This window comes from Aquisalimonas asiatica, assembly GCF_900110585.1.
Classification (GTDB): domain Bacteria; phylum Pseudomonadota; class Gammaproteobacteria; order Nitrococcales; family Aquisalimonadaceae; genus Aquisalimonas; species Aquisalimonas asiatica.
Genome location: NZ_FOEG01000001.1, coordinates 111163 through 225031, shown reverse-complemented (window position 1 = coordinate 225031; position 113869 = coordinate 111163). Strand labels below are relative to the sequence as shown.

The window sequence follows — 113869 nt, the reverse complement described above, 5'->3', positions numbered from 1 at the left end:
ACACGGGCCACGCAGCCCGGGCACGACAAGCCCATGGCACGGGCGCCGCTGCTGCTGTGGCTGACACTGGTTGTCGCGGCCACGCTCCTGCCCTGGACATGGTTCCGCGGGGAGGACGCCTTCCACGAGGCGTGGACGCTCTCCGCGCTCACCGGTGCGGCATGGCCGGTGCTGCTGGGGCTCGGCATCGCCGCCCTGGCGCTCCGGGGCGGCGGACCGCCACAACTCCGCTCGCCACTCCCGGCCCTGACGGCGCGGCTGAACCTCACGGCCTGGACGGCCCCCACCGTGCTCGGCATCTCGAACCTCGAGCGCGGCATGCAGCTCTGGTCGGTCGTCGGCCGGCTGATCTTCGTGGTCACGGGGCTGTTCCTGGCCGTGCTGCTGACCCCCCTGCTCTGACCGCACACGCCGCGCCGGTGAGGATCAGATACGGAACTGCCCCACCAGGCGGTTGAGCCGTTCGGACAGCCGCGCCAGCTCTTCGCTGGCCTGCGCCGTCTGGCCGGCACCCTGAGCGGATTCATCGGAGACGCTGCGAATGCTCTCGATGTTGCGCGAGATATCGTTACTCACCGCCGTCTGCTCTTCCGCCGCGCTGGCAATCTGCGCGTTCATGTCGTTGATGACCTGCACCTGCTCCTCGATGCGGCGCAGGGCGGCGTCGGCCTCGGCCGCGCGGTCGACGGTCTGGCTGCCCTTCTCGGCACTCTGCTCCATCACCGTCACGGCGCTGCGGGTGCCCTGCTGAAGCGTCTCGATGAGCTCGCGAATGCGGCCTGTCGACTCCTGGGTCTTCTCCGCGAGGGCCCGCACTTCGCCGGCCACCACCGCAAACCCGCGGCCCTCGTGTCCGGCCCGCGCAGCTTCGATGGCGGCGTTCAGCGCAAGCAGGTTGGTCTGTTCGGCAACACCGGTGATCACGTCGATCACCTGGGTGATGGACTCGGCATCCTGATCCAGCCGGTTCACCGTCTGTTGTCCGTCCTGGACCGCCTGGACCAGACCGTTGATGGCGTCCACGGTCACGTTCACCACCTTGCGGCCATCGCTGGCGGACTCACTGGCCTCGCCCGCCGCGGTGGACGCATCAGAGGCGTTGCTGGCGATCTCCTGCACCGTGGCGACCATTTCGTTCATGGCCGTGGCGACCTGGTCGGTCTCGGACTTCTGCCGGGTCACGCCCTGCTGCGTCTGCGACGTGATCGCCGAGAGCTCTTCGGCCGCGCTGGCGAGCTGGTTGGTCTCCTGATTGATGGTGCTCAACACCTTCTGCAGGGTCTCGATGAAGCGATTGACGTTACCGCCGAGCTGCCCGACTTCGTCGCGGGTGGAGATGTCCACACGACGGGTCAGGTCGCCGTTGCCGGCGTCCATATCGGTCACGAACCGGTTCACGAACGCGTCCAGGCGCAGCAGTGGCCTGACGTAGCCGCGTGTCACCACCCATCCGACGCCAACCCCCACGATCAGCCCCAGCAGGAAAATGCCCGAGACCAGCACGATGTTGCGCTGGCTGACGTCGTAGACGTCCGTGGACATCACGGAGAGATCGTCGAACACCGTGTCCACCATCTCCACCGTGGCCGCGGTGAGCCCGTCACCGGCCGGGATCAGCGCATTCTCGGAGTGCTCCTCGGCAGCGCCCAGGTACTGGTAGAGCGACTCCGTGGCCTCACCGTACTGCGCCCATCGGGCCGTGGCCTCGTCCAGCGTCTCCTGCTGCTGCTCCGGCAGCCCGGAGCCGTCGATCGCGGCAAGCTGCTCCGCAGCCGCCTCGTAGTGCTGTGCGGCCCGGCCGGCATCGGCCCGCTCGTAATGCTGGGTGAACAGGATCATGGCGGAGTTGGTCTGCAGGACCTCCACCAGCGCGCTCTCCACCTGCGCTTCGGCGTCGGCAAGGCCCTGCTCGTTGAGGAACTCCTCCAGAGCGCGCAGATCCGACACCATCGCCGCGGACAGCTGCGGCAGCGTCTCGTCACGGAGCTCGCGATACGCGAGCACCGGGGGCATGACCCGCTCTTCCAGGATCTCGTGGTATTCCGCGTGGGCCGCACGGAGTTCGGCGACACGGTCTGCGGCGTCTCCGACGGCGACACGCTCGGCGTTGTCCAGCAGCGCCTCGGCCGCCTCCCGCGCCGCCTCGTAGTCCTCGACGTACTCGTCGCCACGGTTCATGACCATGCCGTCCACGGCGCGCCGCTCCTGCATGATTCGCTCCAGGGCGTCGGCAGCAACTTCGCCGGTGGGCACGAGCTGGTTGGCAACGCGGTCCATCTGATCGGACAAACCGAACAGCCCCCGCACAACGATCACGCCGACCAGCAGCATGACAACGGACAGGACAATGATGGGCGTGAACGCCTTGGCGGTCACACCAAGGCGAAGACCGGAGACTCCGGCATCGGATCGGGACCGGCTCATGGGACCCTCCGTGGTTGACTGTGATTGACGCGCGGAGGATCGCATTGCCGCGTCGCAGCATCCCGGACACACTTCACGTTTCTGTGGTGAAGATGTCAGGTTTGTGGCAACGGCGTCAGAAAGCCGGGGGCAACGCTACATGTCGTCCAGACGCGGCGGCGCCCCCACGTCGGGTCGCCCGACGTTCTCCGCCCGCAACCCCTTGAACAGCGCGAAGACCATCGCGAACACCATGACGAAGATCGGCAGGCCGATCACCGTGATGACCTGCTGCAGCGCCTCAAGCCCCGCTTCCCCGGCGAGCACGATCAGCATGGCGGCCACGGCCCCTTCGGCCACGCCCCAGAAGACCCGCTGGCGCACCGGGCCCGACTGCGCATCGCCGGTGCAGAGCATGTCGACCACCAGAGAGGCGGAGTCCGACGAGGTGGCGAAGAAGATCGCCACGATGACCACGGCCAGCCCCTGGACGAACTGCACGGCCGGGAAGTGCTCGAAGAAGGCGAACATCGCCAGGGGCACGCTCTGGTTCACGGCGTCGGTCATGCGGCCGGCCTCATCACCAAGGGCTGCACGCGCGGTGGCACCGATGCCGTCGATCTCCATGGCCGACCAGCCGAAGATGGCAAACCACGCCAGCGTGAACAGCGAGGGTGCGAACAGCACGCCCAGCACGAACTCGCGGATGGTCCGCCCTTTCGAGATCTTGGCGACGAAGATCCCGATGAAGGGCGCCCAGGTGACCGTCCAGGCCCAGTAGAACACCGTCCAGCTCCCCTGCCAGCCCCAGCCGTCCTCGCTGGTGTACTGCGCCAGGGTGTCGTTCCAGAACGCCATGGGCACGATGTTCGAGACATACAGCCCGAGGGTTTCGATGATCCCGCGCAGCAGGAACAGGGTGGAGCCGGTAACCAGGACGAAGACCATCAGCCCGGTGGCCATGCCGATGTTGATGTTCGACAGCAGCTTCACGCCCCGATCGAGCCCGGCCACGATGGACAGCACCGCGACGGTGGTCAGCACGGTAATGATCACCACCTTGGAGGCGACATTATCCGGCACCCCCAGAAGCTCGGTGAGCCCGGCGTTGATCTGGCTGGTGCCGAGCCCGATGGAGACGGCAACGCCGAACAGCGTGCCGAGGATCGCGAAGACGTCGATGGTCTTGCCGATGGGGCCGCGTACCTTCTCCCCCAGCAGCGGATAGAACACCGAGCTCACCCGCAGGGGCAGCTTGTGCCGGTGGATGAAGTAGGCGAATGCCAGCCCGGGCAGCGCGAAGATCGTCCAGGTGTGCAGCCCCAGGTGGTACAGCGAGAATCCCATGGCCTCCTGGGCCGCCTGCACGGAGTGCGGTTCGGTCCCGGCCCGCGGCGGATCGGAGAAATGGAACACCGGCTCGGCCACGCCCCAGAACATCAGCACCGTGCCGATGCCGCCCGCAAACAGCATCGTGAACCACGAGACGTTGGAGTACTCCGGCCGGTCGTCCTCCGCCCCCAGCCGCACATCACCGAAGCGCGAGAGCGCCACCCAGAGGAGGAAGAACAGCCAGGCATTCACCCCGAAGATGAAGAACCAGCCGAGATTGGTAACGATCCATTCCCGCCCGGTGGCGAAGGCATCCCGGATCGGCCCGGGCGCCACCACGAGCGCGACAACGAAGAGAAACGTCAACCCCGCCGAGACGATGAAGATGGTCGGGTCGGTACGAAAGCCGAGACGTCGGACCAGCTGCTCCATGGGAACCTCGCTCTGTTGGGTGCACACGCGGTGCCCCTTTCGGGGTTCCTTTAATTGAAGCAGCCGACGGTGAAGAAAGGAACAACGGGAATGCGCAAGGCGTCTACGCCGGGGTGACGGCCTGCCACCCCGGTGCCGGTGCGTTCAGCCCGCGGTCCGCTCCGCGTCATAGTGCGGGTAGGAGTGTTTCAGCGTGGCGTGGTTGAGCAGCATCTCCGCCTTGAGAGTCTGACCGCTGGCGTCGAAGATGCGGGTGCGCACCCAGTAGGATTCGGTGCGCTTGCTCTCGGAGAGCGCGACGATCTCGCGGCGCAGGAGGTAGTCCTCACCCACGAACAGCGGCCCGTCGACCATGCGGATCTCCTGATCGGCGAACAGCCCGATCACCGGATGCTTCACCGGGAACGCGGCCTTCGGGCTGCTGTACTCCGCCAGCACGCTCACCATTTCCAGGGGAATGACGGGCCGCCCCCAGGGCGAGGCGGACCCGTCGGCGTACCACGGCGACCCCTCGGTGATCTTCTCCAGCTTCTGGTTGAGCGTGAACGGGTAGAGGTTGCCCATGTGCTGATCCGGATCCATGCGCACGGGCTCGTCCTCCGCGCCGGTCATGCCCACGTGGAGGTCCGAGAGGATGACGAGTTGCTCCGGCGGGCGCAGCCGTTCCATGCGCTGCTCCAGCAGTGTCGGGCCGTGATCCGGCCCGATGGAGGCGCTGGCTTCCAGCACCGGCGTGCCGTCTTCCTTCTCGGCCCACGCCCGGGCGCGGGTCGCGCCCTGTTCCGGTAGCTCCACGAACGCCCGCACGGACTCCCCTTCCACCACCATGTTCTGGAAGTGGGACGAGAAGCAGCCCCGTTCGAACCAGGCGTTGCCCCAGAGGTGTGTCAGCAGCGGCACGAACTGGCTGAAATGGGTCGGCCCCTCGATGGGGCCGGCCCGGAAGCCGAGCTCCTCGGCCTTGCTGTCGTCGTGGATAGAGCTGTGCCCGCTGTACTCCTGATCGGCGAGCATCTGTTGGGGCTGCCGCAGCGGCCCGCACAGCGAAAGGGGCGTCTCGAAGGGCATTGGGCTCTCCTGTTCCCTGCGGTGGTGAACGCTCTCAGCTATCCAGCATGCCGGCCAGACGCTGACGGATCAGGTCTTCGGACTCGGCCATGGTGCGGTCAATGAGCTCTTTCACCGTGGGGATGTCATGGATCAGCCCGGCCACCATGCCGCAAGACCACGCACCGGCTTCCATCTCGCCCTCTTTCATGATGCGCGGGTAGACGCCGGCGACTTCATCAATGATGTCCTCGAACTTGAGATCGGCGCCCAGGCGTTTCTCCTTCTCCAACAGCCGCTCCACGGCGTCATTGGTGAGCACCCGCTCGGTGTTGCGCAGCGGCCGCATGACCAGGCGCGTGTCCAGCTCAGTCGCGGCCAGGATGGCCTGTTTCACGTTCTCATGCACCGGCGCTTCCTTGGTGGCGATGAAGCGCGTGCCCATGTTCATGCCCTCGGCACCCATGGCCAGTGCCGCCGTCAGCGACCGGCCGTTGGCCATGCCGCCGGAGGCCACGAACGGGATGGTGAGCTCCTCGGCGGCACGGGGCAGCAGGATGAAGTTCGGCACGTCGTCTTCGCCCGGATGACCACCGCACTCGAAGCCGTCGACGCTGGCTGCGTCGCAGCCGATGGACTCCGCCTTCAGCGCATGGCGCACCGACGTGCACTTGTGGATCACCTTGACCCCGGCCTCGTGCAGCGGCGGCAGCACCTGCTGCGGGTTGTTGCCCGCCGTCTCCACCACTTTGACGCCACCATCGATGATGGCCTTGATGTAACCGGGATAATCCGGCGTGTTGACGGACGGCAGGAACGTCACGTTCACACCGAAGGGCTTGTCCGTCATCTCGCGGCAGCGGCGGATCTCTTCCGCCAGGGCTTCGGGGCTGGGCTGGGTCAGCGCCGTGATGATGCCCAGGCCGCCCGCATTGGACACCGCCGCGGCGAGCTCCGCATAGCCGACGTGATGCATGCCGCCCTGGATGATCGGGTGCTGAATGCCAAACAGTTCGGTGATCTTTGTTTTCATAAGTCCTCTAATGCGGTTTTCCGGCACGAGCCCACGGGCTGCCGGCACTGAGTGGTGCGACCGGAGCGTCGCGCGCGTCGCTGCGCGCAACGGGAGATGGTAGCAGCCTAGGCGCCGGACATCGCCACGACAAATGCATGGTTTCTATTCAATGGCATTCACGTCATGCATGATTCAGCGTCGGCGAAAGGTGTCGTGGCAGGCAAGACACTGGTGCCGCACGCCGTTCAGCACTTCCGTGGCACGGGGCTCCCAGTCATCGTCCGCCTCGGCCGGGGACTGGGGGATTGCCCGCTGCAGATCCCGCGTCCGTGCGGCGAAGTTGTTCATGTGCTCCTGGAAGTGTTCCTGCTCCTCCCAGATGCGCGCCAGGGCGCCGGGCTCGTCCTCCCCGGTGGGCGTCTCCCGGTCGAACAGCGCGGGGATGTCCTGACCGTGGCGCTCGAGGCCCTCGGCCAGCCTGGCGATGGTCTCCGGATCCACGGGGGCGTCATAGCGCAGCGCCATCTCCAGGGAGCGGTAATAGCCCGAGAGCAGCTGCATGCGGTGGCGGCGGTGACCGACGTAGGCGGCATCGGCATCCACGGCGTCCGGGTCCTCCATGGCCTCGCTGTAATCCCCCCAGGGGCCCGGCATGCGGAGTTCCACCTCCTCAGGATCACTCCCGGAGTGACCGTCGGCCAGCAGCGCCGGCGTGGCGACACACAGAATCAATACGGCGACCTGCTGGACGAGCGGTGTACGTCGTGCTGTTGTCATGTCTGCTCCTCCTGTCAGAAACGCAGCTGGTGCTGGACGTGGGCCTGCCAGTCCGACGGCTGATCACCGCCGCGTGTACGGACCGCGAACACCTGCGTCTTCCAGGCATGGCCGTCGTGGAAAGCCGTCCAGCCGGCGGACCATTCCCGCTGGCCACCACGCTCCGACGCATCCGGCCGGTCGTCGTTGACGTCCCGGCGGAGCACTGACCGGCGCAACGCAACCTCCTGATCCACGACCGGCAGCGCCACGGCCAGCTCGGCCTCCCAGCCCTGGTCGTCGTAGCCGCTTCCCTCATCCGGGCTGACGCGGCGCTGGAACGCGGCGGCCGTGCCGGTGACCGGGCCGAGGCTGGCGGCCACGTCGACGGTGCCCGTGGCCCAGTCGGCCGGCACGTCGTCGTTGTCGCCCAGCGTCCAGTCACGCAGGTGATTGTCGGCGGCAGCCATGCCGCCCACCCCGAAGGACAGCGCCGCGGGCTGACGGGTATTGCCCAGGGTGGAGGTATGCGACGGCACCGCACCCACCGGCGCATACGCGGCCCGGGCGGTCACGAGACCGCCGTCCGTGGACGGCCGGTCACCACGGCTGTCCAGGCGACCACGACCGTCAAAGACGTTGATGCTGGCCTCCCAGCGCCCATCCCCGACGCCACCCAGCAGCCCGAGCCCGGTGTCCCGCCCCTGGGGAATCTGGAAGTTGTTGGCCGCCACGCCGATCTCGGTGAACGTGCGATTGGGCCCGCCAACGGACCGAGACAGAGCAAACGGCGCGGTGTACTGCCCCATGCGCAGCCCCCAGCTGTCACCGAGGGCGTACTGCAGCCACAGGTCGCGCACGGAGGCGCTGCCGCCGACATCCGTCTGCATACGGAACGTGAGGCCGTAGCCGGGGAGTTCGCCGCGGATATCCAGCCACGCGCGGCGCAGCGTGGCCTCCGCGCGATGATCACCGTCGTCGCGCCGGTCGTACTCCAGGCGCGGCTGCAGCAGCCCGCCGAAACTCAGACTGCCGGCGTCGCCGTCACTGCCCAGCGGGATCTCCCCCGCGCCGGCCGTGGTGACGCCGCACGCCAGCACGGCGGACGCAACGGCACCGCTCACCATGGCGGCCGGCCGTGTGCGGCGTGGCAGTTCACTGCTGGAAAACCCGGTCGTGGCCGGCCATCCGGCACACGCCGGACGTGGATTCTTCTCGCGCATCATGGCCCTCACTGGCTCTTTTGGAATCAATGTTGTTGTGCGCACAGGGAGACCCAGGCATGGCCGGGCAGCACGCAGGCAAGTGGTCGGGCAATGCAATTCCAGGCGCGGGAGGCAGGCCGGAACGACCTCACCCAAACCGCCCAACTCCCGTGGCGCGTTCGGTACACATCCGAGGCCGGTCTCCGGGCTTGCGGTGGCAGAACCTGCCAGCACATCCACGCCCTTCCCGGGCCCGTGAAGCCCAGTGGGTGGCGCCTGCCGGGAGCAAGCGCCGGGTGGACGGCATGAAACCGCTTACCGTTGCGGGAGCAGCGCCGGACTTGTCGCGCCTGTGTGGCGACGCACCGGCTTCCCGATTATCCCCGGCCACCGGGCTGGCGGCCGAAGCACCTCAGAGGCCATAGACGCTATCGAAGCGGGGTCAGGAGGTCAAACCGGTCAGAGAGAAAAGTTTTCTTTCCCATGCTATTGCGAGAGCGCAGCCGCCGGCCTATAGTCCGGTCGAGGAACGGCAGCAAGCGAATGGATCGAGTCATGGACCAGCCCCTCTTCCACGTCAGCGATGAAACGCAGGATGCGGACAACGTCACCGCAATCACCCTCGGCACGCCCCGGGGCCACACTGTTGCACTGCGGGTGTTCGAGGCGCAGGCACCGCGCGCGGTGGTGATCGTTGCCGGGGCCATGGGTGTGGGGCAGCGCGCCTACGAGCGCTTTGCACGCTTTCTCAGCGAGCACGGCCTGACCGCCATTACCTTCGATTACTACGGCATCGGCGCTTCCCTGACCGGCCCGCTACGCAACTGTGATGCACAGGTCACGGACTGGGCCACGGAAGACTGCGAAGCGGTGCTACAGTTTGCCCTCGCCCGCTATCCCGACACTCCGCTGACGTGGATCGGTCACAGCGTGGGCGGTCAGCTCCTGGGCATGATCCCCAGCGTCAATCGCCTCAGCCAGGCCGTCACCGTCGCCTGCGGCAGCGGCTACTGGCGCTGGAACGCCACCCCGACCCGCCGCCGCGTACTGGCACTGTGGTACGGCATCGCGCCGGTCTCGCTCGCCACCGTCGGCTATTTCCCGGGCAACCGACTGGGCATTGTCGGCGACCTGCCCGGCGGCGTGATGCGCCAGTGGCGCCGCTGGTGCCTGCACCCCGATTACGCCGTGGGCGTGGAAGGTCCGGCGGTGCGGGACCAGTTCGCCAGCGTGCGCGTGCCGATCACGGCGGTCACGTTCACGGACGACGAAATGATGTCGCGCAAGGGCATCCAGGCCATGCACGCCTTTTTCCGCAATGCACCGGTGCGGATGGTCGCGATCCGGCCGTCGGACATCGGCGAGAAGAAGGTGGGCCACCTGGGCTGGTTCCGCGAACGCTACCGTGACTCGATCTGGGCCGGGCAACTGCTGCCGCTGTTGGACCCGGCCATCGAGGCACTCCAGGAAGCCAGAGGGGCCTAGCCCACCGTAACCTGGTACGCGTGGGCCGCCTTGAGTACCGTGGCTTCATCCCAGCGTCTGCCGACCAGCTGCATACCGACAGGCAACCCCTCCGAGAAGCCCACCGGCACGCTCATGGCGGGATGTCCGCTGACATCGAACGGAGCCGTGTTATGGAGGTTCCCCAGCGCGCCAGCCAGCGTGCTGGCGAGGCTCTTGTCGGCAGGACGGCGCACGGCTTTCATGGCGGTGGTGGGCATCACCAGCAAGTCGAACTGCTGCAGTGCCTGATCGTACTGCGCACCCAGCCGTCGGCCGATGTTCTGCGCTTTGCCGTAGTAGTGGCGGTTGTAGTGCTCCGACATGTAATGCCCGGCCAGCACGGTGACCTTGACCGTATCGCTGTAATCGTGCCCACGGGCCCGGCGGGCGCGGCCATAGAAATCCATGAGATCCGTACTGTAATGGCCGCGCGCGTTCGTGCCGTAGCCATCGCCGGCCACCATCAGTTCGGTCGCACCTTCGAATGCGATGGCGCTCCACAGCGCGAGCCCGTCGGAGTGCAGCGGCACAGAGACCTCGGAGGCCTTGGCACCGGCTTTCTCCAACACACCGATCGCTTCACGCACGGCGGCATCGACATCTGCCTCGCTGACTCCAGGAATGCCGAAGCCTTCGTTCAGCACGCCGATCCGCAGCCCGGACAGGTCTTCGCTCAGGGCTTCCGTGTAACGGGCGGTGCGAACATCGTACTGGCGCGGGTCAAGGCCGTCGGTTCCGGCAAGCACCTCGAGTGTGAGTGCGCAGTCCTCGGCTGTTTTCGCCATCGGACCACAGTGGTCCACTGTCCTCTCGATCGGGAAAATCCCGGTATAGGGGACCAGCCCGTACGTGCCCTTGATGCCGTAGCACCCGCTCCAGGACGACGGCAGACGGATCGACCCGCCCTGGTCGCCGCCCAGCGCGATATCCACCTGGTCATTGACCACCACGACAGCGCTACCGTTGGACGACGATCCGGCCAGGCGCCCGTGGTCGTGGGGGTTGACGGGCTGGGGCTCCGGGTACCCGGTGCAGCCACCACCATCGAAACAGAACGCCGGCACGGCCGTCTTGCCGATAATGTGCGCTCCGGCGTCCAGCAGCCGCGTCACCACGGTGGCATCCTCGCGCGGGACATAGCCCTCCATGACCGACGATCCATTGAGCATGGGAACGCCGGCCAACGCGATGTTGTCCTTCAGTGCGACCGTACGCCCGGCCAGTGGGCCATCCGACGCGCCCGGAATCGAGCATTTCCAGCTCCAGCCGTTGCCGGGATTGTCATCGCCAAGCGGTCGGTATCCCACGTCCGCACGGGGGTATTTGACCGGCAGATACTCGTCCGCCAGCTCGTCGATCCGGTCATAGATCCCCATGGAGTCAGCGACAGCTGATTCAAACTCGGTGAGTTCGCCGGGAGTCAGATCGAAACCGTAGTAATCGGAAATCGCTTGAAGGGCATCGCTGCCCGGGCGTTTGACACTCATGACGTTACTCCTTGTTCGAAAGAGAGAGAAAAATGGTGCGTTCGTTACACGGCAAGCGCCCGGCGCATGGCGTCACGATCCCGCAGCTGCTCCGGTTCCAGTTCACTCACAATCTGACCCTTGTCCATGACATAGCACCGCTGCGCCATGGTCATGATCATCTCCAGATTCTGTTCCACCAATAGAACAGTCGTCCCCAACTCCCTGTTGAGCTTCAGGATGTTGCGGGCGATGTCTTTGACGATATTGGGTTGAATGCCTTCGGACGGTTCATCCAGCAGCATCAGCCGCGGCTTGGCCACCATGGCACGCCCGATGGCGAGCTGTTGCTGCTGCCCGCCACTGAACGTTCCCGCCCGCTGATTGCTCCGTTCACGCAGAATCGGAAAGAATTCGTAGACGCGCTCATAATCCACTTCTTCCCCGGGCTGCTTGAGCATTTCGCCGACCTTGAGGTTTTCCCACACGGTCATTCTCAGGAACACCTCCCGCCCCTGGGGAATATAGCCAATGCCGCGGCGCGCCCGCTGGTGGGTATCCAGGGGGCCCAGATCCTCACCGTTCAAACGCAACGTCCCCTCGCGATGTTTCACCAGACCCATCAACGTTTTCATCAACGTGGTCTTGCCGACCCCATTGCGTCCGATGACGGCCACGATCTCGCCCTGACCGACGCGGAATCCAACGTCCTGGAGAACCGAGGTATTGCCGTACCCGGCCGTCAGGTGCTCCACGCTCAACAAGCTGTCGGCTTCAGTCGTCATCAAAGGCCCCCAGATAGATGCGTGCCACCTCGTCGTTGGACTCGATCTCGCCGATCGTCCCTTCCGCGAAAATCACCCCGAAATTCAGCACGGTGACCTTCTGCGCGATCTGGCGCACGAACTCCATGTCGTGCTCTACGGCGAGAACCGACATCCCCTCACGGTTCAGGCGATGCACCATTTCCCCGGTCTTGTGGGTCTCTTCGGGCGTCATGCCGGCGGTCGGCTCGTCCAGAAGCAGTAGACGGGGCCTGGTGCTGATCGCCATACCGATTTCAAGCCACTGCTGTTCGCCGTGGGACAGCGTGCCCGCGAGCTCCCGCGACTTCTGCGCAAGCCCCACGAACTCCAGGGCGGCCTCGATATCCTTCGCCATGGAATCACGGTGGAGATGGTGCTGGACGGCAATCTGCATGTTCTGCCAGACGGACAACTCCCGGAAAATGCCGGGCACCTGAAACTTCACGGAAATCCCTTTGCGGACCCGTTCGAACGAACGCAGGGCGGTAATCCGCTCATCGGCAAAGAAGATGTCGCCAGAGCTGGGTTGATGCTCGCCAAGCACCAGCTTGAAGAACGTGCTCTTGCCGGCACCGTTCGGTCCGATGAGGCACCGGATTTCACCCGGCTCCATGGAGAAATTCACATCCTCCGCCACCTGGACGCCGTCGAAGTTCTTGCACATGGCTTCCGTTCGCAGGATGGTCATGACACCCTCCCCTTGCCGGCCCGATCGCGATAGTTGTCAACCAGCTGCACCAACCCCGGAATCAAGCCCTGGGGCAGGAAGAGCACGACGATAACCAGCAGAATCCCCATCAGGATCAGCGCGTAGTAGCTGCCGAAGATGGTCAGGTTCTGGAACACGGCCAGGACTGCCAGCGTGCCGATGAGAGTGGCGGTGAGGTCCTTGCGCCCGCCCACGGCGACCCACACGATCGGCAATGCCGCAGCGGCGAGCCCCATGCTCGACGGGCTGATGTACTGGCCCCAGGCGGTGTAGAGGGCCCCCGACAACCCCGCCAGCCCGCTACCGATGATGAACGCGATCAACTGGTAGCGCCGGATGTCGTAGCCAAGCATTTCCGCCCGGTGGGGGTTCTCCCGGATCGCCACGAGCACGTTGCCAAAGCGGGAGTTCACGAGGATCCGCAGTGCCAGATAGCAGACGATCACCATCACCAGGAGCAGGTAATAGAGCCCCACGCCCGAATAGAGCATGATGTCCATGCCCGGCCAGGGAATGGTCAGCGGCGGCATTCCGGTCATGCCGTTGTGGCCACCCAGGCGCGCATCGCCAATGGCCCACTGCGAACCTGCCGTTTGCGCCATGAACGCATGCAGCACCAGCGTCGTGGACAGCGTGACGATGCCGAGAAAGACGCCGCTGATGCGCCCGTAGAAGATGACGTAACCAAGCACGGCCGCGGCGATGCAGGACGCGCCCACAGCCATGAACAGGGCACCGAACGTCATGCCGTACTCGGCGCCGAAGTTCAGGGTCACCACGCCGTAGCCATAGCCCGCGATGCCGAAGAATGCGGTCTGCCCGAAGCTGAGCGCACCGCTGTACCCCCAGATCAAAGACAGCCCCAGCGCCATGAAGACCCAGCAGAGGAAGTAGGCGGTATTACCGGTGGTCCAGCCGTCCACGAACGCGGGGAAAAGTGCGGCACACAGCACCGTGGCAAAAAACCCGCCCCAGAAGATCCGCCCCCGCCCCAGGGTCTGGGGGCCATTCAACAGCGTCACCCAGTAAGGGACCCGCCACGCCGAAGGCCGCGGCAGGCTCTGATTCGGTGTATTCATTATGTCCGCCCCTTGAGCAGCCATCCGGAGAGCCCCTGTGGCAGGAACCGGATGACAATGATGACCGTGACAAGCAGACCCACCTGGCCGATCAACTGCCCGTACCAGGCCGTCAGCGCGGCCTTGATCACAGCCAGAATCGCCGCAGCCGGAGCCGTACCGAGGAAGACGTCCGCGCCGCCCACCACCACGGTGACGAAACTCTCGACCAGGAAATTCGCGCCCATGGTCGGCACGATGGACATGGTGGGCGCATACAACGCCCCGGCCAGCCCTGCCAGTGCGGCGCCGAGCCCGAATGTCAGCGAGTTCATGCGCCCGGTGTCCACACCTGTTGCCTTCGCCATGTGCGGCGCCTGGATGGTGGCACGCGAGTGAATGCCGAAGGTGGTGTGGTGAAAAATGACGTACAGCCCCGCCAGAACCAGCAGCGCAACGCCCAGCAGCACCATGCGGTAGGTGGAGTAGGTGTAGTCACCCACGGCGAACCCGCCGAGCGGCGTGCTGATGCCCGGCATGCTCGAGCCCAGCACCACGAGGGTGCCCTGGGTGATGATCAGGCTGATGCCCCAGGTCGCGACAATGGAATCCAGCGGTCGGTGGTAGAGCCGGTGGATGATGGTGCGCTCCAGCACGATGCCGAGCACCCCGGCGGCGAGGCTGCCGCACAGCATCGCCAGGGGCAGCGGCAGGCCCATGGCCGAGGTCACGACGGTGACGTAGGCGCCGCACATGATGAACTCGCCGTGGGCGAGGTTGATGATGCCCATCATGCCGAAAATCACGGCCAACCCCGCCGCCGCCAGAACGAGGAACGCGAACGCGTCACCGAACTGGTAGAACGCGGAGAACGCGATGTGCAGGTACTCCATGATCAAGCTCCTGAGCCGCAGCGCGGCCAGCACGTCTCAAGTAACGCGGCGATGGAATGCGGGCAGGGAGCTCAAGGCCACCCTGCCCGTTGCGACGGCGCTTACCGACTGGGGTTGTCGGAAGGCGTGTACTGAGCGCTGGGATCGTTCTCCGTGAGATCACAGCCCACCTCACCCAGCCAGTAGGGCTCGATGTTGTCCCAGGTCTGCGGGAAGGAGATGGCGTGCTCCTCGTCCACCTTCGCCAGGAAGATGTTGTGGGACATGTGCTGGCTCCTCGGATCCAGGCAGACGGTACCCGACGGCCCGTCGAAACAGACGTCCCCCTCGGCAATGATGGCCCTGAGGTCCTCTTTATCGGTGGAGCCGTCCGCCCGCTCGACCATCTGCTTGTACAGATGGAGCGCAATGTAGGAGTTGGCCGCCTCCTGGTTCACGTAGGGAGCATCCGGGAACATCTCGTAGAAGTTCTCGACGAACTCGTTGGCCTCGGGCGTATCCACCTCTTCGATGAAGTTGGTGGTCACGTACATGTCCTTGAGGCTGGGCGGGGAGAAGCGCTTGTGCTCATAGCCCTGCCCCACGTTCACGGACGACGCCATGGGCAGCCCGAGCCCGGCCGATGCCGCCTGCTCGTAGTAGGACGCCTGTGCCGAACCGACCAGAAGAGTGACGACGAAATCCGCATCTTCACTCTGAATGTTGCGGATGTTCTGCGAGAACTGGGACACGCCCAGGGGGATGAAATCCTCCCCCACCATCTGGCCACCCTCTTCCTCCACGATCATCCGTACCCACTCGGCGGAGATCTGACCGAAGTTGTAGTCCGCCGCGAGGGTGTACACGTTCGGCCCGTACTCTTCCATCATCCACGGAATGAGGGTCGAGAACTGCTGCTCCGGCACCGCGCCGGTGACGATCATGTTGGCGTCACACACGCCGCCTTCGTACTGGTTGTTATAGAAGGCCAGCCCGTCGAACTGATTGACGATGGGGCGATAGGCCTCCCGCGAGGACGAGGCGAAACCGGCGAAGACCGTGTCGACCTGGTCACGCTGCAGCACACGACGCATGAACTCCTGGTAACGCCGATCATCGGACTGGGTGTCGTAGGTCACCAGCTCGATCTCGCGGCCGGCAATGCCGCCGTTCTCGTTGATCTCGGCAGCAGCCATTTCGATGGCATACACCTTGACCTGCGTGACCGCGGCGAAATCCCCGGACTGATCCTCGAGAACACCGATGCGAATGGGGTCGTCAGCGGATACGGCCGTTGTCGCGCCGCCTGCGATCAGGGACGCCAGAACCAACGATTTTGTCGTCATATGTTGTGTCATTACATAACTCCTGGGTTGCCCTTCACCGGATTCATCAACGCTCAATAATCTTCTTGATTGCCCCGGCACCAACGGTGTATTTGGGGTCCACGAAATTGCCGAGCCGCACTTTCCCGCACTGACTCAGCATCATGTACGCATCCCACTGGTCGTAGTCGTAATCGGAAACCATCCAGCGGATCAGCTCCCGATAGGCAATCCGTGTTGCATCCTCCAGTGGGCGGGCACTACCGATGGCCATGATCATTTCTTCGTTCTCGAAACGCGGCCAGTCGATCGGCCACTGCTTGATCAGGTCCACCCGGATCGTCGTAATACTCGGATACTCCACCGCCGTTCCGCAGACCTCGCCGTCCCCCTGCGACGCATGGGCATCGCCGATGAACAGCCGAGCTCCGGGCGCACGGATGGGCAGGTAGGTGACGCTGCCCGGCCCCATGTCCGGCAGATCCATGTTGCCGCCGTGCTGGTCCGGCGTGAGCGAGTTAATGGAATCGATCTCCGGGGAGACGCTGAGCGTGCCGATGTGGGGCCGGTATTTGAGGACGTTGCGCTCGCTCCAGTAAATGTTGTTCTCGTCCAGCGGAATACGGCGTACTTTCTCCGGCAGCGGGTCATTCAGCATCGCCGTGTATTCAGTCCCTGTTAGCGCGCCGAATTCCGGAATCATGCAACAGGTTCCCGTGGGGTTTTCGCCGCGGGTTGTCATGGATTCGATGTAGACGGCGAGCACATCACCTTTTTCCGCGCCCCTGACAATGATCGGCCCGTTCTGTGGGTTGAGAAACGGCATGCGGAGAAGTTGTGACGGTGAATCACTTTCACTCTTGATCAGGCCATCGAAGGCATCCCGCGTTTCCACCACCACCCGGTCGCCTGGATCGATCTCCAGAACACTGTCTGAGTAGGGCCCGATCGTGTAGTGAAACTTGCCCTGCACGTCTTCGGTGAGATGGTGCGTTTTTCCAACTTTACCGCCAGCGATACCACGACGGTGCATCAAGGATTCGTCGACCCACTGGGTCGTGTCTTCTACAACGCTGCTCATCGGAATGCTCCTGGTTCTTATTGCAAGGCAGGCCGGGAACCGCGCGAACCGGTTCTCACGCGTTCCCTTGACGATCCTGTGTTGACCCCGGGGGGCGGCTGGCGAGCTGGATGTCCGCAACCAGGGCCGAGGTGGCGATCTCGCCGGAAACGATCATCGCGGCAAGGTCTTCCATTGAGAGCCGGCGTCGCATACTGATGTCCTGCATCAGGCGGAACGCGTCATTGACGGTGACGTGGAACTGCTCTGTCAGGTGAATCGCCGCCGAGCACACCACCTGGCGGGCCCGCACCTGCTGTTCCAGTCGCGCAACGCGCTTCTCCCTGGCGCGGCGCTGGTCATAGGCGTGATAGGCGATGATCATGCTCGCGAGAATCCCGGCCCGACGCAGCGGCTTGGTGAGGTAGCCACACACACACCGCTGAATGACCCAACTGACGGAACTGGGCGTATCGGACCCGATCAGCGCGATGGACGGCCCCTCCACGGCATCGATGACCTCCTCGATACCGTTCAGCTGACGGCCTGCCTCTGCATCGAAAAAGACGAGATTGAGGGGCGTGTCGGCCACCCGCTCCCAGCGGCCGTCAAAATAGGACGACGTCACGCCCAGGCGAGACAGTTGCTGCACGAGAACAGCCCGGTCCTGCCCTTCAGCGCAGGCGATAAGCGCATGATCACCGCGGAAATTACGTCGCATGCTGTTGTTCATCGCACAACCCTCAAGCCGGCACCACTTTTCGCGATGACGGGTTCTGGTTGAATACGCCCGGTGCCCGCGGCGTCCGCCCAGATCAGGTAGGGATCCGGCCGCACTGGTGCATTCGCCTCGAAGACGATGCGGAAACTGGCGTCGGCCCGGGAGAGGCCAAGCCTCGGGGTCAGGTAACTGTGGTTATTCTCGGGGTCGATCCAGACAAGCCCTTGAGGGGCCTCGAACGATGTCTCGGGGAGCGCATCCTTGACTTGCTCGATCTCCGCCGAACCGGCTACTGAAACGGCGCGCGCAAGCAGGTGTACGGCGTTATAGGAGGCTTCCGCATCAGCGCTTGGCAACGCATCCGTGCCGTAACGACTGCGGTAACTGGTAACGAACTCCCTATTGGCCCCGGTATCGACAGTGGAGAAGTAAACGCTCGACGAGAGATGGTTTGCGCACGCCGCCGGCCCGATGCGGGCCAGCTCCGGCTCACACAGCGTGCAGCTGCCGATCACCGCCTCCGCCAGGTCCGGATTCTCGGCCCGCGCCTTGGCAAAGGCGCGGTAGAACGCGTAACTGGATTCCCCGATCAGCATGTTCATGATGAACGCGGGGCGTTTCTCGTGGATGTCCTCGATGATGTGGGCAACATCCAGGTCATCCACCTGCAGGTACCGCTCGGCGAGTATGCGCCCGCCCGCCGCATTGATGAGTTCCCGGATGATGCGGCCGTTCTCCCAGGCCCAGACGTAGTTGGAGCCGACGAAGTAGATCTCCTTCGTGACGTTCGCGAGGACGTACTCCATCAGCGGAAGGACGTGGTGGTTCTGCACAGCGCCCGTGTAGACCACGTTGCTGTTGGTCTCGAACCCTTCGTAGTGCGACGGGTACCAGAGCAGGCCGTCGTACTTCTCCACCGCCGGGATGATCTCCTTACGGCTCGAAGACGTGTAACAGCCCACGATGTGTTTCACCCCCTCATTACGGAGAAGGCCGCGCGCATACTCGCTGTAAGCCTGGGTATCGCCGCCCGGATTCCGCTCGTGGGGCACCAGCTCGAACGGAAAGACGGGGTCCGCGTTGACCTGCTCCAGTGCAAGCATGGCGCCGTCTCGCATGGCGCGCCCGACGGTGCCGTAGGGGCCCTCCGTGGAGAACAGAATGCCAACGGGTATCCGCTTACTGGTATTCATGGTCTTAGGAATCTCCAAACAAAAAAGGGCTCCCGTCGCCACCTTTCGGTAACGAGGGGAGCCCTTTTGCCCCATGACCGTCCAGCACGGTGCTGGCGAGTCGAGATGTGATGCTGACGCGAGGCTCACGATCAGGAGCCGCGTGCTGTTTTTTCAGGCTTATCGAATCGGCCGCTTTTGTCAACTCCCACGACAGCGGGGCCGGACCGGCCCAACGACGCCTGTTCCCGTGAGGCTTAGCAACACCCGTGCCACATCAGAGACTCCCGAAGAAACAAGCGATTACGCTTGCCCGGGAAGAGCCAGGCCGCACCATCCTGGACCGATGACGGGTCAGAACGCCCTACAACGGGGCATCACCACCGACAGATCCATGTGCCATCGGGCTCCTGGCAGGGCTGGCAATCCACGGGCCGTCACCGGGTGAATCTCTGCTAGTCTGAAAACGCAGTGCTGACCTGTGGACAGGGTTCATGACGCGCCATCAGACCATGCAGGCCATGCGCCTTCACTCGCCGGGAGACCCGCTCCGTCAGGAGCGCGTGCCGGTGCCTGAGCCCGGACCGGGCCAGGTGCAGCTGCGCGTCCTCGCCTGTGGCGTCTGCCGCACGGATCTTCACGTGGTCGATGGAGAACTGCCCGAACCACGCCTGCCCGTCATCCCGGGCCACGAGATCGTCGGCGAAGTGATCGACACGGGCGCCGGAGTCTCTGCCTTCCGCCCCGGCGACCAGGTCGGCGTACCCTGGCTGGGGTGGACCTGCGGCGAGTGCGAGGCCTGTACAGCCGGCCGGGAGAACCTCTGTGGCAACGCGCGATTCACCGGCTATACCCTGGACGGCGGTTACGCCGGGTACACGGTGGCCGATGCCCGCTACTGTTTCCCGGTTTCCGGCTACACACCCGCCGATGCCGCTCCACTGTTGTGCGCCGGCCTCATCGGCTACCGCTCCTGGCGTATGGCCGGGGGCGCGGAGCCGCGACGCCTGGGTCTCTACGGCTTTGGGGCTGCGGCACACATCCTTGCGCAACTGGCGGTGTCGCGCGGCCAGCAGGTCTACGCATTCACCCGCCCCGGGGACGGTCAGGCACAGACGTTCGCCCGCCGACTCGGCGCAAGCTGGGCTGGCAGCGCCGATGAGGACCCGCCGGAGGCGCTGGATGCGGCCATCATCTTCGCACCCGTTGGCAGCCTGGTGCCACGCGCTCTTGAGCATGTCCGCCCGGGTGGCCGGGTCGTGAGTGGCGGCATTCACATGTCGGACATCCCGTCGTTCCCGTACCGGCTGCTCTGGGAGGAGCGCAGCATCCACTCGGTGGCCAACCTCACCCGCCAGGACGGCACCGAGTTCCTGGCGCTGGCGCCGGAGGTCCCCATCCGCACCGAGATCACCACGTACCCGCTGGAACGCGCGAACGAGGCCCTGGCCGACCTCCGCGAGGGCCGCCTGACGGGAGCCGCCGTACTGGTTCCGCCCGCCGCGTAAACGCCGTCATCGGGTCTTTTCAGACACCTCCAGGCGCCGCAAGGCGGCTGAACTTGCGTCGATACGCCGAGGGCGTCATGCCGGTCTTGCGCCGAAACAGACGGCGGAAGGACGTTGGGTCTTCGTAACCCACCGCATGGCCGACCTCGTCCACGGGCAATGTGGCGGCCTCCAGTTGCCGCTTGGCGTCCTCGATGCGCAGGGCGTGAACGTAGGTCATGGGCAGATAACCGGTCGCCGCCCGAAACCGTCGTGCGAAGGTCCGCGGTTTCAGCCCTGCGCGCTCTCTCATGCAGGTCACCGGGTTTGCGCAGGCGAGGTTGTCGGCGATCCACGCCTGGCTGTCGGCGATCACCGCATCAGCTGTTTGCGGCTGCAGCACGGTCACCGCATAGGGTAGCTGGCCCTCCGCGTGCTCGGTGAACAGAAACACCTTGGCCGTCTGCAGCGCCTGCTCACGGCCCGCGAACCGTGCGATCAGGTACATGGCCAGTTCCTGCCAGGCACTGACCGCGCCGGCTGTAACGATGCGCTCGCCTTCCTCCGAAAGGCAAAGCACCAGATCATCGCGAAGCCTCACGCGGGGATAATGCCGGCGGATCAGCTCCCGATAGCACCAGTGACCGGCCGCCTCACGGCCGTCCAGTAAGCCCGCTTCTGCGAGAATCAGTGAGCCGGAACACACCGACGTGAGAAGTGCACCGTCGGCATGGATGCGTCTGAGCCACTCGATCTCGGGGCCGTAACGTCCGTGGGGCGGCTCATGCACTGGCTGATACATGTCGCAGACCACGACGCAGTCAGTGGACGCCACGTCGGCCAGCGCACAGTCGGGTTCGATCATCATCCCCAGACCGCAGCGAAACGGCGTCGCGGCCACGGCAACCACGTTCACATCGAACAGTGGCCGACCAGGCTTGCCGGTGGTGATCTCCGGGTAAATGGCGCCGGCGGTGCCAAGCACGTCAACCAGGCCATACAGGACCGACGGCGACGTCTCCGGCGCCGCCAGAAGAGAGATGTGAAGCGGTGGCTGGTCAGGCGCATGCATCGAATGACCCCGCCAGTGTCTGTTTTGCCCTGCTTGTGGTGGCTTTGCCTCTTACGGCAGACCGATTCGCTTCCTAGGATCTATAGCACAGTGGCAGAACCTCTTCGGTCGGGCGGCAACGCCCAGGAGGCACGACATGAACACGGCACGGATCGACTCTCAGGACCTCATCGACGGAGCCATGGCCCCACTGTTCGAGACCCTGCAGGCGAGCTTCCGCGGCCAGTTGCTGCAGCCCGGGGATGCAGACTACGACACCGTGCGGCAGATCTGGAACGGCATGTACGACAAGCGGCCGGCCCTGATCGCGCACTGCGCCGGCACCGCGGACGTGATTGCGGCCGTCAATTTCGCCCGCGATAGCGGTATGGTCACGGCCGTGCGCGGCGGCGGTCACAACTCCGCCGGCACGGGCTCCTGCGACGGTGGTCTCATGATCGACCTGTCCGCAATGCGGGCGGTTCACATTGACCCACTGGCGCGACGTGCCCGGGTGCAGGGTGGCGCCACCTGGGGCGATTTCGACCGTGAGGCCCAGGTCTACGGGCTTGCGACACCCGGCGGCCTGATTTCGGACACGGGCGTTGGCGGGCTGACACTGGCCGGTGGCATGGGCTGGCTGCGGGGAAAGCACGGGCTGTCCCTGGACAACCTGGTGTCGGTGGAGATCGTCACCGCCGACGGCGTGCCGCGCACCGCCAGCGAGCACGAGAATCCGGAGCTGTTCTGGGGCGTGCGCGGCGGCGGCGGCAACTTCGGCGTGGTCACGTCATTCGAGTTCCAGCTCCACCCGGTCGGCCCCACGGTCATGCTGATCATGACCCTCTACCCTGCCAGGGATGCGGCCCGGGTGATGCGCGGCTGGCGGGATTTCGTGCAGACCGCCCCCGACGCGTTTCGGGGCTCCATGGTGGAAATATCCACCGTGGGTGAAGACCCGGACCTGCCGAAGTCCACGTGGGGCCAACCCGTCATCGCGGTGGGCGGTGTGTGGACGGACGACGCGGCCGAAGGCGAACGCAAGCTGCAGCCGCTGCGCACGCTGGCCGCTCCCCTGGCGGACATGTCCGGCCCCATGCCCTACTGCGAAATACAGCAGATCTTCGACGCGCAGGCCCCCAGGGGCGTCTACCGCGCGTACTACAAGTCGCTGCTGCTGAACGCGCTCGACGACTCAGCCATCGATTCCATCACCGCGCGGGCACAGGAGCGGCCATCCCCCACTTCACTGTGCTCCGTCTGGGACCTGGGCGGAGCGGTCAAACGCATCCCCGCCGATGCCACCGCGTTCGGCGCCCGGGACATGAACTGGATGCTCAGCATCGACATGCTCTGGGAGAGCGCAGCCGACGATAAGCGCAATATCAACTGGGCGCGAGACTTCTGGGACGAGATGAATCAGCTCTCGAGCGGCCGTGCCTACCTCAACTTTGCCGGCCTTGCGGATGAGGCCGCTACCCAGGCGCGGGCCAACCACGGCGCGACCCACTACCAGCGCCTGGCGGCACTGAAGGCGAAGTATGACCCGGGAAACCTGTTTCAACTGAACCAGAACATCCAGCCGGAGGACAACGCGTCGTCTTCGCCAGGCCCGTGACCCGCATCACGGGATATGGAGGGCCGCACCACTGCCATCATCAGGGCAGCCCGCCACCGGGCGCCCCCAGAACCAGCAGCGACCGGGGCAACAGCCCCAAGTCGATACGTACAGCATGGCTGGCAATCCACTCGCCGTCATTGTGCACCATGGCGCCTTCGGCGCACGTGATGGTGAGCTGTGTGCTTCGCTCCAGCGCCACCTCGGGGTGGCGACCGTGACTCCCCTTCACCGCTGACGTCAGGATCTGCAGAATCCGCCAGATGGGCATGGCATCGGCCCGGCACAGGTGCAGCCAGCCGTCATCCAGGCGGGCCTGCGGCAGCAACTGGAAACCACCCCCGCACCATCGCCCCTTGCCCGCCACGACCAGGAACAGCTTGCCGCTGACGCGGCCCGAATCCCCGGTAACGGTCATGGCCTGGGAGCGATACGTGACCAGGCCGCGCAGCGCAGCGGCAAGGTAACTGGGGAACCCCCTGAGAAGGCCTGCGTGGGAGGCGGTCGCGGCCACCACACCGGGGTAGCCGACACCAATGCTCACCAGAAACCGGTGCCGCGAGCGCTCACCGCTGGCGTGCTCGACCCTGACCTCGCCCAAATCACAAAGGCCGGCGGTTGCCGTGTTGAAGAACGCCACCGCCGCGGCCACGTCCCGCGGCGTGTCGAGCATTCTGGCGAAATCATTGCCCGAGCCGCTCGGCAGCACGCCAAGCGCCGCCTCGCCTCCCGCCAGGGCACCGCCAATCTCGCTCACCGTGCCATCGCCACCCACGGCCACCACCACCCGCCCGCGGTCATCCTTGCGCCCTTGCGCCCAGTGTCTCGCATCGCCGGGCTGCCCCATGACAAGCACCTCGGCACCGGCCGCCTGCGCGCGTATCTCCCGCAGCAGCGGATGCCCCCGGCGGGCTTCGCGACCGCCGCCAGCGGCCGGGTTGACGATAAAACTCAGTTTGCGCATGCGTTGTCAGGAGCCACTGCGCTGCGCATCCACGGGAATATCGAAATGAAGCACCCACTCCATTCTGCCCAGTTTGGTATACAAGGCGATGGCGGCTGCATCCTCCGGCCCCGTGTCCGCCTGCACGAACACCGCATGGGCGCCCCGGGCCGCAGCAATGGCCTGCACCTCCCGGATCAGCGCAGTGGCGATGCCCTGGCGCCGATGCGCTTCCGCGACCGCCAGGTCATAGATATAGATCTCGCTGCGCGCCTGTTCGAACTTCTTCAGCTCATACGCCGCCAGGCCGCCCACCACCGTGTCGTCTTTCAGTGCGACCAGCGCGATGAACGCATCGCGCTCCAGAAGCTCACGTGTATACGCGACCGGCGGCTGGCTGCCGGTGTATGTCTCCATCTCGCCGAAGACCTGCCCGAAGAGGAGGAGCAATCCGTCCATCAGCGGAAGATCATCCGGCGTCAGTTGCCGGAGTGTGTCATGTGCCGAACGCGCCACCGCCTTCCTCCCGGCCCTTCGGGGCGCCCGCATCAAGCCCCGCTCCCATCATACGTGCACGAACCCCGCCTGAGGCCATCACGGCCTTGTCGCCGCGACAATGGCTTCCCGCAACCAGACGTGACGTGGATCGGTCTGGTGCCGGGCGTGCCAGAGCAGACTCATGGTGAACTCGGGAAGGTGCAGCGGGGGCGGGACTTCAACGAAACGGCCCATCCCCGCAGCCGTCCGCGCAAGGCTCGCGGGAAGCGTCATCACCAGATCCGAGTGGGCCGCGATTTCCACCGCCGCGAGGAAGCTCGGCACGCGCACGTGCACCCGCCGCCGGCGCCCCATTCGGGCGAGCGCCGCGTCGACGGGCGCCGTCCCCTCGCCGGTCACGCTCACGACGATATGCCCCAGTTGCAGATAGTGATCCAGGGTAAGGGCCCGGTTCGCCGACGGGTGCCCGGTGCGCATCAGCGTGACCAGACGGTCGTCGTACAGGCCGCGCCGATGGATCCCCGCCGGCGCCTCCTCGATCACGCCGACCACTGCATCGACGGCATCCCGTTCCAGGGCGTCCAGGGGCGCCGGGCCCACGGGGGCCACATCAAGGTCGAGATTGGGCGCCTCCGCGGCGAGGCGGGCAAGCAGAGGTGGCGCGAGCACGGCGGTTTCGAGATCCAGCATCAACAGGCGCACCTTGCCGGTGGCTGCCGCCGGGTCAAAGGGGGTGGCCTCCAGCAGCGTGCCGACCTGGATCAGCGCGCCCCGGAGGGTCGGCTGAAGCGCCTCGGCGCGGGCCGTGAGGACGTAGCCCTGCTGCGTCTCCACCAGCAGCCTGTCGCCGAAGAGCCTGCGCAGACGGCCCAGGGCACGGCTCACGGCAGGCTGACTCATACCGAGGCGGGCCGAGGCGCGCGTCACGCTCCGCTCCTCCAGCAACGCCTCCAGCACCACCAGCAGATTCAGGTCGACTCGACGCAATTCCACTTCATGCATAACCACAATATCGCTCATGCATTGGCCGAATGGAACACCGCGCTGCATGCTTTCCCTGCAGCACAACGAACACGCAACCATGCGGAGGACAAAGCGATGAACGTGGTCTTTGGAGCAAACGGCAGGGCCGGAGGCGAAACCGTCAATGCACTGATGGAGCGTGACGCCCCGGTCAGGGTGGTGGTCCGTCGCCCCGAACAGGGCGAACGCTGGCGGGCGAAAGGTGCCCATGTCGCCGTCGCCGACCTGTACGACGCCGATCAGGTCGCGCGAGCACTGCAAGGGGCAACGGCGGCGTTCCTGCTGAGCCCGCCACCTCTGGCCGGCGATCCCTTCGCGCAGGCCACGCGGCTTGGCGAGGCCCTTGCCGAGGCGGTCCGGCGAGCGGAGCCTGCCAGGATCGTGGTGCTGTCGTCAGTCGGCGCTCAGCACGACGCCGGCACGGGCGTCATATCCACTCTGCACACGCTTGAGAAAGCGCTGGCAGGCACCGCGCCGGCCACCGTATTTCTGCGCTGTGGCTACTTCGTCGAGACCTGGTCGGAGGTGGCCAAGACCGCCATCACGGAGGGCGTTCTACCCTCGTTCCTGGATGTCGACCAGGCAATCCCCATGGTCAGCACCATGGACATCGGAGCAGCCGCGGCCCGCCTTCTGACCGAGGAGTGGCAGGGCACACGTGTCGTCGAGCTCGGCGGCTCCCGGGACTGGAGCGCACGGGACGTGGCGACCGCCTTCGCGACCGTTCTCGGGCATCCGGTGGAGCCGGTGTTGATCCCGCCGGAACAGCGCTACGGCACCCTCACCGACGAAGGGGTAGCGCCTGAAGTCGCCTCTGCCCTGCTTGGCATGTACGACGGCCTCGCCAGCGGCCGGGTCACCCGTGAGCAAGGCAACGCGCAATGGCGCGGCGCCACGTCTCTGCAAACCGCGGTCGGGCGGATCGTCGCGGCAATGCACGGCGAGGTGTAGGCTGGCCGACCGGGCCCCGCGCCATTACCCCTTGTCGTACTCGGCGATCAGCCAGTCATCCAGCAAATCCGCCGGCAGAGTGGCCATCATCGGGCGACGCTCGATGATCTGCGCCTTTGCCTTCTCCAGCGCCTCCTGCTCACTGTCCGCGTCCACCCGGTAGACGTCCTCGGCCAGGTGTCCCAGTGACGCGCGGGCATCGCGCATGGATGACGGGGCGATACTGCATTTCCACTGTGGCATGACACCGGGTCTCCCGAATTAGCCTTCCGAAACCAGTTCCTTGTACGCGTGCCAGCTTGCATGCCCCAGCACCGGCAGCGCCAGGGCCAGCCCGATGAGTCCGGCCGCCAGCCCGAGGACAGTGACGCCGGTGAGAATGGCGCCCCACAGCAGCATTGGCCGCAGGTTCTGCTTCACGACGGCCAGGCTGGTAATCACCGCTTCGAGGACGCTGGCACGGGGCTGATCCAGCAGCCGCGGGATCGAGACCACGCTGAGCGCGAAGGCAGTAAACGCCAGAACAGCACCAATGGCGGTTCCGACGATGATCAGCGCTACACCGGTGCCCGAGAGCATAAGATCGGTGTAGACCATCGTCGCCTCGACCGTGGGAATACTGGTGCCGAAGAACAGCGCGAACAGCAGCGTGGCGAACCGGATCCACGCCAGCAGGAACACCATCAGCAAGACACCCATCAGGGCGATCTGCGTCGCGTTCCTGCGCCAGGCGAGCAGGGCCGGCACCAGCCCCGGCTGCCTGCCCTGCTCCAGGTCCTGGCTCATGGCATACAGCCCCACGGCCACCACCGGGCCCATGAGCATGAACCCCGCCACCAGCGGCAGCAGCCAGGAGCCCTGGTCCGCCGCCCAGAGCCCGCCGATGATGGCAAGGCTGATGATCACCCAGATGCCCCCGTAGCCCAGGCTGGTTGCCGGGGTACGGGCCAGATCCCGCCAGCCCGCCCGCAGCCAGGCCCAGGGCCGGTCCATGCCGACCTGATGAATGTTGACCGGCTGATCGCCACCGAGGTCCAGTCTCGCCGTTGCCGTTCCCGCCATGACATGCCTCCCGTTCTATCGTTGTTCCCGTTGCCTCAAGTATTACTCATCCCGGGATGGCGCGCCTTGCCCGAGCCGTGCTTCCAGCGCGCGCACCATGGCGGCGAAGGACGTCTGCAGCCCCAGAGGATCCCGCGGACTGTTGGCCGCAATGAGCACGGCGCTGCCGGCGCCATCCGGACGGATACGGCACCACACGCGGCGATGGCTCACGTAGAACATCAGCACCAGGCCCGCCGTCAACAGGGCGAAACCGGTGTAGACCACGGGCTTGCCGGGCGTTCGCGCCACTTCCAGGCCGGTGGCCTGGCGCTGCTCGAAATCCGTGGGCTGGAGATAGACCGGAGCTCCGTAGCGCTGTACCGCGGGCAGGGTTTCCAGGCTGTGCTCCAGGAACCGATGCGCCGCGGACGACAGGGATTCCGGGGCATCATCGCCGCCCTGTTCCACGGCCTGCCGGTACGCCTGCTCCACGGTTTCCGTGAGGACGTCCCAGGCCAGTTCGCGCCAGAGTGCCTGCTGTTCTTCGGGGAGGTTCGCCGCGGCAAGGCGCTGCTCCAGGCCCGCCTGCGCGGCCCCGGGGCCCTCACTCAGGAGGTCGGCCACCAGCAGCTCACCCAGCCGCGCCAGGGCCGGCGCCACGGGGCTGTCAGAATCCGGCGCCGGATCCGCATCGGCGAGTACCCGCGGCACCGCCTCGCGGGCCAGGGCCTGCACCTGCTCGCGCTGACGCAGCACACCGTGCAGGCGCAGGAATGTGCCGGGGCTGCGCGCGCGGTCCGCCGGGATGTGCAGGTAACGGAAGGGTTCCGCCGGCCCGTTGCGCACGCCGGCAATGAAGAAAGTGCCGTCGTCCAGCTCCGCCGGCAGCATGTAGACCTCGAACTCGCGCTGTTCGCCGGTTTCGGCCCGCAGGCGGTAGGTGAAGCTCGGCCCCAGGTTGCGATTGTCAGCACGCTGTCCGGGGACGGACTCGACGTTGTGCACGGCGAAATCCATCGGCTCCAGCGTGTAGCTGCGCCCCCCGGCCTCCACGCGCTGGCCCCGGGGGATGCGGGCCTCAATCTGCCGTGGCTCCCCGCCCCCGAGGAGATCCCACTTGTCCAGGCGCAGCTGCGAGCCACCGTCACCGAAGTTGGCCTGGTAGATGGAGTAGCCACCGTAGTGCAGCGGCTTGTTCACGGCGATGGTCTCGCGCAGGGGCTCGTCGAGTTCCGGGGCATGGAGCACCACGTCACTCTCGAACGAACGCGGCTCGCCGCTGGGGTAGTGCTCCACCCGGAACGCCTCCACCTCCAGCATGAACGGCAGCTCCCGCACCAGGACACCGTCCCCCCGCGCCATGTAGACCACGCTGGCACGCTCTCCCTCGGGGATTGTGACGATCCCGCGAAACGCCCCGCTGTCCACGGGCAGGCGACTGGCACTGTCCATGTCCGCCACGGGCCCCTGCTCCGAGGCCACCTGAACATGGCCGGTCCACTCCTGCACCCGGAGCAGCAGGTTGCCGTCGATAAGCGCCCCCACCCCGATCACCACCACCGCCAGGTGCGTGAACACGTATCCGAGACGATTGCTGCGCCCGCGCATGGCGGCCAGTAACCGTGTCTCCCCCTCGCTGTCCGCACGCACGCGGTAGCCGTGCTGGTGCAGAACGGCATGGGTCGCCGCCTCCGCCTCTTCCGGCGCGGCGTCCACGGCAAGCTCCCGGTGGTTGCGCAGCGCACGCAGGGAGCGTTCCCGCTGATTCTCCCGGAACTGGCGCATCTCCCGCACCATGCCAGGCGTCTGGCGATACAGGCAGACGGCCACGGACCCGACCAGAAAGACCAGCAGCCCCAGATACCAGCCCGAGGTGTACACCTGGAACAACCCCACGATCCGGTACACCTCGAACCAGAACGGCCCGAACTGCACCAGATACTCTTCGAAGGGGCGTGCCTGGGGAATGATGGTGCCGATGATCGAGGCCACCCCCACCGCCACAAGCAGGATGATGGCGAGCCGCATGGAGCCGAGGAAACGCAGCAGGGGCGCGGCCTGACTGTCGCGAGTGTGGCCTGCCATGGTGTCAGCCCCGCGGGCCGGCGATCTGCACCGGCCCGGGACTGGTGATGACGGCCGCGTGTTCGCCGTGGCCGTCACCATGGCCCTGGAGCATGTGCGTCACCGGCGCCACCGCCGTCCAGACACCGAACACCATGAGCATGGTGCCGGTGACCATCCGCGCATTGCGGTGCCCCTGCCAACGCCGCAGCGCCTGGCCGAAGACCGTGACGCCGGTCATGGCCGGCAGTGTGCCCAGCCCGAATACGAACATAGTGGCCGCGCCCGCCAGCGGCGAGCCGGTGACCGCCGCTGCGATCAGCACGGTATAGACAAGGCCGCAGGGCAGCCAGCCCCACAGCGCGCCCAGCATCAGGGCGCGGCCAGGGGTCTGTACCGGGAACAGGGCGCGGGCACGGGGCCCGATGTGGCGCCAGAGCCGTCCGCCGACCACTTCGATGCGGCGCAGGCCGCTCCAGTTGAAAAGCAGATGCGCCGCCACGGCAACCAGTATCGCCGCGGTGAGCAACCGCAGGAACACGCCCCACCCGGCAAGGTTCAGCGTGGCGCCCACGGCACCCACCAGGGTGGCCGCAATCGCCCCGCTGAGGCTGTAACTGCCGATGCGCCCCAGGTTGTAGCACAGGCCCAGCCACCAGCGACGGTGCGCGCTGTCACTCTGCATGCCGGCCCCGAGGCTGCCGGCGACACCGCCACACATGCCCAGGCAGTGGGTACTGCCGGCCAGGCCAATGAGCAGCGCGGCGACGAGTGTCAGCTCATGATCCATCGCGGTCCTTGCGCCCGGTCGTATCGTGGGTATCGCTGGCGTCGTCTTCGGCCCCGGATCCGTCGGTGCTGCGCTGGCGGCTCTGGCGCGGTTTCTCCTCCTCGTCCATCAGAATCGAGTAGGCCGGGGTGTCCAGGTCGTCGAACTGGCCGTTGCGTACGGCCCAGAAGAAGATGGCCACGCCGATGCCGAGCAGGATCAGACTGATGGGGATGGAGACGAAGATGATGTTCATGCGGGTTGCCCCTCCCGGACCGACGTCGCCGGAATACGCGTGTCCCCCTGCCGCGGGCGGGCGGCTGCGAGCCGCCGGGAGTTGAGCACCACCACCAGGGAACTCGCCGTCATGCCGATGGCCGCCAGCCAGGGCGGAATGAAGCCCAGCGCCGCGAGCGGCAGCATGGAGGCATTGTAGCAGGCGGAAATGATCAGGTTCTGGCGCACCGTGCGCAGCGTGGCACGGGCCGTTTCCATGCCCGCCGCCAGGTGCTCCAGCCGACCACCGAGTAGAATCATGCCCGCGGTGGTCTGGGCCAGGGCCGTGCCCTCGTTCATGGCGGCGGAGACGTTGGCCCCGGCAAGCACCGGGGCGTCATTGATGCCGTCGCCCACCATGAGAACGGTGGCGCCCTGCGCCTGGAGCGTGTAGAGGCGCTGCAGCTTGTCCTCGGGGCTCATGCGCGCCTGCCAGGCGGAGATGCCAAGCTCGCTGGCAACCGCCTCGACGGCCCCGGGGGAATCACCACTGCCGATTTCCACGGCAATGCCCTGCTCGCGCAGCTGCTCCATGGCCAGGCGGGCATCCGGGCGGACCTGGTCGGCGAGGCGGAAGCTCGCCAGGACGCCCTGCTCGTCACCCAGGGCAATCCAGGCCCCCCGTTCATCGGCGGCCGGCGCCTGCTGGCCTGCCAGGGCGGCGACCCAGTCGGGCCGGCCGATGCGCAACCGCCGCCCGTCCACCTCGCCCTCGACGCCGCCACCACGGGTCACCGTCGCGGAATCGGCGCGCAGGGAGCGTGGTGCCGGGAAGGCGCGGGCGATGGGGTGCTCCGAGTGCTGCTCCAGGGCCGAGGCGAGCTCCATAACCGCCTGTTCGTCCAGGCGACCGCTGTTGCGCACCTCGCTGATGCTCAGGCGCCCTTCGGTGAGCGTGCCGGTCTTGTCCAGAACCACATGATCGACCCGCGCCAGGGTCTCCAGGGCATCCGGCTGGGTGACCAGCAGGCCACTGCCGGCAAGGCGGTTGGTGCCGGCGGCCAGGGCCGTGGGCGTGGCCAGGGACAGTGCGCAGGGGCAGGTGGCGACCAGCATGGCCAGGGTGATGGGGAACGCCAGGGACGGGTCCACCTGCCACCAGGCGGCGAACACCGAGGCCGAGGCGATCAGCACGGCGGTGACGAACCAGCGGCCGGCGGTGTCGGCAAGCCGCGCGATGCGTGGCCGTTGCGACTGGGCCCGGCGCAGCAGGCGGGCGATGTGCGACACGGTGGTGTCCTGCCCCACCCGCTCGACCCGCATGTGGAAGCTGTCACCCAGGTTGACGCTGCCGCCGACCACGGGATCACCAATGGTCCGGGTCCGGGGTTCGGATTCACCGGTGAGCATGGACTCGTCCAGGCTGCTCTCACCCTGGCTGATGCGGCCGTCGGCAGGCACCGTGGCCCCGGGGCGCACCAGCACCTGGTCGTCCACCTCCAGGTCCCGCACCGGGACCTCCTCCTCACCACCCGCCCCGATGCGCACCGCCGTCCCGGGCACCAGCCGGCCGAGGGCGTCGGTGGTGGCGTTGGCACGGTGGCGGGCGCTCATCTCCACGTAGCGGGCGATAAGCAGGAAGAAGGTGAACATGCTCACCGAGTCGAAATAGACTTCCGGACCACCCGCGAAGGTAATCCAGACGCTGGCGGAATACGCCCCGCCGATGGCCAGCGCCACGGGCACATCCATCCCGGGCCGGCCGTTGCGCAGGTCCCGGATGGCGCCGAGGAAGATGGGCAGGCCGGCATAGAGCACCACCGGTGTCGCCACCAGCATGCTCACCGTGCGCAGGAAATCCTCGTAGATGGTGTCCATGCCGTGGAACTGCCCCGAGTAGAGCGCCACGGCGAACATCATGGCCTGCATCATGCCCAGACCCGCCACCACCAGGCGGCGCAGGGCGTAACGGCGCTCCTTCTCGGCCTGGGCATCGTTGGCTTCCGGCATCACCGGATGGGGCCGGTAGCCGAGCCGGCCCATGTGGGCCATGAGCTGGCTGAGGGGCACGCGCGCCGGATCCCAGCGCAGGATCGCGCGGCCGGTGGCCGGGTTGACCCGCACTTCCTCGACCCCCTCGGCCTCGTCCAGGCTGTTCTCGATCAGCCAGCCACAGGCAGCGCAGTAGAGCCCTTCCACCAGCAGGGACGTCTCGCGGGTGCCGTCCGGGGCGCAGTAGACGAAGTCCTTCTGCACGCGCTCGCGGTCGAAACTGGCGTAGCGGCTGGCGCTGGCGGCGGAGAGATCCTCCGGCTGGCCGGTGGGGCCCGGCCGGAAGCGGTAGAACGCATCCAGACCGGAGCCGAGAATGGTGGTGGCGACAGCATGGCAGCCCGTGCAGCACAGGGGCTGCGGCTCACCGTCCACGGTGACGGTGAGGTCCACGCCCGGCGGCACCGGCTCGCCGCAGTGGAAACAGGCCTGCTCCGCTGCCACCCTGTCAGCCTCCCCGCGGCGTGGGCGTCAGCGCCAGTTCACGCTCATCGGCGGCGATCTCCTTGGCCAGCATCCAGCTACCGTCGGCGGGCTGCAGCCGCATGTAGTGCCGGCCATCCAGGCTGCGGCGCGCTTCACCGCGGTACAGGCCGCTGCTGTCCCGCTGCAGGTCCAGCGCCACGTCCCGGTCGGCGTGGGTGGGATGCGACAGGTAAAGGCGCAGCGTCTCCGGCAGATCCTCGAGGCCGTCCAGGCGCACGGTCACCTGCCCGCCCTCGCGGTCGAGCACCATGTTGCCGTCAACGCCGCGCGCCACGGCCTCATGCTCCAGCTGGTAGGTCTTGTGGATGGCCCGGCCCACGGTCTCGTAGTTGTCCGTCACCAGGCTGTCGCCATACATCACGGCGGTGGCCAGCAGGCTCAGCCCGATGACGATGGCCGCCATGGGCGGCGCGAACACGAACCAGAACCAGAACTGCCGGTACCAGGGGGCAACGCGTTCCCGTGCCATGATTACTCCTCCCTCGGCCCGTGGAACCGGGCAGTGCTTGTGCGCGCAATGTCAGCCTCATCCGTTGCGGTGAGGCGGAACTCGATGGTGTGACCAGTGCCCCGGGCCTCATCACGGGGCACGCGGACGCTGGCGGTCACCTGGCTGGTCCGGCCGGCATCCACGCGGATGTGCTCCGGCCGCGTGACCACCTCGGCATCGGGCAGCCCGTCCACGGTGAGCACGTAATCCCGCGCTTCGCGGTCCTTGTTGAGAATGCGCACCGTGTAGACGTTCTCCACCGTCTCGAAGTCCACGTCCCGGTACAGCACGTTGCGGTCGGCCAGGACTTCCATGGACAGCGGCGTGCGCTGGGTGAGGCTGTAGACCGTGCCGCTCATCAGCGCCAGCAGCAGTACGCCGTAGACCACAATGCGCGGGCGGAGAATCCGCGACGGCTGCCCTTCCATGGCATTCGCGGTGGTGTAACGGATCAGGCCCCGCGGATAGTCCATCTTGTCCATGACGCCGTTGCAGGCGTCGATACACGCCGCGCAGGCGATGCACTCGTACTGCAGCCCCTTGCGGATGTCGATGCCGGTGGGGCATGCCTGGACGCACAGGTTGCAGTCGATGCAATCCCCCCACCCCCGGGCGCGGTGATCGATGTTGCGGGAACGCCCGCCCCGTGGCTCACCGCGCTGCTCGTCGTAGGAGATGATCAGCGAGTTCGGGTCGAACATCGCGCTCTGGAAGCGCGCGTAGGGGCACATGTAAATGCAGACCTGCTCGCGCAGAAAGCCGGCATTGCCCCAGGTGGCGAAGGCATAGAACAGCAGCCAGAACGTCTCCCAGGGCCCCAGCCCGAAGGTGGCCACGCTGACCGACAGCTCCCGAATCGGCGTGAAGTAGCCAACGAAGGTAAAGCCGGTGAAGAGCGCGAGGACCACCCACAGCACATGCTTGCTGCCCCGCCGCAGGAGCTTGTTGGTACTCCAGGGGACCTTGTCGAGCTTCAGGCGCTGCTGGCGCTTGCCCTCGGTCCAGCGCTCGATCCACATGAACAGCTCGGTCCACACGGTCTGCGGGCAGGCGTACCCGCACCACATGCGCCCGGCCAGGGCGGTGAAGAAAAACAGCGACAGCGCCGCGATGATGAGCAGCACTGCCAGGTAGACGAAATCCTGGGGCCAGAACGTCAGCGCGAAGATGTGGAACTGCCGGGCGGGCAGATCGAACAGCACGGCCTGACGACCGTCCCAGGTCACCCAGGGCAGGCCGTAGTAGATGCCCAGCAGAACGATCACCGCCAGATGGCGCAGCCGCTGAAACGTGCCGTCCACCTCGCGCGGATGAATCTTCTCGCGGGCGGCGTACATGCCCACATCGAGATCCACGTTGTCGTCCCGCTTACTCATGGCGCCGGTTGTCGCCCCCGCTCAATACGTAGGTGAGGCCGCTTGCAAACAGCCCCACCGCCCAGAACATGAAGAACCCGATGGTATAGCCGGCCATGCGGCTGAGCTCCAGCCCCGGAAACGTCTGCACCCGCAGGGTTTCCGGGTCGATGGCTGCGAAGAACACCACCGACGCCACGGCCGCCGCCAGGAACGACGGCCACAGCGTGCTGCCGAGGCACTGCAGCCAGCGCTCCTTACTCATCACCCTCGCCACCGTCGGCCACATCCTCGGCTGCGCCGTTGCGCTCGTCCATGGACAGGCTGTAGACATACGCCGCCAGCAGGTGCACGCGGTCTTCGCCCAGCAGATCCTTCTGCGGCGGCATGAAACCCTGGCGCCCGTCACGGATCGAGGTCTTGATCGCCTCGAGGCTGCCACCGTAGATCCAGTTGTCATTGGCGAGACTGGGAGCGCCCAGAGCCGTGCGCCCCGTGCCGTCAGCAGCGTGGCAGGCGACGCAGCGCTGCTCGAAGAGCTCTTTCCCGGCACTGACCAGTTCTTCCGGAGCATCACGGCCACTCAGGCTGAACGTGTAGGCCGCGACTTTCTCGACACCATCCTCGCCCAGGGCTCCCCCCAGAGCGGGCATGTTGCCCCGGCGCCCTTCCAGAATGGAGGTCAGAATCTGTTCCGGTTCGCCGCCCCACTGCCAGTCGTCGTTGGCAATGTTCGGGAAACCGACCCGACCACCGCCATCAACGCCGTGGCACACGGCACAGTTGTTCTCGAACAGTCGCCGCCCGGTCTGCATGGCGTCCGAGTGCTCGGCGAGTTCCGGAATGGGGATGCCGGCATACTCCTCGAACAACGGCGCAACCCGCTCCTCCGTCTCGGCAACCTCCTGCTCCCACTGACTGTACTGGGACCAACCCAGAAGCCCGGCATAACTGCCGAAGCTCGGGTACAGCGCCAGGTAGACGAGACCGAACACGATGGTGGCGTAGAACAGCCACAGCCACCAGCGCGGCATGGGGTTGTTCAGCTCGGTGAGCCCGTCCCACTCGTGACCGGTGGTCTCGTGGGCCGGCTTCTCGTCCGGACGCTTCTTCGCCGTCCAGCGGATCAGCCAGACGCAGGCCAGAATGTTGGCCACGGCGATGATGCCGATGTACCAGTTCCAGAAACTACTCATGGCCCCTGCCCTCGCGCTTGTCATGCCGGCCTTCGCCGTGGTCCTCCGGCCCGTTGGGCGCGTCGTCCTCCAGCGGCAGCCGGGCGGCTTCCTCGAAATCCTTCTTGCGTCGGCTGCTGTAGGCCCAGACCACGATCCCGATGAACGCGATCAGGAGCACCAGCGTGAGCAGCCCGCGAACGGTGTTGATATCCATGGTTCTCCCGCTTACCTGGTGTGCTCGATGGCGGTACCGAGGCCCTGGAGGTAGGCGATAATCGCCTCCATCTCCGTCTTGCCGTCCACTTCGGCGGCAGCGCCCTGGATCTGCTCGTCGGTGTACGGCACGCCCAGCCAGCGCTGCTGGGCCCGCATGCGCCGCGCAACGTCGTCACCATCGAGGGTCCGCTCCGCCAGCCACGGGTAGGCCGGCATGTTGGAGTCGGGCAGCACGTCGCGCGGGTTCAGCAGGTGGATCTCGTGCCACAGGTCGCTGTAGCGATCACCCACCCGGGCCAGGTCCGGCCCGGTGCGCTTGGAGCCCCACTGGAACGGCCGGTCGTAGACAAACTCACCGGCCAGGGAGTAGTGGCCGTAGCGCTCCGTCTCCGCGCGGAAGGGGCGGATCATCTGCGAGTGGCAGTTGTAGCAGCCCTCGCGGACGTAGATGTCCCTGCCCGCAAACTCCAGCGGCGCATAGGGCTCCACCCCTTCCATCGGCTCCGTGGTCTCCGCGGCGAAGAACAGCGGTACGATCTGCACCAGGCCGGCGACGCTGAGCACGGCGATGATCAGCACCGCCATCAGGCCGACGTTCTTCTCGACTACCTCATGACCTTTGCTCATGGTTTACGCCTCCTGCGTCGCGGTACGGGCGGGCACGGCTTCCCGGGCCGGGCGCGCGGTCATCCAGACGTTCCAGGCCATGATCAGCATGCCGGCGAAGAACAGGATGCCGCCCAGCAGCCGCACCATGTAGTAGGGGTAAGTCGCCACAAGGGACTCCGTGAAGGTGTAGGTGAGCGTGCCGTCCTCGTTCACCGCACGCCACATCAGCCCCTGCATGACGCCGGCGATCCACATGGCCGAGATGTAGAGCACCACGCCCAGGGTGGCGATCCAGAAGTGCCATTCGATGGCCTTGACGCTGTGCATGGTCTCGCGCCCGAACAGCCGCGGGATCAGGAAGTACATGGCGCCGAAGGTGATGAAGGCGACCCAGCCCATGGCCCCCGCGTGGACGTGACCGATGGTCCAGTCCGTGTAGTGGGACAGGGCATTGACCGTCTTGATGGACATCATCGGCCCCTCGAAGGTGGCCATGCCGTAGAACGACAGGCTCACGATCAGGAACTTGAGAATCGGGTCGGTACGCAGTTTGTACCAGGCCCCCGAGAGCGTCATGATGCCGTTGATCATGCCGCCCCAGCTCGGCGCCAACAGCACCAGCGAGAACACCATGCCCAGGGACTGCGCCCACTCCGGCAGCGCGGTGTAGTGCAGGTGGTGCGGCCCGGCCCACATGTAGATGGAGATCAGCGCCCAGAAGTGAACGATGGACAGCCGGTAGGAGTAAATGGGCCGGTTGGCCTGCTTGGGCACGAAGTAGTACATCATCCCCAGGAAGCCGGCGGTGAGGAAAAAGCCCACCGCGTTGTGGCCGTACCACCACTGGACCATGGCATCCACAGCACCGGCGTACACCGGGTACGACTTGGTCAGCGACACCGGAATGGCCAGGTTGTTGACGATGTGGAGCATGGCCACGGCGAGGATGAACGCGCCGTAGAACCAGTTGGCCACGTAGATGTGCTTGACCTTGCGCTGGACGATGGTGCCGAAGAACACCACCGCGTAGGACACCCAGACCACGGCGATCAGCAGGGCGATGGGCCACTCCAGCTCGGCGTACTCCTTGCCCTGGGTGATGCCCAGCGGCAGCGTGATCGCCGCCAGCACGATGACCGTCTGCCAGCCCCAGAAGGTGAAGCTCGCGAGTTTGGGGGCGAACAACGGCGTCTGGCAGGTGCGCTGGACCACCCAGTACGAGGTGGCGAACAGCGCCGAACCGCCGAAGGCGAAGATCACGGCATTGGTGTGCAACGGCCGCAGGCGGCCGTAGCTCAACCAGGGAACATCAAAGTTGAGTGCGGGCCAGATCAGCTGGGCGGCGATGAGCACCCCGACGCCCATCCCCACGACGCCCCAGACGATGGTCATGATGCTGAACTGGCGCACCACGGTGTTGTTGTAGGTTGTGGTTGACTCCATGGTATTCCATCCACTTGTCGGTGGTCCTGGCAGGTTCGGGAATTATCAACGGGGGCATCTTCGGGGGTCTTGACGTGGATCAAGGTCTGCCCGACGAACGGGGCATTCCGGGGGGAACGCCGGCGGCGCCGTCCTGTCGTTCCGGCCGCCCCGGCGCTTACGTCAACAGTTCGCTGTACGGGTGGACGGTGACTGTGTCCCCCGCATGGATCGTCCGGTGGGGCGGGATCTCCGCCAACGCGTTGGCCCAGGTGGTGGAGCTGATGATGCCGGAGCCCTGGTCCGGGAACAGGCTCACGCGCTGTTGGCGGCCATCCTGGCTCAGGCGGGCGCGGAGATAGCGGGTCCGCTTGTCCGCCTGTTGCACGCTGAAACCGGCCTCGGCATTGATGGTGCGCGGCAGGTAGTCCGCCGCGCCCTGGCGCTTGAGAATCATGGGTCGGCCGAACAGGCAGAAGGTCACGAACAGCGATACCGGGTTGCCGGGCAGGCCGAGAAAGGGGGTTTGTCCGATGCTGCCGAAGGCGACGGGCTTGCCCGGCTTGATGGCGACCCGCCACAGGTCAAGCTGACCGATGCGCTCCACGGCCGCCTTCACGTAATCCGCATCCCCCACGGAGACGCCACCGCTGGTGATGACAAAGTCGGCCTCACTCGCCGCCTCCCGGAACATGGAGACGGTGGCCTCCAGGTCGTCGGGGACGATCTGCGGGTGCAGCACGTCGCACCCCAGGGACTGGAGCAGCCCAAGCAGCGCGTAACCGTTGGAGTTGTAGATCTGGCCCGGTCGCGCATCCGTACCCGGCTCGGCCAGCTCGTTGCCGGTGACCAGGACGGCCACGCGCAGGCGCGGCCGCACCGGCAGCGCGCCGTAACCGGCGGTGGCCGCCAGCGCCATGTGCTGGGGTTGCAGCCGGGTGCCACCGGCGATGATGGGGTCACCGGCGTTCAGGTCCTCCCCCGCCAGCCGGATGTGGCTGCCCCGCTCCGGCCGGGCACTGAACGTGACGGTGTCGCCGGAGCGGCTGCAGCGTTCCTGCATGACCACGGTATCCGCGCCCCGGGGCACGGCCGCGCCGGTGTAGATACGCATGGCGCTGCCCTCGGGCAGGGTCGCGGGGGCGTCCCCCGCCGCGGCGATGCCGGCGACGGGGAGCGTGCCGCCCTCTTCGGGCACGTCGGCGGCGCGGCAGGCGTAGCCATCCATGGCGGCGTTGTCGTGGGGTGGTGTCGTCACGCGCGCCACCACATCCCGCGCCAGCACACGGCCGAGAGCCTGGCACAGGGGGACCACATCGTCCCGGTTGGACGGCGCGATGCCGTCAAGCATGTGGCGCAGTGCCTCGGCGGGCTCGTGCAGGTGTTGCTGGCTGACGGTGCAGTCGTTCATCGCTATTGGGTCATCCGTGTCTGGAGTTGGACGGGGCTTCCGGCACGGTCGAATACGGCGTAGCGCGACAGGTCGGCTCCCATTTCAACGGCCTCGGCCATCTGTTTAAGGTAGGGCTCGGCTTCTTCCGCGGTGGGTAGACGGCCGCCGGCTGCGGACAGGCTGGAGACCATGATCAGGTCCCAGGCCATGCCCGACTGATCCGCCTCCTCGGCCAGGACATCCAGGCGCAGGTCTTCTGTGAGCTCCCGGTCCGTGGCCATGACGGGGCGCAGATAGCCGCTGCCCTGAATGACGTCGTTCTCGTCCGCGGTGCCGTCACCGGACTCCGGCTCGGCCTTCAGGAGCACGAGCAGCAGACGCTGCGGTTCGTCCTGTTCCAGGCCGGCTTTCTTGAGGTCGTCGAAACTGCTGATACGCATCGTGTGGTCGCCCCGTTACTGAATGAGCATGGATTCGGCCTGGTCCAGGTCGATGCCGCGGATCTCGGCGTCGCCGGCCAGGAGCTTGATGTACTGGCTGATGGCCCGCTGCCGCGAGACGGCCTCCAGGTACTCCCGGATGCGCTCGTGCACCGCCTCGAAGGGCAGCTGCTCCCCGGCCACGTGCTGGAGCACCTCCACCACGTGGAAGCCGTAGCGGGTCTTGATGGGCTGGTCGGCCAGCCCCACGGGCAGGCGCAGCACGGCGTCCTCGAACTCCGGTACGGTCTCGCCGTTGCTCACCTGCCCCAGGTGGCCGCCTTCGTTCGCGGACGGGCATCGGGAGTGCTTGCGCGCCAGATCCGCGAAGGCGTCCGGATCGCGCCGGAGTTCTTCGATGAGCTGCTCGGCCGTGGCACGGGCCTGGTTGCGCTCTTCCAGGTCCTCCGGGTGGCCGGCGAGCAAAATGTGACGCACCTCGGCCATGTCCGGCGTGCGGAAGCGCTCCGGGTTCTGCTCGTACCAGCGGCGGCAGGTGGTGTCGTCCGCCGTGGGGATGTGGACCTCCGTGGCGATGAGTTCGTCGATGACCGGGTCCAGGTCGTCGTCGTCCTCGGGCACCGCCATGTCGAGCTGCTCGGCACGTTGCCTGAGCAGCTCGCGGACGGTCAGGGCCACGGCAGCCCGGCGCTGGGCGTAACGCGGATCGGCGCCGGACTCCTGGTGGTAGGCGGATTCGATGTTGATCGCCCGGCTCGTGATTTCCTTGCCGTTGACGTGGATGGACATGCGACCTCCGGGTCGGGTGTTCGTGGTGCTGTTGGTGGACCTGAAGGTCCACCCTACGATTGCTGCGGCTCGTGCCTTTGTTGGTGGACCTGAAGGTCCACCCTACGGTGCGGCGGGCGTTGTTGGTTCGGGGTGGGCGTAGGGTGGACCTTCAGGTCCACCGATCCACCCTTCGCCGCCCCCGCCCCGGTTACACCGCCCGGGCGCGCACCACCTGCCAGGCGCGCCAGATGTAGCCGTAGGGCACGCTCCAGATGTGCACCAACCGGGTGAACGGGAACACCAGGAACATGAGCATCCCCAGGAACATGTGCAGCTTGTAGATCCAGTGGATGTCATAGATGGTGGCCGCCGCACCGGTCTGGAACGTCACCAGGCCCTGGGCCCATGCGGAGATCTGCTGCATCACCTCGCCGTCCAGGTGGCCCGTGGACACCGGAATGGTCAGCAGGCCCGTGAGCAGCTGCGCCGCCAGCAGGATGAGAATGAAGGAGTCCATCGGGTAGCTGGTCTTGCGCACCCGCGGATCCGTCATGCGACGGTGCAGCAAAATCACCACGCCCACCAGGGTGATGGCGCCGAAGATGCCGCCGGCGACGATCGCGAGGAGCTGCTTGGCACCGGCGGTCAGCCCCAGTGAGGTGTAAACCGCCGTCGGCGTCAGCAACCCGAACAGGTGCCCGAAAAACAGCGCGATGATGCCGATGTGGAACAGATTGATACCCCACCGGAAGCGCTGCCCGCCGGACATCAGCTGCGTGGTGTTGCTTTTCCAGGTGTACTGGCTTTTCTCGAAACGAATCAGGCTACCCACCAGGAACACCGTCCCGGCGATGTAGGGGAACACCGCAAAGGCAAGATCATGGAAATATTCGTACATGGCTCGTGTCTCCTAAACCCTCTGTCTCAGGCGGTGTTGCGCTTGAGTGCCGACCAGTCCACCGGCACGGCCTGGCCCTGGTTGGTTTTCGCCCCGCCGCAGCCGCCGCTGGTGGGCCCGAACGTCACCGGCTCCTCGGCCCAGACTTCGTCCAGGGCCTCGGGGGTATCGTCGCGCTCCTCCTCGCGGAGCTGCCGCTGGAGCTGCTCCCCGGCCGTCTCCATGCCGCCAAGCTCCAGCAGGGCCTTGAACAGCCACTGGTAGTCGCTGTCGCGCTCCTCGAGCCGCCCCTGGAGGAGCTGGAGCAAATGCCCCATCTCCTCCAGCCAGCCCTGGATCTCCTCCTCCGACAGACGCGAGCAGAACTCCAGGAACAGGGGCACGTAATCCGGCAGCTCGTTGGCGCTGACGTCCAGGCCGTGCTCCCGGTAGATGTTGAGCAGGTTGACCATGGCCTGCCCGCGATCCCGGGACTCGCCGTGGACGTGCTCGAACAGGTGCAGGGAGAGCGAGCGGCTGCGGTCGAACAGGCCGACGTACTCGGCCTGCACGTCCAGCAGGTCATCGGTGCGCAGCCGCTCGACCAGGCCCACCAGGCCCCGACGCGTGTCCGCGTCGAGCCCCGGTGCCTCCTGGATCACGGCCGCCAGCTCCTGGCCGTGCTGCTGCAGCTCTTCGCCGGGGTAGTCCATGAGCACGGCGATCGCCTTGAGAATCATCATGACGACCCCTCCTTCTCCGTCTCGCGGGTCTTGAACTCCACCCGCGCCGGGAACGCCCGCTGGCTGGCCCGGCGACCACCGAAGATGTCGGTCCTGGTGGCGCCGTTGCTGGAGACGTTACAGCCATCACCGAAGCTGAAGCCGCACCCGGCCCGCTCGCCGTAGGGGTCCTCGGCCGAGAGCTCCTTGCTGGCGGTGGGGATGTCGAAGCGGTCCTCGTAGTTGGCGATGGCCATGATCTGGTACATGTCCTCCACCATCTCCTCGGAAAGCCCCACCTGCTCCAGCACCGCGTGATCCGGCTCGCCCTCGACGGTCTGGCTGCGCTTGAACTTGCGCATGGCAAGCATCCGCTCCAGCGCCTTGATGACCGGGCGCTCGTCACCGGCGGTGAGCATGTTGGCCAGGTACTTCACCGGGATGCGCAGGGAGGCCACATCCGGAATCAGCCCTTCGCTGTCGATGTTGCCGGCGTCGGCCGCCGACTGGATCGGCGACAGCGGCGGCACGTACCACACCATGGGCAGCGTCCGGTACTCCGGGTGCAGCGGGAAGGCCACCTTCCAGTCCATGGCCATCTTGTACACCGGCGACCGCTGGGCGGCTTCCAGCCACTGCTGCGGGATGCCTTCCTTCTTCGCCGCGGCGATCACTTCAGGATCGTGCGGGTCGAGGAAGACGCGCATCTGCTGCTCGTAGAGATCCTGCTCGGAGGGCGCCGAAGCGGCCTCCTGGATGCGGTCGGCATCGTAGAGGATCACGCCGAGGTAGCGGATGCGGCCCACGCAGGTCTCGGAGCACACGGTGGGCTCGCCCACCTCGATACGCGGGAAGCAGAAGGTGCACTTCTCGGATTTGCCGCTCTGCCAGTTGTAGTAGATCTTCTTGTACGGGCACCCGGAGATGCACATGCGCCAGCCGCGGCACTTGTCCTGGTCGATCAGGACGATGCCGTCCTCCTCGCGCTTGTAGATCGCGCCCGAGGGGCACGAGGCCACGCAGGTGGGGTTCAGGCAGTGCTCGCACAGCCGGGGCAGATACATCATGAAGGTGTTCTCGAACTGCCCGTAGATCTCCTTCTGGATGTTCTGGAAGTTGTAGTCCTGGGAGCGCTTCTCGAACTCCCCGCCCAGGATCTCCTCCCAGTTCGGGCCCCACTCGATCTTGTCCATGGGCTGGCCGGTCAACGCCGAGAACGGCTTGGCCACCGGCTGGTGCTTGGAGTCGGGGGCGTTGTGCAGCCGCTGGTAGTCGTAGTTGAACGGCTCGTAGTAATCGTCGATGCTCGGCAGATCCGGGTTGGCGAAGATGTTCGCCAGGATCCGCCACTTGCTGCCCGCCTTGGGCTGGAGCTTGCCGCTCTTCACCGACCAGCCGCCGTTCCACCGCTCCTGGTTTTCCCAGTCTTTCGGGTAGCCCACACCGGGCTTGGTTTCGACGTTGTTGAACCAGGCGTACTCCATGCCTTCACGAGACGTCCAGACGTTCTTGCACGTCACCGAGCAGGTATGGCACCCGATGCACTTGTCCAGGTTGAGGACTTTTCCAATCTGCGCGCGGACCTTCATGCCTGTTCCTCCGCCTCGTAAATGCTCTGGTCGTCACCGTCGAGCCACTCGACCCGATCCATCTTGCGCACCACCACGAATTCATCGCGGTTCGAGCCGACAGTGCCGTAGTAGTTGAAGCCGTAGCTGAGCTGGGCGTAACCGCCGATCATGTGCGTGGGCTTGAGCACCGCACGGGTCACGGAGTTGTGGATGCCGCCCCGCTCGCCGGTGATCTCCGATCCGGGGGTGTTCACCAGCTTCTCCTGGGCGTGGTACATCATCACCATGCCCTCGGGGACGCGCTGGCTGACCACGGAGCGGGCCACCAGGGCGCCGTTGCTGTTGAAGCACTCGATCCAGTCGTTGTCGACGATGCCGACCTTCTTCGCGTCCACTTCGCTCATCCACACACACGGCCCGCCACGGGAGAGCGTGAGCATCAGCAGGTTCTCGCTGTAGGTGCTGTGGATGCCCCACTTCTGGTGCGGGGTGATCCAGTTCAGCGCGATCTCATCAAAGCCGTTGCCACGCACGCCCTGGATGGTCTGGGTGGTGCGCATGTTCACCGGCGGCTTGTAGCTCACGAACCCTTCGCCGAACGCCCGCATCCAGGAATGATCCTGATAGAGCTGCTGGCGCCCGGTGAGCGTGCGCCACGGGATCAGCTCGTGGACGTTGGTGTAGCCGGCGTTGTAGGAGACGTGCTCCGACTCCAGCCCGGACCAGGTGGGTGACGAGATGATCTTGCGCGGCTGCGCCACCAGATCGCGGAAGCGGATCTTCTCCTCTTCCTTGTTCAGCGCCAGGTGGGTGTGGTCCCGCCCGGTCTGCTTGGAGAGCGCCCCCCAGGCCTTGACCGCCACTTCACCGTTGGTCTCGGGCGCGAGGCTGAGGATGACCTCGGCGGCGTCGATGGCCGAGTCGATCTTCGGCATGCCCTTGTTGGTGGCCCCCTCCCTGAGGTGGACGCCATTGAGCTTGCCCAGGAACTCCACCTCGTGCTCGGTGTTCCAGGCGATGCCCTTGCCGCCGTTGCCGACGTTGGTCATGAGCGGGCCCAGCGCCGTGAACCGGTCGTAGAGATTGGGGTAGTCGCGCTCCACCGGCACCAGTTGCGGCATGGTCTTGCCCGGCACCGGATCGCACTCGCCCTTGTACCAGTCCTGCACGTCGAAGGCCTGGCCCAGCTCGGCGGGGCTGTCGTGCAGCAGCGGCAGGGTGACGATGTCCGTCTCCTTGCCCAAGTGCCCCTGCACCACCTGCGAGAAGCTGCGGGCCAACCCCTTGTAGATGTCCCAGTCCGAGCGGGACTCCCAGCACGGGTTCACCGCCTCGCACAGCGGGTGGATGAACGGGTGCATGTCCGAGGTGTTGAGGTCGTTCTTCTCGTACCAGGTGGCCGTGGGCAGCACCACGTCCGAGTACAGGCACGTGGTGGACATGCGGAAGTCCAGGGTGGTGAGCAGGTCGAGCTTGCCGCGCGGGGCCTCGTCACGCCAGGCCACTTCCATGGGCTTGTCGGCGCCCTCTTCCCCCAGGTCCTTGCCCTGCACGCCGTGGTCGGTGCCCAGCAGGTGCTTGAGGAAGTACTCGTGGCCCTTGCCGCTGGAGCCCAGCAGGTTGGAGCGCCAGATGAACATGTTGCGCGGGAAGTTCTGCGGATCGTCGGGATCCTGGCACGCCATGCTCAGCTCGCCGCTCTTGAGCTGCTCCACCACGTAGTCTTTCGGGTCCTTGCCGGCCGCGGCGGCCGCCTTCGCCACCTGCAGGGGGTTGGCGCCAAGCTGCGGCGCGGACGGCAGCCACCCCATCCGCTCGGAGCGGACGTTGAAGTCGATCATGCTGCCCTGCCACTGCGACTTGTCGGCCAGCGGCGAGAGCATGTCCGCCACCTGCAGCTTCTCGTAGCGCCACTGATCGGTGTGGGCGTAGAAGAAGGAGGTGGAGTTCATGTGCCGCGGCGGCCGCGCCCAGTCCAGGGCGAAGGCGAGCGGCTGCCAGCCGGTCTGCGGGCGCAGTTTCTCCTGACCCACGTAGTGGGACCAGCCACCCCCGCTCTGGCCGACGCAGCCACAGAACACCAGCATGTTGATGATGGCGCGGTACGACATGTCCATGTGGTACCAGTGGTTCAGGCCGGCGCCGAGGATGACCATGGACTTGCCTTCGGTCTTGTTGGCGTTGTCCGCGAACCGGCGTGCGACCTTGATCACCTTGTCGCGCGAGACGCCGGTGATCATCTCCTGCCAGGCCGGGGTGTAGGGCAGGTTGTCGTCGTAGCTCGTCGCCGTGTTCGGGCAGTCCAGGCCACGATCCACGCCGTAATGGGCGGTGATGAGATCAAACACCGAGGCCACCAGTGCCTCTTCGCCGTCGGCGAGCGTGATCCTGCGCACCGGCACCTTGCGGTAGATGACGTCCTCCTGCGGGTTGGGCGTGAACCGGCCCAGCTCGTGCTCCAGGCCGCCGAAGTACGGGAAGCCCACCTCGGCCACTTCGTCCTTCACGTCCAGGTGGCTGAGCCGGAGCTTGGTGTCCTTGCCGTCGGCGCGCTTCTCTTCCAGGTTCCACTGGCCGTCTTCGCCCCAGCGGAAGCCGATGGAGCCCTGGGGCACCACCACGGTGTCACTGGTTTCGTCCCAGGCGACCGTCTTCCAGTCCGGGTTGTTCTTCTGCCCGAGCCCCTTGTCGAAGTCGGAGGCACGCAGGAAGCGGCCGGCCTGATAGCCCTTGTCGGTCTCGTCCAGCCGCACCAGGCAGGGGAAGTCCGTGTACTTGCGGGCGTAGTCCTGGAAGTACGGGCTGGGGTTGTCAACGTGGAACTCTTTCAGCATCACGTGCCCGAGCGCCATGCCCAGTGCGGAGTCGGTGCCCTGCTTCGGGTTCAGCCACATGTCGGCGAACTTGGAGGCCTCGGAGTAGTCCGGCGTCACCGTGACGATCTCGGTGCCCTTGTAGCGGACTTCCGTCATGAAGTGGGCGTCAGGCGTGCGCGTCTGCGGCACGTTGGAGCCCCACATCATGATGAAGCCGGAGTTGTACCAGTCGGCCGACTCGGGCACGTCGGTCTGCTCGCCCCAGGTCTGCGGCGAGCTGGGCGGCAGGTCGCAGTACCAGTCGTAGAAGCTCATGCACACCCCGCCGAGCAGCGACATGTAGCGCGAGCCCGCGGCGTAGCTGACCATGGACATGGCGGGAATCGGCGAGAAGCCGATCACCCGGTCCGGGCCGTACTGCTTGATGGTGTAGACGTTGGCCGAGGCCACCAGCTCATTGACCTCATCCCAGTCGCTGCGCACCAGCCCGCCCTTGCCGCGCCGGCTCTTGTACTGTTGCGCCTTGGCCGGGTCCTCGACGATGGAGGCCCAGGCGTCCACCGGGTCGTCGTGCTGCTGCCGCGCCTCACGCCACAGCCGCAGCAGATGACCGCGCACCATGGGGTGCTTGAGCCGGTTGGCACTGTAGATGTACCAGGAGTAACTGGCGCCACGGGCGCACCCGCGGGGCTCGTGGTTGGGCAGATCCGGCCGCGTGCGCGGATAGTCGGTCTGCTGGGTCTCCCAGGTGACCAGGCCGTTCTTCACGTAGATCTTCCAGCTGCAGGAGCCGGTGCAGTTCACGCCGTGGGTGGAGCGCACGATCTTGTCGTGCTGCCAGCGGCTGCGGTAAGCGTCCTCCCAGCGGCGAGGCTCGTCGGTGACCACGCCGTGGCCATCCGAGAATTCTTCCTTGGTGCGCTGGAAGAAGGTCAGTCTGTCGAGAAAGAAACTCATGGCGATCTCCTCGCGATTTAGCAGGGCACTTCCGCATTCGGGCGGGCGTAGTACCACCAGGTAATGGCAATGCAGGTGACGTAGAAAACGATGAACGCCCAGAGCGCGCCCTGGACGCCGCCCGTGAGGGCAATGGACACGCCGTAGCTCTGGGGAATGAAAAAGGCACCGTAGGCGGCGAGCGCCGAGCTGAAGCCAAGTACCGCGGCGCCTTCCTTGTTGGCGTCGATGACGGCCTGCTGCTCGGCGGCCTCACCCTTTCCGGCGGCGGCACGCTGGTGCTCCGTCATGAAGATCACCGGGATCATCCGGAAGGTGGAGCCGTTGCCGATGCCGGTGGTCAGGAACAGCAGCATGAACATGGCGAAGAAGCCCCAGAAGCTGCCGTCGCCGACCCCGGCGGGCAGGAACCAGATCACCCCGAACACGGCGAGGGCCATGATGACGAAGTTCCAGAAGGTGACGATGGCGCCGCCCAGCTTGTCGGACAGCCACCCTCCCAGGGGCCGGATCAGCGCACCCACCAGTGGGCCGAGGAAAGCGAACTGGGTGCCGTCCACGCCCTCGAACTGGCTGTTGATGAGCATGGGAAAGCCGGCGGAATAGCCGATGAACGAGCCGAAGGTGCCCAGGTACAGCCAGCACATGATCCAGTTGTGCTTGCGCTGGAAGATGATCGACTGCTCCTTGAACGACGCCTTGGCGTTGGCCAGGTCGTTCATGCCGAACCAGGCAGCCACCGTGGCGATAACCAGGAACGGCACCCAGACGAAGCCGGCGTTCTGCAGCCAGAGCTGTTCACCGTCTTCCGTGGTGAGCGGCTGGCCACCCAGGAAACCGAACACGCCCATGGTGATCACCAACGGCACCACGAACTGCACGGTGCTCACACCCAGGTTGCCGAGACCGGCATTCAGCCCCAGCGCCGTGCCCTTCTCCGCCTTCGGGTAGAAGAACGCGATGTTGGACATGCTGGAGGCGAAATTGCCGCCGCCGAAGCCGCAGAGTATGGCCAGCAGCGCCATGATCCAGAACGGGGTGTCCGGATTCTGGGCGGCAAAACCGATACCCACGGCCGGGATCAGCAGCGACGCGGTGCTGATGGCCGTCCAGCGGCGCCCGCCGAAGATCGGCACCATGAAGGAGTAGAAGATGCGCAGCGTGGCCCCGGACAGCCCCGGCAGCGACGACAGCCAGAACAGCTGCTGGGTGGTGTAGTCGAAACCCACCCGCGGCAGGTTCACCACCACCACACTCCAGACCATCCACACGGCGAAGGCCAGCAGCAGGCAGGGGATGGAGATCCAGAGGTTGCGGTTGGCAATGCGCTTGCCCTCCCGCTCCCACTGCTGCGTGTCCTCCGGGTTCCAGCCGTGGATCACGCGTTGATCCAGTGGCTGCGATGTTGCGTTGGTTGCGCTCATTGTGGCGTTTACCTCGTCAAGTCTCGTGGAAAACCGTGTCAGGCGTCCGCCGCGGCGTCGTCACGCACCGAGGGCTGGTGGTAGCGATCGCGGGTGAGCACCGGCTGGCGCCGTTCGGTCCACCACATCCAGATCACCGAGACCAGGGTGAAGCCGAAGCAGAGCATCCAGATGCTGGTGGTCACGCCGGTGAAGTCGATCAGCGCGCCGAACATGGGCGGCAGCAGGAAGCCGCCGAGGCCACCGAACAGGCCGACCATCCCGGACACCAGCCCGAGGTTCTGGTCGTATTCATCGGAGAGGTACTTGAACACGGAGGCCTTGCCGATCCCCCAGGCGATGCCGACGATGAACAGCAGCGTGGTGAACAGCCACACCGGCATGGCCAGGGTGAAACTCAGCGTCTCGCCATCCATCTGCTGGATGGTGTACTCCGTGGGCGGATAGGACATGAAGAAGAAGCTGATCAGGCTCGCCCACATGCATACCCAGGTCACCGTGTGCGCACCGAACCGGTCCGAGAGGTAACCGCCGAAGGCGCGGATCACGCCCGAGGGCAGCACGAAGATGGTGGCGATCAGCGCGGCGAGCTGAATGCCCACGCCGTACTCGAGCATGTAGTAGCGGGTGAGATAGAGCGAGACACCCACGTAGCCGCCAAAGACCACCGAGTAGTACTGGCAGTACTTCCAGACCTTGGGATCGTTGAGCACCTTGACCTGTTCGCGCAGCGTCGGCGCCTTTTTGTTGCGGTCCTTGAGCTGCGGCTCGGTGAAGGTGAAGAACCAGAACAGCAGTGCGGTAATGGCCACGATCGCGGCGTAGATGTTGGCAACCGCCTGCCAGCTCAGCACCACGATGATGGTGGGCGCGATGTACTTGGTCACGGCAGCGCCGGCGTTACCGGCGCCGAAGATGCCCATGGCCAGACCCTGCTGACCGCGCTCGAACCACTTGGCGGTGTAGGCGATGCCCACGGAGAACGAGCCGCCGGCAAGACCCACGAAGGCACCGATGATCAGCATCTGCCAGTATTCCGTGGCGAACTGGACGAGCCACACGGCGGGCAGCACGCAGAGCATCAGGATGAAGAACACCGGGCGGCCGCCGTACTTGTCCGTCCACGCGCCCAGTGGCAATCGGACCAGCGACCCGGTGAGAATGGGCAGCGAGGTCAGGATGCCGAACTGGGTATTGGTAAGACCCAGCTCCTCCTGAATGGGCACCCCGATTTCGCCGAACATGGTCCAGACCATGAACATCATCGTGAATGCGAAGGTGTTCATGGAGAGAACCGAGTACTGCTTGAAGCGCTGCGTTGCCATGCTGTCCCCTGTCGCAGTGATGCGTTTTCTGGGGACGACGGTAGGGAGAGCGCTCCCGGGCAATCTTGACCCGGATCAACTCAGGACCCCGGATAACAAGCACAACAAAGGCAACATATTCCTTGTGAGGTATTTTCGATGACTTTTTAACTCTCTGTTTTTACTGACCAATAAAATCATCGACGAAGACCTTAGGCCGACACCGTGGCTATAGAGACTCATTGGAGGTACTCCTGAGCATTCCGACCCCCCAACGCGGACACCCCTGGGGCCTCCGGCTGCGACTGGGGCTGATCCTTGCCGGCATCACGGCGCTTGCCCTGGTGAGCATGGGTGGCTCCATGGTTATCGCGGAAGGCGCACGGGGCGACGCAGCGGCCATCAACCAGGCGGGCTCTCTGCGCATGGAGTCCTACCGCATCGCAGCGCTGCTCCAGGAGCCCGCCGATGCCGAGGCCGTGGCCTCGGCTGCCGCCACCTTCGAGGCAAAGCTGAACGATGCGGCCCTGCGCGAAGTCGCGGCGGGCGATCCGTCATTGCAGCGTCGTTACCGGGAGATCCGCGACGAGTGGCGTGACGTCCTGCGACCTGCGCTGGCCGACACGGGTGCGGAGGGTGCGGCGACCTACACGGCCCAGGTCGGCACCTTCGTGGACTCGGTGGACGCCATGGTGCGCGCACTGCAGCAGCAGGCCGAGTCCCGCATTCAGCTCCTGCGTGCAACCCAGGCCGGCGCCATCGTACTGACCCTGTTGCTCGCCGCTGGCGCCATCGCACTGATGCAGCGACGGGTCATGACACCCATGCGGGATCTCATCGACGCCGCCGACCGGCTCGGCCAGGGTGATTTCTACGCACGCGCCGCCCATACCCACGCGGACGAGTTCGGCGTGCTCGGGGAGCGCTTCAACACCATGGCGGCGGAACTGGACACCCTGTACGCCGACATGGAGCAGCAGGTCGCGCACAAGACCGCGGACCTGCAACGGAGCATTCAGGCCCTGCAGCTGCTCTACGACACGGCCCGGGATCTCGCGCCGCATCGCCTCACGGAGACGACCATGCAGCCCATCCTCGACCGCCTGCGCGACATCGTCGGTGCGGGCCCGGTCGACGTGGATCTCACCGAGCCAGACGGCGACGAGGTGGTGCAGCGGTTCCGGTCCACCGGGGCGGAAGACGGCACCACCGACACCGGCACGACCATCGTCCTTCGTCACCGCGGACAGACCCACGGACTGATGCGGATCCGCCACCCGGCAGGGGCGACGCTGGCGGCATGGAAGCACCAGCTGGCCGCAGCCGTGGCGGACCAGATCGCCCTCGCCCGGGCACTTGCCCGGGAGGCGCAGCAGCAGCGGCGGCTGGTGCTCATGGAAGAGCGTGCCGTGCTTGCCCGGGAACTGCACGACTCCCTGGCGCAGTCCCTGTCCTACCTGAAAATCCAGGTCGCCCGCCTGCAGGCCGGCCTGCGGGGCACCACCGACCGGGTCGACACCGAATCCATCGCCGCGGAGTTGCGCGAAGGACTCAATACAGCCTATGGTCACCTCCGCGAGCTGCTGACCACATTCCGGCTCAAGGTCAACGAACCGGGTCTGCAGCCGGCGCTGGAGGCCACGATCCGGGAGTTCCGCCAGCGCTGCCCGCAACTGGCGCTGCACCTGGACACCGGGACGACGGAGCTGGAATTGGACTCCAACGCCGAGGTTCACGCCCTGCAGATCGTGCGCGAGGCGCTGGCAAACGTGGCGCACCATGCGAGTGCGACAAGGGCGGTGATCAGGCTTACGAAAGACGACAACAACCAGATCCGGCTACTGGTGCAGGACGACGGCGTCGGCATGCCGGAGCAACCCGAGAAGGCGCACCACTACGGCATTCAGATCATGGCGGAGCGGGCGCGCAGCCTGGGAGGCGAGCTGATGATTGATGCGGCCGAACCGCAGGGCACCCGTGTCCAGGTCACCTTCCCCCTGCACCGGGCCACCGGAGATAACGACATGGAGCACCGGACATGACGACACGGGTGTTGATCGTCGACGACCACCCGCTGCTGCGACGCGGCGTCTCACAGCTCCTGGAGCTGGAGGCCGACATGGCGTGCGTCGGTGAGAGCAGCAACGGCGCGGAAGCGCTGGACATGGCCGCCGACCTGCAGCCGGATCTCATCCTGCTGGACCTGAACATGCAGGGCATGACCGGCGTCGAGACGCTCAAGGCGTTGCGCGAGAACAGCATCGAGGCGTGCATCGTCATGCTCACCGTCTCGGACAGCGAGGATGACCTCACCGCCTCCCTGCGAGCCGGGGCCAATGGCTATCTGCTCAAGGACATGGAGCCGGAGGCGCTGATCGCCCAGCTTCGGCGCGCCGCCGCGGGCGAGATCGTGATCAGTGAGGCGTTGACCTCCAGCCTTGCCCGGGCGCTCACCCAGGGGCGCAGAGCGGACTCACCGGGCATCGACCGGCTCACCGCGCGGGAGCGGGAGATCCTGCGGCACCTGGCCAGGGGCGAGAGCAACAAGACCATCGCCCGCAATCTCGGCATCACCGAGGGCACCACCAAGGTGCACGTGAAGAACCTGCTCAAGAAGATGGAGTTCCGCTCCCGGGTCGAGGCCGCGGTGTGGGCGGTGCAGAACGAACTCAAATAAGCCTTCGGGGAGCCAACGCAATGGCCGAACAGTACCTCCTCATCAAGCATATCCATCAGCTCAGCGCAGTCATCAGCATTGCGCTGTTCCTGCTGCGGGGCATCTGGATGCTGGCGGACTCACGCATGCTCCAGCGCAAGTGGGTGCGCATCGTGCCGCACGTGGTGGATACGGTGCTGCTGATCAGCGCCCTGCTGCTGGTGTGGATCATCGCCCAGTACCCGTTCGTGCACGACTGGGTGACGGCCAAGGTCGTGGGGCTCGTGATCTACATCGCGCTGGGCATGGTGGCGCTCAAGCGCGGGCGCACGAAACAGACCAGGCTGACGGCCTGGATCGCGGCCATCGTGGTGTTCGCCTACATCATGCTGGTGGCGGTCACCAAGGACGTGCTGCCACTGATCGGCTGAGGCGCCGGTCAGTCGTCGTCCACGTCCTCTTCCACATCGTCCTCGTCGTCCTCCTCTTCGAGGATGTCCTCCACCCAGGTCAGGGCGGCGACGGACGATGGGAAACCGAGGGTGGGCACGCCGAGCAGCGCGACCTGGCGGATTTCATCGCCGGTGAAGCCTTCGTCCAGGGCGCGCCGGACGTGGGAGTGGGTCGCCCCCTCGCTGCCGAGGGCAATCGCCATGGCCAGTTTCACCAGACGACGATCCCGCTCGTCCAGCGGGCCGGCCTCTGCGCATGCGCGCCCGAGCCGGCTGTAGGCATCCCAGATTTCCGGGTAGTCTTCGGCGACATCACCGGCACCTGAGGGGAGTTCGTTTGCCATGATTCCAGTCCTCGTCAGTCGCGTCCGCAGGGAACGGTATAATGCCCCCTTGTCCGGCGGCCACGTCAAATCCCGTACAGTGTGAGGCAACCAGGGCACCATGACCAGCACCGCAACCATGCCGCGCTACCCCTACCAGTCACTCTGGCCGCAGACCTGCCGCCGGCCCATTGTCGGCTTCGCCGCCTGGAGTGGCACCGGAAAAACCACGCTTCTCGAGGCCGTCATCCCGCGTCTCCGCGAGGCCGGGCTGCGGCTGGCGCTGGTCAAGCACGCCCACCACGCCTTCGACGTGGACCACCCGGGCAAGGACAGCTACCAGCTCCGCAAGGCCGGGGCCGACCAGGTGCTCGTCACCTCCGGTCAACGCTGGGCACTGATGCGGGAGCGGCAGCAGGAACGGGACCCGGTGCTTGCGGAGGAGATCGCGCGCCTGGACCAGGACAGCGTCGACCTGCTGCTGGTGGAAGGATTCCGCAACGAGCGTTTCCCCAAGATCGAGCTGCTGCGCGAGACGGGACGGGACCGGCCGCCGCTGTTCCATGATGACGATGCCATCATCGCCGTGGCCACGGCCGACGACCAGCCGCTGGAGACCACGCTGCCAAGACTGTCCATGAACGACCCGGACGGCGTGGCGCGCTTCATCCTGCAGGAGATCGCGGGGGCACGATGACGGACCACGGCATTCGCCAGGCACTGGGCAGCACTCCCCTCTTCCGGCACCTCCCCGGCGAGGTGCTTGACGGCCTGGCAAAACGCGTCCGCCGGGTGCGTCACGACAGCGGTGACATTCTCTTCCACCAGGGCGACCCGGCACACCACTTCTTCCTGCTGGAGCAGGGTCTGATCAAGCTCGCGCGCAACAGCGCCGAGGGGCTGGAGAAGGTCGTGCACCTGGTACGCCCCGGCGAGACATTCGCCGAAGCGGTGATGTTCATGGACGCCCGCAACTATCCGGTCACCGCCCAGATTCTTGAGCCGGCCGAGGTCCTGAGCATCCCCAGCGACGACTACCGCACGCTGCTCCGGAACGACAGCGATGCCTGCATGGCCCTGCTGGCCGATCTGAGCATGCGACTGCACAGCCGGCTCGAGGATATCGACCAGCTGACGCTGCAACAGTCCCGCCCCCGGGTCGCCCGCTATCTGCTGACCCAGGCCAGCGCCAGCCTGCAACCCGGCGACCCCGTTCAACTCCCCGCCCCGAAGCACGTCATCGCATCACGCCTGTCCATGAGCCCGGAGACGCTCTCACGCATTCTCCACGAGCTGAACGCCCGCGGGGTGCTCGAGGTGCGACACCGGGAAGTGGTCGTACATGACCCGGACGGCCTTCGCGCGTTATCGTGACCACAGCGTGAAACAAGGCACCTCGTAGACCGAATCGTATGTGGAACCATGCAGAACGGTTACACTGGTGTTTACGACGCGAGATCAGACCCCCTATTCTTCGACCGGGACAAGAACAGGACACTGCAAGGATGTGGGAGGAGTCCTGATGGCTGAACAAACCATGAACCGCCCCAACATTCGCCAGATCCGGGAAGCGTGCCGCACCTGCAGCCTGAGTGACCTGTGCCTGCCCGTGGCGCTGGAAACCGAGGACGTGGACGCCCTCGACGGCATCGTCGAGCGCCGCAAGCCTCTCGCCCGGGGTGACGTCCTCTACCGCTCGGGCCGGCCGTTCGGCGCCATCTACGCGGTGCGCACCGGCGCCCTCAAGAGCATGACCATCTCCGAGGACGGCGAAGAGCAGATCACCGCCTTTCACCTGCCCGGCGAGCTGCTGGGGCTGGACGCCATCAGCTTCGGCGAACACCCCTCCACGGCTTCGGCGCTGGAGACCACCAGCATCTGCGAGATCCCGTTCGAGGAGCTTGAGACCCTCTCCGCGGACATCCCCGGCCTCAACCGGCAGTTGCTGCGGATCATGAGCAAGGAGATCTTCAACGAGCAGGAGATGCTTCACGCCCTGGCACGACGTACCGCCGAACAGCGCCTGGCGATCCTGCTCACCAGCCTGTCGGACCGTTTCGCCCGGCGCGGGCTGTCGTCCATCCGCTTCCGCCTGCCCATGTCCCGCCACGAACTGAGCAACTACCTCGGGCTGGCCCCGGAGACCACCAGCAGGCTGTTTCGGCGTTTCGTGGACAACGGCTGGATTACCGCCGATGGCCGCGAGATCTCGCTGATCGACTTCGACGCCCTCAAGGCGGTCACCGGCGGCGGCGCCAGCGCCATGGAGAAGAATGCCGGGCTGACCAAGCACTCTTGATCCGGATCAAGGCGGTTCGTCCCACCAGGATGGCAAGCTCCCCGGGGTCACCTCGGACGGGAGCGCACTATGGAACTGGTCTGCCCGGCAGGGAACACAACCGCCCTGCGCACCGCCATCGACAACGGTGCCGACACCATCTACACGGGGCTGAGTGACGCCACCAACGCGCGCCACTTTCCGGGGCTCAATTTCTCACCGGACCAGCTTGCCCAGGGCATCAGCGAGGCGCACAAACGCGGCGTACGGGTGCTGCTGGCGGTGAACACCTACGCGCAGCCGGGTGGCTGGGAGCGCTGGCGTTCGGCGGTGGATCAGGCGGCCGCCCTGGGGGTCGACGGCATCATCCTGGCCGATATCGGCCTGCTGGATTACGCCGCGCGAACCCACCCCAACCTGCCACGGCACCTGTCGGTGCAGGGGTCGGCGACCAGCGTCGAGGCACTGCGTTTCTATCACGAGTGCTTCGGCATCCGCCGCGCCGTCCTGCCACGGGTGCTCTCCCTCGCCCAGGTCCAGCAGATCGCCGCCGATGCCCCGGTGGAGCTTGAGGTCTTCGGCTTCGGTTCCCTGTGCATCATGGCCGAGGGGCGCTGCCTGCTCTCCTCCTACGCCACCGGGGAGTCGCCCAACACCGCCGGTGCCTGCTCCCCCGCCGGCCACGTGCGCTGGGACGAAACCGCGGACGGCACACTGAGCTCGCGCCTCAACGGTGTGCTCATCGACCGCTTCAAAGCCGGCGAGAAAGCGGGATACCCCACCCTGTGCAAGGGGCGCTTCACCGTGGCGGACCGCACCGACCACACCCTGGAGCCCCCCACCAGTTTGAACACCCTGGACCTGCTTCCGGCGCTCCACCGTGCCGGGATCACCGCCATCAAGCTGGAGGGGCGGCAGCGCAGCCCGGGCTACATCCGGCAGGTGGTGGCCGTCTGGCGCCAGGCCATCGACCGCTGCCTGGCCGCCCCCGACGCCTACACGCCGGAGCCCGGGGAGCAGGCGCGGCTGTCCGCGCTCTCCGAGGGGAGCCAGACCACACTTGGCGCCTACAGCCGCTCCTGGCAATGAGGAAGCCCACCATGACCGGCACCACGAAACCGCGTATCGCGATCGGCCCCTGCCAGTACTTCTGGCCACGGGCACACACCCTGGCGTTCTACGAGCGTATCGGCGCGAGCGCCGCGGACTGCGTCTATCTCGGCGAGACGGTCTGTGCCAAGCGCCGGGAGCTGCGCCCCGAGGACTGGATCGCCCTGGGACGGGAGCTGGCTGCCGCCGGCAAGGAGGTGGTGCTGTCCACCCTCACCCTCATCGAGGCCCGCTCGGAGATGGGCATGGTGCGCCGCATGTGTCGGAACGGCGAGTTCCTGGTGGAAGCCAACGACATGGCGGCGGTTCAGGTTCTCCGGGAGCAGGGGCTGCCGTTCACGGGCGGGCCCTTTCTGAACATCTACAACAGCCAGGCGCTGCTCACGCTGCGCGACCTCGGCATGACGCGCTGGGTGATGCCACTGGAACTGGATGGCACAACGCTGCGCGCCCTGCTGGACGCCGCCGGGCCGCGGCGCCCGGAGACCGAGGTGTTCGCTCACGGACGCCTGCCCCTGGCCTGGTCCGCCCGCTGCTTCACCGCACGCCACCACGATCTGCCCAAGGATCAATGCGGCCTGCGCTGTATCGACGACCCGGACGGCCGCGCCGTGAACACCCGGGAGGGGGAACGGTTCCTGACCATCAACGGCATTCAGACCCAGTCCGGCCGCATCCACAATCTGCTGCCGGCCTGGCAGAGCCTGGCCGCGGCCGGGGCGGACCTGCTGCGACTCAGCCCGCACATCAGTGAGACGCCGGACCTGGTCGATGCACTGGCTCGGGCCATGGCCGGTGAGGACGCCACGGCGCTTGCCCGGGACGGCGACGACTGCGGCGGATACTGGTACGGCGCCGCCGGCATGGAGCCCATTCCCCTATCCTGACGCCCCGGCGACGTCCCCGGGCACGTGATCGGCCGCCCGCTGCAGGAGCGCGGTCACCGGCGTCGGCAGTTCGGCGGGATCCACGCTGTCGAGCACATTCTTCACCGCCAGCCCGAGGGCGGTATCACCCTGAACACCGAGACGCCGGTGAAAGAACAGCGTATCCGGATCCACCCGCTGCGCCATGACCAGCACCAGATCTTCGGCGAAGGCCGTCACCGTGGCGGCCGCATCCTGGCCCGCAGGCGCAGGGACGATCCGACCGTCACGCAGGGTCAGGCGCAGGCTGACATCGGGGTCTCTGATAACAATACGGATCGCGCGCCCGCTCAGGAGATCCAGAGCGCCATCAGCGATCTGCTGCCGGAGCACGCGCGTACTGAGGGATGCAACGATGATCTCCAGGGCGGCGGCTGGCATCAGCTGCATCGGGCGCAACACATGGGCGGGTCGGGGAAGCACAAGGCGCATGACGTTTCCGTCCTTCCATCGATTGGTCAGGCACACTCTCCACCATGACGGGGCGGATTCGCCTTGCTCTGGGTCAAGAACTGCCGATTCCGACGAACACCGGTAGCATGTAGTCTTGCAGAAACCCGAACACGACTACGGCCGGGAGGCGGGCTTGGAAATAGAACCATGGGGCATCTGGCTGCTGCTGGCTCTGGGACTCTTTGCACTGGAACTGGTACTCATGGGCGGCGCCAGCGGCCTGTTTCTGGCGTGGGCCCTGATGGCACTGGCCGCCATGGTGGCGGCCCTGCTCGAGGCCACCATCATGGGGCAGCTGATTACAGCAGGGGTGGCGGGGCTGGTGGCCATGCCGGGCGTCATCTGGCTGTTCCGGCGTGCCACCGAGGGCGGCGCCGGCGAAGCCGGCACGCCCACCGCCGTAACCATCCGTCACGGCAAGGCGGGCGTCATCGTCCGGGGTGACTTCTTCCAGGCGCACCACGAAGACGGCCGCGAGCTCCGGGAGCGTGACAGCGTGCTGGTGGTCCGCTACCAGGGGCTCACCGCCATCGTGAAGGATGCGAACTCCGGAGATACCCGTTGAACCGCCCCGCACCGCTGCTCTCGGGGGTATTGCTCCTCCTGGGGCTGCTGGCCCTGTCCGTGCTGTGGTGGGGGCCCATCGCGCGCGACTTCGCCGCCGCCGGCACCGGCTACGGGGCCAAGCAGCTGTGCTCCGGGGTGTTCGTCTCCGGACGCGACCCGCTCCAGGTGCTGGACAAGGATCTCGGCGATCTCCCCGCCGTGATCAGTGCCCATGCCAACCCCGAGACCGGCACCGTGACCGCGTCCCTGGGGCCTCTGACGCGCAAGGCCTACTACCGGGACGGTCTTGGATGCACGCTTGCGGCGGGAGGCACGGCGCCATCGCCGATGCCGGTGACCGCCACCGACGATGGCGATACACCGGCCACGCTTCCCGCCGTTGACCACAACGCGCCACGGCGGCTGGCACTCGGCCCCATGGTGGAGGCTGCGTTCAGTGAGCCCCTCCGCGATCAGCAACGCGGCACACGCGCCCTGGTCATCGTTCACCAGGGGCAGATCGTGGCGGAGCGCTACGCGCCCGGGTTCGACGCCGACATGCCACTGCCGGGCTGGTCCATGGCGAAGAGCGTCACCAACGCCCTGACCGGCATACTGGTCAGGGACGGGTACATCAGCCTCGACGACACCCTTCCCGAGTGGCGCGACGCCGACGACGGCCGCGCGTCCATCACCGTCCGCCACCTGTTGCAGATGACCTCCGGCCTGGCGTTCGAGGAAGACTACGCCGACCCGCTGGGCGACCCCATCCGCATGCTGTTCAACGAACCGGACGCGGCCGCGTTCGTGCGCAGCAAGGGGCTGGACGCCGAACCGGGCATGGAATGGGAGTACACCAGCGGCACCACCAACCTGCTGATGGCCGTGCTCCGGGGCGCCATCGACGACGACACCGCCTGGGCCGGATTCCCGCGGGAGGCGCTGTTCCAGCCCCTCGGCATGGACAGCGCCGTGCTTGAGCCGGACGCCTCGGGCACCTTCGTGGGTTCGTCGTTCATGCTGGCCACGGCGCGGGACTGGGCGCGGTTCGGCCAGCTCTACCTGCAGGACGGCAAGTGGAACGGCGAACGGCTGCTCCCGGAAGACTGGGTCGCCTTCACCCGGGAGCCCGCCCCGGACGCCGACAAGGGCGGCTACGGCGCCCATTTCTGGCTGAACCGCGGCGACCCGGACACCGGCGAACGCCCCTGGCCGGAGCTGCCCGCGGATACGTACGCGGCGTCCGGTTACCAGGGGCAGGAGGTGGTGATCGTGCCCTCGGCCGACCTGGTGGTGGTGCGACTGGGCCTCTCCCGGCCCCGGGAAGCCTGGGACCGGGAGTGGTTTGTCAGCGGCGTGCTCGACCTGCTGGGCGGCGAGTAGCGCCTCAGCCCACACGCCCACCGAACGCGACCAGCTCGTCCAGCAGCTCGTTCGGTCGCTCCAGCGGCGTCATGTGACCACAGCCGCGCAGCACCGTGCGGCTGACGGGCGCGGTCACCGCGTCCGCCAGCGCCGCGGTCGCCTTTGGCGGGGTCATCATGTCCCGGTCGCCGATCACGAAATGCACCGGGCAGGCGATCTCCCCGGCCCGGGCGACGCCCGCCTCGTAGGCGTTACAGGCATTCATGTCCGTGAACAGCACGCCCGGCGCGGCCTGCTCCAGCAGGCGGACCCCCTGCCCGTGAATCCACAGCCCGGGAGCCTGGTTGCCACCCAGGTGCGACTGGGGACTAATGCCCCAGTTCATGATCATGCCGATCCCCCTGGGGTCGTTCGCCCGCGTCGCCTCCAGCAGGGGTTCCGCCACCGGCATGGGGAACCCGGTTCCCACCAGTGCCAGGCCCTGTACCCGGTCGGGATAGCGTGCGGCGAAATCCACGGCCGCCAGCGAGCCCATGCTGTGGCCCACCACCATGGCCTGCTCCACGCCGGCAGCATCCAGCAGCGCGGCGAGCCAGTCCGCCTGGGCCTCGATGGCGCCGAGTGGTTCTCCCGCCGAGCGGCCATGGCCGGGCAGATCCACCGCCATGACGTTCTGGCCGTGGAAGGCGAAGTACCGGCTCTGGAGAATCCAGGCGGAGTGATCCATGCCCGCACCGTGGACGAACAGCCAGGTGGTCCGGCCGGGCTCCAGTGCGTGGGTGCCGGTGTAGATATACGTTCTGCTGCCGTTGACCGTGAGCTCCATCAGCGCGCCTCCTTCTGACTGGCACGCAGGGCGCGCTTGAGATCGTTGATCAGGTCGTCGGGATCCTCCAGCCCCACCGACAGGCGGATCATGCCCTCGGAGATCCCGGCCGCCCGCAGCGCCTCACCGCTCATGCGGTGATGGGTGGTACTGGCCGGATGGATCACCAGCGACTTGGCATCGCCCACGTTGGCCAGATGGGAGAAGAGGTTCAGGCTCTCGGTGAACCGCCGCCCCGCCTCACGGCCGCCCTTGATGGTGAAGCTGAACACGGCACCGCAGCCCTTGGGCAGCATCCGCGACGCCAGCGCGTGGTCCGGGTGGTCCGGCTGCTCCGGGTAACCCACGTGCTCCACCGCCTCGTGTTCGGCAAGAAACGCCACCAGCTTGCGGGTGTTGTCCACGTGGCGCTGCATGCGCAGGGGCAGCGTCTCCAGGCCCTGCAGCAGATGGAAGGCGGTGGTCGGGCTCATGCACGCCCCGAAATCCCGCAGCCCCTCCTTGCGGGCGCGCAGCAGAAACGCACTCGGGCCGTACTCCTCGGTGAAATCCATGTTGTGGAAGCCGGCGTAGGGCTCCGTCAGCTCCGGGAACAGGCCGGAGGCGTCCCAGTCGAAGCGCCCGCTGTCCACCAGCACGCCACCCACGGCGACGCCGTGCCCGCCCAGGAACTTGGTGGCCGAGTGATAGACCAGGTCGGCGCCGTGGTCGAAGGGCCGGCACAGATAAGGTGTGGTGAAGGTGGCGTCGATCAGCAGCGGCAGGCCGTTATCGTGGGCGACCTGCGCCACCGCCTCGATGTCGAGGATATCCAGCCCGGGGTTGCCCAGCACTTCGCCGAACACGAGGCGCGTCTCCGGGCGGATGGCGTTGCGGAACGCCTGCGGGTCACGCGGATCCACGAACGTGGTCTCGATGCCGAAGCGCGGCAGCGTGTAGCTGAGCAGGTTGTGGGTGCCACCATACAGGGAGTGGGACGCGACGATGTGCCCACCCGCTCCCATGAGCGTGGCCACGGCCAGGTGGACCGCGGCCTGGCCGCTGGCCGTGGCAATGGCACCAACACCGCCTTCCAGCGCGGCCACGCGCTCTTCCAGCACGGCATTGGTGGGGTTGGATATGCGCGAGTAGACGTGGCCGGCGCGCTCGCCGTTGAATAGCGAGGCCGCCTGATCACTGTCCTGGAACACGAACGACGTGGTCTGGTAGATCGGCGTCGCTCGCGCCCCCGTGGCGGGATCCGGTTGCTGGCCGGCGTGCAGGCTCAGCGTATCGAAACTGAACGGGCCGGATGTACTGCTCATGGTGGCTCCTCGATGTCATTGTTATGGTCAGCCACAAACCTACTGGTTCCGCTCCGGTTCGGCCAGTGTTTCGAATGCCTCATTCACCGAGAGGAACACCTCGCCCCGCAGCCGCGCCATGAGCGGCCCACCGCGCAACCCATCCATCACCGGCCCCTTGACCTCGGCCAGGTGCAGGCGGATGCCCCGCCGCTCCAGGCCCGCATCCAGCGCCTCGAGCATATCCAGGGCAGTGGCGTCCACGTGGCTGACGGACGTCATCACCAGCACCAGATGATCGGGCGCAGGGTCGCGCGCCACCAGCGTCTCAAGCTGCTGCTGCACCGCCTCGGCGTTGCCGAAGAACAGGTTCTCGTCGATGCGCACCAGCAGCACACGGGCGTCCGTCTCGACCCGATGGCGGCAGACGTTGCGGAAATGCTCGGTGCCGGGAACCCGGCCCACCACGGCCAGGTGGGGGTGACTGGCTCGCCAGATCAGGGTCACCAGGGACAGTGTCACACCGAACAGGACGCCCGCCTCCACGCCGACCACCAGCACACCGAGAGCCGTGCCGGCGAACGCGAGCCCTTCCATGCGGTCATGCCGCCAGACACGCCGCAGCGCCGCCACGTCCACCAGACCCACCGCGGCAATGATGATCACCGCCGCGAGCACGGTCATGGGCAGCGCGCGGAAGAGCCCCGTGGCAAAGACCAGCACCAGCGCGATCAGGACCGCTGCGAACACCCCCGCCAGCGGCGTCCGGGCGCCGCCCTCGGCATTGACGGCGGTGCGCGAGAAGCCGCCGGTGACAGGGAAGGCACCGGACAGTGCGCTGGCGACGTTGGCGGCCCCGAGTCCGCGCAACTCGGCGTCCGGATCAATGCGCTGCCCCCGCTGCCGCGCGAACGCCTGGGCGATGGCGACGCTCTCGACGAACCCGATCAGGCCGATGATCAGGGCGGGCAGCAGCAGCGGCGTGATCAGGGCCGGGTCCAGCGCCGGCAACACCAGTTGCGGCAGCCCGGCGGGCAAAGTGCCGACCACATCCAGCCGCTGCTCCAGGCCGGCCACTGCCACCAGTGCGGAGACGGCGATCACGGCGGCCATTGGCGCAAGCCTGGAGCCGAGGGCCGCGGCAGCGGAAGACAGGCCCAGGTGGCGCAGCAGCCCAGGCAGGTAGATGCGGGCAGCCCACAGCCCGCCCAGCACGCCGACACCGATGGCGGCGGTCAGCGGCTCCAGCTGCGGCAGGGAACGCACCACCCCGACCATCAGGGTCACGGCGCTCTGCCCTTCGGCGTCCACCCCCAGCAGCGGCCGCAGTTGCCCGACAATGATCAGCAGCGCGGCGCCGGCGATGAAGCCGCTGATCACCGGGTGACTCATCAGCCGCGCCAGATTACCCAGGCGCAGCAGACCGAAGGCAAACAGCATGAGGCCGGAGAGAAACGCCAGCAGCACGGCGCCGGCGATGTACTCGGGGCTGCCGGGGTCGGCCAGGGGCGTCAGCGCCGAGGCGGTCATCAGCGATGCCACCGCCACCGGCCCGACGGACAGCACCATGGAGGAGCCGAACAGGGCGTAGACCAGCAGCGGTGCCACGCTGGCATACAGACCAAGCTGCGGGGGCAGTCCCGCGAGTGCGGCATAGGCCAGGCCCTGGGGCACGAGCAGCATTGTCACCACCAGGGCTGCGAGCAGGTCGCCGGGCAGCAGGTCACGCCGGTATCGGCGCAGCCAGCCCGGCAACAGGCCGGTCATTGGCGTCGCGTCCGCTCGATCAGTTCGAACACGCCCATGCCGGCAACCATGGACGCCACGAACGCCAGCGCCTTGGCTTCACCCGCGCCGAGAGCAACCAGCGCCGGCCCGGGGCAGAATCCGGCCATCCCCCAGCCGACGCCGAACCCCAGTGCGCCCAGCAGTAACCGGCTGTCGATGGCGTTACTCGCCGGAAGCCGCATGGGCTCACCGAACACCGACTCGCGGCGCCCGGCTGCCACGCGGAAGGCAATGAACGCCGTGCCGATGGCGCCCACCATGACCAGGGCCAGGGAGGGATCCCAGGCACCGGCCAGATCCAGGAAGCCCAGTACCTTCTCGGGATTGGCCATGCCGGACACCAGCAGACCGACACCGAAGATCAGACCGACAGCGAAAGCGGATAACAGTGTGCGCATGTCCGTTACCCTCCGATCACGTGGCGAATCACGAACACCGTCGCGAAGCCGGTAGCCATGAACGCGATGGTTGCCACCAGCGACCGTGGCGATAGCCGCGAGATGCCGCAGACGCCGTGCCCGCTGGTGCAGCCCGCGCCGTAGCGGGTACTGATGCCCACCACGAGCCCCGCCAGGATCAGCATGGGATAACCGGCCTCGATCCGGATCTCCGGCAGGCTGGTGGCGGCGAGCCAGACCACAGGTGCGACGACCATGCCGGCGATGAACGCCAGTCGCCAGCCCACATCACCTCGCCGGGGAGCAAGCAGCCCGCCAACAATGCCGCTGATGCCGGCAACGCGGCCGTTCAGGAGAATGAACAGCGCCGCGGCCAGCCCGATCAACACGCCGCCGGCCAGCGCCGACCACGGCGTGAATGCCGCCCAATCAACCGTCATGGTGACTCCTCGATTCCACAGGCAAACAAGATTCCGTGATGGCGGATTATACCATTAAGTTCTATCGTTATAACCAAAATGGTTTCCCAATCGACTGCTCACCTGCCGTGCCCCGTTCTCGTAGACCGCCAGCATGGCCGGCACCAGGAACAGCACGATGAGCGAAGCGATGGCCAGGCCAAAGGCGATGGCGATGGCCATGGGGATCAGGAACTGCGCCTGCACCGATGTCTCGAACAGCAGCGGCGTCAGCCCGCCGATGGTGGTGAGCGTGGTCACCAGCACGGGACGCAGCCGCAGCCGGGACGCTTCGATCAGTGCATCCTCCACGGGCGCACCGGGATTCCGGTCGCGGATCTCGCGATAGAACGTCACCAGGATGATGCTGTTGTTGACCACGATGCCGGACAACCCGAACAGGCCGAACAGGGACAGAATCGTGAGATCCAGACCAAACAGCCAGTGACCGAAGAACGCCCCCACGATGCCGAACGGAATGACCGCCATGACCAGCAACGGCCAGCCGTAGGACGCAAACACGAACGCCAGCACCAGATAAATCAGTGCCATGGCCAGGAGCAGCCCGGCGCGCATGTCCGCCAGGGTCTCTTCCTGATCGGCAGCCTGTCCCTCGAAGGCGGTCTGCACCCCGTAGCGCTCCCGCAGCTCCGGCAGCAGATTCTCCTCCAGGTCGGCACGGATCCGGTTCGCATTGGTCACCTGGGCGTCCACGTCCGCCGTGGGTCGCACCGCCAGCCTGCCGTCGAAATGCCGCAGGGATGAGAAGCCGCGCCGGGTCTGCACGTCCGCCACGTTCCCCAGGGGCACCGTATCGCCATCGGGTGTCTGCACGCGCAGCTCTTCGAGGCTCGCCAGGTCGTGACGGTCCTGGGGGTGCAGCCGGACCCACACCTCCACTTCGTCCCGCCCCTGCTGGAACAACTGCGTCAGCACGCCGGCGTATGCATCGCCCAGTTGCGTGCTCAGATCCGCCGCATTGAGCCCCAGCGCCCGCCCCTGATCGTTGAGCCGGTAGATCCACTGTTCCGGCCCGTAAGGCAGGTCATCGGTGATCCCGGACACCCCCGGGCGCTGACGCAGATCGTCCTGCACGGCCATGGATGCCGCCTTGAGCTGCTCCGCGGGCGCACCGGTGATGCGCACGTCGATATCCGCCCCCGGCGGTCCCTGCCCCCGCTCGCGGATCACCAGACTCTCCAGCCCGGGCGCACCGGGGGCATTGTCTTCCCAGGCACGGATGAAGGCGCGGTTGCGCATCTCCCGCTGGTCCGGCGGCGACAACTGCACGAAGATGCCGCCGTAGTGCTCGCCGAAGCGGGTGTCCTGGGGGTCGTTGGCAATGGTGCTGCCGGTGCGCGCAACGTAGGTGCGCAACACGTCGCCGCCGGCTTCATCGGCCGTCTTGCGGAGGGACGCCTCAAGCTGGTCGAGATACGCCTCGACCCGCGCCCGCGGCGTGCCCGGCGCAAAGCTCACGTTCGCCTGCAGGGTCTCGCCTTCCACGGAGGGGAAGAACGTGAATGCCAGGCGCCCGCCGGGGACCAGCGCAAAGGCGACGATCAGCAGCGCAATCGGGGCGGCAATGGTCGCCCACCGGTGGCGCACGGCCACCGCCACGGCACGCCGGAACGCGCCATCACGGAAGCGGTTGAAGGCGGCGTCGAGTCGCTGGCGATAGCGGTTGGGCGAGACGCGCTGGCTGCGCTCGAAGGAGCGCCGCAGGTGGCCCGGCAGGATGAAGAAGGCCTGCACCACCGCGGCGATGATCACGCAGATGATCACCAGCGGAATGTCGAACAGGATGTTGCCGATGGGGCCACCGATGATCATGAGCGGCAGGAAGGCGGCGATGGTGGTGAGCGAGGCCGCCATGACCGGCACGAACATCCGCCGGGCACCGTGGATGGCGGCATCGTCCGCCGACTCCCCCGCCTGGAAACGGCTGTAGGCGTTCTCCCCGACCACTACGGCGTTGTCGACGATGATGCCCAGCGCCATGATGAAGGCGAACAGGCTCATCATGTTGATGCTGCCGCCGGTGAGAAAGAGCACGGTCAGCGCCGCCAGGAACGACGTGGGAATGCCCAGGGTGACCCACAGCGCCATGCGCCCGGAGAGGAACGCCAGCAGCACCCCGATCACGAGCAGCAGCCCGCCGACGCCGTTCTTCAGCATCAGGGCGATGCGCTCACTGATGAACTGCCAGAATTCGTCGAAGACCTCGACGCTGGCCGTCGCCGGCAACGCCGGTTTTCGCTCCGCGAGGAAGTCGTCCAGCACCCGCGCCGCGGCGAGGGCATCCTCGTCCTCTGCTCGCTCCACAAGAATCTCGACGGCATCCCGGCCATCGAAACGCAGCTGGATCTCCCGGTCCCTGGCCTGCTGATTGACGTCGGCCAGCAGCCCGAGCGGCACCGAACGCCCGCCCTCCAGGGGCACTGCCAGGTCCTCGAATGCCCGGACGCTGCGGGCCTGATCCACTCCCCGGAGCTGCCGCGCCACGTCCCGCTCGCCGGCATCGCCCGCGGGGATGTCACGGCTCTGGGCATCAATGCGCGCGGCCAGGTCACTGAAGGACAGCCCCAGGTCGGTCAACGTCGACTGGGGAATATCGATGCTGATCTCCTGCTCCGCCATGCCGGTGAGCTCCACGCGGGTGACCCCGCTTTCCAGCAGCTCCTCTTCCAGCCGCCGACTCAGCTCCCGCACCTCCCGGGTATTGAGATCACCGCTGACCAGCAGCCGCGCAACCGGGTCGTAGCGCAGCACACGGCTGATGGTGGGCTCCCGCGCCGCCTCCGGCAGGTTGCGTACGCCGGCGACGCGGTCCTTCACCGATTCCGTCGCCTGCGCCATGTCCGTGCCCTCGCGGAACTCCAGCACGACCGTGGCGCTGCCCTCGGCGGAGGTGGAGGTCAGCTCGCGCAGGCCATCCACATCCCGCAGCTCCTCCTCCAGGGGCGAGGTCACCGCGTCGGCAACCTCTTCGGCGGTGGCGCCCCGCCACTCCACCTGCACGGTGACGAAATCCAGCTCGAAGGTGGGGAAGAACTGGGTGTTGAGCTGCTGCAGGGACCACAGGCCGGAGATCATCATCAACAGCATGATCAGGTTCGCCGCCACCGGGTGACGGGCGATCCAGCCGATCCACGATTCGCGTGTGGTGTCGTTCATGGGCGGGCTATTGCTCCATCACCTGCACGCGCAGGCCATCCATGGCCTGCGGGATCTGGGTGGCGACAATGGCATCACCCGTCTCCAGCGCGGCCGCTCTCACCAGCACACCGCGGCGTCCATCCCGCAGCCGGGCCTGGCCCACGCGGGTGACATCCACCGCTTCCATGCGCCCGTCGCGCACGCGGTAGACGCGCCCGGCGTCGTAAAGCGCCTCAAACGGGAGCAGGACCGTTCCAGGTTCAGGGGGAAGCGTCATCTCCAGCGTTGCGAAGCGCCCGAGTACCAGCCCGTTACCACCCTCATCGACGCTGAACAGGGCATCGACGCCCCCCTGCCCCCGCTCGGCGCGCCCGGAGAAGCGCGACAGCGACACGGGGACCGTTTCACCGTCCACCGTCGCGCGCGCTTCAACGCCGGAACCCGCCAGCGCGAGCCGCAGGGGAGCCAGCACCTGCCGCGGCACGGTGGCACGCACCTCCAGCGCATCCGTGTCGTAAAGGGTGATCAGCGGCTCGCCCGGCCGCACCCGATCCCCCGGGGCAACAGCCACTTCCGCCACACGACCGGCAAAGGGCGCCCGCACCTCGGCGCGGCTGAGATCCAGCGCCGCCCGGTCCCGCATCGCCCGGGCCCGGTCGAGACCGGCATCCAGCCGGTCCAGCCGGTTCTCCGCGGTGTCCACCGCAAACTGGCGCTCGGCCACCGCCAGGCGCTGGCGCTTGAGTTGCTGCTCCGCCTGCTCGAGCTGGGAGGGCGATGCATACTGATCGCGGGAGAGATCACGCAGACGCTCGACCTCGCGCTCCAGCAGCGTTTCCAGCTCCTGCTCCAGGACCAGATCCTGGCCATCGGACTCGATGCGCCGCTGCTCCGTGCGTCGCTGACTCTGCAGGTCCGCGACCTCGGCTTCCTGTTGCGCCAGCGCGAACCGGAGCTCCCGGTCATCGATGCGCACAAGCGCTCCGCCCTCCTCGACCCGGTCCCCCTCCCGCGCCTGCAATTCGGCCACATCCCCTTCCACGGCGGCCGTCAGCCCGGCCGTACGGGGCGACTCCAGGAATCCCTGCAGCCGTACCAGCGGACGGTGGGCAGCCACCTCCGCGGTCACGGTGGCAACAGGCCAGGCCCGCTCCTCGGCGGGCTCGGCGGGCACATCCGGGCTGGTCATGACCAGCAGCACGGCAACCCCCACGGCACCCGCGAGAATGAAAACCGGCAATAACCAGCGGAACAATCGGATCATGGGTTGCTTCCCATCGAAATCAGCACATCACTGTGGGCGTAAACGCGGGGAATCCCGTTACCGATTCCCGCACGCCGCTCCCTCCCGGCATCAGGGCGTGTTGCCGAACCGGACCGGTTTGACCACACCGCCACGATGAATCAAAGTAAAAAAGGGTGTCGATAATGCAAGTGTTTCTTACAACGAATCAATCGCGTTTCCCATGGGTCGGCGACGCGGACTCATCGGAAGCACGGATACAACCTCTGGGGAGTACGTCGTGACTGATCCGAATCAGAATCCTGACGACTATAACCCGGTTGTGGAAACAGACTACGAGGTCGGACAGGATAACGTCCGCCCCCTCGGCCTGGAACTTCACAACCCGGTGTTCTTCATAACCGCCGTCGGCATCGTTCTGGCGGTTGCATTCGCAATGATCTTTCCGGAACGGGCGGATGACGCGCTTTCCGGTCTCCGGGGCTATCTCGAGAGCACGTTCGACTGGGTGTACATGGGTGCCGCCAATCTGTTCGTGCTCTTCTGCCTGATTCTTCTGGTATCCCCCATGGGCCGCATCCGCCTCGGCGGCGAGTCCGCCAAGCCGGAGTTCACCCGGCTCGCCTGGTTCGGCATGCTGTTCGCCGCGGGCATGGGCATCGGGCTGATGTTCTTCGGGGTTCTTGAGCCCTTCTACCATTACGCCAGTGCGGCCGGCCTCGGCGACGTGGGGGGCGAAGATTCCCCGCTGGGCATTACGGCTGAAGGTAGCGAAGGCAAAGCCATTGCCATGGCTGCAACCATATTCCACTGGGGAGTTCACCCGTGGGCCATCTATGCGGTCGTCGCCGGTTCGCTCGCGTTCTTCAGTTTCAACTACGGCCTGCCGCTGACCATCCGCTCCGCCTTCTTCCCGATCTTCGGCGACCGGGTGTGGGGCTGGTTCGGCCACGTTATCGACATCCTGGCGGTGTTTGCCACCATGTTCGGCCTTGCCACCTCCCTCGGCCTGGGCGCGGAACAGGCAGCCACCGGCATGGCCCACGTGTGGGGCGTACCGGAGGGTAACGCCACGGTCGTCACCCTGATCCTGGTGATCACGGCCATTGCACTGGTCTCCATCCTGCTGGGCATTCATGGCGGTGTGCGCCGGCTCAGCGCCCTCAACATGATCATGTTCGCCCTTCTGGGCGCATTCGTACTGATCGCCGGATCGACGATCAGCATATTGTGGGGAAGCGTTACGAGCGCCGGTCATTACGTGGCCAACCTGGTCCAGCTGAGTAACTGGGTCGGTCGTGAGGATACGGACTTCATGCACGGCTGGACCGTGTTCTACTGGGCATGGTGGATCTCCTGGGCCCCGTTCGTCGGCATGTTCATTGCCCGGGTCTCCTATGGCCGGACGGTACGCGAGTTCATTTTCTGCGTCCTGATCATTCCGGTGCTCGCCACCATCCTCTGGATGAACATCATGGGTGGCCTCGCCATTGATCAGTTCCTGGCAGGCATTGAAAGCGTCTCCACGCACATTCTGATGTGGGACAACTATGACGATACGATGCCACTGTTCGGGTTCCTGGAAGCGTTACCCTTAACGGCACTGACATCATCGGTAGCGATTCTGCTGGTGGTCATCTTCTTCGTGACCTCCTCGGACTCCGGGTCGCTGGTGATTGACACCATCAGCGCTGGCGGCAAGACCGATGCTCCGGTGGTGCAGCGTTCTTTCTGGGCCATCTTCGAGGGCCTGGTGGCAATCGCGCTGCTCCTCAGCGGCGGCATCGCGGCGTTGCAGGCGGGCGCCATTGCGCTTGGCTTCCCGTTCGCCATCGTGCTGCTGCTCATGGCGGGCTGTACGCTGTACGCCATGTGGAAGGAGGCGCCGAACTACCGGCCAGGCACGGCCTGAGGCCTCTTCCCTAAAGCACCGGAAAAGCCCCGCGCCGCGGGGCTTTTTTTATGGTAGGTTCCCGCCATCACCAGTACGCACGAACGGGACCACGGAATGACACTCCCAGACGCCGGTCTGACGGACCATCAACGGATTGCCGCAGCCAGCATGTGGCAGACCCTCGAGCCCGAGACCATCGAGGCAATGCTGTCGGCCGGCGAGGACGTGCGACTGGGTGCGGGGCGCTACCTGTTCCGCTCCGGCGACGCCTACCGGAAGTGCATCTACATCCACCTGGAAGGCACGCTGGAACAGACCTCGGCGAGCGGCGACGTGCGTACCGCCGAACCGGGCGACGTCATTGGCCTGGCCAGCTACCTGGACGGCGACAACTACCGCTCCACCGCTCACGCCGTGTCCGACTGCCGGCTGCTGGCGCTGCCCGGCGCCACGGTACAGCGCCTGGAGCAGGAGTCCGGGCCGTTCTTCGAAGCCATCAACCGCGCCCTGGCCTCGCGCATGCGCAAGGCGCGGCAGGTCCGGGAGACCGTGCGCGGCACCCTGGCCCGCCCCGTGCGGCAGTTCATGAGCAGCGGGCTCCCCACCTGCGGCAACGCCGACACGGTGGGTGACGCCGCACGCATGCTGGCCGACCGTGAGATCGGTAGTCTGGGCCTCGTTGATGAGGCCGGTCGCCTCACGGGCATGCTGACACCCACGCGGCTTCTCATGGCGCTGATCAATGGCGAAGCGTCCCCCACTGACAGCGTCCACGCCATTGAGGCGGACAACGCGTTCTCGGTGACTCCCGAGACCCCGTTGTGGCAGGTGGAGGAGATCCAGCGCCGGCATCGCGTCCGCGACGTGATCGTGGTGGATCACGACAACGTCCCGGTGGGCCTCATGTCCGAGACGGGACTGATCCAGGCGCTGGCGAAGCCCCCCTACACGCTGGACAGCGAGCTCAAGACCGCACCGGACGTCGAGACGCTGGTCACCCTGCGACGCAAGATCCACGTTGCCGCGGCGGCCGTCCACGCGGCACATCGCAGCGCGGGCACCGCGGTCCGTGCGCTCACGGAAATGCACCTGGCGCTGCAGCACCGGCTGGTGGAGCTCGTCATCGCCAGCATGGTTCAGGACGGACATGGCCGCCCGCCGGCGCGGTTTGCGGTGATGGTCATGGGCTCCGGTGGGCGTGGAGAAATGCTCCTGCGGCCGGACCAGGACAACGGCCTCATCATCGACGACCGGGTCGATGACGCGGGACTGGACTGGTTCCGTGAGTTCTCGGAGCGCCTCAACCCCGCTCTGGACCAGGTCGGCTACCGCCTCTGCCCCGGGGACGTCATGGCCCGCAACCCGGACTACCGGCGCACCCTCGGCGACTGGAAAGACAAGCTCACCAACCTGGTGGAAAATCCCGGCCGGCGCGAGGCGCGCCTGGCCAACATCATGCTCGACTTCACCACCCTCTACGGCGACGACAGCCTCACCTCGCGCCTGCGTGCCCACCTGAATCAGCAGCTGGTGGATGACCGGGGCAAGATGCTGTTCCGCATGATGGTCAGCGACGATGCCAAGATCGCCCAGCCCCTGAGCTTCTTCAACCGCCTGGTGACCACCAGCCACCGCGGCAGCCAGGTGATCGACATCAAGCGCACCGGGCTGCGCATCATCGTCGATGCCATGCGCGTATTCGCGCTCAAGGAGTCCATCAGTCGCTGCAAGACGCTCGAGCGGCTGGCCTCCCTGCGGCGGCTCGGCGTGTTCGACCCCGACTTCGCCGAGAGCATGCGTATCGCCTTCGAGGAACTGCAGGATCTGCTGCTGACCCACCAGCTCGACCAGATCGAGCGTGGCGAAACGCCGGATCCGCTGCTGCGCATGGAACGCCTGTCCAGTCACGACCGTGAGCGGCTGCGCGTCTCCCTGCGCGCGACCCGGCGCATGCGCGAACGCCTGCAGTACACCTTCGGCGTGGTCATGAACTAGTGTCATTCCGGCAGCTCAAGCAGGAACTGCACGCCTTGTCGGAGCTCGTTGGCGCGCGGTTGCGGCGATCGTTTCACCACCCGCTGTCACCACGACGCCGGGCATCGAGAGGCTGCTGCCTAGGCTTCGATCGGGCCGCGCTGCTCGCCACCCCCGTCAACGACGCACGGATCGTGGTGCTGGATACGGAAACCACCGGCATGCAACCCTACGCGGGTGACGGGCTGGTGGAGATCGCCCTGATCGAGTACCGCGGTCTGGTTCCCACGGGGCGGGAGTTCTGTTCGCTGATCCACCCGGGCCGCCCGATTCCCCCCGAGACCACGGCCATCCACGGCCTCGGCGACGCGGATGTGGTGGACGCCCCCTCTCTGGAGCGGGTTCTCGACGATGTCGTGGAGTTCCTGGACGGCGCACTGCTGGTCGGCCACCACATCGGCTTCGATCTGCGCTTTCTCAATCGGGCCACCCTGCGCCACCTCCACTGCCAGCTACCGTTCCCCGCCCTTAACACCATGGTGCTGTTCCAGGCCTGGACGGGGCGCCACAGCGTATTCTCCCTGGACGACGTTGCCGACGCCTGCGGCATCACCGTTACCGATCGGCACAACGCCCGCGGCGATGCGCTGGTCTGTGGCGAGATCTTCCGCGTGCTGGCCACATCCCTGACCGCCCCGGACGCCACCGTGGCCGACCTGCTTGCGATCAGCCCGCCGGATCCGGAATATGGGCCGCACTACAGTCGCCCCAGTGCCCGCCGCGAGGGCGGCGGCGGAACGGGCTGACCGACGGAACGGAGCCAGGAGAGACCACGTTGCGACGAACACTGCTTGTTGCCGAGGGCACACTTGACCGCCCCCTCGTCAATGTTGCCACCACTGCTGCCGGCTTCAGCGTCACGCTGCTGCTGGGATTCGGCATTCTGCACCTGGGGCTGCCGGGGTGGGTCACGCTGCTGGCTCTTGCTGCACTGCTCATCGGCGTGGCGTGGCTCAAGGGCCGCTACGGTGCCCCGCGTTCATTCCGCGTGGAAAAGCCGGCCGTCGGTGGCGCATTGCGCATCACCGGCCGGTTCGACAACGGGGAGCTGCCCCACAACGCACCGGCGGAACTGCTTCACGCCCGCCGGGAGGGCGACAGCCTGCTCTTCCTGACCCGGCACGCCGACAGCGAACGCACGTTCCACATCCGCAAGCCGGCGTTCTCCCAGCCGGCCATGGACGCACTGCAAACGCTGATGGACGAGATGCCCGAGGCCACGCCGGACGCACTGGAGACCCGCTACAAGAAGGGGCACAACGGCATCAAGGCGTACGATGCCCGCAAGCTGCTCCTGCTACGCTTCACCCAGAAGCCCGGCCACGTCCCGGTCACGCTGGTCATCGTGAGTGTGACGCTGCTGTTCTGGCTGGCCGTTCTCGCTGTTGCCGCGCCCGCTTGAACCATCCGCCGGGCGGTTGACACAGATCAATGGACGGGCGGCGGCGCCGTCCTATGCTGGTCCGAAGCTGAACAGGAGGGACCAGCCCATGATCAACCGTATTCTCGTTGCGATCGACGGCTCCGAACACGCGGACAAGGCCGTTGCCATGGCCGCGGCGCTTGCACACCGTTTCGATGCGGACCTCGCCATCGTGCACGCACTGCTGCGCGGCCACATCCCGCCGGCCATCGCCGAACTGTCATCCGAGCCCATCCCCTCCGTCCCGCCGATGACCATGGGCGGTGCCTCGGTGGACTACCAGGTGCCGGTGGCGGCGCTGGAGGAGATCGCCGGCAAACTCCTGGAGCAGGCGAAGGCCACCGCCACTGCGGCCGGCGTGAAGAACGTCGAAACGTCCTACCACGAAGGCGACCCGGCGCGGGTTCTTCTTGAGGCGGCCAAAGCCCACAACGCCGACATGATCGTCATGGGGTCCCGCGGCCTCGGCAACCTCAGCGGTCTGCTGCTGGGGAGCGTCTCGCACAAGGTCCAGCAACTGTTCGACGGCAGCGTTCTCACCGTCAAGTGAAGCGACAGGGTCCATCCCTCTCCCGGATGGACCCACTCCTCTCCCCCTTCGTGAAGCGCTTCACAAATCGAACGTTTACGCATGACTGACCCGTCAAGTTTTCCCCTCTGACGCCGTTTCTCCTCTGCACAGAATCATAAATAACGCCGTTCGCAACCGCCGCGGCGCCACTAGGGGTGCAATTATGAAACGGGTATCGACGGGTGGGCTGGCTGACAGCCTGGGATTCGCAGGACGGCTGACGGTCATGATCGTATCGCTGGTGCTGGTGTCGATCCTGCTGATCAGCAGTCTGGTCTATGTGCAGTACCGGGACTCGCAGACCGAGGCGGCACTGAACGACCTCTACGGGACGGGTGACGCCTACACGCGGGCGTTTTCGGACTGGCTGACCGCGCGGCAGGACGAGATGCGCTATCTCGCCAGCCTGAATGCCGCCGAAGAACTGGACGCCGATGCCCTCAACCATCTGCTGGAGCGCATCGCCGATGCCCGGGGGTATTACGACACCATCTTCGTGGTGGGCGAGGATGGCCGCGGCATCGCCGGCGTCGCCCATGACGGCGAAGCGAGGGTTCTCTCCGCAGAAGAGGCCCACGACTTCGACGTGGCCGACCGCGCCTGGTTCCAGACCGCCATTAGCGGTGAGGACGTCTTCTCCAATCCGCTGGTCTCCCGGGCCACGGGCAATCGCGTCAGCAACGTGGTCATTCCCATCCGCGACAACGGTCAGGTAATCGCCGTCATGCGCGGGGCCGTCCAGCTCGACACCATTGTCGAGCAGGTGGAGTACATGGCGGACGACCAGTCATTCGAGGTCTACCTGGTGGACGGCGACGGTGAAGCCGTGACCGACGCCGCGTCCGTCGACGGCGTCGGCTCAAACGTCAATACCGAGGCGGCGCGAGGGGTTGTTGCCGGCGAGAGCGGTGTCGGGGTCTATGCCAACGCCGCCGGTGAACAGGTGGCGGGCAGCTACAATCCCATTCCCCTCCTTGACTGGGGCCTTGTCATGGAGATTCCGGAAGCCGAGGCACTGGCCGAGGTGCGGCGCATCTTCTGGATCGTTTCCGCCATTGCCACGGTGATCCTGCTCATCTCCATCCTGGCGAGTCTTGGTATCGTCCGCTCCATCACCCGCCCCCTGGGCGGCGAACCGAAGTACGCCGCCGAGGCGGTTCACCGGGTCGCGGACGGCGACATGGCCACACCCATCCAGCTGCGGGCCGGTGACACCGACAGCCTGCTGGCGTCCATCGCCAACATGCAGGAAAACCTCCGGACCATGATCCGCGAGATGTCCAGCTACGCCGACGAAGTGGCCTCCGCCGCCACCGAGCTGACGCAGGTGAACCAGGAGACGGACAAGGGCATCCAGCAGCAGCGGGACCAGCTCTCCAGCGCGGCAACGGCCATGAACGAGATGACCGCAACCGTGGAGGAAGTGGCCAGAAACAGCCAGTCCGCCGCCGACGGTGCCAACAACACGTCCAGCGAGGCGCAGGATGGCCGCGAAGTGGTCACGAAGACCATGTCGGCCATGAGCACCCTGTCGGAGCAGATCGGCGAGACCGCCGACGTGATGGCCACGCTGAAGCAGGAGAGCGACAACGTGGGCACGGTGCTGCAGGTAATCGAGGACGTGGCCGAACAGACCAACCTCCTGGCCCTCAACGCCGCCATCGAGGCGGCCCGAGCCGGCGAGCACGGTCGCGGCTTCGCGGTGGTGGCCGACGAGGTGCGCTCCCTGGCAACCCGGACCAAGGACTCCACCAACGAGATCCAGAGCATCATCGAGCAGGTCCAGGTCAGTGCGGGCCGGGCCGAGCAGTCCATGCAACAGAGCCGGGATCATGCCGCGGAGAGCGTGGGTCAGGCCGAGCACGCCGGCGAGTCACTGGAGCGCATCACCGGTGCGGTGGCCAACATCAACGAGATGATCCAGCAGATCGCCAGTGCCGCCGAGGAGCAGAGCGCCACGGCCAAGGAGATCAACGAGAACATCCACAACATCACCCAGGTGGCGGACGACAATGCCCGCAGCGTGGTGCAGTCCACCGAGGCGAGCGAGTCCATGGCGCAGCTGGCCGAGAAGCTGCGGCAGATCACCCACCAGTTCCGGCTCTGAGCCGGAACCGCTACAACGTATTGCGGCGTTTGCGGGGCGTGTACAGCAGGGTGTCCATGCCCCACTCTCGCCGCAGTGTCAGCGGGCCGCCGGTATAGGCCGGAAAACCGGCTCCGAACAGGGCGGCAACATCCACCATGTCGTCGTCGGCCACCAGCCCCTCCTCGCTGCAGCGGGCCGCTTCCTCGACGATGGGGTTGACCAGTTTGCGGGCCAGGCTCGGAAACTCCTGCTCGCCGCCCGGCGGCACGCTCGCGGTGACACGGCGGCCGTGCTTCCAGTCGTGGAAACCCTTGCCGGACGCCATCCCCGTGTGGCCGGCATCCACCAGCTCGCGCAGCTTGTCCGGGACGGTGCGACCCAGCGCCTCGGCCATGGCCACACAGACGTCCAGGCCGAGAGCGTCGGCCATTTCCAGAGGGCCGATCGGCATGCCGAAATCAAGCGCAGCACCGTCGATGACCTCCCGGCGCGCACGCTCGTAGATCTCGGCGGCCTTGAGCATGTACGGCAGCTTCAACCGGTTGATGATAAACCCCGGCGCGCTGCGCACCCGCAGCGCCAGCTTGTCCATGGCGGCGGCCAGGGCCTGTGTGCGGGCCAGTGCAGCCTCGGCCGTGCCGGCGCCACTCACCACCTCGACCATGGTCATGCGCTCCACCGGATGAAAGCAGTGAAAGCCGGTCAGGCGCTCGGGGTTGCGCATCGCCGACGCCAGATCATCAATCATCAGCGTGGTGCTGGTTGTCGCAATCACTGCATCCGGCGCCAGCACCTCCTCCAGCGCCGCATACAGGACCCGTTTGGCCTCGGCATCCTCGTCGATGGCCTCGATCACCACATCCGCTTCAGCGATGGTGTCCGCGGCGGACGCCACATGGAGACGCCCCCGCGCCTCCTCCACCAACGCCGCATCCGCAAGCCGCTGCTGGAAGATCGTCCCGGCCCGCCGATGCAAGCCATCCAGCGCGGCCGGGTCCTCTTCATGCACCGTGACCTGCCGGCCGTGCGCCGCCAGGACGGCAGCGAGCCCGGCGCCGATGGCACCACAACCGATCACGTGAACGACCTGCGGCACGGCCACGTCAAGCTCGCGCGCCTCCCGCCGCAGCCGGTCCTGGAGCAGGTAGGTACGAACCAGGTTCAGGGCGCTGGGTTTGCGGATCAGCTCCAGCAGCGACTCTCGCTCTGCCCGAAAGCGCTCGCGCAGGCGTCGGCCCGCCGCCCGGCGCCACAGCCGGAGGATGGCATAGGTGGCGGGGAAGTTCTCCGGGCGCGCCTGTCGCTGCAACTGGGCGTCGAGATAGCGATAGGTCACCCAGCGGGCCGGCGCGAGGCGCACCAGCTGCGACCAGATGCGCGGCCGGTGGCGGCCAGGATCGCGCGCGATGAAATCCAGGGCGGTGTCTGCAAGCGATTCCGCCGGCACGGCGGCATCAATGAGGCCAAGCTGCTTCGCTGCGGCGGCATCCAGGGAGCGCCCGGAGGTCATCAGCTCCAGGGCCCGCCAGGAGCCAACCACCGAAGGCAGACGGGCGGTCGCCCCGTAACAGGGGTGAAGGCCGAGACGCACGTCGGGCAATCCGAGGCTGGTTGTCGCCCCCTGGTCGGCAACGCGGTACCGGCACCCCAGGGCCAGCTCCAGCCCGCTCCCCAGGCAGTGGCCGTGAATGGCGGCCACCGTAGGCACCTTCAGCCCGTACAGGCGGCTGGTCACGGCCTGCCCGAGATCGATCAGCGACGCCACCCGCTCCAGGTCACCCATGGCGGCGAGCTCATCGTTGCTGGCTCCGGCCACGAAACCGGCCGGCTTGGCCGAGCGCAGTACCACCCCGCGCAGACCGGACCAGGCGGCGATGTCGTCCAGCAGTTCGGCAAGTTCGGCCAGAACGGCCATGTGAACGGTATTGGTGGCGGCCCCGGCAACGTCCAGCGTAAGCCAGGCGATACCGTCAGCGTCGTAGTCTACGCGGCAGTGTTCGGTCACGGGCGCCTCTCGAGCGGGATGGATGGCGGACTCGCCCATGCTACCGCGAATCGTCCGCCATCCAAGGCACCAGCCGCCCTGCCGTTACTTCTTGGTGATGACGTAGCGCAGGATCTCGACGATCTGCTCCGGCGTCTGCGCCCAGGCCATGGCGGATGCATCCACTTCTTTCAGGGGGTGGATGATCTCCTCCGCGTGCAGGGTGATGTAGGGCTTGCCCAGCGCGGCGCAGAAGCCGGCATCGAACGCCGCGTTCCACTGCTTGTACTTGTCGCCGAAGCGCACCACCACGAGATCGGCGTCCTGGATCAGGGTCTGGGTACGGATGGCATTCACCTTGGCGGACTTGTGATCGCGCCAGAAGCCGCTGGACTCTTCACCCAGCACATCGCCAGCGGCGTCGCTGGCGTCATGGTCGGTCACGGCGGAGGTGAACCGCACGGGCAGGTCCATGGCGCGGGCACCCGCTTGGATCTGTTCGCGCCAGTCGGTATGAATCTCACCGGAGAGATAGACGGTCCAGGTGGTCATTGCTTAACTCCTCAGGCATTGGTCCGGCGCGCCGTGGCGCCTGCGATGATGCCGGGACACTACCACGCGGGCGCCGCGGGCGTCAGGGCCGACGCGTGGGCGGCGGGGAAAAGCTGCCGTGACCGGGCGTTGAAAATGCGCCCTACTCGCTGTCGAAGCCGAGCAGCCGCCGCTTGCGGATCGTCTCTGCCACCGGCTCCGGCACAGCCTGCTCCCAGTCGCCGCGATCGGCGCGCAGGTCGGCAAGGACGTCGGCGGCGTCGATATGCAGGTGGCTTTCATCGCAGGGCTCGATGGCGCGCAGCTTGCCGTTGTCCACCAGGTGGGCAAGGAGATGCCGGAGGTGATCGGGCACCTGGACGTTGTGCAACGTGGTGGTCTCCGCCTCGCCCTGGCGCCGCGACGGGTAGACGTACACCTGGGTATTGTCCGGGAACAGCTTGCCGAACGCCTCCAGAATCCCGCCCTCGACGCCGTCGTAGTACTTCTCGTCGAACAGGGTGGTGAAATCGCGCACGCTGAGCACGATGCCGATGGGCTTGCGGGTGTAGCGGCGCAGGTAGGCGCGCAGACGAAAGAACCGCACGTAGTCGGAGACCATCACGGTATACCCCAGCGACGCCAGCAGGTCGGCCCGGTCCAGGAAGTCGGCGTCATTGGCGATCTCGCCACCGGTGGGCGAGCTCATGGTGACCTCGGCAAGAGAGACCATGCTGTCGTCCTCCACGGACTCCAGCTTGCGGAAGTGCTGCTGACCGGACTGCATCATGTCTGCGTTGACGCGGGTCACCGGCTTGAACAGGCCGCGGATCACCAGCACCGACTGCCGGAAGAACAGTTCGCCGGGCACCTGCACCTGCCCCTCCGGGTTAATGATCACCGCACGCGTGAGCCAGCTGCGGATCAGGTGCAGGTTCATGCGGCGGTTGTCCACGTCCTCGAAGTAGGGGCCGGAGAAATGGATCAGGTCCACCTCGATCCGGTCCGAGCCCAGCTCGTCGCTCAGGCTTTCGACAATCCACTCCGGGCGATTGTGGTAGAAGTACGCCCCGTAGATGAGGTTGACCCCGAGAATGCCCAGCGCCTCGGCCTGCTGCGCGTTGTCCTGGTCAAGCATGCGCACGTGCAGCACGATGTCGCTCGGCTCGGCACCCGGGTGGAGCTGAGCGCGGATGCCGATCCACCCGTGACACTCGTTCTGCTGCTTGAAGCTGCGCGCGGTGACCGTGGCGGCGTAGGCGAAGAAGGCGGTGTTTCGCGGCCGCACACCGGTCAGCCGATTCACCACCTGCTGGTACTCCTTGTCCAGCATCTGTTCCAGCCGGGCGCGGCTGACGTAACGGTCCACATTGCCGTAGATGTCATCGCTCACGGCCATGTCGTAGGCGGACATGGTCTTGGCGATGGTGCCGGCCGCCGCCCCGACATTGAAGAAGCGCCGCGCCACCTCCTGTCCGGCCCCGATCTCGACAATGGAGCCGTACTTGAACTTGTCGAGGTTGATGGTCAGCGCTTTCTGATCGGTGGTCAGCGATGCGTCGCGGGCTGTCATGGCGAACCGTCCTTGCTGGCGTCGATGCGCCGCATCATAGCGTGCGCGTGCCGACGACGAAACACACTCCCCTGCCCGCCACGGTTGCCGGCACCGGGCCGCGACTGGTAAAACGCTGTGTGCTGAACGAATCCATCAAATCACCGGCGGGTAACGATCTGTGATCAATCGGGCCAACCGCATCCGCTGGGCCGTGCTGGTTGCCGCGTGTCTGTTCCTCTTCTGGCTGCTGCTGAGCGGGGGTGACGGCGCCGCCTATGCGGCGGTGGCCGCGGTGGTCGGCGGGCTGGTCAGCGCCTGGCTGGCGCCGGGCACACTGCACCGCCCCCGTCCGCTGGCCGTGGGACGGTTTCTGGCCCTGTTCGTGCGCCAGTCCCTGGTGGGCGGTGCCGACGTGGCCTGGCGGGCTCTGCATCCACGCATGCCGCTGGAGCCCTCCTGGGCGGAATACCCCGTCAGCCTCCGCACGCCCGCGGGCCAGGCGCTGTTCATGATCACCGTCAGCCTGACGCCGGGGACGCTGTGCGCGGATGTCCGCAACGGCGTGATGCGGGTGCACAGCCTGACGCCGGACAGGGATGCCGGGCTACCCGGTGTGGAGCGGGCTGTCGCCGCCATTTTCGGTGAGGAATCGGCCCAGGTGCCCGAATGACCGCGTTTCTGACCCTGACCGTCATTATCCTGCTCGCCCTGTTCGTGCTCGGGCTGGCCCGTATCTACATCGGCCCGACCCAGGCGGACCGGATCCTGGCCGTCCAGCTCTCGGGGACCACCACGGTGGCCATTCTCATCGTGCTCTCCCATCTGCTGGCCATGACCGCCCTGCTCCACGCGGCGCTGCTGTTCGTGCTGTTCGCAGCCCTCATTGCGGTGGCCTTCGTCCGTCACCCCCGGAGCGAGCGCTGAATCATGGTTGAGTGGATCGCGGGCACACTGATCGCTACCGGGCTGCTGTTCTTTGTCGCCGGCACCGTGGGGCTGCTGCGGTTCCCGGACCTCTACACCCGGCTGCACGCGCTGACCAAGGCGGACAACACGGGGCTGGGGCTGATCGCGGCCGGTATCGCCGTGCTCGCCGGTGCCTGGCAACCGGTGCTGCTGATCGCCCTGATCTGGTTCCTGGCGGTGACCGCCGCCTCCATCGCCTGCCACCTGGTGGCCCGGCACGGGCTACGCCATGACCACGAGGAGGACATCGGCCCATGAGCCTCTTCGACGGACTGCTGGCGCTGATCGTCGCCGGACTGGGCTGGCGCTGCATCACGGCGCCGGATGTCTACCGTGCCATCGTCCTGTTCATCGTCACCGGCCTGATGCTCGCGCTCACCTGGGTGCGCCTGGACGCCCCTGATCTGGCCCTGGCGGAAGCGGGCATCGGCGCCGGCCTGTTGGGCATTCTGCTGCTGAGCACGTGGCGCGCCCTGCTGCACGCCGGGCCCGAGCAGGCGGATCAGCCGCCGGCATCCCGCACGGTCCGGCACCTGGCGGCCCTGGGCAGCATCGTCCTCGGTGTGGCGGTGGCGGTGGCCCTGCATCAGGTCCACACGCTGATCGACGGCGAGCGGGCCGGCACCATTGCGCTGGATTCCCTGGACGCGGCGGGTGTGGACCAGCCGGTCACGGCGGTACTGCTCAACTTCCGCTCCTACGACACCCTGCTGGAAATGGGCGTGCTGCTGATGGCGTTGATCGGTGCCGTACTGCTGCGCTCGCCGCTCATTCAACGCCCCGGCGCTGACGATGCAGGCACCGACTCGCCGCTGATCCCGGTCCTGGTGACGGTGTTCGTCCCCCTGGTCGTGCTCATGGGCGCGTTCCTGGTCTGGGCCGGCGCCTACATGCCGGGTGGCGCGTTCCAGGGGGGCGCGGTGATGGCCGGCGCCGGCGTCATGCTGGTACTCGGGGGCCGCCTGCACAGTGCCGATCACATCGGGCTATTGATGCGGGTACTGCTGATCCTCGGTGTCACCGTGTTCATTGTGGCGGGGTTGCTGGTGATGCCACTCGAGGGCGCGTTCATGGCCTACCCCCGGGCGCTGGTAACGCCACTGATGGTAACCATCGAATTCAGCCTGGCCATTTCCATCGCCCTGACACTGCTGTTGCTGTTCACCGGCACCACCGGGCTTCGGAGGGCGGACCCATGACGGCGCTGGACCCGTTCATCGTGGCGACGGCGGCGCTGGTGGCCGTGGGCTTCTACGGCTTCATCACGCAACAACACCCATTGCGGCGACTGCTGGCCATCAACATCTTCGGCAATGGCGTGTTCATGAGCATGATTCTGATCGCGTACTGGATGCCCGGGGGGCCGGACCCGGTACTGCACGCCATGGTGATCACCGGGCTGGTCATCGCGGTCAGCGCCACGGCATTCGGTCTCGCGCTGGTCCGGCGCCAGATCCAGGACGCCAACCGCGACCGGGACCGCGACGATGACTGAGTTTCTTCCGGTCATCGCTGTGTTCGTGCCGTTCCTGGCGGGGATCGTGCAGTTCCTGTTCGGGCCACGCGCACTGCCCTGGTGGCCACTGCTCGCGGTCGCCGCCACCGTCGCCAGCAGCCTCTGGCTGGTCGCAGCGGTCGCCCAGGGCGGCGAGGTCAGCCAGCCGCTGGGGGGCTGGGACGCGCCGCTGGGCATCGAAGTACGGGTGGACGGCCTGGCGGCCGTGATGCTGCTGCTGACCACGGTGGTGGGTGCGCTGGTGTCGGTGCACGCCTTCGCCACGTTTCACCGCGGCCACCCGAGTGCATCCCACTACTGGGCGCTCTGGCTACTGCTGTGGGGCTCTCTGAACGTCCTGTTCGTCTCGGGGGACCTGTTCAATCTCTACGTGGCCCTGGAGCTGGTCTCCCTGGCCGCCATCCCCATGGTGCTCCTGGCCGGCCCGGCGAAGACGGTCAGCGCGGCGCTGGCGTATCTGCATTTCGCGCTGTTCGGCTCGCTGGTCTACCTGGCGGGCGTGGCCATTACCTACGGCCTCGCCGGCAGTCTGGATCTGCGCCTGGTTGCCGATGCACTGGCGGACGGCGGCTTCGCCGGCAGTCTGGCGGCGGCGCTGCTCATCACCGGCGTGCTGGTCAAGGCGGCGATCGTGCCCTTCCACATCTGGCTGCCGGCCGCCCACGGCAATGCACCGGCGGTGGTCAGCGCCGCCCTCTCCGCGCTGGTGGTCAAGGCGTGTGTCTACCTGCTGCTGCGCCTGTGGACGGAGCCGCTGGCGGGCGTCGCGGCACCGCAGATCGGCCAGATGCTCGGTGCCGTCGGGGCCGCCGCCATTCTGTATGGATCGATCCAGGCGTGCCGGCAGGAGCGGCTGAAACTGGTGGTGGCCTACTCCACCGTGGCCCAGCTCGGCTACATGCTGCTGTTCTTCCCCATGGCCAGCGCCCTTGCCTGGGAGGGGGCGGTGTATCACGGCCTTGCCCACGGCGTGGCCAAGGCGGCCCTGTTCCTGGCGGCCGGCAACGTTCTCGCCTACGTGGGTCACGACCGGCTGCGGGAGCTGCGCGGCCTGGACCGGCCCCTGTCGGTAAGCCTGTTCGCATTCGCCCTCGCCAGCGTCAGCATCATGGGGCTGCCGCCCAGCGGCGGCTTCATCGCCAAGTGGCTGCTGTTGAGTGCGGCGCTGGAGTCGGGCCAGTGGTGGTGGGTGGCCGTGCTGCTGGTGGGCGGCCTGCTGGCGGCGGTGTACGTCTTCCGGGTGCTGCGCTTCGCGTTTCTGCAGGCACCGGGGCCGGTCATTGAGAGGCCGGGCCCAGCGCCGGGGCCGCTGATGGCCTGGCCGGCCATGATACTGGCACTGCTGGCCGTGGCACTGGGCCTGACCAGCGCGCCGCTGCTGGAGCTGCTCGGCGGCCTGCCGGGAGGCACCCCATGAGCTGGCTGTATACCGCCATGCCTCTCTGGGTCCTGCTGATCTCCGTGGCAACGGCCACGGCCGTGTTCGCCAGCGGTGAACAGTGGCAACGCCTGCGCACCACACTCAATCTGGGCGGTGCGGTGGCCAAGCTGGTGCTGATCGGCATCATGCTCTGGGGGGTGGATCAGGGACACGAGTTCGTGGTCCGGCTGACCCTGCTGCCGGCGCTCGACCTGGACCTGGTGCTCCAGGCCGATGCGCTGAGCATGCTGTTCGCGACCCTGTCGGCGATGCTCTGGCTGGTCACCACCGTCTACGCCATCGCCTACCTGGAGGACGCGCCCGACAGGGCCCGCTTCTTCGGCTTCTTCAGCCTGTGCGTCACCGCCACCATGGGCATTGCCATGGCAGGCAACCTGTTCACGTTCTTCGTGTTCTACGAGCTGCTCACGCTCGCCACCTGGCCGCTGGTGGTGCACCGGGGGACGGAAAAGGCCATGGCCGCCGGCCGCAGTTACCTCATGTACACCCTGGTGGGCAGTGCGATCTTCCTCGTGGGCATCGTCGCCCTTTACCTCCTGGACGGCCCCAGTGACTTTGTTGCCGGCGGCGAGCTGCAGCATCTGGGTGACACCCATGGCACGACCCTGACGATCATCTTCGTGATGCTGATGATCGGCATCGGCGTCAAGGCGGCGCTGGTGCCGCTGCACGGCTGGCTGCCCACCGCCATGGTCGCGCCGGCACCGGTCAGCGCCCTGTTACACGCCGTTGCCGTGGTCAAGGCCGGCGCGTTCGGCATCATCCGGGTGGTCTACGACGTCTACGGCGTCACGCTGACACAGGAGCTGGCCCTGGGCCTGGGTCTTGCAATCGCGGCGTCCGTGACCATCATCTACGGATCGCTGCGCGCCATCTGGCAGACGGACCTCAAGCGCCGCCTGGCGTTCTCTACGGTCAGCCAGGTGTCCTACATTGCACTGGGCGTGGGCCTGGGCAGCCCCATGGCCACCATCGGCGGTCTGGTGCACCTGGTGCATCAGGGGCTGATGAAGATCACGCTCTTCTTCTGCGCGGGCAACTACGCGGAGACCCACCATATCCACTCCATCCACGAGCTGGATGGCATCGGCCGCCGCATGCCCTGGACCACCACCATGTTCACCCTGGGCGCGTTCGGCATGATCGGCGTGCCACCCATGGCCGGATTCATCAGCAAGTGGTATCTGGGCATGGGCGCGGTGGAGGCGGACTACCTCTGGGTCATTCCGGTGCTGATTGCCAGCACCGTCCTGAACGCCATTTACTTCCTGCCGCTTGTGCACCGGGCCTGGTTCCGGCCGCCGCCGTCGGACCAGTCCCACCGCCATGAGGCCGCGGCAGGGCTGCTCTGGCCAACCCTGTTCGTGGGCTTCGCATCGGTGGGCGTGGGGCTGTTCGCCGCATTCGCCTGGAGTCCGCTGGGCTGGGTGGAACTCATCGTCGAGCGGGAGTACTCGCCATGAGCATGGTGTTGCTGCTGATCCCGGCGCTGCCCGCACTGCTGGCACTGGGCGCCCTGTCCGGCCACCTGGGCGGCCGTGGCGTGCCCGCGAGCGTCACGCTCACTGCGGCGCTGGCCGGCGGGTTCGCCATCGTCGGTGCCGACCCGGTACACCTGGACTGGTTGCTGCTGGGCACGACCCTCGGGCTAGGGTCCACGGCCCAGGCCCTTCTTGGCGCTGCGGCGATTCTGTGGACTGCCGCAGCCATCGCTGCCCGGCGGCTGTTTGACGGCGACACAGGCCCCCGGTTCGGCATGTGTTTCCTGCTGACATTCGCCGGGAATCTCGGCGTGATCGTGGTCCAGGACCTGGCGGGGTTCTACCTCGCCTTCGCCGTCATGACCTTTGCCGCCTATGGCCTGGTGGTGCACGACGAAAGCCGGGAAGCCGTGCGGGCAGGCCGCATCTACCTGATTCTGTCCATCGCCGGTGAGGCGCTGCTGCTGGGCGGCATCTTCATGCTCGCCGCCGAGGTGGGCAACCCGGCGGCGTCGGCAATCCCCGCTGCCTACGAGGAGCTGACGCAGCCCCAGGTGGTCGGTGGCCTGCTGCTGGCCGGCTTCGCAGTGAAGATGGGGATCGCACCGCTGCACGTCTGGTTGCCACTGGCGCACCCGGCAGCGCCGGTGCCGGCCAGCGCGGTGCTGTCCGGCATCATCGTCAAGGGTGGATTACTGGGCTGGCTGCAGTTCGTCCCGGCAGGCGACCCGGCCCTGGCGCTGCCTGGTAACGCGCTGACCGCGCTGGGTCTGGTCAGCGCGTTCGGAGCAGCGCTCATCGGCTGCTTCCAGTCCCGGGCCAAGACCGTTCTCGCCTACTCCACCATCAGTCAGATGGGCCTGCTGGCCGTCCCGGTCGGCCTGCTGGTGGCCGGACACGGGGACGCGGGGCTGCTGCTCCCGGCGATCACCCTGTTCGCGCTGCACCATGCCCTGAACAAGGGCGCCCTGTTTCTCGCCATGGACCAGATCAAGCATGGCCGCAGGGCAGTGGCATTGATCACCGCCCTGCCGGCAATCGCCCTGGTCGGTGTGCCGGTCGCCTCCGGGCTGATCGCCAAGGGGGCGGTGAAGTCCGCCCTTCCGGAGCCGTTCGCCCTGGCGCTGACGCTGACCGCCATCACCACGGCCCTGCTGCTGATCCGGTTCCTGTGCCTGATCTGGCCCGGACGCAATGCGTCCCCCCGGGCCCTGGAGCCGGTGCCGTTCCTGATCTGGTTAGTGGTGGTCCTGCTGGGCCAGGCACTGCCGTGGCTGTACGCGAACGCGGATGACCGCGCCTACGCGCTCGCACCCGGAACACTGTGGGACGGGCTATGGCCCGTCGCCATCGCCGTGGTCGTGGCCGGCCTGGCGTCGGAAGTGCTCAAACGCTGGCCAAGCCTGCCGGAAGGAGACGTGGTATCACCGGTGGAGCGGGGCTTGCGCCGCCTCTACCGCGGCGTTGTCCGCAGGCACCGGCAGCTCGGTGATCGCCTGCGCCCGAATCGCGAGCGCCTGGCCGCCCTGCCCGCCCACCGGTTACCGCAGCACATCCCGGAACCCGGCATCCCCTGGGTCGGTGCCCTGATCCTCGTGATGACACTGGTGCTCGCGCTGCTCTACGGTATTCCGGTCGGCGTGCTGTCCTGACCCGGCGCTGCGACGCCTTCAGGCGGGCAGTGCCTCCGTCAGCGCCGACCGGATGGCCTGGAGCTGTGCCTCCGAGCGGGGTGGCGCATCCGGCAGGTTACCCCATACAGGGTCCGGCCAGCAGGGGTCTCCCTGCCAGCGCCCGACCACGTGCACATGCAGTTGCGGCACCCGGTTGCCAATGGCAGCCACGTTGGTGCGCTCGCACCGGTGAAACCCCTTGATGAACCGCGCCAGGGCATCAGTGACGCCGTCAACGGCGATCCGTTCCGCGTCGGAGAGTTCATCGAGCTCCAGCGCCCGGGTCTCGGGGACGACAATGTACCAGGGCAGACTGCCGTTACGGTGAAGCAGAACGCTGCAGGCCCCGTAGCCACCAAGGACGTGACAATCGGCCTGCAGCTGTTCATGAATGGCGAACACTGTCATGCACCGTAATCTACACGCCCAGGTGCCGGGCGTGATAGCGCAGATGGTCCTCGATGAAGGTCGCGATGAAGAAGTAGGAGTGATCGTAGCCTGGCTGGAGCCGCAGCGTCAGCTGCACACCGGCCGCCGCGCAGGCCTCTTCCAGCGCCTCGGGACGGAGCTGACCATCCTTCAGGAAATTGTCCGCATCCCCCTGATCCACGAGCAGTCCCTGATCAAATCCGTGCGCACGGATGAGTTCAACGGTATCCCAGTTCTTCCACTGGTCACGATCCTCGCCCAGGTAGCCACTGAACGCCTTCTCCCCCCAGGGGCAGTTCACCGGGTTGGCGATGGGCGCGAACGCCGATACCGACGCGTAACGCCCCGGATTCTTCAGGGCACAGATGAAGGCACCGTGACCGCCCATGGAGTGCCCGCTGATGGACTCCTGCCCGTTCAGCGGGAAATTCGCCTGCACCAGCTCCGGCAACTCCCGGGTGACGTAGTCGTACATGTGGTAATGCCGGCTCCACGGCTCGCGGGTGGCGTTGATGTAGAAACCGGCTCCAGAGCCGAAATCATAGCTCTCGTCTTCACCCGGCAGCTCCGTCCCCCGGGGGCTCGTATCCGGACACACGATGGCCATGCCCAGCTCCGCCGCTACCCGGTGCGCCCCGGCCTTCTGCATGAAGTTCTCGTCAGTGCAGGTCAGCCCCGACAGCCACCACAGCAGCGGCACGGTGCCATCCTGCGCCTGGGGCGGCAGGTAGATGGCGAAGATCATCTCGCAGCCCAGTGTGCGGGACTGATGGCGATACCGCTTCAGCCAGCCACCAAAACTCTTGGTGGCCGACACCAGCTCCAGCGCTTCCGACATGGGTCGGCTCCTCAATAGTGCAGGACGGTGCGAATACTCTTGCCTGCGTGCAACAGTTCAAAGGCTTCGTTGATCTGGTCGAACGGCATGTCGTGGGTGATGAACTCGTCGATCATGATGCGACCGTTCATGTAGTCATCCACGTACCCGGGCAGCTCGCTGCGCCCTTTCACGCCGCCGAACGCAGAGCCTTTCCAGACCCGCCCGGTGACCAGCTGGAACGGCCGTGTGGAAATCTCCTCGCCGGCGCCGGCGACGCCGATGATCACCGACTCGCCCCACCCCTTGTGGCAGCATTCCAGCGCCGACCGCATGACGTTGACATTACCGATGCACTCGAAGGAGTAATCGACCCCGCCATCGGTCATGTCGACGATCACCTGCTGGATGGGGTCGCTGTAGTCCTTCGGGTTGACGAACTCCGTGGCCCCGAACTGCCGTGCCAGCTGGAACTTGTCCGGGTTCACATCGATGGCGATGATGCGCTCGGCCCCGGCCATCTGCGCCCCCTGGATCACGGCCAGCCCGATGGCGCCGAGGCCGAACACCGCCACCGTGGAGCCCGGCTCCACTTTGGCCGTGTTCCGCACCGCGCCGATACCGGTGGTCACCCCGCAACCAAGCAGGCAGATCTTGTCCATGGGTGCCTCTTTCGAGACCTTCGCCAGCGAGACTTCCGGCAGAACGGTGTACTCGCTGAACGTGGAGCACCCCATGTAATGATGCAGCGACTTGCCATTGAGCGAGAACCGGGACGTACCGTCCGGCATCACGCCCTTGCCCTGGGTGGCGCGCACGGCGCCGCAGAGGTTGGTCTTGCCCGAACGGCAGAATTTGCACTCACCACATTCGGCCGTGTAGAGGGGGATGACATGGTCGCCCGGCTGGAGGCTCTTTACCCCTTCCCCCACTTCCTGGACGATACCTGCACCCTCGTGGCCCAACACCGAGGGAAACAGGCCTTCCGGGTCGGCACCGGAGAGTGTGTACGCGTCCGTGTGACAGACACTGGTGGCCTTGATCTGTACCAGGACTTCACCCTTTTTCGGGCCGTCCACGTCGATCTCTTCCAGCACCAGCGGCTTGCCTGCCTCCAGTGCTACGGCGGCACGGGATTTCATAGTCCTTCTCCTCGTTACCGGTGGCGCCGTGTGACGCCACCTCCTGAATTCACTATCCAGTGTAACGGCACACGTGCGGGAATTAAGGCATCATTGGGCAAGAGATTATTGCTGGAGAGCAACAATGCAGCACTGGGATCGTATCGAGGCTTTCGTGGAAGTGGTCCGGCGGGGGTCGTTTGCCGAGGCCGCCCGGCACCTGAGCGTCTCAAGCTCCCATGTGAGCCGCCTGGTGGCGCGCCTGGAAACCCAGCTGAGTACACAGCTGCTCTACCGCACCACCCGGCAGCTCAAGCTCACTGACGCCGGCGAAGTGTATTTCGACCACTGCGCACACCTCTTCGACGGCTTCCAGGAAGCGCTCCAGGCCATCGGCGACTACCAGCGCCGCCCGACCGGGGTACTGCGCGTGACCTGCGCCGCCACTTTCGGCGAACGCTACATCGCCCCGCTGGTCAACGCGTTCCTGCAGCAGCACCCGCAACTGACCGTGAACCAGGAATTCACCAACCGGCGCGTGGATATCGTCAACGAGGGGTTCGACGTGGCCATCCGTGCCGGCGCCCTGCCAGACTCGTCGCTGATCGCCCGCCGCCTGTGCAGCCGCCGCGAATACGTGGTCGGCTCCGTGGACTACTTCCAGCGTTATCCACAGCCCCACACCCTGGAGGAGCTGGCCGGGCACAACTGTCTGCTCGGGTCCGCCGATCACTGGCAGTTCGACATGGATGGCCAGCACCGGCATTTGCGCGTGCACGGCAACTGGCGAGGGAACTCGGGGGTGGCGTTACTGGATGCGGTTCAGCGGGGGCTCGGCCTGGCACAGCTTCCGGACTACTACGTCCAGTCGGGCCTGGCTGAAGGTCGCCTGATGTCGGTGCTGGACCAGTACGCCTGCACCCACACCGCCGTATGGGTGGTCTACCCGCGCCACCGCCATCTCTCCCCCAAGGTCCGTCAGTTCGTGGATTTTCTGGTGGACAACATCGACACCGTCGGGGCGGCATGACCGTGAGTGCGCCACCACCGGGACACGCCGGTACAACCCCGGCGCATCAGCCGCCGGGACGCCCCAGGGTCATATGCCGGTTCACGTCCTTGTACAGCAGATAACGGAACGGGCCGGGGCCGCCCGCATAGCAGGCCTGTGGACAGAAAGCACGCAGCCACATGTAGTCTCCGGCCTCCACTTCCACCCAGTCCTGGTTCAGGTGATAGACACCCTTGCCTTCGAGCACGTACAGGCCGTGTTCCATCACGTGCATCTCGTCGAAGGGAATCACGCCCCCCGGCTGGAACGTCACGACGGTGACGTGCATGTCGTGCCGCAGATCGGCCGGGTCCACGAAGCGCGTGGTCGCCCAGCGACCATCCGTGTCCGGCATCGGCGTGGGCTCGATGTCGTTCTCGTTGGTGACGAAACCTTCCGGCACGCCCAGACCGTCCACGTATTCATACGCCTTACGAATCCAGTGGAAGCGGACAGGCTCTGCACCGTGGTTGCGCACCGACCAGTTACTGTCCGGCGGGATGAAGGCATAGCCACCGGGACGCATCACATGGGTGGCACCCTCGAGGGTCAGGGTGAGCTCGCCTTCCACCAGGAACAGCACGCCTTCGACACCGGCCTGCTGCTCCGGCCGGTCGCTGCCACCGCCGGGACCGACCTCCATGATGTACTGGGAGAACGTCTCCGCGAAGCCGGACAACGGCCGCGAGAGCACCCACAACCGCGTCTCCTCCCAGAACGGCAGGTAACTGGCAACAATGTCCCGCAGGACGCCCTTGGGGATGACGGCGTACGCCTCGGTGAACACCGCGCGATCGGACAGCAGCTGCGTCTGCGGTGGTAGCCCGCCTTTCGGGGCGTAGTAGCTTCGCTCTACCATCATGGCTCCTCTGGCTCAGCGTGGCAGGCGTGTCGGCGACTGATGTCCGGCACACCGGTTCATGGAGCCATTGTATACCATACTGAACACAACCCGGAATCAGTGGCCCGGTTCGCCCGCTCCAGTGTCATCATAAGCAGCGAGATCATCCATGAGTTTGGCACCCTGGCCTTCGGGGTGCACCACATCGACTTCAACGCCGTTACGGCGCAGCTTGCCGACGACCTTGTCCACCGCCCCCACGGCGGAGCTGTCCCAGAGGGTGGCACCGGTCAGGTCGATGGTCACTCTCGGCACCGCCGCAGTGTAATCGAAACCGGCCATGAAATTGTCGACGGCCACGAAGAACAACACCCCTCGCACGCGGTACGTCCGGTGCTGGCCATCGTCGCTGTCCTCTGGCGTCACGCGGATCTGGCGGGCCAGTTTGCGCACGAAGAAGATTGCGCTCAGCAACACGCCGGCGAAGACCCCCTTTGCGAGATCGTGCGTCACCACCACGGTCACCACGGTGACGATCAGCACGAACGCATCGGTGCGCGGCATCTTCCGCAGCATGCCAATGGACGTCCAGTCGAATGTACCGATGGAGACCATGATCATCACGGCCACCAGAGCCGGCATGGGAATCATGGACACCAGGTCGCCGAGCACCATGATGAAGAACATCAGGTACACACCGGCCGCCAGGGTCGACAATCGCCCCAGCCCCCCGGACTTCACGTTGATCACGGACTGGCCGATCATCGCGCAGCCCGCCATACCACCGAAGAAACCGGAGGTGATGTTGGCAATACCCTGTCCCCGGCACTCCACATTCTTCTTGCTGGGCGTGTCGGTGAGATCATCGACGATGGACGCCGTGAGCAGTGACTCGAGCAACCCGACAATGGTCAGCGTCAGGGCAACCGGAAGAATGATCTGCAGGGTCTCGAAGGTGAGCGGCACCATGGGAATGCTCAGAAACGGCATCCCGTCCGGCAGATCCCCCATGTCGCCGACGGTCTTCAACGGCATGTTGAAATAGATGGCCGCGCCGGTCAGTACCACGATGGCGATGAGCGGGGGCGGAATGGTGCGGTTGATGTAGGGAAACCCGTAGAGAATCGCCAGACCGGCGGCCACCATCAGGTACGTGGGCATTCCATGACCGACGAAATGCGGGATCTGCGCCATGAAGATCAGAATCGCCAGGGCGTTCACGAAGCCCAGCATCACCGTGCGCGGAATGAACATCATGTAGCGCGCAAGCTTGAGCCAGCCGAAGATGATCTGCAGGACGCCGGTCAGTATGGTCGCCGCAAACAGGTACTCAACGCCATGATCCGTCACGATGGTGACCATCAACAGCGCCATCGCTCCGGTTGCGGCCGAGATCATCCCGGGCCTGCCGCCGGTGAACGCGATCACCACGGCAATGCAGAACGACGCATAGAGCCCGACTTTCGGGTCGACACCGGCGATGATGGAGAACGCAATTGCCTCGGGAATCAGCGCAAGCGCAACCACGATGCCCGCGACCAGGTCCCCACGGACATTGAACAACCACGTGCGACGGAATGAACCCGCGCCCCGCTTCATTACATCAGACAGCATTAACGGACCTTTCCCCGCGGGCGCACAGCCGGCGAGCTCTCAGCAATGTCGGATTTCGCACCGGCGAAGGGTGCACAGTTTTCGAACGGTTTGACTGGAAAACGCTGATAAGCCGCGTTACGGAGTGCGGGATGCAAGGCATCTGACTCCTGCGGGAGAGGGCCGCGGCGACCATGTTGCCAGACTCCAAGTGGGCCGGATGATACGGGGATTGCGCTCCCTCCTCAAGAAGAATGCTGCACAACAGCATTTCTGGTCTTTTCGGAACAAACGCTGTCTGCGGGGCAACACGATCGGTTACTCTGAGCGTCAACTGGAACAAACACCTGAAAACCCGGAGGCACGCCGACTCTCTATGCTGAAACGTATCCTGGTGCCCGTGAACTTCTCGACTGCTTCGGCACGTGCTGTGGCCGTGGCCCGCGACTTCCGCCCCGAGACAACCACCCTGCGCCTGCTTTACGTGGTCGGTCCCAGCGAGATCGCCCAGGCCACCGCGGACCCGTCAATCAACCCCATGCACGCCAGAGACGAGCGCAGCAAGGCGGAAGCCGCCGCCCGCGAGAAACTGAACGAATGGGTCCGCGAGGGCGAAGAGGTCGCCGTGGAAGTGGGCAGTGCCGCCGAGAAGGTCAGCGCCCACGCCGACCAATGGGGCGCCGACCTGATCGCCATGGGCACCCGCGGGCGTAGCGGCCTGCAGCAGTTCCTGCACGGTTCGGCCACGGAGTGGCTAGTGCGCCATGCCAAGCAGCCCGTTCTCGTGGTTCACGACGTGGACCTGGACCCCGAACAGGCCGCTCACCTGCCCCCCATGGACTAACCCCGTCGACGGCGGACCGCCCACCACGGATGCAATGTCGCGCACGTGCGACATACTCTCCTTGTGGCGTGGTGGCGTCATCCGGCTGTGACCGACCCTGCCCCTCCGCGCCGTCGCACCCGTGTGCCGCCAGCAGAGGGCAACGCCATGACAACCGCCGATGTCTCCGCCCAGCTCCGTCAGCAGCCGTTCTTCGCCGACCTGAATGAGGCAACCATCCAGGAGCTGAGCCAACGCGCTGCAACTCTCACCCTGTCGCGGGGGGACGTCCTGTTCCGGCAGGGCGAGGTCTCCGATGTCTTCTACCTGGTCACCAGCGGCGAGATTCTCATCGAGATTCCCGCTATTTCGGGTCCGGCGCTGGAGATCCAGCGATTGACCGAGGGCCAGATTCTCGGGTGGTCCTGGCTGATCCCGCCCTACAAGTGGACGTTCCAGGCGCGCGCCGAGTCCGACACGGAACTCCTGACCTTCGACGGCGCCGCCATTCTCGCGCACTGTGAAGAGGACCCTGCATTCGGCTATGCCGTGCTGAAGAAGTTCTCGGCGCTGATGTCGGAGCGGCTGGAAGCGGCACGCCGCCGCATGATGGACGAGTGGAACCCGCCCGGGTTCGCTTAGACACGGCGCGCCCCTGGCTGGTTATACAGCGACCGGGGCTGGTGGACCTGAAGGTCCACCCTACTCGTCCTAACGCTCCGTCGTCGAACCAACGGGTTCATGTCGGAGGTCCGAATCCGGCAGGTTATACAACGAAAAAAGGGGCACCCTGTCGGGTACCCCTTTTCCGTTGTATGGCGCGCCCGGAAGGATTCGAACCTCCGACCGCCTGGTTCGTAGCCAGGTGCTCTATCCAGCTGAGCTACGGGCGCTGAATCTGTGAAGGCGCAGATTATGGCGAAGGGCCGGCTCTGCGTCAATGCGACATCCCCGAACCCACATTGTCCAATCGAGGGTTCGAATCCGCCGTGTCACGATTTTCAGTTAAGCAGTACCTGCGGCACTGCTTAACTGAAAATGGCGGAGAGGGAGGGATTCGAACCCTCGATGGGCAGTACCCATACTCCCTTAGCAGGGGAGCGCCTTCAGCCACTCGGCCACCTCTCCGGGATCGCGGATGGCGCGTTTTGCGCGCCATCGTTGAAGCGCCGTAGACTACGGGATTTGGCCTCTCAGGTAAACCCGTGGGAGGCCATCGTCCCTGTTACGACAACAGTCAATTACTTCCGGGTGCGCCCTCCTCGTCCTCGTTCTCGTGCTGGATCCGCTCATAGATCTCCTCACGATGCACGGAGACGTTCCGGGGCGCATTGACGCCAATGCGCACCTGGTTACCCTTGACGCCAAGAACGGTCACGGTCACTTCGTCACCGATCATCAGCGTCTCACCTACTCGCCTGGTCAGAATCAGCATTTGCCTCTCTCCTAAATCCACTGGCCCCCGCTACGCCGGTTACCCAACCAGACGCTTCCACGTCGACGCACACCCATGCCACGGCGCCTGGCCATTTCTCCGGGCCAGCCTCCGGGCCTCCCTGTAAAACGTGGACCCGCGGTTCCTCTCGAGAGTTTCAACGACCGGCATCCAGCGCAGCCGCCACTTCAGCTAAGCATCAAAATCCCGGAGACCACCGTCAGCCGATGGATGTCACCTGCCGGGTCCTACATACAGGGCGATCCAGTCGATCACCCCACGAACGCAACCAGCTCTCAACGGCCTGGCTCAGTCGCTCGATTTTCCTTCGATACTGACCTGCGCGTCCTCATCATCGAGCTCGAACGCGGTATGCAGGGCGCGTACGCCCAGCTCCAGGTACTTCTCGTCGATCACCACGGAGATCTTGATCTCCGACGTGGAGATCATCTGAATGTTGATCCCTTCTTTCGCCAGGGCTTCGAACATGGTGCTCGCAACACCGGCGTGGGACCGCATGCCGACCCCGACCAGCGAGAGCTTGACGATCTTGGTGTCGCCGTAGACCTCCCGGGCACCCAGTTCGTCATTGATGCCCTGGAGAATCTTCAGGGTCTTCTCGTAGTCGTTGCGGTGCACCGTAAAGGTGAAATCGGTCAGGCCGCTCTGGCTGATGTTCTGGACAATCATGTCCACTTCGATGTTCGCCTCGGACACTGGGCCGAGAATGCGCCCGGCGATACCGGGCTGATCCGGAACACCCAGGACGGTCAGTTTGGCTTCGTCGCGGTTGAACGCGATTCCGGAGATCAGCGGTTCTTCCATGTTCTCGTCCTCATACGTAATCAGTGTGCCCGGACCATCGTCGAAGGTTGACCGCACGCGCAGCGGCACGTGGTACTTGCCCGCGAACTCCACGGCCCGGATCTGCAGGATCTTGGAGCCCAGGCTCGCCATCTCCAGCATCTCCTCGAAGGTGATGCGGTCAAGCCGGCGCGCCTTGGACGCGACCCGCGGGTCGGTGGTGTAGACACCATCCACGTCGGTATAGATCTCGCACTCGTCGGCCCCCAGGGCGGCGGCCAGTGCGACGGCAGTAGTGTCGGAGCCACCGCGGCCCAGGGTAGTGATGGCGCCGCTGGAATCCATGCCCTGGAAACCGGCCACCACGACGATGCGACCTTCCTTGAGGTCCTCGGTGACGACCTTGGCGTCGATCTCCTGAATCCGCGCCTTGCTGTGGACGCTGTCGGTCAGGATGCGCACCTGCGCCCCCGTGTAACAGCGTGCGGCATGCCCCTGCTTCTCAATGGCCATGGCCAGGAGCGCGATGGTCACCTGCTCGCCGGTGGAGAGCATCATGTCCAGCTCCCGCGCCGGCGGATTGGGGTTCATCTGCTTGGCGAGCTCCGTCAGCCGGTTGGTCTCGCCACTCATGGCCGAGACCACCACGACCACGTTGTTGCCGGCTTCCTTGGTCTTGATCACCTTGCGGGCGACATCCTCGATGCGCTCAATGGAGCCCACGGAGGTTCCGCCGTATTTCTGTACGATCAGGGGCATCAGTCCGTTTACCTGTTTCCGGGTGCCGCGGCCGTCACCGCGGGCACCGTGCATGTGGATTGATCAGCCGCCGTCCGGCCACCTGTCTCACTGCAACTGCTGCCGGATCCACTCCGGCACCGACTGCATCGCCTCCGGCAGCCGCTCGGGCTCACTGCCACCGGCCTGCGCCATGTCGGCACGGCCACCGCCGCGGCCACCGACCTGCTGGGCCACGGCATTGACCAGGTCCCCCGCCTTGACGCGGTCCGTCAGGTCGCTGGTGACACCAGCGACCAGCCGTACCTTGCCGTCATCAACGGCAGCCAGCACCACGGCGGCAGAGCCGAGCTTGTTCTTGAGCTGGTCGACGGTATCGCGCAGGGCCTTGGCATCCCCCCCTTCCAGGGTCGAAGCGACCACGCGAACGCCATCCACGTCCACGGCCGAGTCGGCAAGGTCGCCGCCGGCCTGGCTGGCGAGCTTCTGCTTCAGCCGTTCCAGTTCCTTCTCGGTCTGGCGGCTCTTGTCGAGCACCTGCTCCAGGCGCACCTGCAGGGTCTCCGGGCGGGCACGCAGCAGCTCGGCGGCACGGCCCAGCGTCTGCGCCTGCTCCTCGACCCACTCCACGGCCCGTGCACCGGTAATCGCCTCGATACGGCGCACACCTGCCGCCACGCCGGTTTCCTCGACGATACGGAACAGTCCGATATCGCCGGTACGGCGCACGTGCGTACCACCGCACAGCTCGGTGGTGAGCTCGCCGAAGCGCACCACGCGAACCTCGTCGCCGTACTTCTCACCGAACAGGGCCATGGCGCCGGTTTCCATGGCCTGGTCATAGGGCATCACCCGGATGTCCGCCGGCTCGTTCTCACGGATGCGGGCGTTGACGATCTGCTCGATGCGCTGGAGTTCATCGGAATCGATGGGCTCCGGGTGCGAGATGTCGAATCGCAGCCGGTCCGGCGCCACGAGGGACCCCTTCTGGTGCACATGCGTGCCCAGCCGCTCCCGCAGCACGGCGTGCAGCAGATGGGTCGCGGTGTGGTTGAGCTGCGTGGCGGCACGGCGCTCGGCATCGACCCGGGCCTGCAGGGTCTGCCCCACCGCCAGCGCCCCACTCCGCACGCGCCCCAGGTGGCCAATGGCCTCGCCCTGGCGCGCAGTATCCTCGACCTCGAACTCGATCCCATCCGCAGTCAGGGTGCCGGTGTCGCCAACCTGGCCACCGGACTCGGCGTAGAAGGGCGTGCGGTCCAGCACCACCATGCCGGTCTGGCCGGCGTCGAGCTGGTTTACGGCACGGCCGTCGGCGAACAGGGCCACCACCTGACCACTGTCCTCAAGCTGCTCGTAACCGGTGAAACTGGAACGCGCGGAGACCTCGGCGCCGCCCGCGTGGTCGGCGCGGAACTGGCTTGCCGCGCGGGCGCGATTGCGCTGATCCTCCATGTGGGCTTCGAAGCCGTCCATGTCCAGCGACAGATCCCGCTCGCGGGCGATGTCGGCGGTGAGATCGACCGGGAAGCCGTAGGTATCGTAGAGCTTGAAGACCGTGGCGCCGGGAATGACGGAGCCGGAGAGGTCCTTGAGGTCGCCTTCCAGCAGCTTCAGACCCTGCTCCAGGGTCTCCTGAAACTGTTCTTCTTCACGCTTGAGCAGCTTTTCCACCTGCACCTGCTGCGCGACCAGCTCCGGGTAGGCCGCGCCCATTTCGTCCACCAGCGGCTGCACCAGCCGGTGGAAGAAGATCTCCTCCTGGCCGAGCTTGTAACCGTGCCGGACGGCGCGACGGATGATCCGGCGCAGCACGTAGCCGCGCCCCTCGTTGGAGGGGAACACCCCGTCGGTGATGAGAAAGGCGCAGGCACGGATGTGATCGGCGATGACCTTGAGAGAGCTGTTGTCCAGGTCGTCCGTGGCGCCGGTGACGTTGGCCGCTGCACGGATGAGATTCTGGAACAGATCGATCTCGAAGTTGCTGTGCACGCCCTGAAGAACGGCGGCCAGACGCTCCAGCCCCATGCCGGTATCGATGCTCGGCTTGGGCAGCTCCGTCATGGACCCGTCGGCGGACCGGTTGTACTGCATGAACACCAGGTTCCAGACCTCGACGAAGCGGTCACCGTCCTCCTCCGGCGTTCCGGGCGGGCCACCGGGGACGTCAGGGCCGTGATCGTAGAAGATCTCCGAGCACGGCCCGCAGGGACCAGTATCGCCCATGGACCAGAAGTTGTCGTGCGCGCCGATGCGGGAGAAGCGCTCCGGGGAGACGCCAATCTCTTCCAGCCAGATCCGGGCAGCTTCGTCATCCTCCTCGAACACCGTCACCCACAGCTTCTCGGGCGGCAGCTCGATCACCCGGGTGAGGAACTCCCAGGCAAACCGGATCGCCTCGCGCTTGAAATAGTCGCCGAAGCTGAAGTTGCCCAGCATCTCGAAGAACGTGTGGTGCCGGGCGGTATAGCCGACGTTCTCGAGATCGTTATGCTTGCCGCCGGCACGCACGCAGCGCTGTGAGGAGCAGGCACGGGTATAGCCCCGCTCCTCGCGCCCCAGGAACACGTCCTTGAACGGCACCATGCCGGCGTTGGTAAACAGCAGCGTCGGATCGTTGCCGGGCACCAGCGGACTGCTGGGCACGACTTCGTGACCATGCTTCCGGAAATACTCGAGAAATGCGCTGCGCAGTTCCGCACTCGTTATCGTCATGAACCCTTTGACCTGCCTTTTCAAAACCGCGGTCTCCACCGCGGATGCTGTCACCTAGTCGCGCGCCCGTGAATCCAGCACGCTGTACACCTGTTCCGCACTGAACCCGCGGCTCGCCAGGAATCGTGCCTGCCTGGCCCGCTCCCGGCGGTCGTCGGGCAGCGCTTCACCGAAGCGCCGGACCCGTACCGCCCGCGCCTGCTCGATCCAGTCCACCGACTGTTGATCAAGGTAGTAACGAGCCAGGCGTTCGTCGATGCCCCGCTGCGAGAGATCCGAGACGATCTTCACGGGGCCCTGACCCTGCTGACAGCGCTGACGAACGAACACTTCCGTGAAACGCTCGTCACTCAGGTAACCTTGCCGGACCAGACGGTCCAAAACAAGCTCTATTACGCGCTGCTCATACCCGCGGGCGCCCAGCTTGCGTGCCAGCTCCTGACTGGAGTGCTCGCGGCGCGCCAGCAGACGAACGCCGGCCTCGTAGCCGGCGTCCATGGCCTCTTCGTCGGGCTGATCCACCACACCTGTCGCCTGCAATCAGGCCTCGGCTTCCTCGGATGCCTCCTGGCCACCACTGCTGCTGCCGTCACCGCGTCCGGGCAGGAGAATCTCCCGCAGCTTGCGGTCGATTTCATTGGCAACGTCAGGGTTGTCCTTGAGGAAGGTCCGCACGTTGTCCTTGCCCTGGCCGATCCGGTCGCCGTTGTAGCTGTACCAGGCACCGGCCTTGTCGACGATGCCGTGTTTGGCGCCCAGGTCGATGAGCTCACCCTCACGGGAGATGCCTTCACCGTAGAGGATCTCGAACTCGGCCTGCTTGAATGGCGGCGCCATCTTGTTCTTGACCACTTTCACGCGGGTTTCGTTACCCACCACCTCGTCGCCCTTCTTGATCGCCCCGATACGGCGGATATCCATGCGCACGGACGAGTAGAACTTGAGCGCGTTACCACCCGTGGTGGTCTCAGGACTGCCGAACATGACACCGATCTTCATGCGGATCTGGTTGATGAAGATCACCAGGGTGCCGGTGCGCTTGATGTTGGCGGTGAGCTTGCGCAGCGCCTGGGACATGAGCCGCGCCTGCAGGCCCACGTGGGAGTCGCCCATTTCCCCCTCGATTTCCGCCTTCGGGGTCAGCGCCGCCACGGAGTCGACAACCACGATGTCCACCGCGCCCGAGCGCACAAGCATGTCGGAGATCTCCAGCGCCTGCTCGCCGGTATCCGGCTGGGACACCAGCAGTTCGTCCACGTCGACGCCCAGCTTGCGCGCGTAATCCGGGTCCAGGGCGTGTTCGGCATCCACGAATGCCGCCGTGCCACCCTGGCGCTGCGCCTCGGCGATGATCTGCAGGGTCAGCGTGGTCTTGCCGGAAGACTCCGGGCCGTAGATCTCGGCAACGCGCCCGTACGGCATACCACCGATACCCAACGCCACATCCAGGCTGAGGGAACCGGTGGATACGGCGTCGACATCCCTGACCGCCGCGGCGTCGCCCATGCGCATGACGGCGCCCTTTCCGAACTGCTTCTCGATCTGCCCGAGAGCGGCGCCGAGCGCCTTTTTCCGATTGTCGTCCATCATTACCTCTGCTTGTGTTCGCGCGCACTGAGAACCGGTCGGCGGCCAGCTCCATGCCACCACCCAAAGCGCTGTATTATTCCATACTTGCATACACCCTCCCACCCCCGGCGAGGGAGCGGAAGGGAGTCAGACAGCATCGCCCGGCGGCAGCCGCCAGCGCGCCAGCGGCCTATACACGGCACCCTCCGGCCGCGTTTCGGACGCCATGAGTACGTAATCGTCAAAACGGATCCGGATCGGCGTGACAGGACGCGTGGGGGCCGGGGCGGCGCGCCGCTCCAGTGTCACGTGGGGGTTCCAGGGGCGACGGTCGAACGACAGCCCCTGCCCGGTCAGCAGACGTCGAATACCTGCCTGCAGGCACTCCGCCTCGGGCGGCACCGCCTCCGGCACCAGCACGCGCGCACGCGCCCGCTCCCAGAACACCAGCCGCTCGAAACACAGCTCGAACGGTGGCACCGGCACGGCATCTTGCAGTGCGCGGAGCGCGTCGGCAGCAGTGGCGTCGACGTCACCCAGGAACGCCAGGGTCACATGCAGGTTGTCCGCGGGAATGACGCGGCCTCGGGCACCGTCGGTCGGCAACACTGCCGCCAGCGACGCCCTGGCAGCGGCGTCGGGATACAGGGCGAAGAACAGCCGCGCCATGACGGCTCAGGGAATCTCCCGCCGCATCTGGCGAAGCACGCCCTCCAGGGCGACGGCGACGCTGGCGCGGCGCACATCCTCGCGGCCGCCCGGGAAACGCTCCGGGCGCGAGATCACGAACCCGGAGCGCAGCGCCCAGCCAAACCAAACCAGCCCCACCGGCTTGGCGTCGCTGCCACCGTCCGGCCCGGCAACGCCACTGACCGCCACGGCAACATCGGCGCCACTGCGGGCGAGCGCCCCTTCCGCCATGGCGCGTACCACTTCTTCGCTGACCGCACCGAACCGCGCAAGCTGCTCCGGGGGGACGCCTAGGAGCTCCGACTTGGCATCGTCGGAGTAGGTCACCACGCCGCGGCGGAACCAGCCTGAGCTGCCGGCCACGTCGGTCACCGTCTTGGCGATCCAGCCGCCGGTACAGGATTCGGCCGTGGTCAGCACCTGGCGGCTCTCGGCCAGCGCCGCACCAACGGCCTCCGCCAGCACGGCCAGCCGCGACTCGTCGGGGGCGTTTCCGGACACGGTATAGTCCATGGAGCATCCACTTCCGGTTGCGTTGCAGGGGAAAGGGTCAAACTCTAGCATAGCGGCTTTCCGGGACCGACCACGGCACCAGCCGACCCGACAAGGAATGGACCAACCATGACGGACGCCGCCACCAGTCAACACACCCCCATGATGCGGCAGTACCTGCGGATCAAGGCGGATCACCCGGACATCCTGGTGTTCTACCGCATGGGCGATTTCTACGAGCTCTTCTACGACGACGCCCGCCGCGCCGCAGAGCTGCTGGATATCACGCTCACCGCGCGCGGCCAGTCCGCCGGGGAGTCGATTCCCATGGCGGGTGTGCCCGTCCACGCCGTGGAGAACTACCTGGCCCGGCTGGTGCGCCGCGGTGAATCCGTGGCGATCTGCGAACAGATCGGCGACCCGGCCACGGCGAAGGGGCCGGTGGAGCGCCAGGTCACGCGCATCGTCACCCCGGGCACGCTCACCGAGGATGCGTTGCTGGAAGAGCGCCAGAGCAACCTGCTGGCCGCCATCAGCCACCACCGGGGCCGGTACGGGCTGGCGGCGCTGGAAGTCTCCAGCGGCCGCTTCTCGGCCCAGGAGATCGACACCGAGGAAGACCTGCTGGCGGAGCTGGAGCGGCTGCATCCGGCGGAGCTGCTGCACGACGAGGATCAGCCCCTTCCCGAGGCGCTCACCCACCGGCGGGGCCGGACCCGCCGCCCGCCCTGGCACTTCGAGGAAGACGCCTGCCGGCGGCTGCTGACCCGCCAGTTCGGCACGCAGGATCTCGCCGGGTTCGGCTGCGAGGACCTGCCCCTGGCCATTCGTGCATCCGGCGCGCTGCTGCAGTACGTCGCCGACACCCAGCGATCCGCGTTGCCGCACGTCACCGGCATCACCGTGGAGCAGCGCGATGAAGGCATCGTCATCGACGCCGCAAGCCGCCGCAACCTGGAGATCGAGTACAACCTCGGCGGCGGCACCGACAACACCCTGGCCTGGGTGCTGGACACCACTGTCACCGCCATGGGCGGGCGCCTGCTGCGCCGCTGGCTGCATCGCCCCCTGCGCGCCCAGCACCGCGTGCGCGCCCGTCACGACGCCCTGGAACAGCTGGTGGACGGGCGCCGCTACGAAGGCCTGCGCGAGATCCTGCGCGGCACCAGCGACGCCGAGCGCATTCTTGCCCGTGTCGCCCTGCGCTCGGCTCGCCCACGGGACCTGGAAGGGCTGCGCTACGCCCTGGACCGGCTGCCCGACCTGCAGGCGGGGCTGTCGAGCGCCGACGCGGAGCTGCTCGCGGACATCGCCACGCGTCTGGCACCGCACCCCGAGACCAGCGACCTTCTGCGCCGCGCCCTGGTGGACAACCCGCCGGTACTGATCCGCGACGGCGGCATGATCGCCGACGGCTACGACGCCGAGCTCGACGAGCTGCGCGGGCTGAGCCGCAACGCCGACCAGTTCCTGATCGACCTGGAGGCCCGCGAGCGGGAGGAGACGGGGATCAACACCCTCAAGGTGAGCTACAACCGGGTGCACGGCTACTACATTGAAGTCACCCGCGCCAACGCCGACCAGATCCCGGACCACTACACCCGGCGACAGACGCTCAAGGGCACGGAGCGCTACATCACGCCCGAGCTGAAAGGCTTTGAAGAGAAGGTGCTGAGTGCCCGGGAGAAGGCGCTGGCACGGGAGAAGGCGCTCTACGAGGCACTGCTGGAGCAGCTCAACGAAACCCTGGGCGGCCTGCAGACGGCCGCCGGCGCCCTGGCTGAGCTGGACACCCTGGCCTGCCTGGCGGAACGGGCCGACGCCCTGGGCTACACACGACCGACGCTCCAGGACGAGCCGGGGCTGACCATTGAACAGGGGCGCCACCCCATCGTCGAGACGGTGCTGGACGACGCCTTCGTGCCCAACGACGTGCATTTCGCCGACGACCGCCGCATGCTCATCATCACCGGCCCGAACATGGGCGGTAAATCCACCTACATGCGCCAGGTGGCACTGATTACCCTGCTCGCCCACGTGGGCAGTTTCGTCCCGGCGCATACGGCCCGGCTCGGCCCCGTGGACCGGATTTTCACCCGCATCGGCGCCTCGGACGATCTCGCCAGCGGCCGCTCCACGTTCATGGTGGAGATGACCGAGACGGCCAACATCCTGAACAACGCCACCCCGAACAGTCTGGTGCTGCTGGACGAGATCGGCCGCGGCACCAGCACCTTCGACGGCCTGTCACTGGCCTGGGCGGCAGCCGTATGGCTGGCGGAGCGCCTGCGCGCGTTCACCCTGTTCGCGACCCACTACTTCGAGATGACGTCGCTGCCGGAGCACCAGCCCACCGCCACCAACGTTCACCTGGACGCCGTGGAACACGGCGAGCGCATTGTATTCCTGCACACCGTGCGGGAAGGCCCCGCGAGCCAGAGCTACGGCCTGCAGGTGGCCACGCTCGCCGGCGTGCCCCGGGACGTGATCAATGCCGCCCGCGGCAAGCTTGAGGAGCTGGAACGGGAGACCCGTCGGCGCGACGAGCCCCTGGACCAGCTGCCCCTGTTCGCCGAGCCGGCACCACCGCCCGGGCCGGGCCCGGTGGAGACGCGCCTGGATGCGGTCAACCCCGACGAGCTTACCCCCCGCCAGGCGCTGGACCTTCTCTACGAGCTCAAGACGCTCGCCGGCGGGGACTCGTGAGCACTGCACAACTGCGCTAGACTATCGCGGGATTCGCGCGCTCAGGGTATGATTGCGCGCTCCCGGAGAGCGACCATGGCGGCACCCCGGCAGGGGCCAGCCGCAGACCCGCTTCTCCCCGCATCGGAACCGGCCGGACGCGCCCCAGGCATACAGGCGCCCGCCGTGCATCGCCCGCCGGGTGTCGGCCGTCTCGAACAAACGCAACGGAGCAACCCATGACCTTTGTTGTCACGGAAAACTGCATCAAGTGCAAGTACACCGACTGCGTGGAAGTCTGTCCGGTGGACTGCTTTCACGAGGGGCCGAACTTTCTGGCCATTGACCCGGACGAGTGCATCGACTGCACCCTGTGCGAGCCGGAATGCCCCGCTGAAGCGATCTACTCCGAGGACGACCTCCCGGACGAGATGAGCCATTTCCTCGAGCTCAACGCGGAACTCTCCCAGCAGTGGCCGGTGATCACCGAACAGAAGGATCCGCCGGAAGACGCCGAGGAGTGGGACGGCAAACCCAACAAGCTGGAATTGCTGGAACGCTGATCGTCACCCGCCCAGGAGCCCGCCGGTGGCGGGCTCTATTCGCTCTCCAGACGCTGCAACAGCTCATCGGGCGGCACCATGCCGCGGTGGACCGTGCCCGCTTCACTGACGATTGTCGGGGTGGCGTTGACGCCCAGTGACTGCGCCAGATAGAACTGCTCTTCCACCGGATTGCTGCACTCCCGATGCTCCGGGGTCTCCCCGGCCTTGGCGGCATCCATGGCCGCGTTACGATCGTCCGCACACCACACGCTCACCGCCTTGTCGTAGGACGCGGTACCCACACCGGCGCGCGGCATCTGCAGATAGCGAATGGCAATGCCCGCATCCAGGTACTCATCCATGCGGCCGTGCATCTGGCGGCAGTACGGGCAATCGATATCCGTAAAGACCGTCACCGTATGGCGGGTTTCACCATCGGGCCGGTAGACGATCATGTTGTCTTCACCGTGCTCCTCGATACGGTCACGGCGCAGCTCACCCTGCAGGGCGTCGGACAGGGACTCCTGGGCGTCCAGGTCCATGATGTCCCCCTGGATCAGGTAACGACCGTCTCCGGAGATGTACGCCACCTGCCCCTGGACCACGATCAGGTAGATGCCCTCCAGGGGCGTGGGTTCGACACGCTCCGGCTCCAGATCCGGGCTCATGGACTGCAGCCGCTCGGTGATGCGCTCCGTCACCTCGTCGGCAGAGGCGACCACCGCCGCGAGCATGAGCAGACTGGCCGCCAGAGCGGAGATCAGAACCTTCATGAATGACGTACTCCTCGGATGGCGGCCATCAACCGCGCGGGTGATGCTCGGCGTGCAGCTCCTGCAGACGCTGACGCGCCACGTGGGTATAAATCTGGGTGGTGGACAGATCGCTGTGCCCCAGGAGCAACTGTACCACGCGCAGATCGGCGCCGTGATTCAGCAGATGGGTGGCAAAGGAGTGCCTTAACGTGTGCGGTGACAAGGGCTTGCGAATCCCGGCGACCACCGCGTAATGGCGGATGCGATACCAGAACGCCTGCCGGGTCATGCCGCCCCCGCGGGCGGTGACGAACACGGCATCGGAGACGCGCCCGTGCAGCAGCTCCGGGCGTGCGCTGCCCATGTAGTGATCGAGCCAGTCCAGTGCGGCCTCACCCAGCGGCACAAGACGTTCCCGGTCGCCCTTGCCGATCACGCGCACCACACCCTGGCGGGTGTTCACCTGCCCCAGCCGCAGGCCCACCAGTTCGGAGACCCGCAGCCCGCTGGCGTAAAGGCACTCGATCATGGCGCGGTCGCGCAGGCCGATGGGGTCACCGGTATCGGGAGCGGCCAGCAGGCCCTCCACCTCGGATTCCGTCAGCGCCCCCGGCAGCGGCTGCCCCAGGCGCGGCGAGTCCACTTCTGCGGTGGGGTCACGCTGGACCACGCCCTCGCGCAGCAGCCAGCGGTAGAAGCGGCGCAGGGTCGAGAGCAGCCGCGCCGTGCTGCGCGGCCGCGCCCCCGCCTGCACGCGCTCCGCCAGATAGCCGAGCACCGCGGCCTGGTCCGCCTGCTCCAGATTGCCGTCCGACCGCCCCAGCCAACGAGCGAACCCCAGCAGATCGGTGCGATACGCCGCCAGGGTTCGTTCGCTCAGGCCACGCTCCAGCCAGAGCGCATCGAGAAACGCCTCGATGCGCCCGACACTGGCGGGATCGGCAGGCTCAGCCGGCGCTGGCGCCGCCACCACCCTTGCTCCGCTTGATGAGGTCTTCGAAGGCACCCATCAGGTCCATGGGCATGGGGAAGACGATGGTGGAGTTCTGGTCCTGGGCAATGCCCGTGAGTGTCTGCAGATACCGGAGCTGAATCGCCTGGGGATTCTGCGACAGGATGTTGGCGGCGTCCTGGAGCTTCTGGGCCGCCTGCATTTCCCCCTCGGCGTGGATGATCTTCGCGCGCCGGCTGCGCTCCGCTTCCGCCTGCTGGGCGATGGCGCGGATCATGCTCTCGTCCACATCCACATGCTTGATCTCCACGTTGGCCACCTTCACGCCCCAGGCGTCGGTATGCTCGTCGAGAATCTCCTGGATGTCCTGGTTGAGTCGATCCCGCTCCTGCAGCATTTCGTCGAGATCGTGCTTGCCCAGCACCGAGCGCAGCGTGGTCTGCGCCAGCTGGCTGACCGCGGCGTAGAAGTCCTCCACGTTGATCACGGCCCGCTGCGGATCGACCACACGGAAGTAGATCACGGCGTTGACGCCAACGGAGACGTTGTCTTTCGAGATCACGTCCTGGCTGGGGACGTCCATGACCACCGTACGCAGATCCACCCGCACGATCTGCTGGATCAGCGGGATGACCAGGATCAGGCCGGGGCCCTTGACGCTCCAGAAGCGGCCGAGCTGGAAGATCACACCACGTTCGTACTCGCGCAGGACGCGGATCGCCGACGCCACAAGAGCGACCAGCGCCGCGCCGATAATGAGCAGAATCGTTTCCATGGACTTCTCCTTGCCATTGCATGCAGTTCAGAAAGCAGTCCGGGTGGCCTGCGCCCCCGTTTCGACATCCCGTCGGTCACAGCGTTCAGCATAGCGTCTCTTGTGCCCGACAAGGAACAGCCGGCGCGGACGGCGGCGGTGCGTTCCGGTTACACTCCCGCCATGTCAGAGATTGCACCCTGGACCGCCGGCGCCGCACTGCTGGCCTACACCCGCGCGGGGCTCGAGAACGACGCCGCGGCGGAGCTGACGGACCGCGCCACCGGGGCCGGGATCCATGGCTACTGCCGCACCCACCGGGACGGCGGGCTCGTGGAGTTCCACAGCCATGACGGCACCCCGGTCGCCCCGCTGCTGCGGGCATTGCCGTTCACGGCGCTGGTCTTCATCCGCCAGTGGCTCACCGGCCACGGCTGGCTCACGGGGCTGCCCGAGCAGGACCGGCTGACACCCCTGCTCCAGGCACTGCCCCCGGGCGACGTCTACGCCGATGTGCGCCTGGAGTACCCGGACACCAACGACGGCAAGGGCCTGTCCCGATTCTGCAGGGGCTTCGGTCGCGCCGTTGAGCAGGCACTGCGGCAGCGCGGCGCACTGGACGCGCACGCCGTTCAGCGCCTGCACCTGCTGTTCACTGACTCGGCCACGGTCTTCCCCGGCATCGCGCCCCTGGACAACAGCTCGCCGTGGCCGCTTGGCATCCCCCGGCTGCGCATGCCCGCGGAGGCGCCCAGTCGCTCGACCCTGAAGCTGGAAGAGGCGTTACTGACGCTGCTGCACCCGGCAGAGCGGGAGCGCCTGCTGCACGCGGGCGCAACGGCCGTCGACCTGGGCGCCGCTCCCGGGGGCTGGACATGGCAACTGGTGCGCCGGGGATTGCACGTCACGGCCGTGGACAACGGCCCCATGGACACCGCGCTACTGGACTCCGGGCTTGTGGATCACCGGCGCGAGGACGGCTTCCGCTACCGCCCCCGCCGCCCGGTGGACTGGTTGGTCTGCGACATGGTCGAACGCCCGTCGCGGATACTCCCGCTGATGACCGCCTGGCTCACGGAAGGCGCGTGCCGGCAGGCGATCTTCAACCTCAAACTGCCCATGAAGCAGCGCCACGCGACGGTGCGCGACGGCCTGGAGCAACTCCGCGCTGCGCTGCAGCGCAGCGGGCGCACCATGGACGTGCGCTGCAAGCAGCTGTATCACGACCGCGAAGAGGTCACGGTCTGCGTGTTGCCGTCGGCCTGATCACCAGCCAGGTCGCTCAGCGCCAGCAGCGGCTCCAGCGTCAGGCTGAACCCCACGGCAACGGGTTCACCCTCCTGCCGCAACACGCCACAGCCACCCACGTCGTGCCAGCGGCCACGCGCCATGAGGTCAATACGGAAATCGCGCCCGGGAAGCACCGCGGACCGGGCCGGTGTGAGGCGGTAACTGACACCGGGCACGGCCGTACGGATGGCGCCCTGCACCAGTGACGCCAGCACCGTCGACGCCGTCTCCCCCAGCAGCCAGATGTCCAGCTCATGGGCCACCAGTGCGGTCGCGTCACTGCGGCGGCTGCCGCACACCAGCCCGGCGCAGCGAACCACCGCATTGCCGACGCCGTCGGCGGCAAGATCGGGCAACTGGGCCAGCACCGTTTCCGTGGTGCTGTGCCTGGCGCGCCAGCCCTCCGGGCCGGGCACCAGGGGCGGCGTGCGCAGGGTGCGGCGCACGCGCTCCGCATCAGGTGTGTGCAGCCGCTCGATCAGCTGCTGCATGGGATGGTCGCCCTGGGCGGGGTCGGTCAGGTCGCGACGCGCCATCAGCGCTCGAACCGGATCCGGTCGGGAACAGTCGTCGGTCATCATTGCCTCCTGATCAGGTTCATCCGCCACGGATACACAACGAAAAACGCCCCCGGTCTCTGATCCGGGGGCGTCATCGTGGCGGTAACCTGTCAGCTCGGCTCCATCAGCGCAACGGCGCCCTGCCCCCGGAACGGTCTTCGAGACCGGGGCAAGTAAATCGCCAGTCGTAGCGCCAATGGAATTGACCAAGTACGTTTATCATGAGGTGACGTTAGCACCGAGTGCGGGCAGCCGGCAAGCGGACGCACGCGGGCCAACCCGCTACTGTGCAGGAGCGACCGCCATGAAACGGTTCCATATCGCCCTCGCCGTCGACGATGTCCATGCGAGCATCCCCGATTACACGCGGCGGCTGGGTGTGGAGCCGGAAGTGGTGATTCCCGGCGAGTACGCCCTGTGGCGCACCAGCCAGCTGAACTTCTCCGTCCGCCGGGTGCCGGGCGCAGCCGGCGGCGTACGCCACCTGGGGTGGGAGGACCCCTGCGCACCGACCCTGTCAGTGGACCATGACGTCAACGGCGTCATCTGGGAGACCTTCTCCCGGACCGACCAGCGCCTGGAGATCGAGGCCATCTGGCCCCCGAAGACCGGCCACGACAGCGACGGCGATCCGGCGGATTAGCGCCATCTCCTTACGGCTGGTAGTGTAAAGCGTAGTGACAGCGATACGACCGTAAGAAAAAGCAATGTCTGATCACGATGCCCGGCCGAGGGCCGCCCGCATACTCGCGATAGAAGACGACCCGGACATCACCTACCTGATCCGCTTCATGCTGGAACGCCAGGGGTATGATGTCGATATGCGAGCCGATGGCCGCGCCGGGCTGGACGCGCTCTCCGGGCCCGTGCCCGACCTGATCCTCTCCGACATCATGCTGCCCTACGTCGACGGGCTGGAGCTGGTTCGCCGGTTTCGTGCGCACCCCGACTGGGAGAACGTGCCCATTGTCATGCTCACCGCCCGGTCGGGGGAGAACGACATCGTGCGCGCGTTCGACGGCGGCGCAGACGACTACATCGTCAAGCCGTTCAAACCGGACGAGCTGCTGGCACGCCTGAAGCGGCTGCTCAAACGAGCTCCGGCGTGATGGTGAACGGCTGGCCGACCGGGGGGGCGCTGACCGCAGCGCTCGCGGGCGCCGTGCTCGCCTGTTCCATCACTGCAACAGTTGCGGGCACAACCCTTGAAGAGCTGGACGCCGCCCTGGAGGCCGCCCCGGACGACCAGGAACTGCGGTTCGACCGGGCCCGGCAACGGGCGTGGGCCGGCGACTACGACGGTGCCCTGGCCGATTACGACCGCCTCCTGGCCGATGCCCCCCATGAGCCGGATTACCTGCTCGGCCGCGCTCAGGTCCTGCTCTGGTCGGGCGCGGCCGACGAGGCGCTGCCCCTTCTCGCCCGGGCCCGGGAAGCCGCTCCGGATTACGAGGCGGTCTGGCGCGTGGAGCTCCAGGCGAGAGCCGCCGCGGACGAGACGGACGAGGCGTTCCTGGACGCGGCACGGGACCGGTTTCCCGACGCGGACTGGCTCCCTGAGCCACCCCGCCGGGCCTGGGAAGTGGAGGGCTCCGTACGCCATGACTACCTCACCCGCGGTGCGGACGACTGGCAGGAGATCCGCGGTGACTGGCTCTCCTACCGCCGCGGCGGCCTCACCTGGAGCGGCCACGCCCGGCAGGCCTGGCGGTTTGATGACAGCGACCAGGAGCTGGGGCTGGCCGTCAGCCGTCCGCTCGGCCCGGCCTGGAGCGGTCGCGTGGAAGGCACGGTGAGCCCCGCCGACGGATTCCTGCCGGACCGGAGCCTGGGCGTCAGTGCCGGGCGCCCCCTTCCGCTCGGCTTCGGTATCGACGTTGGCCTGCGACGCAGCATGTACCCGGCGATCGACGTGGACGCCGGGCGCGTGACGACAGAGCGCTACTTCGGCCCATGGCGCGCGGCATACAGCGCCGTGCTCACCCGCCTTCAGGGAGGCAGCAGCCAGCTCAGCCACGCCGCATCGTTGACCCGCTACTACCAGGAGCGCAGCCATGCGGGGGTCACCCTCAGTGCGGGCACGGAAGACGAGTACGACGCCGCGACCGGTGACGTGGAGCCATTCACCGTGCGCGGCGCGGTGGTCGAGGGGCGGC

107 protein-coding genes, 2 tRNA genes and 1 riboswitch (2 of these 110 running past the window's edge) are annotated in these 113869 nt (G+C 66.4%); of the genes, 38 read left to right on the top strand and 71 right to left on the bottom strand.

The genetic code is table 11. From position 1 onward, the window contains the following. On the top strand, positions 1-402 hold the 3' end of the coding sequence (locus BMZ02_RS01110; RefSeq protein WP_091639182.1) for a proton-conducting transporter transmembrane domain-containing protein. 2637 nt of this gene lie to the left of the window's left edge; 402 of the gene's 3039 nt are visible here — the last part of the coding sequence; the start codon falls outside the window, past its left edge; its stop codon occupies positions 400-402. 24 nt (positions 403-426) lie between these two features. Here the strand turns inward: BMZ02_RS01110 and BMZ02_RS01105 are convergent, their stop codons facing one another. The 6 genes from BMZ02_RS01105 to BMZ02_RS01080 form a co-directional block, all read right to left on the bottom strand. Beyond that, complete coding sequence (locus BMZ02_RS01105; protein WP_139209107.1) at positions 427-2424, bottom strand: methyl-accepting chemotaxis protein; 1998 nt, start codon at positions 2422-2424, stop codon at positions 427-429. A 135-nt stretch (positions 2425-2559) separates the two neighbouring features. After that, on the bottom strand, positions 2560-4167 hold the full coding sequence (locus BMZ02_RS01100) for a BCCT family transporter (RefSeq protein WP_091639178.1): 1608 nt from the start codon (positions 4165-4167) through the stop codon (positions 2560-2562). Between the two features lie 144 nt (positions 4168-4311). After that, positions 4312-5235, bottom strand: a complete 924-nt coding sequence (locus BMZ02_RS01095; protein ID WP_091639176.1) for a hypothetical protein — start codon at positions 5233-5235, stop codon at positions 4312-4314. Positions 5236-5269: 34 nt separating this feature from the next. Beyond that, a complete protein-coding gene (locus BMZ02_RS01090; protein WP_091639174.1) occupies positions 5270-6247 on the bottom strand; it encodes an NAD(P)H-dependent flavin oxidoreductase in 978 nt (325 codons plus the stop codon). Positions 6248-6421: 174 nt separating this feature from the next. After that, on the bottom strand, positions 6422-7006 hold the full coding sequence (locus BMZ02_RS01085; RefSeq protein ID WP_091639172.1) for a cytochrome c: 585 nt from the start codon (positions 7004-7006) through the stop codon (positions 6422-6424). Between the two features lie 14 nt (positions 7007-7020). Next, positions 7021-8211, bottom strand: coding sequence for a porin (locus BMZ02_RS01080; RefSeq protein WP_091639171.1), 1191 nt, complete (start codon positions 8209-8211; stop codon positions 7021-7023). 156 nt (positions 8212-8367) lie between these two features. Next, positions 8368-8620, bottom strand: a riboswitch (cobalamin riboswitch). Between the two features lie 125 nt (positions 8621-8745). Between BMZ02_RS01080 and BMZ02_RS01075 the strand changes: the two genes are divergently transcribed. Further along, positions 8746-9675, top strand: a complete 930-nt coding sequence (locus BMZ02_RS01075; RefSeq protein ID WP_091639169.1) for an alpha/beta hydrolase family protein — start codon at positions 8746-8748, stop codon at positions 9673-9675. Here the strand turns inward: BMZ02_RS01075 and BMZ02_RS01070 are convergent. The 9 genes from BMZ02_RS01070 to BMZ02_RS01030 form a co-directional block, all read right to left on the bottom strand. Next, the gene (locus BMZ02_RS01070; protein WP_091639167.1) at positions 9672-11183 is read right to left on the bottom strand and encodes an amidase; all 1512 of its coding nucleotides are present in this window, start codon (positions 11181-11183) and stop codon (positions 9672-9674) included. The genes BMZ02_RS01075 and BMZ02_RS01070 overlap by 4 nt on opposite strands. 44 nt (positions 11184-11227) lie before the next feature. Further along, positions 11228-11947: an ABC transporter ATP-binding protein gene (locus tag BMZ02_RS01065; protein ID WP_216110646.1), complete on the bottom strand. Its 720-nt coding sequence runs from the start codon at positions 11945-11947 to the stop codon at positions 11228-11230. Continuing rightward, on the bottom strand, positions 11937-12656 hold the full coding sequence (locus BMZ02_RS01060; RefSeq protein WP_091639165.1) for an ABC transporter ATP-binding protein: 720 nt from the start codon (positions 12654-12656) through the stop codon (positions 11937-11939). The genes BMZ02_RS01065 and BMZ02_RS01060 overlap by 11 nt, the downstream gene beginning before the upstream one ends. Further along, on the bottom strand, positions 12653-13756 hold the full coding sequence (locus tag BMZ02_RS01055) for an ABC transporter permease subunit (protein ID WP_091639163.1): 1104 nt from the start codon (positions 13754-13756) through the stop codon (positions 12653-12655). Before BMZ02_RS01055 ends, BMZ02_RS01060 begins: the two co-directional genes overlap by 4 nt. Beyond that, the gene (locus BMZ02_RS01050; protein ID WP_091639161.1) at positions 13756-14628 is read right to left on the bottom strand and encodes an ABC transporter permease subunit; all 873 of its coding nucleotides are present in this window, start codon (positions 14626-14628) and stop codon (positions 13756-13758) included. The genes BMZ02_RS01055 and BMZ02_RS01050 overlap by 1 nt, the downstream gene beginning before the upstream one ends. 101 nt (positions 14629-14729) lie before the next feature. After that, entirely contained in the window at positions 14730-15965 is a 1236-nt protein-coding gene (locus tag BMZ02_RS01045; RefSeq protein WP_216110644.1) for an urea ABC transporter substrate-binding protein, read from the bottom strand. A 34-nt stretch (positions 15966-15999) separates the two neighbouring features. Beyond that, entirely contained in the window at positions 16000-17013 is a 1014-nt protein-coding gene (locus BMZ02_RS01040) for an acetamidase/formamidase family protein (protein WP_091639158.1), read from the bottom strand. A gap of 55 nt (positions 17014-17068) precedes the next feature. Further along, the gene (locus tag BMZ02_RS01035) at positions 17069-17713 is read right to left on the bottom strand and encodes an ANTAR domain-containing response regulator (protein WP_171909756.1); all 645 of its coding nucleotides are present in this window, start codon (positions 17711-17713) and stop codon (positions 17069-17071) included. 8 nt (positions 17714-17721) lie between these two features. Next, a complete protein-coding gene (locus tag BMZ02_RS01030) occupies positions 17722-18906 on the bottom strand; it encodes a transporter substrate-binding domain-containing protein (protein ID WP_171909755.1) in 1185 nt (394 codons plus the stop codon). 473 nt (positions 18907-19379) lie between these two features. Between BMZ02_RS01030 and BMZ02_RS01025 the strand changes: the two genes are divergently transcribed. Further along, positions 19380-20393: a zinc-dependent alcohol dehydrogenase family protein gene (locus tag BMZ02_RS01025; protein WP_216110642.1), complete on the top strand. Its 1014-nt coding sequence runs from the start codon at positions 19380-19382 to the stop codon at positions 20391-20393. Between the two features lie 19 nt (positions 20394-20412). On the opposite strand, the gene BMZ02_RS01020 is transcribed toward BMZ02_RS01025, so the two are convergent. Next, the gene (locus BMZ02_RS01020; protein ID WP_091639154.1) at positions 20413-21444 is read right to left on the bottom strand and encodes a GlxA family transcriptional regulator; all 1032 of its coding nucleotides are present in this window, start codon (positions 21442-21444) and stop codon (positions 20413-20415) included. A 136-nt stretch (positions 21445-21580) separates the two neighbouring features. Between BMZ02_RS01020 and BMZ02_RS01015 the strand changes: the two genes are divergently transcribed. Further along, complete coding sequence (locus BMZ02_RS01015) at positions 21581-23041, top strand: FAD-binding oxidoreductase (RefSeq protein ID WP_216110640.1); 1461 nt, start codon at positions 21581-21583, stop codon at positions 23039-23041. A 40-nt stretch (positions 23042-23081) separates the two neighbouring features. Here BMZ02_RS01015 and BMZ02_RS01010 read toward each other — a convergent pair whose 3' ends face one another. The 3 genes from BMZ02_RS01010 to BMZ02_RS01000 all read right to left on the bottom strand — a co-directional run bounded on the left by BMZ02_RS01010 (position 23082) and on the right by BMZ02_RS01000 (position 25475). Beyond that, positions 23082-24005, bottom strand: coding sequence for a diacylglycerol/lipid kinase family protein (locus BMZ02_RS01010; protein WP_091639153.1), 924 nt, complete (start codon positions 24003-24005; stop codon positions 23082-23084). Positions 24006-24011: 6 nt separating this feature from the next. After that, the gene (locus tag BMZ02_RS01005; RefSeq protein WP_281244290.1) at positions 24012-24500 is read right to left on the bottom strand and encodes an AAC(3)-I family aminoglycoside N-acetyltransferase; all 489 of its coding nucleotides are present in this window, start codon (positions 24498-24500) and stop codon (positions 24012-24014) included. 78 nt (positions 24501-24578) lie between these two features. After that, positions 24579-25475 (bottom strand): LysR family transcriptional regulator, encoded by an 897-nt coding sequence (locus tag BMZ02_RS01000; protein WP_216110638.1) that lies wholly within the window; start codon positions 25473-25475, stop codon positions 24579-24581. A 105-nt stretch (positions 25476-25580) separates the two neighbouring features. Here BMZ02_RS01000 and BMZ02_RS00995 point away from each other — a divergent pair, with 105 nt between their 5' ends. Then, entirely contained in the window at positions 25581-26456 is an 876-nt protein-coding gene (locus tag BMZ02_RS00995; RefSeq protein WP_091639149.1) for an NmrA family NAD(P)-binding protein, read from the top strand. Between the two features lie 24 nt (positions 26457-26480). On the opposite strand, the gene BMZ02_RS00990 is transcribed toward BMZ02_RS00995, so the two are convergent. The 22 genes from BMZ02_RS00990 to BMZ02_RS00885 all read right to left on the bottom strand — a co-directional run bounded on the left by BMZ02_RS00990 (position 26481) and on the right by BMZ02_RS00885 (position 50653). Then, a complete protein-coding gene (locus tag BMZ02_RS00990; RefSeq protein ID WP_139209106.1) occupies positions 26481-26699 on the bottom strand; it encodes a hypothetical protein in 219 nt (72 codons plus the stop codon). An 18-nt stretch (positions 26700-26717) separates the two neighbouring features. After that, a complete protein-coding gene (locus BMZ02_RS00985; RefSeq protein ID WP_091639143.1) occupies positions 26718-27518 on the bottom strand; it encodes a DUF2189 domain-containing protein in 801 nt (266 codons plus the stop codon). Between the two features lie 42 nt (positions 27519-27560). Next, positions 27561-29585, bottom strand: a complete 2025-nt coding sequence (locus BMZ02_RS00980) for a cytochrome c biogenesis protein ResB (RefSeq protein WP_171909754.1) — start codon at positions 29583-29585, stop codon at positions 27561-27563. A 4-nt stretch (positions 29586-29589) separates the two neighbouring features. Then, the gene (locus BMZ02_RS00975; protein WP_091640333.1) at positions 29590-30354 is read right to left on the bottom strand and encodes a sulfite exporter TauE/SafE family protein; all 765 of its coding nucleotides are present in this window, start codon (positions 30352-30354) and stop codon (positions 29590-29592) included. After that, the gene (gene ccoS, locus BMZ02_RS00970) at positions 30344-30589 is read right to left on the bottom strand and encodes a cbb3-type cytochrome oxidase assembly protein CcoS (RefSeq protein ID WP_091639140.1); all 246 of its coding nucleotides are present in this window, start codon (positions 30587-30589) and stop codon (positions 30344-30346) included. Before ccoS ends, BMZ02_RS00975 begins: the two co-directional genes overlap by 11 nt. Further along, entirely contained in the window at positions 30586-33045 is a 2460-nt protein-coding gene (locus BMZ02_RS00965; RefSeq protein ID WP_091639138.1) for a heavy metal translocating P-type ATPase, read from the bottom strand. Before BMZ02_RS00965 ends, ccoS begins: the two co-directional genes overlap by 4 nt. A gap of 4 nt (positions 33046-33049) precedes the next feature. Next, positions 33050-33556, bottom strand: a complete 507-nt coding sequence (locus BMZ02_RS00960) for a FixH family protein (RefSeq protein ID WP_091639136.1) — start codon at positions 33554-33556, stop codon at positions 33050-33052. A 2-nt stretch (positions 33557-33558) separates the two neighbouring features. After that, complete coding sequence (ccoG, locus tag BMZ02_RS00955; protein ID WP_245753903.1) at positions 33559-34953, bottom strand: cytochrome c oxidase accessory protein CcoG; 1395 nt, start codon at positions 34951-34953, stop codon at positions 33559-33561. Further along, the gene (locus tag BMZ02_RS00950; protein WP_245753902.1) at positions 34946-35197 is read right to left on the bottom strand and encodes a hypothetical protein; all 252 of its coding nucleotides are present in this window, start codon (positions 35195-35197) and stop codon (positions 34946-34948) included. The genes ccoG and BMZ02_RS00950 overlap by 8 nt, the downstream gene beginning before the upstream one ends. Further along, the gene (gene ccoP / locus BMZ02_RS00945; RefSeq protein WP_091639133.1) at positions 35190-36128 is read right to left on the bottom strand and encodes a cytochrome-c oxidase, cbb3-type subunit III; all 939 of its coding nucleotides are present in this window, start codon (positions 36126-36128) and stop codon (positions 35190-35192) included. The genes BMZ02_RS00950 and ccoP overlap by 8 nt, the downstream gene beginning before the upstream one ends. Further along, positions 36121-36324: a cbb3-type cytochrome oxidase subunit 3 gene (locus BMZ02_RS00940; protein WP_091639131.1), complete on the bottom strand. Its 204-nt coding sequence runs from the start codon at positions 36322-36324 to the stop codon at positions 36121-36123. The genes ccoP and BMZ02_RS00940 overlap by 8 nt, the downstream gene beginning before the upstream one ends. A gap of 11 nt (positions 36325-36335) precedes the next feature. Continuing rightward, positions 36336-36953 (bottom strand): cytochrome-c oxidase, cbb3-type subunit II, encoded by a 618-nt coding sequence (gene ccoO, locus BMZ02_RS00935; RefSeq protein ID WP_091639129.1) that lies wholly within the window; start codon positions 36951-36953, stop codon positions 36336-36338. A 3-nt stretch (positions 36954-36956) separates the two neighbouring features. Next, on the bottom strand, positions 36957-38378 hold the full coding sequence (gene ccoN, locus BMZ02_RS00930; RefSeq protein WP_091639127.1) for a cytochrome-c oxidase, cbb3-type subunit I: 1422 nt from the start codon (positions 38376-38378) through the stop codon (positions 36957-36959). Positions 38379-38535: 157 nt separating this feature from the next. Further along, the gene (locus BMZ02_RS00925) at positions 38536-39768 is read right to left on the bottom strand and encodes a molybdopterin molybdotransferase MoeA (protein ID WP_091639125.1); all 1233 of its coding nucleotides are present in this window, start codon (positions 39766-39768) and stop codon (positions 38536-38538) included. Between the two features lie 2 nt (positions 39769-39770). Beyond that, the gene (locus tag BMZ02_RS00920) at positions 39771-40190 is read right to left on the bottom strand and encodes a hypothetical protein (RefSeq protein ID WP_091639123.1); all 420 of its coding nucleotides are present in this window, start codon (positions 40188-40190) and stop codon (positions 39771-39773) included. A 15-nt stretch (positions 40191-40205) separates the two neighbouring features. Beyond that, a complete protein-coding gene (locus tag BMZ02_RS00915; protein ID WP_091639121.1) occupies positions 40206-40979 on the bottom strand; it encodes a peptidylprolyl isomerase in 774 nt (257 codons plus the stop codon). A 190-nt stretch (positions 40980-41169) separates the two neighbouring features. Next, entirely contained in the window at positions 41170-41859 is a 690-nt protein-coding gene (gene narI / locus BMZ02_RS00910; protein ID WP_091639119.1) for a respiratory nitrate reductase subunit gamma, read from the bottom strand. A 26-nt stretch (positions 41860-41885) separates the two neighbouring features. Beyond that, positions 41886-42581, bottom strand: a complete 696-nt coding sequence (gene narJ / locus BMZ02_RS00905) for a nitrate reductase molybdenum cofactor assembly chaperone (RefSeq protein ID WP_091639117.1) — start codon at positions 42579-42581, stop codon at positions 41886-41888. Then, on the bottom strand, positions 42578-44149 hold the full coding sequence (gene narH / locus BMZ02_RS00900; protein WP_091639116.1) for a nitrate reductase subunit beta: 1572 nt from the start codon (positions 44147-44149) through the stop codon (positions 42578-42580). Before narH ends, narJ begins: the two co-directional genes overlap by 4 nt. After that, positions 44146-47904, bottom strand: a complete 3759-nt coding sequence (locus BMZ02_RS00895) for a nitrate reductase subunit alpha (protein ID WP_091639114.1) — start codon at positions 47902-47904, stop codon at positions 44146-44148. Before BMZ02_RS00895 ends, narH begins: the two co-directional genes overlap by 4 nt. A gap of 17 nt (positions 47905-47921) precedes the next feature. After that, positions 47922-49328 carry a NarK family nitrate/nitrite MFS transporter gene (locus BMZ02_RS00890; protein ID WP_091639112.1) on the bottom strand — a complete coding sequence of 469 codons (1407 nt, stop codon included), beginning with the start codon at positions 49326-49328 and terminating at the stop codon, positions 47922-47924. A 38-nt stretch (positions 49329-49366) separates the two neighbouring features. Beyond that, positions 49367-50653, bottom strand: coding sequence for an MFS transporter (locus BMZ02_RS00885; RefSeq protein WP_091639111.1), 1287 nt, complete (start codon positions 50651-50653; stop codon positions 49367-49369). A gap of 221 nt (positions 50654-50874) precedes the next feature. On the opposite strand from BMZ02_RS00885, the gene BMZ02_RS00880 reads away from it, so the two are divergent. From BMZ02_RS00880 to BMZ02_RS00870, 3 genes are read left to right on the top strand one after another with little or no spacing between them, the layout of a single operon-like run. Continuing rightward, complete coding sequence (locus tag BMZ02_RS00880; RefSeq protein WP_091639109.1) at positions 50875-52674, top strand: type IV pili methyl-accepting chemotaxis transducer N-terminal domain-containing protein; 1800 nt, start codon at positions 50875-50877, stop codon at positions 52672-52674. Next, positions 52671-53309, top strand: a complete 639-nt coding sequence (gene narL, locus BMZ02_RS00875; RefSeq protein WP_091639108.1) for a two-component system response regulator NarL — start codon at positions 52671-52673, stop codon at positions 53307-53309. The genes BMZ02_RS00880 and narL overlap by 4 nt, the downstream gene beginning before the upstream one ends. 20 nt (positions 53310-53329) lie before the next feature. Then, complete coding sequence (locus BMZ02_RS00870) at positions 53330-53719, top strand: SirB2 family protein (protein WP_091639106.1); 390 nt, start codon at positions 53330-53332, stop codon at positions 53717-53719. An 8-nt stretch (positions 53720-53727) separates the two neighbouring features. Here BMZ02_RS00870 and BMZ02_RS00865 read toward each other — a convergent pair whose 3' ends face one another. Beyond that, positions 53728-54084: a carboxymuconolactone decarboxylase family protein gene (locus tag BMZ02_RS00865; protein ID WP_091639105.1), complete on the bottom strand. Its 357-nt coding sequence runs from the start codon at positions 54082-54084 to the stop codon at positions 53728-53730. Between the two features lie 118 nt (positions 54085-54202). Between BMZ02_RS00865 and mobB the strand changes: the two genes are divergently transcribed. The 5 genes from mobB (at position 54203) to BMZ02_RS00840 (ending at position 58338) form a co-directional block, all read left to right on the top strand. Further along, the gene (gene mobB, locus BMZ02_RS00860; protein ID WP_091640329.1) at positions 54203-54760 is read left to right on the top strand and encodes a molybdopterin-guanine dinucleotide biosynthesis protein B; all 558 of its coding nucleotides are present in this window, start codon (positions 54203-54205) and stop codon (positions 54758-54760) included. Beyond that, positions 54757-55437 carry a Crp/Fnr family transcriptional regulator gene (locus BMZ02_RS00855; RefSeq protein WP_091639103.1) on the top strand — a complete coding sequence of 227 codons (681 nt, stop codon included), beginning with the start codon at positions 54757-54759 and terminating at the stop codon, positions 55435-55437. Before mobB ends, BMZ02_RS00855 begins: the two co-directional genes overlap by 4 nt. A gap of 148 nt (positions 55438-55585) precedes the next feature. Then, positions 55586-56362, top strand: a complete 777-nt coding sequence (gene fnr, locus BMZ02_RS00850) for a fumarate/nitrate reduction transcriptional regulator Fnr (protein ID WP_216110636.1) — start codon at positions 55586-55588, stop codon at positions 56360-56362. A 69-nt stretch (positions 56363-56431) separates the two neighbouring features. After that, entirely contained in the window at positions 56432-57430 is a 999-nt protein-coding gene (gene ubiU / locus BMZ02_RS00845) for a ubiquinone anaerobic biosynthesis protein UbiU (RefSeq protein WP_091639101.1), read from the top strand. A gap of 11 nt (positions 57431-57441) precedes the next feature. Further along, a complete protein-coding gene (locus BMZ02_RS00840; protein ID WP_091639100.1) occupies positions 57442-58338 on the top strand; it encodes a U32 family peptidase in 897 nt (298 codons plus the stop codon). On the opposite strand, the gene ubiT is transcribed toward BMZ02_RS00840, so the two are convergent. Continuing rightward, positions 58330-58767: a ubiquinone anaerobic biosynthesis accessory factor UbiT gene (gene ubiT / locus BMZ02_RS00835; RefSeq protein WP_171909753.1), complete on the bottom strand. Its 438-nt coding sequence runs from the start codon at positions 58765-58767 to the stop codon at positions 58330-58332. The genes BMZ02_RS00840 and ubiT overlap by 9 nt on opposite strands. 196 nt (positions 58768-58963) lie before the next feature. Here ubiT and BMZ02_RS00830 point away from each other — a divergent pair, with 196 nt between their 5' ends. Both BMZ02_RS00830 and BMZ02_RS00825 read left to right on the top strand, forming a co-directional pair. Then, entirely contained in the window at positions 58964-59395 is a 432-nt protein-coding gene (locus BMZ02_RS00830) for a hypothetical protein (protein WP_139209105.1), read from the top strand. After that, positions 59392-60759 (top strand): serine hydrolase domain-containing protein, encoded by a 1368-nt coding sequence (locus BMZ02_RS00825; RefSeq protein ID WP_091639095.1) that lies wholly within the window; start codon positions 59392-59394, stop codon positions 60757-60759. Before BMZ02_RS00830 ends, BMZ02_RS00825 begins: the two co-directional genes overlap by 4 nt. Before the next feature lie 4 nt (positions 60760-60763). Here BMZ02_RS00825 and BMZ02_RS00820 read toward each other — a convergent pair whose 3' ends face one another. Genes BMZ02_RS00820 through BMZ02_RS00790 form a run of 7 tightly spaced genes read right to left on the bottom strand, consistent with a single transcriptional unit; the run spans position 60764 to position 69917 of the window. Beyond that, positions 60764-61567: an alpha/beta fold hydrolase gene (locus tag BMZ02_RS00820; protein ID WP_091639093.1), complete on the bottom strand. Its 804-nt coding sequence runs from the start codon at positions 61565-61567 to the stop codon at positions 60764-60766. Further along, on the bottom strand, positions 61567-62871 hold the full coding sequence (locus tag BMZ02_RS00815; RefSeq protein WP_091639092.1) for an O-acetylhomoserine aminocarboxypropyltransferase: 1305 nt from the start codon (positions 62869-62871) through the stop codon (positions 61567-61569). Before BMZ02_RS00815 ends, BMZ02_RS00820 begins: the two co-directional genes overlap by 1 nt. Before the next feature lie 39 nt (positions 62872-62910). Next, on the bottom strand, positions 62911-64617 hold the full coding sequence (locus BMZ02_RS00810) for a SulP family inorganic anion transporter (protein WP_091639090.1): 1707 nt from the start codon (positions 64615-64617) through the stop codon (positions 62911-62913). Further along, a complete protein-coding gene (locus tag BMZ02_RS00805; RefSeq protein WP_091639088.1) occupies positions 64614-65036 on the bottom strand; it encodes a DUF6691 family protein in 423 nt (140 codons plus the stop codon). The genes BMZ02_RS00810 and BMZ02_RS00805 overlap by 4 nt, the downstream gene beginning before the upstream one ends. A 5-nt stretch (positions 65037-65041) precedes the next feature. Beyond that, positions 65042-65476: a YeeE/YedE family protein gene (locus BMZ02_RS00800; protein ID WP_091639087.1), complete on the bottom strand. Its 435-nt coding sequence runs from the start codon at positions 65474-65476 to the stop codon at positions 65042-65044. A gap of 54 nt (positions 65477-65530) precedes the next feature. After that, positions 65531-68671, bottom strand: coding sequence for an efflux RND transporter permease subunit (locus BMZ02_RS00795; protein ID WP_091639085.1), 3141 nt, complete (start codon positions 68669-68671; stop codon positions 65531-65533). Between the two features lie 7 nt (positions 68672-68678). After that, on the bottom strand, positions 68679-69917 hold the full coding sequence (locus BMZ02_RS00790) for an efflux RND transporter periplasmic adaptor subunit (RefSeq protein WP_091639083.1): 1239 nt from the start codon (positions 69915-69917) through the stop codon (positions 68679-68681). A 202-nt stretch (positions 69918-70119) separates the two neighbouring features. On the opposite strand from BMZ02_RS00790, the gene BMZ02_RS00785 reads away from it, so the two are divergent. The 6 genes from BMZ02_RS00785 (at position 70120) to BMZ02_RS00760 (ending at position 77925) form a co-directional block, all read left to right on the top strand. Continuing rightward, entirely contained in the window at positions 70120-71808 is a 1689-nt protein-coding gene (locus BMZ02_RS00785; RefSeq protein WP_091639082.1) for a BCCT family transporter, read from the top strand. 96 nt (positions 71809-71904) lie between these two features. Next, complete coding sequence (locus BMZ02_RS00780) at positions 71905-73785, top strand: DUF294 nucleotidyltransferase-like domain-containing protein (RefSeq protein WP_091639080.1); 1881 nt, start codon at positions 71905-71907, stop codon at positions 73783-73785. 35 nt (positions 73786-73820) lie between these two features. Continuing rightward, positions 73821-74570: a 3'-5' exonuclease gene (locus BMZ02_RS00775; RefSeq protein ID WP_139209104.1), complete on the top strand. Its 750-nt coding sequence runs from the start codon at positions 73821-73823 to the stop codon at positions 74568-74570. A gap of 29 nt (positions 74571-74599) precedes the next feature. Beyond that, complete coding sequence (locus BMZ02_RS00770) at positions 74600-75226, top strand: hypothetical protein (protein ID WP_091639077.1); 627 nt, start codon at positions 74600-74602, stop codon at positions 75224-75226. A gap of 88 nt (positions 75227-75314) precedes the next feature. Beyond that, on the top strand, positions 75315-75797 hold the full coding sequence (locus BMZ02_RS00765; RefSeq protein WP_091639075.1) for a universal stress protein: 483 nt from the start codon (positions 75315-75317) through the stop codon (positions 75795-75797). A 184-nt stretch (positions 75798-75981) separates the two neighbouring features. Further along, complete coding sequence (locus tag BMZ02_RS00760; RefSeq protein ID WP_091639074.1) at positions 75982-77925, top strand: methyl-accepting chemotaxis protein; 1944 nt, start codon at positions 75982-75984, stop codon at positions 77923-77925. A gap of 10 nt (positions 77926-77935) precedes the next feature. Here the strand turns inward: BMZ02_RS00760 and BMZ02_RS00755 are convergent, their stop codons facing one another. From BMZ02_RS00755 to BMZ02_RS00745, 3 genes are all read right to left on the bottom strand, one after another. Next, entirely contained in the window at positions 77936-79912 is a 1977-nt protein-coding gene (locus BMZ02_RS00755; RefSeq protein ID WP_171909752.1) for a 3-hydroxyacyl-CoA dehydrogenase NAD-binding domain-containing protein, read from the bottom strand. A gap of 84 nt (positions 79913-79996) precedes the next feature. After that, the gene (locus BMZ02_RS00750; RefSeq protein ID WP_091639070.1) at positions 79997-80443 is read right to left on the bottom strand and encodes a YtoQ family protein; all 447 of its coding nucleotides are present in this window, start codon (positions 80441-80443) and stop codon (positions 79997-79999) included. A gap of 142 nt (positions 80444-80585) precedes the next feature. Continuing rightward, positions 80586-81995, bottom strand: a complete 1410-nt coding sequence (locus BMZ02_RS00745; protein WP_091639068.1) for a nicotinate-nucleotide adenylyltransferase — start codon at positions 81993-81995, stop codon at positions 80586-80588. 160 nt (positions 81996-82155) lie between these two features. Here BMZ02_RS00745 and BMZ02_RS00740 point away from each other — a divergent pair, with 160 nt between their 5' ends. From BMZ02_RS00740 to BMZ02_RS00705, 8 genes are read left to right on the top strand one after another with little or no spacing between them, the layout of a single operon-like run. Further along, positions 82156-82647 (top strand): Na+/H+ antiporter subunit E, encoded by a 492-nt coding sequence (locus BMZ02_RS00740; RefSeq protein ID WP_091639066.1) that lies wholly within the window; start codon positions 82156-82158, stop codon positions 82645-82647. After that, the gene (locus BMZ02_RS00735; RefSeq protein WP_091639065.1) at positions 82644-82901 is read left to right on the top strand and encodes an MrpF/PhaF family protein; all 258 of its coding nucleotides are present in this window, start codon (positions 82644-82646) and stop codon (positions 82899-82901) included. The genes BMZ02_RS00740 and BMZ02_RS00735 overlap by 4 nt, the downstream gene beginning before the upstream one ends. A 3-nt stretch (positions 82902-82904) precedes the next feature. Further along, the gene (locus BMZ02_RS00730) at positions 82905-83201 is read left to right on the top strand and encodes a cation:proton antiporter (RefSeq protein ID WP_091639063.1); all 297 of its coding nucleotides are present in this window, start codon (positions 82905-82907) and stop codon (positions 83199-83201) included. After that, positions 83198-84142, top strand: a complete 945-nt coding sequence (locus tag BMZ02_RS00725) for a hydrogenase subunit MbhD domain-containing protein (RefSeq protein WP_091639061.1) — start codon at positions 83198-83200, stop codon at positions 84140-84142. Before BMZ02_RS00730 ends, BMZ02_RS00725 begins: the two co-directional genes overlap by 4 nt. Beyond that, a complete protein-coding gene (locus BMZ02_RS00720) occupies positions 84139-84438 on the top strand; it encodes an NADH-quinone oxidoreductase subunit K (protein WP_091639060.1) in 300 nt (99 codons plus the stop codon). Before BMZ02_RS00725 ends, BMZ02_RS00720 begins: the two co-directional genes overlap by 4 nt. Beyond that, complete coding sequence (locus BMZ02_RS00715; RefSeq protein WP_091639058.1) at positions 84431-85876, top strand: complex I subunit 5 family protein; 1446 nt, start codon at positions 84431-84433, stop codon at positions 85874-85876. The genes BMZ02_RS00720 and BMZ02_RS00715 overlap by 8 nt, the downstream gene beginning before the upstream one ends. After that, entirely contained in the window at positions 85873-87363 is a 1491-nt protein-coding gene (locus BMZ02_RS00710; protein WP_091639057.1) for a complex I subunit 5 family protein, read from the top strand. Before BMZ02_RS00715 ends, BMZ02_RS00710 begins: the two co-directional genes overlap by 4 nt. After that, positions 87360-89033, top strand: a complete 1674-nt coding sequence (locus BMZ02_RS00705) for a complex I subunit 5 family protein (RefSeq protein ID WP_091639055.1) — start codon at positions 87360-87362, stop codon at positions 89031-89033. The genes BMZ02_RS00710 and BMZ02_RS00705 overlap by 4 nt, the downstream gene beginning before the upstream one ends. 18 nt (positions 89034-89051) lie before the next feature. On the opposite strand, the gene BMZ02_RS00700 is transcribed toward BMZ02_RS00705, so the two are convergent. From BMZ02_RS00700 to BMZ02_RS00690, 3 genes are read right to left on the bottom strand one after another with little or no spacing between them, the layout of a single operon-like run. Next, positions 89052-89462 (bottom strand): HIT family protein, encoded by a 411-nt coding sequence (locus BMZ02_RS00700; RefSeq protein ID WP_091639053.1) that lies wholly within the window; start codon positions 89460-89462, stop codon positions 89052-89054. A 10-nt stretch (positions 89463-89472) separates the two neighbouring features. Next, on the bottom strand, positions 89473-90321 hold the full coding sequence (gene fghA, locus BMZ02_RS00695; RefSeq protein ID WP_091639051.1) for an S-formylglutathione hydrolase: 849 nt from the start codon (positions 90319-90321) through the stop codon (positions 89473-89475). 11 nt (positions 90322-90332) lie between these two features. Then, entirely contained in the window at positions 90333-91442 is a 1110-nt protein-coding gene (locus BMZ02_RS00690; RefSeq protein WP_091639049.1) for an S-(hydroxymethyl)glutathione dehydrogenase/class III alcohol dehydrogenase, read from the bottom strand. A 124-nt stretch (positions 91443-91566) separates the two neighbouring features. On the opposite strand from BMZ02_RS00690, the gene BMZ02_RS00685 reads away from it, so the two are divergent. Beyond that, on the top strand, positions 91567-92451 hold the full coding sequence (locus BMZ02_RS00685) for a LysR substrate-binding domain-containing protein (RefSeq protein ID WP_091639047.1): 885 nt from the start codon (positions 91567-91569) through the stop codon (positions 92449-92451). Between the two features lie 46 nt (positions 92452-92497). Here BMZ02_RS00685 and BMZ02_RS00680 read toward each other — a convergent pair whose 3' ends face one another. Further along, positions 92498-93334, bottom strand: coding sequence for a bifunctional allantoicase/(S)-ureidoglycine aminohydrolase (locus BMZ02_RS00680; protein ID WP_216110633.1), 837 nt, complete (start codon positions 93332-93334; stop codon positions 92498-92500). Between the two features lie 96 nt (positions 93335-93430). After that, positions 93431-94927, bottom strand: a complete 1497-nt coding sequence (locus BMZ02_RS00675; protein WP_245753900.1) for a SulP family inorganic anion transporter — start codon at positions 94925-94927, stop codon at positions 93431-93433. Positions 94928-95282: 355 nt separating this feature from the next. Here BMZ02_RS00675 and BMZ02_RS00670 point away from each other — a divergent pair, with 355 nt between their 5' ends. Next, positions 95283-95750, top strand: a complete 468-nt coding sequence (locus BMZ02_RS00670) for a universal stress protein (RefSeq protein WP_091639044.1) — start codon at positions 95283-95285, stop codon at positions 95748-95750. A 147-nt stretch (positions 95751-95897) separates the two neighbouring features. Beyond that, complete coding sequence (locus BMZ02_RS00665; RefSeq protein ID WP_091639042.1) at positions 95898-96371, top strand: Crp/Fnr family transcriptional regulator; 474 nt, start codon at positions 95898-95900, stop codon at positions 96369-96371. Positions 96372-96545: 174 nt separating this feature from the next. Here BMZ02_RS00665 and BMZ02_RS00660 read toward each other — a convergent pair. The 9 genes from BMZ02_RS00660 to pncC form a co-directional block, all read right to left on the bottom strand. Further along, positions 96546-96622 (bottom strand) — tRNA-Arg (locus BMZ02_RS00660). Between the two features lie 146 nt (positions 96623-96768). Beyond that, positions 96769-96857, bottom strand: a tRNA-Ser gene (locus BMZ02_RS00655). A gap of 109 nt (positions 96858-96966) precedes the next feature. Then, positions 96967-97164, bottom strand: a complete 198-nt coding sequence (csrA, locus tag BMZ02_RS00650) for a carbon storage regulator CsrA (protein WP_091639040.1) — start codon at positions 97162-97164, stop codon at positions 96967-96969. Between the two features lie 309 nt (positions 97165-97473). Continuing rightward, entirely contained in the window at positions 97474-98727 is a 1254-nt protein-coding gene (locus tag BMZ02_RS00645) for an aspartate kinase (protein ID WP_091640323.1), read from the bottom strand. Positions 98728-98814: 87 nt separating this feature from the next. After that, on the bottom strand, positions 98815-101421 hold the full coding sequence (gene alaS / locus BMZ02_RS00640; protein ID WP_171909751.1) for an alanine--tRNA ligase: 2607 nt from the start codon (positions 101419-101421) through the stop codon (positions 98815-98817). 54 nt (positions 101422-101475) lie between these two features. Further along, on the bottom strand, positions 101476-101961 hold the full coding sequence (locus BMZ02_RS00635) for a regulatory protein RecX (RefSeq protein WP_245753899.1): 486 nt from the start codon (positions 101959-101961) through the stop codon (positions 101476-101478). After that, positions 101962-103008, bottom strand: a complete 1047-nt coding sequence (recA, locus tag BMZ02_RS00630; protein ID WP_091640318.1) for a recombinase RecA — start codon at positions 103006-103008, stop codon at positions 101962-101964. Between the two features lie 129 nt (positions 103009-103137). After that, complete coding sequence (gene thpR, locus BMZ02_RS00625; RefSeq protein WP_091639038.1) at positions 103138-103659, bottom strand: RNA 2',3'-cyclic phosphodiesterase; 522 nt, start codon at positions 103657-103659, stop codon at positions 103138-103140. A 6-nt stretch (positions 103660-103665) separates the two neighbouring features. Further along, positions 103666-104193, bottom strand: a complete 528-nt coding sequence (pncC, locus tag BMZ02_RS00620) for a nicotinamide-nucleotide amidase (RefSeq protein ID WP_091639036.1) — start codon at positions 104191-104193, stop codon at positions 103666-103668. A gap of 108 nt (positions 104194-104301) precedes the next feature. On the opposite strand from pncC, the gene mutS reads away from it, so the two are divergent. Together mutS and fdxA are read left to right on the top strand one after the other, a co-directional pair. Continuing rightward, a complete protein-coding gene (gene mutS, locus BMZ02_RS00615) occupies positions 104302-106878 on the top strand; it encodes a DNA mismatch repair protein MutS (protein WP_091639034.1) in 2577 nt (858 codons plus the stop codon). 218 nt (positions 106879-107096) lie between these two features. Then, on the top strand, positions 107097-107420 hold the full coding sequence (gene fdxA / locus BMZ02_RS00610) for a ferredoxin FdxA (protein WP_091639032.1): 324 nt from the start codon (positions 107097-107099) through the stop codon (positions 107418-107420). 35 nt (positions 107421-107455) lie between these two features. Here fdxA and BMZ02_RS00605 read toward each other — a convergent pair whose 3' ends face one another. The 3 genes from BMZ02_RS00605 to BMZ02_RS00595 are packed head-to-tail and all read right to left on the bottom strand — an operon-like array spanning position 107456 to position 109884. Next, on the bottom strand, positions 107456-108175 hold the full coding sequence (locus BMZ02_RS00605) for a DsbC family protein (RefSeq protein WP_091639031.1): 720 nt from the start codon (positions 108173-108175) through the stop codon (positions 107456-107458). A 28-nt stretch (positions 108176-108203) separates the two neighbouring features. After that, the gene (xerD, locus tag BMZ02_RS00600; protein WP_091639029.1) at positions 108204-109130 is read right to left on the bottom strand and encodes a site-specific tyrosine recombinase XerD; all 927 of its coding nucleotides are present in this window, start codon (positions 109128-109130) and stop codon (positions 108204-108206) included. Beyond that, the gene (locus BMZ02_RS00595) at positions 109105-109884 is read right to left on the bottom strand and encodes a slipin family protein (protein ID WP_091639027.1); all 780 of its coding nucleotides are present in this window, start codon (positions 109882-109884) and stop codon (positions 109105-109107) included. The genes xerD and BMZ02_RS00595 overlap by 26 nt, the downstream gene beginning before the upstream one ends. Positions 109885-110046: 162 nt before the next feature. Between BMZ02_RS00595 and rlmM the strand changes: the two genes are divergently transcribed. Further along, entirely contained in the window at positions 110047-111129 is a 1083-nt protein-coding gene (rlmM, locus tag BMZ02_RS00590) for a 23S rRNA (cytidine(2498)-2'-O)-methyltransferase RlmM (RefSeq protein ID WP_091639026.1), read from the top strand. Here rlmM and BMZ02_RS00585 read toward each other — a convergent pair. Then, complete coding sequence (locus BMZ02_RS00585; protein ID WP_091639024.1) at positions 111084-111731, bottom strand: hypothetical protein; 648 nt, start codon at positions 111729-111731, stop codon at positions 111084-111086. The genes rlmM and BMZ02_RS00585 overlap by 46 nt on opposite strands. A gap of 286 nt (positions 111732-112017) precedes the next feature. On the opposite strand from BMZ02_RS00585, the gene BMZ02_RS00580 reads away from it, so the two are divergent. The 3 genes from BMZ02_RS00580 to BMZ02_RS00570 form a co-directional block, all read left to right on the top strand. Further along, a complete protein-coding gene (locus tag BMZ02_RS00580; protein ID WP_091639022.1) occupies positions 112018-112356 on the top strand; it encodes a VOC family protein in 339 nt (112 codons plus the stop codon). Between the two features lie 64 nt (positions 112357-112420). Continuing rightward, a complete protein-coding gene (locus tag BMZ02_RS00575; protein ID WP_091639020.1) occupies positions 112421-112822 on the top strand; it encodes a response regulator transcription factor in 402 nt (133 codons plus the stop codon). Continuing rightward, positions 112822-113869, top strand: the 5' portion of a protein-coding gene (locus BMZ02_RS00570) for a YaiO family outer membrane beta-barrel protein (RefSeq protein ID WP_091639018.1). It continues 107 nt past the right edge of the window; only the first 1048 of its 1155 coding nucleotides appear in the window; its start codon is at positions 112822-112824; the stop codon falls past the right edge of the window. Before BMZ02_RS00575 ends, BMZ02_RS00570 begins: the two co-directional genes overlap by 1 nt.

Coding starts and splice junctions, on each gene's coding strand:
- BMZ02_RS01105 (WP_139209107.1), bottom strand. CDS start 2,424: ATGAGCCGGTCCCGATCCGATGCCGGAGTCTCCGGTCTTCGCCTTGGT.
- BMZ02_RS01100 (WP_091639178.1), bottom strand. CDS start 4,167: ATGGAGCAGCTGGTCCGACGTCTCGGCTTTCGTACCGACCCGACCATC.
- BMZ02_RS01095 (WP_091639176.1), bottom strand. CDS start 5,235: ATGCCCTTCGAGACGCCCCTTTCGCTGTGCGGGCCGCTGCGGCAGCCC.
- BMZ02_RS01090 (WP_091639174.1), bottom strand. CDS start 6,247: ATGAAAACAAAGATCACCGAACTGTTTGGCATTCAGCACCCGATCATC.
- BMZ02_RS01085 (WP_091639172.1), bottom strand. CDS start 7,006: ATGACAACAGCACGACGTACACCGCTCGTCCAGCAGGTCGCCGTATTG.
- BMZ02_RS01080 (WP_091639171.1), bottom strand. CDS start 8,211: ATGATGCGCGAGAAGAATCCACGTCCGGCGTGTGCCGGATGGCCGGCC.
- BMZ02_RS01075 (WP_091639169.1), top strand. CDS start 8,746: ATGGACCAGCCCCTCTTCCACGTCAGCGATGAAACGCAGGATGCGGAC.
- BMZ02_RS01070 (WP_091639167.1), bottom strand. CDS start 11,183: ATGAGTGTCAAACGCCCGGGCAGCGATGCCCTTCAAGCGATTTCCGAT.
- BMZ02_RS01065 (WP_216110646.1), bottom strand. CDS start 11,947: ATGACGACTGAAGCCGACAGCTTGTTGAGCGTGGAGCACCTGACGGCC.
- BMZ02_RS01060 (WP_091639165.1), bottom strand. CDS start 12,656: ATGACCATCCTGCGAACGGAAGCCATGTGCAAGAACTTCGACGGCGTC.
- BMZ02_RS01055 (WP_091639163.1), bottom strand. CDS start 13,756: ATGAATACACCGAATCAGAGCCTGCCGCGGCCTTCGGCGTGGCGGGTC.
- BMZ02_RS01050 (WP_091639161.1), bottom strand. CDS start 14,628: ATGGAGTACCTGCACATCGCGTTCTCCGCGTTCTACCAGTTCGGTGAC.
- BMZ02_RS01045 (WP_216110644.1), bottom strand. CDS start 15,965: ATGACACAACATATGACGACAAAATCGTTGGTTCTGGCGTCCCTGATC.
- BMZ02_RS01040 (WP_091639158.1), bottom strand. CDS start 17,013: ATGAGCAGCGTTGTAGAAGACACGACCCAGTGGGTCGACGAATCCTTG.
- BMZ02_RS01035 (WP_171909756.1), bottom strand. CDS start 17,713: ATGCGACGTAATTTCCGCGGTGATCATGCGCTTATCGCCTGCGCTGAA.
- BMZ02_RS01030 (WP_171909755.1), bottom strand. CDS start 18,906: ATGAATACCAGTAAGCGGATACCCGTTGGCATTCTGTTCTCCACGGAG.
- BMZ02_RS01025 (WP_216110642.1), top strand. CDS start 19,380: ATGACGCGCCATCAGACCATGCAGGCCATGCGCCTTCACTCGCCGGGA.
- BMZ02_RS01020 (WP_091639154.1), bottom strand. CDS start 21,444: ATGCATGCGCCTGACCAGCCACCGCTTCACATCTCTCTTCTGGCGGCG.
- BMZ02_RS01015 (WP_216110640.1), top strand. CDS start 21,581: ATGAACACGGCACGGATCGACTCTCAGGACCTCATCGACGGAGCCATG.
- BMZ02_RS01010 (WP_091639153.1), bottom strand. CDS start 24,005: ATGCGCAAACTGAGTTTTATCGTCAACCCGGCCGCTGGCGGCGGTCGC.
- BMZ02_RS00995 (WP_091639149.1), top strand. CDS start 25,581: ATGAACGTGGTCTTTGGAGCAAACGGCAGGGCCGGAGGCGAAACCGTC.
- BMZ02_RS00990 (WP_139209106.1), bottom strand. CDS start 26,699: ATGCCACAGTGGAAATGCAGTATCGCCCCGTCATCCATGCGCGATGCC.
- BMZ02_RS00985 (WP_091639143.1), bottom strand. CDS start 27,518: ATGGCGGGAACGGCAACGGCGAGACTGGACCTCGGTGGCGATCAGCCG.
- BMZ02_RS00980 (WP_171909754.1), bottom strand. CDS start 29,585: ATGGCAGGCCACACTCGCGACAGTCAGGCCGCGCCCCTGCTGCGTTTC.
- BMZ02_RS00975 (WP_091640333.1), bottom strand. CDS start 30,354: ATGGATCATGAGCTGACACTCGTCGCCGCGCTGCTCATTGGCCTGGCC.
- ccoS (WP_091639140.1), bottom strand. CDS start 30,589: ATGAACATCATCTTCGTCTCCATCCCCATCAGTCTGATCCTGCTCGGC.
- BMZ02_RS00960 (WP_091639136.1), bottom strand. CDS start 33,556: ATGGCACGGGAACGCGTTGCCCCCTGGTACCGGCAGTTCTGGTTCTGG.
- ccoG (WP_245753903.1), bottom strand. CDS start 34,953: ATGAGTAAGCGGGACGACAACGTGGATCTCGATGTGGGCATGTACGCC.
- BMZ02_RS00950 (WP_245753902.1), bottom strand. CDS start 35,197: ATGAGTAAGGAGCGCTGGCTGCAGTGCCTCGGCAGCACGCTGTGGCCG.
- ccoP (WP_091639133.1), bottom strand. CDS start 36,128: ATGAGTAGTTTCTGGAACTGGTACATCGGCATCATCGCCGTGGCCAAC.
- BMZ02_RS00940 (WP_091639131.1), bottom strand. CDS start 36,324: ATGGATATCAACACCGTTCGCGGGCTGCTCACGCTGGTGCTCCTGATC.
- ccoO (WP_091639129.1), bottom strand. CDS start 36,953: ATGAGCAAAGGTCATGAGGTAGTCGAGAAGAACGTCGGCCTGATGGCG.
- ccoN (WP_091639127.1), bottom strand. CDS start 38,378: ATGGAGTCAACCACAACCTACAACAACACCGTGGTGCGCCAGTTCAGC.
- BMZ02_RS00925 (WP_091639125.1), bottom strand. CDS start 39,768: ATGAACGACTGCACCGTCAGCCAGCAACACCTGCACGAGCCCGCCGAG.
- BMZ02_RS00920 (WP_091639123.1), bottom strand. CDS start 40,190: ATGCGTATCAGCAGTTTCGACGACCTCAAGAAAGCCGGCCTGGAACAG.
- BMZ02_RS00915 (WP_091639121.1), bottom strand. CDS start 40,979: ATGTCCATCCACGTCAACGGCAAGGAAATCACGAGCCGGGCGATCAAC.
- narI (WP_091639119.1), bottom strand. CDS start 41,859: ATGTACGAATATTTCCATGATCTTGCCTTTGCGGTGTTCCCCTACATC.
- narJ (WP_091639117.1), bottom strand. CDS start 42,581: ATGATGATTCTCAAGGCGATCGCCGTGCTCATGGACTACCCCGGCGAA.
- narH (WP_091639116.1), bottom strand. CDS start 44,149: ATGAAGGTCCGCGCGCAGATTGGAAAAGTCCTCAACCTGGACAAGTGC.
- BMZ02_RS00895 (WP_091639114.1), bottom strand. CDS start 47,904: ATGAGTTTCTTTCTCGACAGACTGACCTTCTTCCAGCGCACCAAGGAA.
- BMZ02_RS00890 (WP_091639112.1), bottom strand. CDS start 49,328: ATGAGCGCAACCAACGCAACATCGCAGCCACTGGATCAACGCGTGATC.
- BMZ02_RS00885 (WP_091639111.1), bottom strand. CDS start 50,653: ATGGCAACGCAGCGCTTCAAGCAGTACTCGGTTCTCTCCATGAACACC.
- narL (WP_091639108.1), top strand. CDS start 52,671: ATGACGACACGGGTGTTGATCGTCGACGACCACCCGCTGCTGCGACGC.
- BMZ02_RS00870 (WP_091639106.1), top strand. CDS start 53,330: ATGGCCGAACAGTACCTCCTCATCAAGCATATCCATCAGCTCAGCGCA.
- BMZ02_RS00865 (WP_091639105.1), bottom strand. CDS start 54,084: ATGGCAAACGAACTCCCCTCAGGTGCCGGTGATGTCGCCGAAGACTAC.
- mobB (WP_091640329.1), top strand. CDS start 54,203: ATGCCGCGCTACCCCTACCAGTCACTCTGGCCGCAGACCTGCCGCCGG.
- BMZ02_RS00855 (WP_091639103.1), top strand. CDS start 54,757: ATGACGGACCACGGCATTCGCCAGGCACTGGGCAGCACTCCCCTCTTC.
- fnr (WP_216110636.1), top strand. CDS start 55,586: ATGGCTGAACAAACCATGAACCGCCCCAACATTCGCCAGATCCGGGAA.
- ubiU (WP_091639101.1), top strand. CDS start 56,432: ATGGAACTGGTCTGCCCGGCAGGGAACACAACCGCCCTGCGCACCGCC.
- BMZ02_RS00840 (WP_091639100.1), top strand. CDS start 57,442: ATGACCGGCACCACGAAACCGCGTATCGCGATCGGCCCCTGCCAGTAC.
- ubiT (WP_171909753.1), bottom strand. CDS start 58,767: ATGCAGCTGATGCCAGCCGCCGCCCTGGAGATCATCGTTGCATCCCTC.
- BMZ02_RS00820 (WP_091639093.1), bottom strand. CDS start 61,567: ATGGAGCTCACGGTCAACGGCAGCAGAACGTATATCTACACCGGCACC.
- BMZ02_RS00815 (WP_091639092.1), bottom strand. CDS start 62,871: ATGAGCAGTACATCCGGCCCGTTCAGTTTCGATACGCTGAGCCTGCAC.
- BMZ02_RS00810 (WP_091639090.1), bottom strand. CDS start 64,617: ATGACCGGCCTGTTGCCGGGCTGGCTGCGCCGATACCGGCGTGACCTG.
- BMZ02_RS00805 (WP_091639088.1), bottom strand. CDS start 65,036: ATGCGCACACTGTTATCCGCTTTCGCTGTCGGTCTGATCTTCGGTGTC.
- BMZ02_RS00800 (WP_091639087.1), bottom strand. CDS start 65,476: ATGACGGTTGATTGGGCGGCATTCACGCCGTGGTCGGCGCTGGCCGGC.
- BMZ02_RS00795 (WP_091639085.1), bottom strand. CDS start 68,671: ATGAACGACACCACACGCGAATCGTGGATCGGCTGGATCGCCCGTCAC.
- BMZ02_RS00790 (WP_091639083.1), bottom strand. CDS start 69,917: ATGATCCGATTGTTCCGCTGGTTATTGCCGGTTTTCATTCTCGCGGGT.
- BMZ02_RS00785 (WP_091639082.1), top strand. CDS start 70,120: ATGGGTCGGCGACGCGGACTCATCGGAAGCACGGATACAACCTCTGGG.
- BMZ02_RS00780 (WP_091639080.1), top strand. CDS start 71,905: ATGACACTCCCAGACGCCGGTCTGACGGACCATCAACGGATTGCCGCA.
- BMZ02_RS00765 (WP_091639075.1), top strand. CDS start 75,315: ATGATCAACCGTATTCTCGTTGCGATCGACGGCTCCGAACACGCGGAC.
- BMZ02_RS00760 (WP_091639074.1), top strand. CDS start 75,982: ATGAAACGGGTATCGACGGGTGGGCTGGCTGACAGCCTGGGATTCGCA.
- BMZ02_RS00750 (WP_091639070.1), bottom strand. CDS start 80,443: ATGACCACCTGGACCGTCTATCTCTCCGGTGAGATTCATACCGACTGG.
- BMZ02_RS00745 (WP_091639068.1), bottom strand. CDS start 81,995: ATGACAGCCCGCGACGCATCGCTGACCACCGATCAGAAAGCGCTGACC.
- BMZ02_RS00735 (WP_091639065.1), top strand. CDS start 82,644: ATGACCGCGTTTCTGACCCTGACCGTCATTATCCTGCTCGCCCTGTTC.
- BMZ02_RS00730 (WP_091639063.1), top strand. CDS start 82,905: ATGGTTGAGTGGATCGCGGGCACACTGATCGCTACCGGGCTGCTGTTC.
- BMZ02_RS00725 (WP_091639061.1), top strand. CDS start 83,198: ATGAGCCTCTTCGACGGACTGCTGGCGCTGATCGTCGCCGGACTGGGC.
- BMZ02_RS00720 (WP_091639060.1), top strand. CDS start 84,139: ATGACGGCGCTGGACCCGTTCATCGTGGCGACGGCGGCGCTGGTGGCC.
- BMZ02_RS00715 (WP_091639058.1), top strand. CDS start 84,431: ATGACTGAGTTTCTTCCGGTCATCGCTGTGTTCGTGCCGTTCCTGGCG.
- BMZ02_RS00710 (WP_091639057.1), top strand. CDS start 85,873: ATGAGCTGGCTGTATACCGCCATGCCTCTCTGGGTCCTGCTGATCTCC.
- BMZ02_RS00705 (WP_091639055.1), top strand. CDS start 87,360: ATGAGCATGGTGTTGCTGCTGATCCCGGCGCTGCCCGCACTGCTGGCA.
- BMZ02_RS00700 (WP_091639053.1), bottom strand. CDS start 89,462: ATGACAGTGTTCGCCATTCATGAACAGCTGCAGGCCGATTGTCACGTC.
- fghA (WP_091639051.1), bottom strand. CDS start 90,321: ATGTCGGAAGCGCTGGAGCTGGTGTCGGCCACCAAGAGTTTTGGTGGC.
- BMZ02_RS00690 (WP_091639049.1), bottom strand. CDS start 91,442: ATGAAATCCCGTGCCGCCGTAGCACTGGAGGCAGGCAAGCCGCTGGTG.
- BMZ02_RS00685 (WP_091639047.1), top strand. CDS start 91,567: ATGCAGCACTGGGATCGTATCGAGGCTTTCGTGGAAGTGGTCCGGCGG.
- BMZ02_RS00680 (WP_216110633.1), bottom strand. CDS start 93,334: ATGATGGTAGAGCGAAGCTACTACGCCCCGAAAGGCGGGCTACCACCG.
- BMZ02_RS00675 (WP_245753900.1), bottom strand. CDS start 94,927: ATGCTGTCTGATGTAATGAAGCGGGGCGCGGGTTCATTCCGTCGCACG.
- BMZ02_RS00670 (WP_091639044.1), top strand. CDS start 95,283: ATGCTGAAACGTATCCTGGTGCCCGTGAACTTCTCGACTGCTTCGGCA.
- BMZ02_RS00665 (WP_091639042.1), top strand. CDS start 95,898: ATGACAACCGCCGATGTCTCCGCCCAGCTCCGTCAGCAGCCGTTCTTC.
- csrA (WP_091639040.1), bottom strand. CDS start 97,164: ATGCTGATTCTGACCAGGCGAGTAGGTGAGACGCTGATGATCGGTGAC.
- BMZ02_RS00645 (WP_091640323.1), bottom strand. CDS start 98,727: ATGCCCCTGATCGTACAGAAATACGGCGGAACCTCCGTGGGCTCCATT.
- alaS (WP_171909751.1), bottom strand. CDS start 101,421: ATGACGATAACGAGTGCGGAACTGCGCAGCGCATTTCTCGAGTATTTC.
- recA (WP_091640318.1), bottom strand. CDS start 103,008: ATGGACGACAATCGGAAAAAGGCGCTCGGCGCCGCTCTCGGGCAGATC.
- thpR (WP_091639038.1), bottom strand. CDS start 103,659: ATGGCGCGGCTGTTCTTCGCCCTGTATCCCGACGCCGCTGCCAGGGCG.
- pncC (WP_091639036.1), bottom strand. CDS start 104,193: ATGGACTATACCGTGTCCGGAAACGCCCCCGACGAGTCGCGGCTGGCC.
- mutS (WP_091639034.1), top strand. CDS start 104,302: ATGACGGACGCCGCCACCAGTCAACACACCCCCATGATGCGGCAGTAC.
- fdxA (WP_091639032.1), top strand. CDS start 107,097: ATGACCTTTGTTGTCACGGAAAACTGCATCAAGTGCAAGTACACCGAC.
- BMZ02_RS00605 (WP_091639031.1), bottom strand. CDS start 108,175: ATGAAGGTTCTGATCTCCGCTCTGGCGGCCAGTCTGCTCATGCTCGCG.
- BMZ02_RS00595 (WP_091639027.1), bottom strand. CDS start 109,884: ATGGAAACGATTCTGCTCATTATCGGCGCGGCGCTGGTCGCTCTTGTG.
- rlmM (WP_091639026.1), top strand. CDS start 110,047: ATGTCAGAGATTGCACCCTGGACCGCCGGCGCCGCACTGCTGGCCTAC.
- BMZ02_RS00585 (WP_091639024.1), bottom strand. CDS start 111,731: ATGACCGACGACTGTTCCCGACCGGATCCGGTTCGAGCGCTGATGGCG.
- BMZ02_RS00580 (WP_091639022.1), top strand. CDS start 112,018: ATGAAACGGTTCCATATCGCCCTCGCCGTCGACGATGTCCATGCGAGC.
- BMZ02_RS00575 (WP_091639020.1), top strand. CDS start 112,421: ATGTCTGATCACGATGCCCGGCCGAGGGCCGCCCGCATACTCGCGATA.